At 48.9% G+C, this 90,177-nt stretch carries 74 protein-coding genes and 4 tRNA genes; 24 read left to right on the top strand and 54 right to left on the bottom strand.

Going from position 1 to position 90,177, the window contains the following annotated elements; translation table 11 throughout:
• Nucleotides 1-277: 277 nt before the first annotated feature.
• The 6 genes from CBX96_RS17700 to CBX96_RS17670 all read right to left on the bottom strand — a co-directional run bounded on the left by CBX96_RS17700 (nucleotide 278) and on the right by CBX96_RS17670 (nucleotide 10,690).
• Nucleotides 278-715 (bottom strand): hypothetical protein, encoded by a 438-nt coding sequence (locus tag CBX96_RS17700; RefSeq protein ID WP_109287573.1) that lies wholly within the window; start codon nucleotides 713-715, stop codon nucleotides 278-280.
• Between the two features lie 170 nt (nucleotides 716-885).
• Nucleotides 886-1,164 (bottom strand): peptidylprolyl isomerase, encoded by a 279-nt coding sequence (locus tag CBX96_RS17695; protein ID WP_011627235.1) that lies wholly within the window; start codon nucleotides 1,162-1,164, stop codon nucleotides 886-888.
• Nucleotides 1,165-1,241: 77 nt separating this feature from the next.
• Complete coding sequence (mrcB, locus tag CBX96_RS17690; protein ID WP_011715809.1) at nucleotides 1,242-3,536, bottom strand: penicillin-binding protein 1B; 2,295 nt, start codon at nucleotides 3,534-3,536, stop codon at nucleotides 1,242-1,244.
• Nucleotides 3,537-3,613: 77 nt separating this feature from the next.
• Nucleotides 3,614-6,121 (bottom strand): ATP-dependent helicase HrpB, encoded by a 2,508-nt coding sequence (hrpB, locus tag CBX96_RS17685; RefSeq protein WP_109287572.1) that lies wholly within the window; start codon nucleotides 6,119-6,121, stop codon nucleotides 3,614-3,616.
• A 169-nt stretch (nucleotides 6,122-6,290) separates the two neighbouring features.
• Nucleotides 6,291-8,297, bottom strand: a complete 2,007-nt coding sequence (locus tag CBX96_RS17680) for a TonB-dependent copper receptor (RefSeq protein ID WP_109287571.1) — start codon at nucleotides 8,295-8,297, stop codon at nucleotides 6,291-6,293.
• A 203-nt stretch (nucleotides 8,298-8,500) separates the two neighbouring features.
• Nucleotides 8,501-10,690 (bottom strand): bifunctional diguanylate cyclase/phosphodiesterase, encoded by a 2,190-nt coding sequence (locus tag CBX96_RS17670; RefSeq protein WP_109287569.1) that lies wholly within the window; start codon nucleotides 10,688-10,690, stop codon nucleotides 8,501-8,503.
• Between the two features lie 172 nt (nucleotides 10,691-10,862).
• Here CBX96_RS17670 and thpR point away from each other — a divergent pair, with 172 nt between their 5' ends.
• The gene (gene thpR / locus CBX96_RS17665) at nucleotides 10,863-11,435 is read left to right on the top strand and encodes an RNA 2',3'-cyclic phosphodiesterase (protein WP_109287568.1); all 573 of its coding nucleotides are present in this window, start codon (nucleotides 10,863-10,865) and stop codon (nucleotides 11,433-11,435) included.
• Nucleotides 11,436-11,554: 119 nt separating this feature from the next.
• On the opposite strand, the gene CBX96_RS17660 is transcribed toward thpR, so the two are convergent.
• Nucleotides 11,555-12,334 carry a tetratricopeptide repeat protein gene (locus CBX96_RS17660; protein WP_011715804.1) on the bottom strand — a complete coding sequence of 260 codons (780 nt, stop codon included), beginning with the start codon at nucleotides 12,332-12,334 and terminating at the stop codon, nucleotides 11,555-11,557.
• A 422-nt stretch (nucleotides 12,335-12,756) separates the two neighbouring features.
• Here CBX96_RS17660 and crp point away from each other — a divergent pair, with 422 nt between their 5' ends.
• From crp to CBX96_RS17640, 4 genes are all read left to right on the top strand, one after another.
• The gene (gene crp / locus CBX96_RS17655) at nucleotides 12,757-13,392 is read left to right on the top strand and encodes a cAMP-activated global transcriptional regulator CRP (RefSeq protein ID WP_011070954.1); all 636 of its coding nucleotides are present in this window, start codon (nucleotides 12,757-12,759) and stop codon (nucleotides 13,390-13,392) included.
• Nucleotides 13,393-13,474: 82 nt separating this feature from the next.
• Entirely contained in the window at nucleotides 13,475-13,822 is a 348-nt protein-coding gene (locus CBX96_RS17650) for a PepSY domain-containing protein (protein ID WP_011621417.1), read from the top strand.
• Nucleotides 13,803-14,477, top strand: a complete 675-nt coding sequence (locus CBX96_RS17645) for a response regulator transcription factor (RefSeq protein WP_011621416.1) — start codon at nucleotides 13,803-13,805, stop codon at nucleotides 14,475-14,477. The genes CBX96_RS17650 and CBX96_RS17645 overlap by 20 nt, the downstream gene beginning before the upstream one ends.
• The gene (locus tag CBX96_RS17640) at nucleotides 14,474-15,802 is read left to right on the top strand and encodes an ATP-binding protein (protein ID WP_011627242.1); all 1,329 of its coding nucleotides are present in this window, start codon (nucleotides 14,474-14,476) and stop codon (nucleotides 15,800-15,802) included. The genes CBX96_RS17645 and CBX96_RS17640 overlap by 4 nt, the downstream gene beginning before the upstream one ends.
• A 115-nt stretch (nucleotides 15,803-15,917) precedes the next feature.
• On the opposite strand, the gene CBX96_RS17635 is transcribed toward CBX96_RS17640, so the two are convergent.
• The 28 genes from CBX96_RS17635 to orn form a co-directional block, all read right to left on the bottom strand.
• Complete coding sequence (locus CBX96_RS17635; protein ID WP_011621414.1) at nucleotides 15,918-16,721, bottom strand: DUF1338 domain-containing protein; 804 nt, start codon at nucleotides 16,719-16,721, stop codon at nucleotides 15,918-15,920.
• 164 nt (nucleotides 16,722-16,885) lie between these two features.
• The gene (gene astD / locus CBX96_RS17630; RefSeq protein WP_109287567.1) at nucleotides 16,886-18,349 is read right to left on the bottom strand and encodes a succinylglutamate-semialdehyde dehydrogenase; all 1,464 of its coding nucleotides are present in this window, start codon (nucleotides 18,347-18,349) and stop codon (nucleotides 16,886-16,888) included.
• A 9-nt stretch (nucleotides 18,350-18,358) separates the two neighbouring features.
• Complete coding sequence (gene astA, locus CBX96_RS17625) at nucleotides 18,359-19,378, bottom strand: arginine N-succinyltransferase (protein ID WP_109287566.1); 1,020 nt, start codon at nucleotides 19,376-19,378, stop codon at nucleotides 18,359-18,361.
• Between the two features lie 127 nt (nucleotides 19,379-19,505).
• On the bottom strand, nucleotides 19,506-20,723 hold the full coding sequence (locus tag CBX96_RS17620) for an aspartate aminotransferase family protein (RefSeq protein ID WP_011621411.1): 1,218 nt from the start codon (nucleotides 20,721-20,723) through the stop codon (nucleotides 19,506-19,508).
• Between the two features lie 308 nt (nucleotides 20,724-21,031).
• Complete coding sequence (locus CBX96_RS17615) at nucleotides 21,032-21,943, bottom strand: alpha/beta hydrolase (protein WP_109287565.1); 912 nt, start codon at nucleotides 21,941-21,943, stop codon at nucleotides 21,032-21,034.
• Nucleotides 21,944-21,998: 55 nt separating this feature from the next.
• On the bottom strand, nucleotides 21,999-23,144 hold the full coding sequence (locus tag CBX96_RS17610; protein ID WP_011621409.1) for an HDOD domain-containing protein: 1,146 nt from the start codon (nucleotides 23,142-23,144) through the stop codon (nucleotides 21,999-22,001).
• A 199-nt stretch (nucleotides 23,145-23,343) separates the two neighbouring features.
• Nucleotides 23,344-25,824, bottom strand: coding sequence for a prolyl oligopeptidase family serine peptidase (locus tag CBX96_RS17605; protein WP_109287564.1), 2,481 nt, complete (start codon nucleotides 25,822-25,824; stop codon nucleotides 23,344-23,346).
• A 175-nt stretch (nucleotides 25,825-25,999) separates the two neighbouring features.
• Nucleotides 26,000-26,575, bottom strand: coding sequence for an aminodeoxychorismate/anthranilate synthase component II (locus CBX96_RS17600; protein WP_109287563.1), 576 nt, complete (start codon nucleotides 26,573-26,575; stop codon nucleotides 26,000-26,002).
• A 156-nt stretch (nucleotides 26,576-26,731) separates the two neighbouring features.
• A complete protein-coding gene (locus tag CBX96_RS17595) occupies nucleotides 26,732-27,169 on the bottom strand; it encodes a ClpXP protease specificity-enhancing factor (protein WP_011715796.1) in 438 nt (145 codons plus the stop codon).
• Nucleotides 27,169-27,798 carry a stringent starvation protein SspA gene (sspA, locus tag CBX96_RS17590; protein ID WP_011715795.1) on the bottom strand — a complete coding sequence of 210 codons (630 nt, stop codon included), beginning with the start codon at nucleotides 27,796-27,798 and terminating at the stop codon, nucleotides 27,169-27,171. The genes CBX96_RS17595 and sspA overlap by 1 nt, the downstream gene beginning before the upstream one ends.
• Nucleotides 27,799-27,894: 96 nt before the next feature.
• Entirely contained in the window at nucleotides 27,895-28,593 is a 699-nt protein-coding gene (locus CBX96_RS17585) for a cytochrome c1 (protein WP_109287562.1), read from the bottom strand.
• Complete coding sequence (locus tag CBX96_RS17580) at nucleotides 28,593-29,807, bottom strand: cytochrome bc complex cytochrome b subunit (protein WP_011715793.1); 1,215 nt, start codon at nucleotides 29,805-29,807, stop codon at nucleotides 28,593-28,595. Before CBX96_RS17580 ends, CBX96_RS17585 begins: the two co-directional genes overlap by 1 nt.
• Nucleotides 29,807-30,397, bottom strand: a complete 591-nt coding sequence (gene petA / locus CBX96_RS17575; RefSeq protein ID WP_011715792.1) for a ubiquinol-cytochrome c reductase iron-sulfur subunit — start codon at nucleotides 30,395-30,397, stop codon at nucleotides 29,807-29,809. The genes CBX96_RS17580 and petA overlap by 1 nt, the downstream gene beginning before the upstream one ends.
• A 368-nt stretch (nucleotides 30,398-30,765) precedes the next feature.
• On the bottom strand, nucleotides 30,766-31,659 hold the full coding sequence (gene hflC / locus CBX96_RS17570) for a protease modulator HflC (RefSeq protein ID WP_109287561.1): 894 nt from the start codon (nucleotides 31,657-31,659) through the stop codon (nucleotides 30,766-30,768).
• A 3-nt stretch (nucleotides 31,660-31,662) separates the two neighbouring features.
• Complete coding sequence (gene hflK, locus CBX96_RS17565; protein ID WP_011715790.1) at nucleotides 31,663-32,808, bottom strand: FtsH protease activity modulator HflK; 1,146 nt, start codon at nucleotides 32,806-32,808, stop codon at nucleotides 31,663-31,665.
• A gap of 36 nt (nucleotides 32,809-32,844) precedes the next feature.
• The gene (gene hflX, locus CBX96_RS17560) at nucleotides 32,845-34,152 is read right to left on the bottom strand and encodes a ribosome rescue GTPase HflX (protein ID WP_086904174.1); all 1,308 of its coding nucleotides are present in this window, start codon (nucleotides 34,150-34,152) and stop codon (nucleotides 32,845-32,847) included.
• Between the two features lie 24 nt (nucleotides 34,153-34,176).
• Complete coding sequence (hfq, locus tag CBX96_RS17555; RefSeq protein WP_011070934.1) at nucleotides 34,177-34,449, bottom strand: RNA chaperone Hfq; 273 nt, start codon at nucleotides 34,447-34,449, stop codon at nucleotides 34,177-34,179.
• Nucleotides 34,450-34,541: 92 nt separating this feature from the next.
• Nucleotides 34,542-35,468: a tRNA (adenosine(37)-N6)-dimethylallyltransferase MiaA gene (gene miaA, locus CBX96_RS17550; protein WP_109287560.1), complete on the bottom strand. Its 927-nt coding sequence runs from the start codon at nucleotides 35,466-35,468 to the stop codon at nucleotides 34,542-34,544.
• Nucleotides 35,461-37,407: a DNA mismatch repair endonuclease MutL gene (gene mutL, locus CBX96_RS17545; RefSeq protein WP_109287559.1), complete on the bottom strand. Its 1,947-nt coding sequence runs from the start codon at nucleotides 37,405-37,407 to the stop codon at nucleotides 35,461-35,463. Before mutL ends, miaA begins: the two co-directional genes overlap by 8 nt.
• Before the next feature lie 13 nt (nucleotides 37,408-37,420).
• On the bottom strand, nucleotides 37,421-38,812 hold the full coding sequence (locus CBX96_RS17540) for an N-acetylmuramoyl-L-alanine amidase (RefSeq protein ID WP_086904172.1): 1,392 nt from the start codon (nucleotides 38,810-38,812) through the stop codon (nucleotides 37,421-37,423).
• An 8-nt stretch (nucleotides 38,813-38,820) separates the two neighbouring features.
• Entirely contained in the window at nucleotides 38,821-39,279 is a 459-nt protein-coding gene (tsaE, locus tag CBX96_RS17535) for a tRNA (adenosine(37)-N6)-threonylcarbamoyltransferase complex ATPase subunit type 1 TsaE (RefSeq protein WP_011621395.1), read from the bottom strand.
• A 79-nt stretch (nucleotides 39,280-39,358) separates the two neighbouring features.
• Nucleotides 39,359-40,858 carry an NAD(P)H-hydrate dehydratase gene (locus CBX96_RS17530; protein ID WP_109287558.1) on the bottom strand — a complete coding sequence of 500 codons (1,500 nt, stop codon included), beginning with the start codon at nucleotides 40,856-40,858 and terminating at the stop codon, nucleotides 39,359-39,361.
• A 244-nt stretch (nucleotides 40,859-41,102) separates the two neighbouring features.
• A complete protein-coding gene (locus CBX96_RS17525; protein ID WP_011621393.1) occupies nucleotides 41,103-41,558 on the bottom strand; it encodes a hypothetical protein in 456 nt (151 codons plus the stop codon).
• A gap of 440 nt (nucleotides 41,559-41,998) precedes the next feature.
• Nucleotides 41,999-42,074: transfer RNA gene (locus tag CBX96_RS17520), tRNA-Gly, on the bottom strand.
• A 44-nt stretch (nucleotides 42,075-42,118) separates the two neighbouring features.
• Nucleotides 42,119-42,194, bottom strand: a tRNA-Gly gene (locus tag CBX96_RS17515).
• 32 nt (nucleotides 42,195-42,226) lie between these two features.
• Nucleotides 42,227-42,302 (bottom strand) — tRNA-Gly (locus tag CBX96_RS17510).
• A 44-nt stretch (nucleotides 42,303-42,346) separates the two neighbouring features.
• A tRNA-Gly gene (locus tag CBX96_RS17505) sits at nucleotides 42,347-42,422 on the bottom strand.
• A 198-nt stretch (nucleotides 42,423-42,620) separates the two neighbouring features.
• Nucleotides 42,621-43,166 carry an oligoribonuclease gene (orn, locus tag CBX96_RS17500; protein WP_086902935.1) on the bottom strand — a complete coding sequence of 182 codons (546 nt, stop codon included), beginning with the start codon at nucleotides 43,164-43,166 and terminating at the stop codon, nucleotides 42,621-42,623.
• A gap of 112 nt (nucleotides 43,167-43,278) precedes the next feature.
• On the opposite strand from orn, the gene rsgA reads away from it, so the two are divergent.
• The 5 genes from rsgA (at nucleotide 43,279) to CBX96_RS17475 (ending at nucleotide 50,211) form a co-directional block, all read left to right on the top strand.
• Nucleotides 43,279-44,343 (top strand): small ribosomal subunit biogenesis GTPase RsgA, encoded by a 1,065-nt coding sequence (gene rsgA / locus CBX96_RS17495; RefSeq protein ID WP_089068525.1) that lies wholly within the window; start codon nucleotides 43,279-43,281, stop codon nucleotides 44,341-44,343.
• Nucleotides 44,344-44,423: 80 nt separating this feature from the next.
• Nucleotides 44,424-45,302, top strand: a complete 879-nt coding sequence (asd, locus tag CBX96_RS17490) for an archaetidylserine decarboxylase (protein WP_011627258.1) — start codon at nucleotides 44,424-44,426, stop codon at nucleotides 45,300-45,302.
• Between the two features lie 14 nt (nucleotides 45,303-45,316).
• Complete coding sequence (locus tag CBX96_RS17485) at nucleotides 45,317-46,201, top strand: DMT family transporter (RefSeq protein WP_109287557.1); 885 nt, start codon at nucleotides 45,317-45,319, stop codon at nucleotides 46,199-46,201.
• Between the two features lie 68 nt (nucleotides 46,202-46,269).
• Nucleotides 46,270-49,473, top strand: a complete 3,204-nt coding sequence (locus CBX96_RS17480; RefSeq protein ID WP_109287556.1) for a mechanosensitive ion channel domain-containing protein — start codon at nucleotides 46,270-46,272, stop codon at nucleotides 49,471-49,473.
• A gap of 15 nt (nucleotides 49,474-49,488) precedes the next feature.
• Entirely contained in the window at nucleotides 49,489-50,211 is a 723-nt protein-coding gene (locus tag CBX96_RS17475) for a glycerophosphodiester phosphodiesterase (RefSeq protein ID WP_109287555.1), read from the top strand.
• Between the two features lie 23 nt (nucleotides 50,212-50,234).
• Here the strand turns inward: CBX96_RS17475 and CBX96_RS17470 are convergent, their stop codons facing one another.
• Nucleotides 50,235-50,570, bottom strand: a complete 336-nt coding sequence (locus CBX96_RS17470) for a DUF3392 domain-containing protein (RefSeq protein ID WP_011621386.1) — start codon at nucleotides 50,568-50,570, stop codon at nucleotides 50,235-50,237.
• 90 nt (nucleotides 50,571-50,660) lie between these two features.
• Here CBX96_RS17470 and CBX96_RS17465 point away from each other — a divergent pair, with 90 nt between their 5' ends.
• Entirely contained in the window at nucleotides 50,661-51,593 is a 933-nt protein-coding gene (locus CBX96_RS17465) for a D-2-hydroxyacid dehydrogenase (RefSeq protein WP_109287554.1), read from the top strand.
• A gap of 117 nt (nucleotides 51,594-51,710) precedes the next feature.
• Here the strand turns inward: CBX96_RS17465 and CBX96_RS17460 are convergent, their stop codons facing one another.
• Nucleotides 51,711-53,285, bottom strand: coding sequence for a PAS domain-containing methyl-accepting chemotaxis protein (locus tag CBX96_RS17460; protein WP_109287553.1), 1,575 nt, complete (start codon nucleotides 53,283-53,285; stop codon nucleotides 51,711-51,713).
• 247 nt (nucleotides 53,286-53,532) lie between these two features.
• Here CBX96_RS17460 and CBX96_RS17455 point away from each other — a divergent pair, with 247 nt between their 5' ends.
• On the top strand, nucleotides 53,533-53,724 hold the full coding sequence (locus CBX96_RS17455; RefSeq protein ID WP_011715776.1) for a bacterioferritin-associated ferredoxin: 192 nt from the start codon (nucleotides 53,533-53,535) through the stop codon (nucleotides 53,722-53,724).
• Between the two features lie 208 nt (nucleotides 53,725-53,932).
• Here the strand turns inward: CBX96_RS17455 and CBX96_RS17450 are convergent, their stop codons facing one another.
• Nucleotides 53,933-54,589 carry a thiopurine S-methyltransferase gene (locus CBX96_RS17450; RefSeq protein ID WP_086902943.1) on the bottom strand — a complete coding sequence of 219 codons (657 nt, stop codon included), beginning with the start codon at nucleotides 54,587-54,589 and terminating at the stop codon, nucleotides 53,933-53,935.
• Nucleotides 54,590-54,696: 107 nt separating this feature from the next.
• Entirely contained in the window at nucleotides 54,697-55,035 is a 339-nt protein-coding gene (locus CBX96_RS17445) for a hypothetical protein (protein WP_086902944.1), read from the bottom strand.
• Nucleotides 55,036-55,282: 247 nt separating this feature from the next.
• Between CBX96_RS17445 and CBX96_RS17440 the strand changes: the two genes are divergently transcribed.
• Nucleotides 55,283-57,091 (top strand): protein kinase, encoded by a 1,809-nt coding sequence (locus tag CBX96_RS17440; RefSeq protein WP_011627267.1) that lies wholly within the window; start codon nucleotides 55,283-55,285, stop codon nucleotides 57,089-57,091.
• A gap of 40 nt (nucleotides 57,092-57,131) precedes the next feature.
• Here the strand turns inward: CBX96_RS17440 and CBX96_RS17435 are convergent, their stop codons facing one another.
• From CBX96_RS17435 to CBX96_RS17425, 3 genes are all read right to left on the bottom strand, one after another.
• Entirely contained in the window at nucleotides 57,132-59,534 is a 2,403-nt protein-coding gene (locus CBX96_RS17435) for a zinc-dependent metalloprotease (protein WP_109287552.1), read from the bottom strand.
• Between the two features lie 84 nt (nucleotides 59,535-59,618).
• Nucleotides 59,619-63,329 carry a response regulator gene (locus tag CBX96_RS17430; protein WP_109287551.1) on the bottom strand — a complete coding sequence of 1,237 codons (3,711 nt, stop codon included), beginning with the start codon at nucleotides 63,327-63,329 and terminating at the stop codon, nucleotides 59,619-59,621.
• A 220-nt stretch (nucleotides 63,330-63,549) separates the two neighbouring features.
• A complete protein-coding gene (locus tag CBX96_RS17425; protein ID WP_011627270.1) occupies nucleotides 63,550-64,944 on the bottom strand; it encodes a PhoH family protein in 1,395 nt (464 codons plus the stop codon).
• A 402-nt stretch (nucleotides 64,945-65,346) separates the two neighbouring features.
• Here CBX96_RS17425 and rapA point away from each other — a divergent pair, with 402 nt between their 5' ends.
• Together rapA and CBX96_RS17415 are read left to right on the top strand one after the other, a co-directional pair.
• A complete protein-coding gene (rapA, locus tag CBX96_RS17420) occupies nucleotides 65,347-68,253 on the top strand; it encodes an RNA polymerase-associated protein RapA (protein ID WP_109287550.1) in 2,907 nt (968 codons plus the stop codon).
• Between the two features lie 247 nt (nucleotides 68,254-68,500).
• On the top strand, nucleotides 68,501-69,481 hold the full coding sequence (locus CBX96_RS17415) for a DUF3530 family protein (protein WP_109287549.1): 981 nt from the start codon (nucleotides 68,501-68,503) through the stop codon (nucleotides 69,479-69,481).
• A gap of 64 nt (nucleotides 69,482-69,545) precedes the next feature.
• Here CBX96_RS17415 and CBX96_RS17410 read toward each other — a convergent pair whose 3' ends face one another.
• On the bottom strand, nucleotides 69,546-70,352 hold the full coding sequence (locus tag CBX96_RS17410; RefSeq protein WP_109287548.1) for a crotonase/enoyl-CoA hydratase family protein: 807 nt from the start codon (nucleotides 70,350-70,352) through the stop codon (nucleotides 69,546-69,548).
• 578 nt (nucleotides 70,353-70,930) lie between these two features.
• Between CBX96_RS17410 and CBX96_RS17405 the strand changes: the two genes are divergently transcribed.
• Entirely contained in the window at nucleotides 70,931-71,926 is a 996-nt protein-coding gene (locus CBX96_RS17405) for a response regulator (RefSeq protein ID WP_011621374.1), read from the top strand.
• A gap of 18 nt (nucleotides 71,927-71,944) precedes the next feature.
• On the top strand, nucleotides 71,945-72,919 hold the full coding sequence (locus tag CBX96_RS17400) for a sensor domain-containing diguanylate cyclase (protein WP_109287547.1): 975 nt from the start codon (nucleotides 71,945-71,947) through the stop codon (nucleotides 72,917-72,919).
• A gap of 57 nt (nucleotides 72,920-72,976) precedes the next feature.
• On the opposite strand, the gene rraB is transcribed toward CBX96_RS17400, so the two are convergent.
• The 6 genes from rraB to CBX96_RS17370 form a co-directional block, all read right to left on the bottom strand.
• Nucleotides 72,977-73,384: a ribonuclease E inhibitor RraB gene (gene rraB, locus CBX96_RS17395; protein ID WP_011627275.1), complete on the bottom strand. Its 408-nt coding sequence runs from the start codon at nucleotides 73,382-73,384 to the stop codon at nucleotides 72,977-72,979.
• 43 nt (nucleotides 73,385-73,427) lie between these two features.
• Nucleotides 73,428-74,171, bottom strand: coding sequence for a 1-acylglycerol-3-phosphate O-acyltransferase (locus CBX96_RS17390; RefSeq protein ID WP_041412535.1), 744 nt, complete (start codon nucleotides 74,169-74,171; stop codon nucleotides 73,428-73,430).
• Nucleotides 74,172-74,354: 183 nt separating this feature from the next.
• Nucleotides 74,355-75,134 carry a metal ABC transporter permease gene (locus CBX96_RS17385; RefSeq protein WP_109287546.1) on the bottom strand — a complete coding sequence of 260 codons (780 nt, stop codon included), beginning with the start codon at nucleotides 75,132-75,134 and terminating at the stop codon, nucleotides 74,355-74,357.
• Nucleotides 75,135-75,138: 4 nt separating this feature from the next.
• A complete protein-coding gene (locus tag CBX96_RS17380; RefSeq protein ID WP_109287545.1) occupies nucleotides 75,139-76,047 on the bottom strand; it encodes a metal ABC transporter solute-binding protein, Zn/Mn family in 909 nt (302 codons plus the stop codon).
• A complete protein-coding gene (locus CBX96_RS17375; RefSeq protein ID WP_109287544.1) occupies nucleotides 76,031-77,212 on the bottom strand; it encodes a hypothetical protein in 1,182 nt (393 codons plus the stop codon). Before CBX96_RS17375 ends, CBX96_RS17380 begins: the two co-directional genes overlap by 17 nt.
• Before the next feature lie 81 nt (nucleotides 77,213-77,293).
• A complete protein-coding gene (locus tag CBX96_RS17370; RefSeq protein ID WP_109287543.1) occupies nucleotides 77,294-77,584 on the bottom strand; it encodes an ABC-type zinc uptake system zinc chaperone in 291 nt (96 codons plus the stop codon).
• 255 nt (nucleotides 77,585-77,839) lie between these two features.
• On the opposite strand from CBX96_RS17370, the gene CBX96_RS21705 reads away from it, so the two are divergent.
• A complete protein-coding gene (locus CBX96_RS21705) occupies nucleotides 77,840-77,965 on the top strand; it encodes a hypothetical protein (RefSeq protein WP_011621366.1) in 126 nt (41 codons plus the stop codon).
• Nucleotides 77,966-78,045: 80 nt separating this feature from the next.
• On the opposite strand, the gene CBX96_RS17360 is transcribed toward CBX96_RS21705, so the two are convergent.
• Entirely contained in the window at nucleotides 78,046-78,375 is a 330-nt protein-coding gene (locus CBX96_RS17360; RefSeq protein WP_011621365.1) for a hypothetical protein, read from the bottom strand.
• Between the two features lie 221 nt (nucleotides 78,376-78,596).
• On the opposite strand from CBX96_RS17360, the gene CBX96_RS17355 reads away from it, so the two are divergent.
• Nucleotides 78,597-80,249, top strand: a complete 1,653-nt coding sequence (locus CBX96_RS17355) for a mechanosensitive ion channel family protein (RefSeq protein WP_109287542.1) — start codon at nucleotides 78,597-78,599, stop codon at nucleotides 80,247-80,249.
• Between the two features lie 79 nt (nucleotides 80,250-80,328).
• On the opposite strand, the gene CBX96_RS17350 is transcribed toward CBX96_RS17355, so the two are convergent.
• Nucleotides 80,329-82,041 carry a formate--tetrahydrofolate ligase gene (locus tag CBX96_RS17350; RefSeq protein ID WP_109287541.1) on the bottom strand — a complete coding sequence of 571 codons (1,713 nt, stop codon included), beginning with the start codon at nucleotides 82,039-82,041 and terminating at the stop codon, nucleotides 80,329-80,331.
• 240 nt (nucleotides 82,042-82,281) lie between these two features.
• Between CBX96_RS17350 and CBX96_RS17345 the strand changes: the two genes are divergently transcribed.
• Nucleotides 82,282-83,172: an aldo/keto reductase family oxidoreductase gene (locus CBX96_RS17345; RefSeq protein WP_109287540.1), complete on the top strand. Its 891-nt coding sequence runs from the start codon at nucleotides 82,282-82,284 to the stop codon at nucleotides 83,170-83,172.
• A 54-nt stretch (nucleotides 83,173-83,226) separates the two neighbouring features.
• On the opposite strand, the gene CBX96_RS17340 is transcribed toward CBX96_RS17345, so the two are convergent.
• Nucleotides 83,227-84,057 carry a MaoC/PaaZ C-terminal domain-containing protein gene (locus tag CBX96_RS17340; protein WP_109287539.1) on the bottom strand — a complete coding sequence of 277 codons (831 nt, stop codon included), beginning with the start codon at nucleotides 84,055-84,057 and terminating at the stop codon, nucleotides 83,227-83,229.
• Between the two features lie 706 nt (nucleotides 84,058-84,763).
• Between CBX96_RS17340 and CBX96_RS17335 the strand changes: the two genes are divergently transcribed.
• The gene (locus tag CBX96_RS17335; protein WP_109287538.1) at nucleotides 84,764-85,549 is read left to right on the top strand and encodes a methyltransferase domain-containing protein; all 786 of its coding nucleotides are present in this window, start codon (nucleotides 84,764-84,766) and stop codon (nucleotides 85,547-85,549) included.
• A 157-nt stretch (nucleotides 85,550-85,706) separates the two neighbouring features.
• Here CBX96_RS17335 and CBX96_RS17330 read toward each other — a convergent pair whose 3' ends face one another.
• Entirely contained in the window at nucleotides 85,707-86,603 is an 897-nt protein-coding gene (locus tag CBX96_RS17330) for a TraB/GumN family protein (RefSeq protein ID WP_109287537.1), read from the bottom strand.
• 48 nt (nucleotides 86,604-86,651) lie between these two features.
• Between CBX96_RS17330 and CBX96_RS17325 the strand changes: the two genes are divergently transcribed.
• Both CBX96_RS17325 and CBX96_RS17320 read left to right on the top strand, forming a co-directional pair.
• Nucleotides 86,652-86,960 carry a prephenate dehydrogenase gene (locus tag CBX96_RS17325; RefSeq protein ID WP_086902958.1) on the top strand — a complete coding sequence of 103 codons (309 nt, stop codon included), beginning with the start codon at nucleotides 86,652-86,654 and terminating at the stop codon, nucleotides 86,958-86,960.
• 138 nt (nucleotides 86,961-87,098) lie between these two features.
• The gene (locus CBX96_RS17320; RefSeq protein ID WP_109287536.1) at nucleotides 87,099-88,850 is read left to right on the top strand and encodes a GGDEF domain-containing protein; all 1,752 of its coding nucleotides are present in this window, start codon (nucleotides 87,099-87,101) and stop codon (nucleotides 88,848-88,850) included.
• A 22-nt stretch (nucleotides 88,851-88,872) separates the two neighbouring features.
• Here CBX96_RS17320 and CBX96_RS17315 read toward each other — a convergent pair whose 3' ends face one another.
• The gene (locus CBX96_RS17315) at nucleotides 88,873-89,397 is read right to left on the bottom strand and encodes a DUF3016 domain-containing protein (protein WP_109287535.1); all 525 of its coding nucleotides are present in this window, start codon (nucleotides 89,395-89,397) and stop codon (nucleotides 88,873-88,875) included.
• A gap of 270 nt (nucleotides 89,398-89,667) precedes the next feature.
• Between CBX96_RS17315 and CBX96_RS17310 the strand changes: the two genes are divergently transcribed.
• Complete coding sequence (locus tag CBX96_RS17310; protein WP_086902961.1) at nucleotides 89,668-89,976, top strand: hypothetical protein; 309 nt, start codon at nucleotides 89,668-89,670, stop codon at nucleotides 89,974-89,976.
• Nucleotides 89,977-90,177: the final 201 nt, after the last annotated feature.

The following is a 90,177-nucleotide window of genomic DNA, read 5'->3' as shown; positions in this document are numbered from 1 at the left end:
AAACTGCGTTGTAAGTTGCTGGGTATTATCTTAATGCCTTCGTGGAGGCTTGAGCCGTATGCAGTGAAAGTTGCACGTACGGTTCTTAGGAGGGCGGCACTTGGTAACAGGTGTCGCCTATCCGACAAAAACGCGTTAGTTTTTACTCTAAGTCGTTGGCTTTAGCTTTAGACTTTTATGGATAACATCCACACTTAGGGGTAAGAATATGGGCCGCATTCGCCCAGCGGCCCCATATTTTGTCCCTGCGTTCGAAGGGAGCGACTAGATCTGATTGTTAGCTTTTGGCTGGTCCCAAATAATCAAACAAGCGGTTCCTTTGCTCTTTATTTAACGCATAGTAACTAAACTCTATATGTTCGCCGTTAGCCTCTAATAGCTGTATTTTCTTTGGATACTGCGAGGTAACTTTATAGCCACAATATGAAGCTTTATCTATCTTCTGGACTTCTTCATAGGTCGAAACAAGAATTTTCTGGTCGTCTATTGTGATTGAAAATGAATCAATTTTTGAATTCCCAGTGTTGAATAGGAGTAACCATACGGGAATGAGAATATTCAAAGCTAGAAAAACAATAAACATCAGCAAAAAAGTATATTGATCACTTTTTGAACCAACTATGGTGAGTAATCCTAATTGTGGGAGGAGTAGTGTCAACACAGTCTTATAGAGCCTGTCGAGAATGCTCTGCAAATTTGTTTGTTTTAAATCCATTTATACATACCAGAAGCTAACGTCTTATTAGTGCGTATGCGCGTTTATTCCGTGAGAACACTGGAAACGCGCACAGCTAACTATTTTTTGAAAATAAGCCTTTAGATTGGTGTTGAGATGCAGCTTAATGCGTCGATAAGTAGCTTATTTGCTCAATCAACGCAACCTGATTAAGTGCGATACAGCACCTTCACTACATGCCAACCAAACTTGGTTTTAACGAGATGTGGCACCAGCAGTTCACCGGAAAAAGCGACTTTATCGAACTGCGGCACCATTTGCCCACGCTTGAATTCACCGAGATCGCCGCCCTTTTTCGCCGACGGACATGAAGAATAGCGCTTGGCTAACGCGCCAAAATTCGCGCCTTTATTCAATTGCTTAATAATATCTTCCGCCTGCTCTTTGTGTTTAACAAGGATATGCACTGCGGCTGCGGTTTTATACATCTGGTACTCTCTTTTTAAAAGACAGCGGTGCCATTTTGCTGCACCGCTATTATCGCTTTACCTATCAAGAATAAGTATTACTGACCTAAAATCTTCTGCCACCACTGCAACGGCTCGCCGCAGTTTTTCGCAGGATTATAGGTACCTCTAAGGGCTGGCAATGCCTCGGTATTGCGGCATCCCGCCTCCTTAGCTTCACCAGTATCACGGTCAAAGTAACCTTGGATCACGCCCGTTGGCGGAATCGAGCGTAGCCCAATCGGTGGACGCTCCTTTAAGAAGGCTTGATACACCGCCATGGCGCCACTGCTACCGTAGAGGCTGGTCTTGCCGTTATCGTCGCGTCCGACCCAAATCGCCGCGACGTTACGCTCGTCAAAACCGGCGAACCAAGAGTCGCGGCTATCGTTACTGGTACCGGTTTTACCCGCCAGAGCAACGCCTGGGAAGGCATTACCTAAACGTGTTGCCGTACCCGAGCGCACCACTTGCTGCATGGCATATTGCACCAGGAAGTCAGTATCCGGCGTAATAGCTTGCTCCTTCGGTGAGCGGGTCACAGGTAACGGCTGATTGTGACTGTCGAGCACCGCCGTCACTGTGGTGAGTTTGCGATAGGCACCATAATCGGCCAGCGTCTGATAAACCTGCGCCACCATTAACGGCGAGCCATTCACGGCGCCCAGTAGCATAGACGGGTATTCGTTAAGCGGCTCTTGCCAGCCCGACTTAGCCAGCGTGGTTGCCACCGCATCCACCCCCACGGCAATCCCGAGGTTCACCGTAGGTACGTTCATCGACTTTTTCAGCGCCGTTAACAAGGAGACTTGTCCGCTAAACTTCTTATCAAAGTTCTGCGGTGACCAGGTTTTACCCTGCTCATTCTTTAGGGTAATCGGCTGATCTTTAAGTGGCGAAGCCAAGGTAAACTGGCTATTCGGTGCCAATGCGGTCGCATACACGAATGGTTTGATGAGCGAGCCTATGGGTCTGCGGATCTCAACCGCGCGGTTATAACCGTCAAAGCCTGGCGTTTTATCACCGACCATAGCCGCGATACCGCCAGTGTATTTGTCCGTCACGACCATACCAATCTGCAACGACTTATTGCCTTTATCTAAGCTCTTAAAGGTTTGAGTCACGGCGATTTCGGCGGCTTCCTGCGCCATTGGATCCAGTGTGGTGTAAATCTTGACCCCAGATTGTTTTAATAACGCATCACCATAGCGCTCGTTAAGCTCTTGTTTAACCAAGGCATAAAACGCAGGTAGCTTTTGATGCACTGGTTTATTGGGATTACGCAAGCCTAAGGGCGACTCTACCGCGACCTTGTATTGCGCAGTGCTCAGCTCGCCCGACTCCATCAAGAGACGTAGCACTAAATCGCGACGCTCTTGGCTGCGCTCAGGATAACGCCATGGGTTGTAATAGGAAGGCCCCTTAATCGCCGCCACTAAAAACGCTTGCTGCGCAGTGGTTAGCTCGCCGATGGGTCGACCAAAATAGAACTGTGAAGCCAGCCCCATACCATGCACGGCGCGGGATTTATCTTGCCCCATATACACTTCGTTGAGGTAGGCCTCGAGGATTTCTTCCTTGCTGTAACGAAAATCGATAATCACCGCCATTAAGGCTTCGCGAATTTTACGCAGCAAAGAGCGCTCGCTCGAGAGGAAGAAGTTTTTCGCCAACTGCTGGGTCAGTGTCGAGCCGCCCTGCACAGTTCGCCCCGCACTGATATTCACAAAAGCGGCGCGCAGAATCGCGAAGGGGTTGACCCCGTGATGCTCGTAAAAACTACGGTCTTCCACCAGCAGCAAGGCTTTTACAATCGCCTTAGGCATTTCTTCTGTGGGGACAAACAATCTGTCTTCGCCGTCACCCGCAATAATGCGGTCGAGCAATACAGGTTCTAAATGGAATACCGCCAACTGGCGCTTATCTGACATACGTGCAATCGAGCTGATCCCATCGCTGTCGAAGCTAATCATCACCCGCTGCTCAGCCTGATCGCCCTCAGGATGTAAGAAGGGACGACGCCATAATTCGATTTTGGTGCTGGATGCCGAGAACTCACCGACCTCACGGGGATTGGCGACTTTGCGATAACCTAAGAGTTTGAGTTCGGCCATTAACTGTGGATGACTCACGGCAGCGCCGGGATATAAGGCCATCGAGCGGCTAAATACCTGCGCGGGTAAGTGCCATTTTTGCCCCTCAAACTTGCGGGCAATAATTTGATCGAGGTAAATACTGTAGAAGGTCACAACGGCTAGGCCGATTAAGGCTAGTTTCCAAGTGAGCGACCAAATTTGCCCAAACAGGCCACGGCTGCGCTTCGCTTTCGCTTTTTTTGTCGTCTTAGTTGTCATATCTACTTCATCATTTATGCGTTAACGGCATCAGTCACAGGCACAACACAAGGCTGTAAATCAAAGCAGTCTAAAGGCTATGACTGAGATAAACCTAAGGTTTTCTTCTTGGTAAATTTTGTGGGCTGCGTATTGGCAGGGTCGTCCGGCCACAGGTGTTTAGGATAACGCCCACGCATTTCTTTTTTCACTTCCACATAGGGCCCTTGCCAAAAACTGGCGAGATCCGCTGTTAGCGCCAAGGGGCGCTGCGCCGGTGACAGCAATTCCATCGTCACCTTCAGCTTACCTTGAGCCAGTAGCGGGCTGTCTGCCATGCCAAAGGTTTCCTGCAAACGTACCCGCAGCAAGGCTCGCCCCGAAGCATCGTACAATATCGGCGCGAAGGTGCCCGTGGCTAACGGCCATGAGGTGGGCAGCAGCGCATCGAGAGCCTGTTGCTGTGACCAAGTTAATTGGTTTACCAGCAAACTAAAGCAATCGAGTTTTTGTAATTGCGGCAGATTATTCACATTTTCAAGGTAGGGCGCCAGCCATGTTTCAAGGTTTGCCAGCAGCGCGGTATCGCTCATATCCGGCCAATCGGCATTCGGATCTAAATCGCGCGCTAACTGTAATCGAGCCTGAAACTGCGCTAAGTTATCGTGCCAATTGAGGATTTGTAACCCCTGCTGGCGAATGTAACTTAGCAATGCCGCCACAATTTGGCCGCGATTCGGATTTGGGATAGCCTCTGATTTCAGTAAAATCTGCCCGACTTTCGTTTGGCGTTCGGCCACAGCGCGGCCTTTAGCTTCATCCCAGCCGCATTGGTCATAACGATCCACCAGCTCAGCCAATTCCTCATCGAACAGACTTGGTGATAATGGACTGGCGAGATAAATCCGCCCGGCATTCTTGCCTTCGGTTTCTTGAAAATCCGCCACCACCAGCCAAGGCGTTTGCGCTAAGGCATCTTCGGCGTTGAGCACCACACCCGTTCCATTGGCCAATTGATACCCCTCAACGCCACGGGATTTGGCAATACGGTCAGGATAAGCCAGCGCCAACAGCAAACCAGCATCCTGATGATGGGCATGGGAGGCGATGGCCACTAAATCGGCCTGAGTAAATTGCTTATCTAGCGCCAGCTTTTTAAGCCATTGTTTGGCTTGCTGCCCCGCACTGCCTTGGGTGGCAAAGTGCAGATAATTCATGATATCTGCGCCTTTGCGCGGCAATCCCCGCGCCTCTAAAATCCCCGCCAGTAAACAGGCTAAGGCCGCCAGTTGATGTTCATCGCGAGATTTGGCCACCAATAACATATGGGCAAGGCGCGGGTGACACCCCAGCTCATAGGCCGCTTTGCCATGCGCAGTCAGCTTGTTTTGCTCATCGACCATGCCTAAACGCTGAAGCAGTTGCCAAGCTAATGCCTCGTTCACCGTGGGCGGTGCAGTCAATAACAGTAAGTCGCTGAAGGATTTCGCGCCCCAGTAGGCACAGTCGTGGGCCATGGCGACTAAGTCGGCTTGGCTGATTTCGGGTTCATCGGCCTTGAGCAGACGTTGATGCTCCTCTTGGCCCCATAAACGGATGCACTCGCCCGCCGCCAAACGCCCCGCACGGCCAGCACGCTGGGTTGCCGAGGCTTGGCTGATGCGCTTAAGGCTTAAACGTGTCACCCCAGTTTTAGGATTAAAACTGGCTTGGCGTTTATAACCGCTGTCGATAACAAGGCCAATGCCCTCGATGGTCAGGCTCGACTCGGCCACGTTAGTGGAGAGCACTATTTTGCGCCTGCTGCTGTCGGCCTTTATCGCCCTGTCTTGTTCCTGCGCCGATAGCTCGCCATAGAGTGGGCACACTGCCACACTGCTGCTATCGAGGCGCTCTTCTAGATACTGCGCCACTCGGAGGATTTCGGCTTTACCGGGCAAAAACACCAAAATATCCTGCGGGCCCTTATCGCCTACGGATGTCGCGGCATCGAGCACAACACGGCTCAGATGATCGAGCCAATGCTGCTGCCCAGCAACGGGGCGATAGCGAATGTCGACCGGGAAACTGCGCCCTTCACTCTGTAGCAGAGCGGCATCGGGCATCAACTCGGCCAATGTCAGGCCAGATAAGGTTGCCGACATGGCGAGGATTTTTAAGTCGTCCCGCAGCGAGCTTTGCACTTCGAGCGCCAAGGCTAAACCGAGATCTGTGGTCAAATGCCGCTCGTGGATCTCGTCGAAAATGATCATCTCGATGCCTGTCAATTCAGGATCTTGCTGGATCATGCGAGTTAAAATCCCTTCGGTGACAATCTCAAGTCGAGTCTCACCGCTGACCTTTGACTCGCCGCGCACACGATAACCTACCTCTTGCCCTACCGCCTGCTGCCGACAACTGGCAATAAATTGCGCCACGCTACGGGCGGCCACACGTCGAGGTTCCAGCATTAAAATCCGCCCAGAAATCTCAGGCCAATCCAGCATGGCTAAGGGCAATGCGGTCGATTTACCCGCACCCGTTGGCGCTTCGAGGATCACTTGCGCATGTTTCGCAAAGGCATCACGCAGGGATGGCAATAAGGAATGAATGGGTAGATTGTTCAATGCAACAGTATCAACAGATAAAAATGATGGGGAAGTTTAACATAGGCCTTAGGCAGTGTCCCTCCCGCAGCCTTAGCTTTGATACGCCGCAGTTTGGCATTGGCTTGCTAAAAATAGCATCGCCCCGACAGCAAGACTCTCGGGGCGACAATAGTACAAATAAGCCGAGTTAGAACTGATAGGTCAGCTTAGCCCAGAGATTACGACCCGGCTCGTTGACCCTAAACATGGCCTCACTGCCCGGCAGATCGTTCCCCGTACCCGCCTTACTCACATGCTCGGCATAGGCGGTATCAAACAGGTTTTCGACACCCAAAATTAAGGATAAATCCTTGCTGTATGACCAAGAAGCATTGAGCGCCAAAGTACCAAAACCACTGCTCGGGCCTAAGTCTTGGCCCACAATGTTGCCATGACCTAAGGTGTAACGGTCTTGCGCGGCCACCACTCGCCACTGCGCCGCCATGGTCCAACTTTGCCATTGGTAGTTAACGGTTAATCTAGCCTCTAACGGTGATATTTGCCCAAGCGCGACCTTGTCGGTATCGTTTTCGCCATGGGTATAACTCACCGTGAGTTGGCTCGACCATTGCTCATTCAGCGCATAATCTAGGCTGGCCTCACCGCCGTAGAGGCTCGCATCGATATTACGAGCAAGGGTGGCTTGGCCGCTGGAATCAATCAGGATATAGTCCGCAATCTCACCATAGAAGAGTGACACCGAAGCCTCGACAGGCCCCTGATAAATCCAACCTATATCGAACTGATTGGTGGTTTCCGCTTTCAGATCAAAGGCTTTTTGTGCGGGGTTATTGGCGCTAGTCTTCATAATCTCCCAATAATCCGGCATCCGCTGCGCCGAGCCAAAGCCTGCATAATATTGGTGCTGCGCGGTTTGAAACTCATAACGCAGGTATCCGCTGTAGAGGGTATCGTCCCGCTCACCCTGCTGAGCAATCAAGAGCTCGCTATTCCAGTCGTCTATTCTCAATCCTGCATGCAAGCTACTGCTGCCTAGGTCGCTCTCTTCAAAACGATAGCGCGACTCGGCAAACAGCCCATAGTTTTGATAGCGCATATCCTCCTTAAAGGGTTTATTGAGTAAGTCGTCTAAGCCGACATCGCCGGGCGCCATGCTGCGACCATCGTGTTTGCTAGACATATAATCCAGCCCCAGTGTTAATTCGAGGGCATCGAGTGGCGCTAACTCGAACCACAAATGGCCGCCCTCCGTCATCCGCCGCACATTGGCGCCTGAATTAACCCCTTCATCGAACCTATCCATAATGTGGTCGTTTTTATTGCTAAAGGCTTGCAGTTCGACCGCCGTTAACCAACTCGACTCAAACTCGTGTTGTAGCAGCAGCGCCACATCACGGTTATCGATTTGACGTGCCTTGTTTAACCTGTCGGCATATTCGGCTTCGCCGCTCGACTCGCCGTATGCAAGTTCAAGTACCGTGCGCTCTGTCGGTGTCCACCCCAAGGCGAGATTCGCGTTTTGGCGATCGTAACTCGATTGCACTTTATTGCCATTTCCGTCTTCATAATGATCACTACTGGATTGATTCATATCGAAATCAAGATAGTAATTCTTATCCCCAGCACTCAGCTCCACCATGGCATCTCGCCTATCGAAACTGCCGCCCGTCGCGCTGGCTCGGCCTTCAAGATCCGCTTGATTAAAGCGATGGCGGTTTTTCTCAAATAGAATTGTGCCCGCGCTGCCGACGGGGCCGTACTTCACCGTCTGTGGCCCTTTGATCACCGTTATCTCATCGTAGCTTTCGGGATAAATATAGTTTGTCGGTGGGTCCATACGTCCCCCACAGGCACCATACACATGCTGACCATCATCGACTATGTTTAAACGCGAACCGCCCAGCCCCCGAAACATAGGGTCGCCACCTGAGCCGCCTTTGCGAGTGATATTAAATCCGGGGATAGAACGTAAAAATCCCGAGCCATCGTAGGCCGGCAATGGCAAACGGTTCTGTTTAGGATCGCTCACAAGATGAACGGGCTGGCGCATTACATCGCCGGAGACTCGCAGATAATCCTGACATTTTTTATCTTCACCACAATCGCTCGCCTCAGCAGACCAAGCCAATTGAGGTACAGCGGTGCCGAGCACTCCCGCTAAAATAACGGCTAATTTGATAGGTTGATACAGCACGATATTCCCCTACATATTGTTTTTAATGATTTTTGTGGGGGTATTGTTGTTACTAGTGAAGGAAGCGCAATCAAAAGTCGGCTGGGCGCGACAATCTGTCGCAGCCCAAATTGCGTGGAGTCACAATCGGATTAATATTGATAAATTAATCACTTATAGGTTAAGAGTTGCGGATTTTAAAAAATTGCCTATCGAAAATATGACTAATCCAGCATCCAAGGTCTAGCGAGTCCTGAGGTCAAGGTCAGCAGTGGCGCGGGTTTATTGATGGCATAGCCCTGCGCATAATCCACGCCTAAGCTTTTCAACTTTAAGGCGATTTCTTTTGATTCAACAAACTCTGCCACCACATCGAAGCCCATATCTTGCCCTAACTGACAAATGGCTTTGATGATGGCTTGGTCAGCCTCATCCTCGCACAGGTTAATCACGAACTGACCATCAATTTTGACATAATCCACGTTCAAGCGTTTAAGGTAGGCAAAGCTTGAGAAGCCCGCACCAAAGTCATCCAGCGCCAGTTGACAGTTTAACGGCCGCAGCACTTCAATCAGTTTAGTGGCTTGATCTAGCTGGCTAACGGCAGCGGTTTCGGTGATTTCGATGCAGAGCTTGTCCACCAGCTCAGGCTCGGTCATCAAGCGCATTTCGAGCCAATTCATAAACTCGCTGTCACCTAACGAGGTCGCCGACAGGTTGACTGAGACTAGCTCCAGCTGTTGCCAAATATCCAAATGGCTACTGCCCCACTTCAGCAGATTATCTATCACCCATAAGTCGACCTTAGCCGCCAAGTTGTAACGCTCCGCCGCAGGGAGAAAGATCGCCGGAGAAACAATAGTGCCGTTGGCCTGCACCATCCGCAGCAGCACCTCTAAATGCAGGCCGGACTCCTCGCGATTAAGCGGGGCAATGCTTTGGAAATAAAGCTCAAATTGATTGAGTGCGAGGGCGCTGACGATATCGACCGACGCCATCATCTCGGTATAGAGACGAGTCATTTTAGGATCTTTGGCACTGTATAAGTGCCAGCCGTTGCGGCCCTTATCCTTAGCGAGACGACAGGCTGCATCGGCCTGACTCATTACCGTATAGATATCCGTTGCGGACTTTTCGAGCTTAGCGATCCCCATGCTGACACTGACATTGTGGCAACGGTTTTCCCAAATAAACTCGTGGGTCGCTAACTGAGTGCAGATCCGATTCGCGATATGCTGCGCCGAATCCACATTGCAATAATGCATTAAAATCCCAAACTCATCGCCGCCCAAACGCGCGACAATATCGCCCTTACGCACCAGTTGTTTAAGACGTAATGCTAACTGACACAGTAACTTATCACCTGCCTGATGGCCGCTCACATTGTTGATCACCTGAAACTGGTCTACATCGATAAAGGCCACGCAGGTGGGCATATCATCTTTGGTTTGCAGCAGGTTTTCGAGCAAGGCCTCAAAATGCAGCCGATTAGGCAACCCAGTCAAGGCATCATAATTCGCATGGAAGGACAGCTCATCGGCGAGGCGATATTTTTCACTGACATCTTCGGCAATCATCACTAGAGTGTCTTTATTGCCGTGGATTTGGCTAAAGCTTAACCTCAGCCAATCTAACTGTTGATTCGATTTTAGGGGCAACTCACACCAGGCTTGCCCCAATACGCCTTCGCGCACCATGTGCAGCGTGTCTGTGAGCATGGCATGCTCCTCTTCGCGCACCATGCTGAATAAATCGTATCCATGCTGCACTGGCAGGGTTTGCAACGCCACTTTGTTCAGCATAGTCAGTTGGTTCTGTTTATCGAGCAGGGCGCAGGCTAAAGGCAGCTGATTAAAGACTTCGCGGTATCTGTGCTCACTGGCCAGCATATCGTGGGCGATACGGGTGAGTTCCATCGCCGAACCAATCATCACCGCCGCATGCTGAAATTCCTGAATAAACTCCTCGCTCCACTCGCAGCATTCGGAACAATTGACCGCGCCGAGGGCAATACGGGTTTCGCCAAACACCACAGGCGGTAATACTAATAGGCTTTTAACGTTCCAATCCCGCAGTAATGCCCGCTCCGCTTGGGCCTCCGCAGGCAAGGTATCGACATCGGGGAGATTCAGCAGTGTGGGGGTTCTGACTAAGGAGCGAAAAAACGGCATACGCGCCAATGGCCAGACTCGTGTCTGTTGGCCCTGGCTAAATTGCGGTTTTAAGTACAAATTGCGGGTACGCAGATGATCTAAGGCTAAACTGCCCGTCAGCACAAATACCCCATCACAGTGGAGTTGTAATGTGATAGCTTCTAAGGCTTGATCAACATTTTGCTCTAGGGTTTCTAGTGGCGTTTCGCTAAAAATCGTCACTAATGCCTGTTGGAGTGGATTTGCTAAACCATCTGACATGAAAAGGGATTTCCTTACCTACAAGTCCATTTAAGGTATTATTTCTACACTTCCCGCGATGAATCTCAAGTCGTCTAAAGTCTATCATTAACCATTACAGCGGGAATTTCTGTAATACCAAACAAAAGCATAGCTTATGTTTGGCGTTTGAGTAGGTGATGGAGATAAACAGGTGTTACAACGACTCTTCCTTGGATTTGCCCCCACGAGCATACAGCGGCAACAACTGCTGCAATTACAGCAAAGCTTGAAGTCGCAGTTAGCGCCTAATGCCAAAGCTGTGACGCAAAACAATTTACACTTAACCCTCGCGTTTTTAGGACTAGCCAATCCGACTCAAGTGGCGCAATTGCTCGACGGCGTCGATAAGCTGGCTAAGCCTAAATTTAGCGTCACACTCGATAGCATCGCAGTGTGGCCTAAAGCGCAGGTCTGTTGTTTAAAGGGCGATAACATCAGTCCTGAGTTAGCCCTCATAGCATCTCAGGCACAGGATTTAGCCCAACACTTACAGTTGCATCTGAGCGAGCATCCGTTTCGGCCCCATATCAGCTTGTTTAGAAAGACAAAGCCGTCAGGCATCTTGGCGAGTGAGCTAACGCTCAAGGAGCTGTTACAGCAGAACGTCATCCAAGCTTCGATGCTTGAACTCACGCTCGCACCCGAGGAGCTGCATTTATATCTTTCCGCCAGTGGCGGACGCGGCGTGGAATATCAAATCTTACATTCTTGGCCGCTCACATAAACCCAATCCGCTAACGCGAATAAACGATGCACTAGAAGTAATCTGTAAAAATAATCCATAAAAACAATCAGCCCGAGCATGGCTCGGGCTGAAAACAAGACAAGCAAACTCAGACAGGGTTAATCGAGTAAACGCAAGGTCTCACGGTAGGCGCGCTTTTGCTCATAGCTGTGCAGGCGCTGCTGAAACTCGTCAGTCTTGGTGGCTTCGGCCGTCATCTTTAAGGCAGCGATCGCTTTTTGCTGGGTCGATACCGCGGCGCCAAAATCACCGACTTCGGCATAGGCGGCCGCCAAGTTATCGAGGTTGGTAGGGTCGTTCTCGTTCACTTTCAGCAGCTGCAAGGATAATTCGAGCGCCTTATTACCATCGCGATATTCGGCTTCGGGGCAAGTCGCTAATATCCACGCCACATTGCCAAGGGCAACATCATCCCCCACGCGGGTAAATTGCTCCACGGCTTTACCACAGTTACGGGCAATGCCATCGCCACCCGAGGCGTAAATAAAGCCTAAACGGAACTGCGCCCAGCGATTACCACGCTCGCCCATATCCTTGTACCAACGTTCGGCCACGGCTAAGTCACGCTTTACTAGTTGCCCCTCAAAGGAGAGATCCGCTAAGGTTTGCTGCGCCTTTTCGTGTTGCTGCTCGGCGGCAAGGGTCATCCAATGTAATCCGGTCGGCACTTCTTGCTGTACATAACGTCCAGAGAGAAACATCAGCCCCAGTAAAAATTGTGCGTCGGCATCGCCCTGCTCCGCCTGCACTTGAATGTGCACAAATTTACTCGCCGCAACTTCATTGGCTGGCTGTGGAATAGAAAATGCGTGCGCGGCAGCACTCATCCCTAGGGATAAAGTGAATCCGGCGCCTAAAACCCATTGTCTGTATTTCACCTGGTAACCTCTTTACGAAAAACAACCGCGCCCTCAAGTTAGCCTGAATTATTCCCATAAGTCGAGCCTAAATCGGCGTAATCGAACCTATATTAAATAGAAATAACCCTTAAGGGGCAGCAATTATCCCATTCCTTTGATTCATTAGTCGCAATTGAGGTTATTTTCTTCGCAAAAAACCTTAAAAGCCTTTATAAGATGTGATTAACTCTACAGAGTTAAGTGAATCCAGTGAGTTTGGCACCGATTTAGTTGACTAATATCACTAAAGTAGCAAAATAAGCTCTAATTTTAGGTGGTTAATTGCATTTATTCACTCATTCTAAACTAAGAGGTGTATCAAGTTTTTATGAGTGTAATTGACGTAAAATGCTTATTTAGAATATTCTTACTTTCGTTTTAATCAATCGAGGAACATCGACATGGCTCTGATTGGTAAGCCAAAACCAGACCCAACTTTGGAATGGTTTTTATCACACTGTCACATTCACAAGTATCCCGCTAAAAGCACCTTGATCCATGCTGGTGAAGACTCAGATACCCTTTATTACATCGTAAAAGGTTCTGTAGCGGTATTGATTAAAGATGAAGAAGGTAAGGAGATGATCCTTTCTTATCTTAATCAAGGCGACTTTATCGGTGAGTTAGGATTGTTCGAAGAACAAGCTGAACGTACTGCTTGGGTTCGTGCGAAACAAGCATGTGAAATTGCTGAAATCTCTTACAAGAAGTTCAAGCAATTAATTCAAGTTAACCCCGAAATTCTGATGAAGCTATCGGCTCAAATGGCATACCGCCTACAAAGCACTAGCCAGAAAGTGGGTAATTTAGCGTTCCTCGATGTGGCTGGCCGTATTGCCCAGACATTGTTGCACTTAGCTAAACAACCCGATGCCATGACTCACCCAGACGGCATGCAAATTAAGATCACTCGCCAAGAAATTGGTCAGATCGTCGGTTGCTCCCGCGAAACTGTGGGTCGTATCTTAAAGATGCTTGAAGAGCAGAATTTGATCCAAGCACACGGTAAAACCATCGTGGTATATGGTACCCGTTAAGATAGACTTCAGCTTGATTTAAGCCTGTTTCATTAAAGTGGCCTAGCATAAAATCTAGGCCATTTTTTATTGGGGAGCATAAATGAAACGGCTGTTTTTTATCTGTTTTTTCAGTCTGTTTACGCTGGTGCATCCAACAATAATTCACGCCGAACCGATTGAATTAGAACATTATCAAGCCAAGGCTTTAGTCAATTCCGGGCAAATTTTATCACTCAATGGCACCCTTGCCGTGGTGAATCAATTTTGCCAAGGCGAACTAATTGACGCCCATCTCTATCAAGAAGATCATAAATGGCGCTATGATTTACAAATCAAAGTGCAACGCGGCCAAATAGTGAATCTGAGTATTGATGCCACCAATGGTCAGCTCGAACACTCCACCGCACTACCGAGCGAATGTCGAAAACATGAAACTGCTACTCGTTGAAGATAATCCGATGTTGGTCTCCGAACTGGAGAAGCAACTCAAACAGGCTGGCTACGTTACCGATATTACTGACAAAGCAGTTGAAGCCGATTACCTCGTTAAAGAAACCCAATACGACTGCGTGATCTTAGATATTGGCCTCCCCGACGGCAATGGACTGGAATTACTCGAAGGCTGGCGTAATCAAGGCATTAGCACGCCGGTTATCATGCTAACGGCCCGCAGCCAATGGCATGAAAAGGTCGAAGGCTTTAATGCCGGCGCCGATGATTATTTAGGTAAACCCTTCCATGCACAGGAATTACTGGCGCGTATCCAAGCACTTATCCACCGCGCGCACGGCCGATTAAATAATCCCAGTAAACAGTTGAGCTATGGTGGCGTCACCTTAGATGAAGCCGAGCAGACTGTCAGCGTTGGCGAACATTTGTATGAGTTGACCGCCATGGAGTTCAGGCTGTTAAAAATCTTCCTCATGTCGCCTAAGAAGCTGTTATCTAAGGCACAACTGACCGACAAGCTCTATCAGTTTGATGATGAGAAAGAGAGTAACGTGGTTGAAGTTTACGTGACTCACCTGCGTAAAAAACTCGGTAAAACCGCGATTGAAACCCGCCGCGGCCAAGGTTACATCTTCCACGGCCTGACTGCATGATCTCCATTCGCACTAAGCTCAGTTTATGGTTAACGAGCTTATTAGTGTTAGGCACAGTGATTGGACTCATATTGTTTGAGTCCATGCTGCGCCAAGCGTTTCACGACTCCATTATCAACCGCTTAGAAGAAGACCTTGAGCACATCATGTTGGCGACCCATATCAATAATGGGGAGATCAATATCGATCAGAGCCAACTGTCGAGCTTCTACCGCCCCGCCTATTCGGGGCGTTATTTCCAGCTCAACCTGCCCAATGAAGTGATCCGTTCCCGCTCCCTGTGGGACATGCAGCTCGATATCGAACCTTTAGCGCCAAACCAGACCCGTGTTTGGCAGGCAAAAGGGCCGAAAAACAATGATATGCAGCTATTATCCCTAGGGCTAAACTCCAGCAGCGCCAATGTCACCGCCACCCTAACGGTAGCGCAGGATTTGAGTATCGGCCGGCGCGTGTTTAGTGAGGTCTATGGCACTAAGCTTGGGATTAACCTCGCCATGTTAGTAGCCATGATCGCGGGGATCTTCTTGATCCTGCGTCAATCCTTTAAACCAGTAAAACAGATCCAGCACGCGCTCTCCCGCCTGCAGGAAGGAGAGATTAACGCCTTAGAGCTGAATAACATTCCGCCCGAAGTGCAACCGCTGGCGAAGACCTACAACGAATTATTGGAATACACCGCCAAGCAAATTGAGCGTAGTCGCAATAACTTAGGCAACTTAAGCCATGGGCTAAAAACCCCACTGGCGGTGATGCAACAACAGGTTGAAGCCTTGGGGCTTAAAGATCCCGATACCGCCATGGCGCTGCAACAACAGCTCGACGCTATCCATAAAATGGTCGAGCGTAAACTTGCGGCGGCGCGGATCACCGGCGATATGTTACCTGCCGCCCAGCTAGTAGTGCCGAGGGATCTTCACAGCCTTGCCAATACCCTCAACAAAGTGCATAGAAGCAAAAGCATCAATTGCGACTTTGAACTCGACCCCAGTATCCAGCGCCTGCCCATCCATAGAGAAGATGGCATGGAACTCTTAGGGAATCTGCTCGATAACGCCTTTAAATGGGCGGGCAGCCAAGTCGCGGTCAAACTGTGGAAGGCGCAAAACAAACTCTGCCTTAGCATAGATGATGATGGCCCAGGTGTTGCCGACGATGAACTCGATAAACTCACCCAAAGGGGCACACGCCTCGATGAATCAGTTATGGGCCATGGCCTAGGATTATCGATAGTGAAAGAGATTGCCGAACAATATGGCATTGAGCTTAAGTTTAAGCACAGCAGTCATTTATCCGGTCTCAGTATTGAACTAGTCTTTAGCTAACAAGTGCTTAGCGAGCCAACTATTTGCTCTGAGTGTTGCGCTAGAGCCGCCAATAAAAAACGCCATCGAACGATGGCGTTTTTGTTTGAGATGAGTCAGCAACCGCCTTAATTCATTAGGCCTTTTTCGCGTTGGTGCTCTCAAAAATCTTATCGGCTGATGCGGCCACGAATCCAGTGTACAGCTCGCCATTCGCCTTGGGATAACGCAGGGCAAATTCATAAAAGCAGCTTGGGATCTCAACCGTTGCATCGCTAAATTCTACGGCGATTTTATCGGCCATGGTCGATGATTGTTCCAGTAACACCTCTGGCGAACCTTTGATTTCGCCACCTGAACTATTGAGCACAAAGCCCGCTTGCTTAAGCGCATCGTTCACAGACTCTAATGTCTCGAAGCCCTCGAGGTGATTGATAGAGACTGTAAAATGATTAGCCCGGTAGCCAAAGGCCGCCACCCAAGCCGCATATTCACTCTCTTCCAGCAGCGTCTCATAGGTCTTAGCATCCAGTGACCAATGGCGACCAGAATAGATAAAGTTATCCGCTTTAGTCGCTTGCTCATCCACTTGGGCAATCAAGCCTTGGATGGTGCTTTGCAGTGATGGACTAAATTCTTCCACCAATAACTCAGAAATAAACACCTTAGGTTGAGTCGCATCTGGGTGCTCAAAATGCTTAGCCACCAGCTTTTTCTGTTCAAACTTATAATCACCACAAGCCACATAACCTAAAGAGGTAAAGTGCTCGGCCAATACAGCTAAATTCACCTTAGCGATGTTAAAAGTCCGCAGGGCGATATGGTCGTTGATAATCGGCTTGCCGTGACCGAGTAGCTCGTGCACCTTGGCCGCAGATGGGGTCATTTGAATATAGTCTTGCCAGAGGGCGGCAAATAACGCATTGATATCTGTGTGCATAAAAACTCCTTTTATTGTGCTGCGACTATAGTGCGTATTGTTTTGCCGCTCGCACTCAATGTAACGACCCTAGCCACTTGCTGCACAACGGTGCTCAGTAGCAGCCCAAGTAACGTTACTGCTTGTGATGAAAAAGGAAGAACCTAGGTTATTCCTCAATGATGTCACTCTAAACTTAACCCTGGGCTTAAACTTGCGGGTAGGCTCACCGCATCCGCCTCAACGGAGGCAACGGGATACGCACAGTAATCGGCGGCATAAAATGCACTCGCCCTGTGGTTACCCGAAGCGCCTACGCCACCAAAGGGCGCAGCACCCGAAGCACCCGTGATCTGCTTGTTCCAGTTCACAATCCCCGCACGAATGCGGGCGAGGAAATACTCATAATCATCACGACTATCGGCCAAGATACCCGCAGACAAACCATAACGGGTTTGGTTAGCAAGCTTAATCGCCTGGTCAAAATCGCTGTAGCGCACTAATTGCAGCAATGGTCCGAAGTATTCCTCATCGGGTAACTCGCTCACCGCAGTCACATCGATAAGTCCGGGGGAGACTAAGCCTGTTCCCGCCTGCAAATGAGTGAGTTCAACCAGCGAGACACCGCCTAAGTTCTGCAAGTTAGCCTGCGCCGCGACCATACCTTTCGCTGCACCTTCGGAAATCATTGAGCCCATAAATGGCTGTGGCTGCGCGTTCCAAGGACCGACTTTAATCTGCTTCACCGCTTCAACCAGCTTGGCTACTAAGGCATCGCCCTGCTCGCCTTGCTCAACATAGAGCCTGCGGGCACAGGTACAACGCTGGCCAGATGAAATATAGGCCGATTGCAGAATATCGTGCACTGCCGCTTTAATATCGGCGACGCCTTTAATAATCAGTGGGTTATTACCGCCCATTTCTAAGGCGAGGATCTTACCCGGATGACCCGCATATTGCTGATGCAACAGGTGACCAGTGCGAGAACTGCCGGTAAAGAATAGGCCGTCGAGTTGTGGGTGCGACGCCAGCGCTTTACCCGTATCGACTTCACCTTGCACTAAGTTGATAACACCCGCAGGCAGACCCGCCTTTTCCCACAGAGAGACCATCAACTCGGCCACTTTTGGAGTCAATTCTGAGGGCTTAAACACCACGGTATTGCCCGCGAGCAGCGCTGGCACTATATGACCATTGGGTAAATGCCCAGGGAAGTTATAAGGCCCAAACACAGCAACCACACCGTGGGGCTTATGGCGCAGTACCGCACGCCCTGCTGGCGTGTCATTGGCCTCAGTGCCGGTACGCTTGTTGTAAGCGGTGGCCGACAGGCCAATCTTACCAATCATGGCTGCGACTTCAGTTGCCGTTTCCCATTGAGGTTTACCGGTTTCTTGAGCGATCGTTTCGGCTAATTCGGCTTTGTTCGCTTCGAGTTGACTGCGATAGGCTTCGACTATCTTTAAACGCGCATCAAAACCTAACATAAACCAATCGAACTGAGCTTCACGGGCGGCATCGACGGCGGCATTGACTTGCTCAGCCGTCGCCGTTTGGCCTCGCCAAATGATTTCGCTATTTGCTGGATTGCTAGAGGTCACATCATGACCCTTGCCAGCTTGCCACTGGCCTTTAATAAAATGTGTCATTTGCTATTCCTACATTGCCAAAATACGGATCTGATCGCCTTTTGCGAGTAACAAACCCTCGGCGAGTTCTGGACTAATTACCACCTGCTCAGTTTTGTCATCGACAGCAAGACAAGCGGAGGTCGCACGGTAATTGGCTAATTGAGTGTTAGAGATAATAAATTGCTTATCGGATTCTGGCATATCACCAATTTCGACCGTCAGTAGACGGCTTTCACGCACAGCACGAATATCGGTTAAACAGCATTCGACCGTTGGGCCACCATCGAAAATATCCACATAACCGCGGCATCTAAAACCTTCGGCCTGCAGCAAGCTTAGGGCCGGACGCGTATTAGTGTGTACTTCGCCGATCACTTTTTGCGCTTCTTCAGGCAGCAGGCAAACATACACAGGGTTACGGGGCATCATCTCCGCCATAAAGGCTTTTTTACCTAAGCCAGACAGGTAGTCAGCTTGAATAAAATCAATGCCTAAGAAGTTTTTCTGTAACCAGCAGTAGAAGGGAGAATTGCCATCGGAATCACTCACGCCACGCATTTCGGCAATCACTGTCTCACCAAAGCGTTTAGCGTGCTGTGCCAAAAACAGAAAACGGCTGCGGGACAACATCCGGCCATTGTTCCCTTTGCGATAACCCTCACGCAAAAACAGGGTACAAAGCTCGGCGGCGCCAGTGTAATCGTGGCACAGGGTTAAGGTTTCCACCTCGTTGCGAACTTCGATTTGCTCAGAATGATAGACCTCGGTCCCGAGGCGATAGTGGTAGAAGGCATCTTCCATACCCACGGCGGCTTCAATGGCACAGGTACCGACCACTTCACGGGTCGCGGTATCCTCGAGCACCATCAAATAGCCTTCATCGAAGGGCTTATCTATCACCTTAACGAATGAGGCTTCTGCGCGGGCAATTTTATGCCTTAGCAAATCGGCATTGACTGGCAATGAGGTAAAGCCATGGCCAGATTCTTCGGCGATTTGATATAGAGATTCAAAATCGCCTGCCTGAATAGGACGTATGATTAACATCTTAGTGTCTCCTCACTTAAGCTTGCTGTGCAACAAGGCGCCTATCTTGAAAAAGACAGGATGGATGCACGCAAGTATTCCCTGACAAAAAAGGAGTGCGAATAAGATTCAGCACTCCTTTGGTCGCTTAGGCAGCAGCGATGCTCGCCACAGCACGCTCAAAACGTGCTAGGCCTTCTGCAATATCTGCCTCAGGGATCACCAGTGAAGGAGCAAAACGTACCACGTTAGCACCCGCCATCAGGCTCATTAAGCCTTCTGCAACAGACGCTACTAAAAAGTCACGTGAACGACCTTGGTACTGTTCGTTTAGAACCGCCCCTAACAGCAAGCCTTTACCGCGAATTTCAGAGAAAACATGATATTTTTCATTAATTTTGTTCAGACCATCGCGTAATAACTGCTCGCGATGTTTCACACCGTTCAAGACTTCTGGTGTGTTAACTACGTCTAATACCGCGTTACCGATAGCACAGGCTAATGGGTTACCACCGTAGGTTGAACCGTGAGTACCCACTTTCAGGTGCTCAGCAATTTCAGCGGTAGTCAGCATAGCTGCGATAGGGAAACCGCCGCCTAGCGCTTTAGCCGTGGTCAGGATATCCGGCACTATGTCGGTGCCCATGTAAGCGTAGAGTTCACCAGTACGGCCGACACCGGTTTGTACTTCGTCGAAAATCACCAGTGCGTTGTGCTTGTTGGCCAGTTCGCGAACCGCTTTTAAGAATGCAGGATCGGCATCGATAATACCGCCCTCACCCTGCAGTGGCTCAAGCATAATGGCGCAGGTTTTATCCGATACGGCCGCTTCTAATGCCGCAACATCGTTATAAGGTAAGTGGGTGATGCTTTGTGGTTTTGGACCAAAACCATCTGAATAAGCCGCTTGACCGCCAACGCTCACGGTGAAGAAAGTACGACCGTGGAAGGCTTTATCGAAGGCGATGATTTCATCTTTCTCTACGCCGAATTTTTCTAAGGCGTAACGACGGGCTAATTTCAGTGCCGCTTCGTTGGCTTCGGCGCCAGAGTTAGCAAAATACACACGCTCAGCAAACGTGCTGTTAACCAACTTAGTCGCAAGCTCAAGCGCTGGCTCGTTGGTCATCACGTTAGACAGGTGCCATAATTTTTCGCCTTGCGTTTTTAAGGCATTTACTAAGGCTGGATGACAGTGACCTAAGCAATTTACCGCGATACCGCCGGCAAAATCGATAAACTCGTTACCCTCTTGATCCCATACTCGGCTTCCTTCGCCACGTACAGGGATTACGGCAGCAGGCGCATAGTTAGGCACCATAACCGCATCAAACTGGGCACGATTCAACTTCATATCAACGCTCATTCTTCTTCATCCTTTGTTTAAATGTAACGGCCTCGGGAGCCGTCTGAGTCCCCAACGTATCTTTATCTTGAGTTAGTGATACAGGGTATGCTTGTGTCTATTAATAGCCATTATTAGCGAAATTGTGATCAAAATACCAGTTTTTCACAAACAACATTCGCCATGCTTTGGGTCAAAGTGCATAAAGATTGTAGTTTAAGAACTATACAAGCGTTTACGCCAGAGGCCTTTAGCATATTTAGTCAGAAAAAAAGTTATTTACCCCTATTTTTGCTAGCTATTCACTGAATATGAATAACTACACAATTTTAACGAATCAGTTGTGAAAGCACAAAATCTGCAATTTGTTCCCTCGCCTTAATCGCTTCTGGCAACAGATGGAACAGGGGAAAAACATGGGGCATGTTGTGATAAAAACGCGATTCTACCGCGCCACCACAGGCCTTAATTTGCATAACCAGTCGTTCTGAATCCTGTAAAAGCAACTCGCGCGTACCGGCAATCACTAAGAGTGGCGGCAAGTCAGCCAAGTTCCCCTGTAAAGGTGAAACCCGTTCAGACATAGGATTCGCCCCGGCAAGATAAGCGCCGCGCAGCCGCAAAAGCGACTCAATGGTAAAGAACGGATCGTCCGCCCCTAAAATCAGCTCGGTATCGCCAGTAATGGCTAAATCGAGTGCGGGTGACAACAATACACAGGCTTTAGGCATGGGCAGATGGCGTTTTTTCAGTTCGAGCAACAGACTCAAGGCTAAATTACCGCCGGCAGAATCACCCATCAACACCAGATTATCGCTGCCTTTCAACTCAATTAAGTGCAGATAAGCCTCGAGCACATCGTCACAGGGCGCTGGATACGGATGCTCCGGCGCTAAACGATAATCTGGGATAAACGTATCGAGGCGACAACGTTCACTGATATCGGCCACCAGTCTCGCGTGGGCATGGGGAGTTTTAAAACAAAATCCGCCGCCACGAATGTAAAACAGATTGCCCAAACGCGGCGTGTCATTCAGCAGCACATAATGCAACAGGGTAGAATGTTGCAAGGGAATCGAGGCCGTAACGAGTTTTTCAGGCCACGGCAACCAGCGCTTATCCAGCTCTAATAAGCGTTGTCGCACTTGATTTAGGGGGAGTTTAGCCTTACCTCGGCTAATGGATGGCCGTGCCACATAGGATAAAATAGTGTTTAATACAGATGCTTGCCAGCTTGGCATTTCCCGTCCTCCACATCAGTGCCGCAATAGGACACCGATGGGAACGGCGTGCAGATCACAGCAGATCCAACTTCCGATAATTCTGTGCTTTTAGGCGCAGCACTTCCTGTTCGCTCAGCTCGTAATAATCGAACATTAAGCGTTTTTCCTGCGGCTCGATTTGGCGCATCTCCTCGAGCAACAGCACCTTAGCATAACAATTCGCCCGTGCCACTATAGCGGCAGGCATCGAGAGTTCGCGGTAAGTTAAGGTTTGGTCTAGCTCCTTTAACAACAGGGTTAAGGGGCTATGCTCAAATTTCAGTAACTCTAATAGCTGCCAATTGAGTTTGTGCCCGTGAGCCAGCACTTGCTCAAATACCGCCTTAGCCGGAAACTCAGTGGCAATGACCGCATCATACACTTCTTTATCGCGACTCGAGCTGGCCTCACGGATCCAATTGCCCCAAGTTTTATCAAATAAACGCGCACTCAAGCTAAGCACAACCGAGGTGCCTAACTGATTCATTAATGCACCACTATAAACTAAGGCTGAGTCAGTATTATGAAGCTGCGCTAGCGCATTCGCTGCAATGCCGCTAACTATGCTGTAGCGCCACAGCTTACGGGTGGTCCAGAGTAACTTAGCGTTGCCACTGGGCAGCCAATTACGTAGGCAAAAATAAGGAATAATGGTGCGCAGGTTTTCGATGCCAATGTAATTCATCACTAATTTGATATCAGTAACGCGCACATCGGAACTTTGTGGGCGACGTGCCCGAAATGCAGGGCTATTGACCATATTGGTTAAATCGCGGCATAACCAGCTTAAATTACTGATTAAAGGTCTTAACCGCGTCGCATCTAGATTTTTGGCCAGTAAAAGCTCGAGCAACAGGATCTGTGACTCGTTAATCTCCGACTTAGCCAGCACTAACTCTGGGGATGCCAGTTGATGTTCAATGGCGTTATTGACCGTTTCGGTGAGTTGATTTGAGATGGCCTCAAAGACTTCACGGGCCTGAATTTGTTTGAGTAGCCGCGACAGAATCGCCTCTCGCTCGACATCGAGCTTATTGGCATCGGCTTCAAGCTCTCGGTCTAAATCATCCAATAAGGTAGGACCGGCCTTTTGCTTACCGAGAATAAGTTGCTGATAGAGCCTATGTTCTATCTCTATAATTTTGCCGGGTCTAACGCCGCCCGCTACCGATATCGCCACAGTTTATCTTTCCTATCTCGCCCGTGCTAAGTGGCGCGCATACGCTAAAATCGTTAAAAACATGACAATTTCAGCATATAGGTTAAATCTTGGCAATAAGCAAACCGCTTACTATTTTACAGTCCAGATTGGATTCACAGACGCTGAAATCCACACAACAAAAAGGCCTCATATTGAGGCCTTCATATTGTCACGAGATTTACTTAAGCTCTTGTTCAAAGAGCTTATAAATACGGCGATATTCGTCCAACCAGCTCGATGGCTGACGGAAACCATGGGGCTCAACCGGATAAATCGCGGTTTCGAACATAGGTTTTTCCAGCTCGATAAGGTGCTGCACCATGCGCACGCTATCTTGGAAGAACACGTTGTCATCCATCACGCCACTCATGATCAGTAATGGCTTAGTCAGACCTTGGGCATGCTCGATCGGCGAGCTACGCTCGTAAGCGATAGGGTCAACATCCGGTGTGTTTAAAATGTTGGAGGTGTATGGCGCATTGTAATGTGCCCAATCCGCCACAGGGCGCAGTGCAGCGCCTGCTTGGAATAATTCCGGCTCAGTAAACAAGGACATAAAGGTTAAGAAGCCGCCGTAAGAACCGCCATAGGTACCGACGCGCTTAATATCCACGTTGGCATTTTGGCCCATCCAAGTTACACCGTCTTTTAAGTCTTCAACTTCAGGGTGACCCATGTTGCGATAAATCGCTGTGCGCCAGTCGCGACCATAGCCTTTGGAACCACGGTAATCCATGTCCATCACCACATAACCTTGTTGAGTCAGTAGGTTGTGGAACATAAACTCACGGAAGTAACCACTGAAACCATAATCGGCATTCTGTAAGTAGCCCGCGCCATGGTTGAAGATAACGGCGGGGTATTTCTCGGCGCGGGATTTGTCGTAACCCTGCGGCAAATAAACCCGCGCATACACTTGGCCAGCGCCATGGTTAGAAGGTACGGCTACTACTTCGGGCGCTTGCCATGGATATTGCTTAAAGGCATCGCTGGTGTATGACGTGAGCTGTTTTAACTCACCGCCAATCGGTTGAACATACAGCTCATTCGGCGCTGTACGGCGAGACGCATTCAGCAGCAACTTAGTACCATCGGGGCTTAAGCTGTAATCTAAGTTACCGTCCCACTGAGTTAATTGCTCATTTTTGCCCGAGGCGATATTCACACGGTGAACATTGTAAATACCTGGGTGACTTTGGTTAGCCTTGTAGTAGATATAGTTTGCATCGGGCGAGAGAGTAATATCGCTCACCACAAACTTACCTTGAGTCAAAGCGCGGGGCTTTTCGCCACGAGCCTTGATATAAAGCTGGGAATAACCTGTTTCTTCAGAAAGATAGTACAGGGTGTCTGTTCCTGGTAACCAGCCAAATTGGTTATAGTCGTAGTTCACCCAGGCATCATCATGCAGGCGATGCTCGGTGATAAACTTGCCCTTTGTCAGATCGACGCTGGCAATCCAGCGGTCTTTGTTATCGGTCGCTTCGACCATCACCGCCAGCTTGTCCTCAGACTCATGCCATTGAATCGCGCTTTGATTCCAGCCCCAATCCTGCATCAGCTGGATTTTACGGGGAGCCTTAGTACTTTGATACGACTCACCTTTTGCCTTAGCGTTTTCACTCTTAACCTTAGCTAAAACGTCCTCATCGAAACCAGCTAAACCTTCGATAGTCACATCAATCTGTTTATGCTCATTGAGATCGAGTACCACAAAGCGTTGGCCAGGCGGCGTATCTTCTGCAACACGGGCGCGGACTGGCACAGGATCGATATAGCCTTCACTACCTAGGTAGTTTGGCATAATGTCGTGTTCACTGCTGCCGGTGTAATTTTTATCGGTTAGGGCCACAAACAAATAACGCCCGTCTGGCGACAGACTTAGCTCAGACACCACCTCGGCATCCCCTAGATACCAAGTGTTAGCCGCGAGGGTCGGATCGCTCTTTTGCAGCTCGTTCTTAAACTGTTCTTTGGCTTTGGCATTTTCTTGCTGCAACGCCACATATTGAATAAGTCTGTGCTGCTGCTTGGCTAAGTAGCTGCTTGGCTCTTTCACGCCCTCGGGCGCTTTCGCCATTTTGATTTCAGCCAGCTGTTCCACTAATCCACTGTCTTGATGGATCTGGAAAACATTATCCCCTTGCCAATAGGCGATATCGCCATTGTTAAGGTAACGCAGGCCACTGATGGCAGTGCGTTGACGGGTAAGCTGGGTGATTTTGCCAGAGCTTAAATGCTTAACAAAAATATTGCCTTGATAGAGATAGGCCTTGTTGGCCTTAGCACTGTCTAACACACCAAATTGTTGGTCCGCCGCGTGTAGTTTATCGATGGCCAGTTCAACGGCGCGGCTGTCATTAATGCCCTGCTGATAATAATTCCGTAGCGGCGATGCGCTGGGTTGACGGGCAAAGAAAACGCTCTGGCTGTCATCGCTCCAGTAAGCTTCCTTAGCGAAAATTCCCATCCAATCGGGGTTCGCCATAATTTGATTCAGCGTAAGGGGTTGTGAAACTTGGGGAGGCTGAGCTAAAGGGACTTGATAAACCTGTGCTGTGGTCGCGGGAGTCGCCGTTTCAGTTGAGGTGGCGGCGCAACTCGTCAATACCGCAACGGCTAACGCACTTAAACCCAAATTTCGCATTACGCTGTTCATTCGTCCTTCCTTTTATTGTTATCGCAATACTGCAAACGCAGCGGACTATTCCCACAACGCTCGCAGCTAGACGTAGTTTGGCGGCATTTATATCACACTTAGGCGACATGTTTGCTTAAAAGGAGGAGAAATCTTGTAACAAAGATTAGGGCTAAATGGGGCTTTGGGATTTAATTTAAACCGATTGCGACAAGAAGTTTGCCAACAATTCATGGCCTTGCTCAGTCAAAATTGACTCGGGGTGAAATTGCACACCAAAGAGTGGCAGCTGCTTATGACTCATGGCCATAATTTCGCGTCCATGGTTCGGGTCGTCAAACCAAGCATCTAACACAAATCCCTCAGGGACAGCATCGACCAACAATGAATGGTAGCGTGTTACAGTTAATGGTTGATTTAACCCTTTGAATAGGCGCTCGCCTGTATGGCCAATCGCACTGACTTTCCCATGCATCACTCGCTGCGCTCGCACAACCTTAGCACCAAACACCTGCGCCATGGCTTGATGCCCTAAACACACCCCCAGAATAGGTAAACGAGTGGCAAAATACTCAATCGCCGCGAGGGAAATCCCCGCTTCATTGGGCGAACAAGGCCCGGGAGAGATGACTAAATGGCTCGGTGCCAGCGCCTCGATTTCCGCTAAGCTGATTTCATCATTGCGTTTAACCACGATCTCTTGCCCTAACTGCTGAAAATACTGCACTAAGTTAAAGGTGAAAGAGTCGTAATTGTCGATCATTAGCAACATACAAAATCCATTGGCTCAAATGGTAAGTCGATGCATTCCACGGCTGAAATGTGGCGCAAATGCTACCACAGGCCTTTGCGCGGATTAAACCTTTATCCAATAAAAAAGCCAGTCAACAGACTGGCTTTCAAGAGTATAGAACAGGGCGTAATTAACCTATTTAACTAAGGTTAAATGACTGCGACGCTTAGGAGGCTCATCCGTAGGTTCGGTTGGCTTCTCGTTTGTCTCGATAACAGACAAAGTCGATTCGGCTTCCTCTTCGACTAAGTACGCGTCTTCAATATCGAAGACAGTCCCTGCACCATTTTCACGGGCGTAAATGGCCACAATCGAGGCCATTGGCAATAATACCTGTTGAGGTACACCACCAAAACGCGCATTGAACTCCACAAATTCATTACCAATTTGCAAATTGCCCACCGCGCTGGCCGCGATATTTAATACGATCTGGCCATCCTTCACGTACTGCTGTGGTACTTGGGTGCCTTTCACAAAGGCATCCACGACAACGTGAGGCGTTAATTGGTTGTCCATCAACCAATCGTAGTAAGCCCTGAGTAAATAAGGACGATTTGGAGTCAACGCTTTCATTACATTCCCATGCGCATTTCGCGTTCAGCTTCAGTCAACGAAGCTTTAAATGATTCACGCTCGAAAATACGTGTCATGTAGGCTTTGATGTCTTTCGCAACGCGGCTGTCTAACTCGATACCTAATACAGGTAAACGCCATAATAATGGGCCGAGGTAGCAATCCGCTAAACCGAATTCTTCGCTCATAAAGTAAGGCATTTCACCAAATACTGGTGCGATTGAAAGTAAACTTTCAGTCAGTTCTTTACGGGCCGCTTCGGCGCGATCGCCTTTGCGAATACGGTCAACGAGTGAGTACCAGTCAGTATCGATGCGGTGCATCATCAAACGGCTTTGGCCGCGAGATACTGGGTAAACAGGCATCAACGGTGGATGAGGGAAACGCTCATCCAAGTATTCCATGATGATACGTGATTCATACAGAACGAGCTCACGATCTAACAAGGTTGGCACTGAGTTATAAGGATTTACTTCAAGTAAATCTTCAGGCATTTCGTTTGGGTCGACCTGTAAAACATCAACAGTAACCCCTTTCTCAGCTAACACGATACGCACTTGATGGCTATACAGATCATCAGCACCTGAAAACAGTGTCATGACAGAGCGTTTGTTGGCAGCAACAGCCATTGATACCCTCCAGAGTCGAAATAAAACAAAAGTAAACGAGGGGCAAAGCCCCCCGTTTACACTATGCGGATACTATATTTTACCCGTTATTGGTGCCTAGTGTACATCTTTCCAGTACTCTTTCTTCAAGAGGTAGGCCACAATAAAGAAGATAAACAGGAATCCAAGTACCCACCAACCTAGCGCTTTACGCTCTAACTTAACAGGTTCAGCCGAATAGACTAAGAAGCCAGTGATATCACGAACTGCTTGGTCGTACTCTTCTGCATTTAACTTACCACCAGAGACCACAATAGTGCCATCTTCTTGCTTAACAGGTGTGCCTTGCAGTTCTTCAAGAACGTGTGGCATGCCCACAGATGGGAAGACAGTGTTGTTTACGCCGAATGGACGGCTTGGGTCTTTGTAGAAGCCTTTGAGGTATGAATACACCCAATCTTCGCCACGAACACGTGCTACTAAGGTTAAGTCTGGTGGAGTTGCACCGAACCACTTAGCCGCATCTTTGTGTGGAATCGCGTTTTGCATCAGCTCACCGATTTTGGCATCGGTAAACATATACTTGCTACGCATATCATCGGCAGAAATACCGATATCGTTCGCCACACGCTCATAGCGTTGATACTGAGTGCTGTGACAACCAGAGCAATAGTGTTGGAACATATCCAGACCACGCTCTAAAGAAGCCTTATCATGCAGATCAACATTGGCTTTTTCTAAATGTACATTGTGTCCACTCGCGGCCATTGCCAGCGTCGGGATCAATGTAACTAATGCAATCAGTAATTTTTTCATTAGTGTGTCAACCTCGCTGGAACAGGCTTAGTTTTCTCATTTTTGCTGTATAACCACAGTAATAAGAAGTAGCCGAAATACGTCACAGTGAAGATACGTGCAACAATAGTCAGCTCTGGTGTTGCAGGTACAGCGCCTAAGTAACCTAAGACGATGAACGATACAGCGAACTGAGCGATGTTCAACTTGTGCAGCGTGCTGCGGTAGCGAATTGACTTCACTTTACAACGGTCTAACCAAGGCAACACGAACAGTACTGCAATCGACAGACCCATCATTACCACACCGCCCAATTTATCGGGAACAGCACGTAAAATGGCGTAGAACGGAGTGAAGTACCATACAGGTGCAATGTGCTCTGGTGTCTTCATTGGGTTAGCCGCTTCAAAGTTTGGCTTCTCAAGGAAGTAACCGCCGCCTTCAGGGATGAAGAACAGTACGTAACAGAACACGATCAGGAAGCCCGCAACACCCATAATGTCTTTAACTGTGTAGTATGGGTGGAATGGAATACCATCAACTGGCCAGCCATTCTCGTCTTTGTTCTTCTTGATTTCGATACCGTCTGGGTTGTTTGAACCCACTTCGTGCAGAGCGATTAAGTGTAAGAACACTAAAACCACTAACACTAATGGCAGTGCGATAACGTGCAGAGCGAAGAAACGGTTCAGTGTCGCGCCAGAGATCACGTAGTCACCACGGATCCACAGGGTTAAGTCATCACCGATAACAGGGATAGCACCGAACAGAGAAATAATTACCTGCGCGCCCCAGTAAGACATTTGTCCCCATGGCAGCAAGTAACCCATAAAGGCCTCAGCCATCAGCACGAGGAAAATCAACATACCGAATAGCCACAGTAGTTCTCTAGGCTTTTGATATGAACCGTAAATCAGACCACGGAACATATGTAAGTAGATCACCACGAAGAATGCAGACGCACCAGTTGAGTGCATATAACGCAATAACCAGCCGTACTCTACGTCACGCATGATGTATTCAACAGAGGCGAACGCACCTTCTGCTGTTGGTACATAGTTCATGGTCAACCAGATACCCGTCAGTAATTGGTTAACCAATACCAACATGGCTAATGAACCGAAGAAGTACCAGAAGTTAAAGTTAGTTGGCGTCGCATACTGACCCACGTGACGGTTATAAGTCGCCGTCATTGGGATACGCGCATCGATCCAATTAATTAAATTCTTAACCATTACGCCACTCCTTTATCTACACCGATGATAACGGTGCCATCATCAACGTATTGATGTGGAGGGATAACTAGGTTCAATGGAGCTGGAACGCCTTGGAATACGCGGCCCGCCATATCGAACTTAGAACCATGACATGGACAGAAGAAACCAGAAGTCACGCCTTGAACTTGCTCACCAAATGAATCTGGTAAATAAGTTGGTGAACATCCTAGGTGGGTACAAATACCGACGGCAATAAAATACTCTGGCTTAATAGAACGCAGAGGATTTGTTGCATATTCAGGTTGTTGCATTTCTGCAGACGCTGGATCTCTTAGCTTATCGTCGTGTGTTGGCAGTTCATTAATCACTGCTTCTGTGCGACGGACAACCCATACAGGTTTTCCACGCCATTCAACACGGATCAGCTGACCTGGCTCAATTTTACTGATATTTACTTCTACCGGCGCACCTGCAGCTTTCGCCTTGGCACTCGGATTCCATGACTTGATGAAAGGAACCGCTACAGCGACGGCACCAGCACCACCTACTACGGCGGTTGCGGCTGTCAGGAATCTGCGACGTCCGGTATCGACTGGCGCATTGCTCATCCACTTATCTCCCAGAGGGTGTTGGAATTTTTGTTTTTCAAAGACTTTCTGCCCCCTAGTTATCACCATGGGCAAAAATCGAAGTTTGAAGCGGGGCTCATTATAGCTAAAAATTAGAAGCAGATCATAGTGAAAACACTCAACTAAGTTAGGGAGATTGCGTGTTTTTTATAAAATGGACAAAAAAAGTACTACTATTAAGCGATTTTAATCGTTTTGATATACTTTTTGAGCAAATGGACTGTGAGGTCGGCATAATCCATGCATCGCTAATATAACTCCAACTCCCATTTTGCAACTTTATATTTTCCTGCAGATAAAAAAATGGGCCCTGTTGTCAGGACCCATTTCAATACATTATTGATTGCTTACTTCTTAGGTGAAGTGCTCTTCATATATTTGAAGAACTCGCTATCTGGTTCTAACACCATCACATCAGAGTTACCGGAGAAACTCGCACGGTAAGCTTCTAAGCTACGTAAGAAGCTGAAGAACTCAGGATCTTTACTGTAAGCGTCAGAATAAATCTTCGCTGCTTGCGCATCACCTTCACCGCGGATAGTTAAGGCTTTACGCTCGGCTTCTGCAATCTTCACGGTCACGTTGGCATCAATCGTGGCGCGAATGATTTCAGACTGCTCTTTACCCTGTGCTCTGTGCTCTTTGGCAACAGCTTGACGCTCGGCACGCATACGTTGGTAAATACTGTTACTCACGTTTGCGGGTAGGTTGATTTGCTTCACACGAACGTCAACCACTTCAATACCTAGGTCTTTAGCGCTTTCAGAGGCGTTTTCTAACGCATCATTTTGCAGCTCATCGCGTTTACCAGAAACGATTTCCTTGATAGTGCGACGACCAAACTCGGTACGTAAGTCGTTGTTGATCTTACGTTGTAGTAAGGTCTCAGCATTCGACTTAATCCCGCCGTTAGTGGAGAGGTAGTATTTTTCGAAGTCGAAAATACGCCACTTCACATAGGAGTCGACCATCAAATCTTTTTTCTCAGAGGTGACGAAACGATCGGCCGCACCATCTAAGGTTTGGATACGCGCATCGAGTAACTTCACTTTATCGATCACAGGCACTTTAAAGTGTATGCCTGGGGCGAAAACGCGGGTCACTGGTTTGCCATCAACGTTGTCTTTAACGATTTCACCGAAACGCGCCACAATCGCACGCTCGCCTTCGTTAACGACCATCACAGATGACAGACCTATGCCTAATACGATGGCAATCAGAACAATACCTAATCTACCCATGGATTACTCCCTCCCTTGGCGAGCACGGTCCTCGCGAGAAGGGCGTCCACTCAAAGGCTCACCAATGCGAGTCGTTGACATAGATGAAGAATTGACGTTCTGCTGAGCCTTATGCTCAACCTCTGGCGTAGTCACAGGCTTCTCTTTCATTAACTTGTCTAAAGGCAAATACATTAAATTGCCATTGTTCTTGGCGTCGATAAGCACCTTGTTGGTATCTGTCATCACCTGCTGCATTGCATCGAGATACAAACGCTTGCGGGTCACTTCAGGTGCCGCTTGGTACTCAGGTAACAGCAACTCGAAACGAGCCACTTTACCGCGAGCTTCAAGAATTTCACGCTCTTTATAGGCATTCGCTTGTTGCGCCATACGCTCAACTTCACCGCGCGCTTTAGGCTCAACTTCACGAGCATAAGCTTCGGCTTCACGGATAAAGCGTTGTTCGTCTTCTTGCGCCGCAATCGCATCGTCGAAAGCATCTTTCACTTCTTCAGGTGGACGAGCTGGCAAAAAGTTAACGTCAACAATGGCTAAGCCTAATTTGTACGGCTCAATGATGCGCTCGAGTTCTTTCCAAGTATCGCGACGAATCGCATCACGACCTGTGGTCAGAATATCGTCCATCTTGTTGTGGCCAATGACATAACGCAGCGCACTGTCTGTGGCTTCACGTAAGCTGGCATTCGCATCAACGGCACTGAACAGATAAGAGTACGCATCTAAAATACGATACTGTACGTCCAACTCGACCTTCACGACGTTTTCATCTGAGGTCAACATGCTGCCAGAAGCAGGAATGGAGCGAACCGACTGCACATCAACGGGATAAATCTGGTCGATAAACGTAGCCTTCCAATGCAGACCAGGTCCCACCTCACCAATGTGCTGACCAAAACGCAGCGCAACACCACGCTCAGCTTCTTTAATGGTGTAAAAACCCGAGAGTCCCCAAACAACAAAAGCGATGGCAAGAATGATGATTAAGCTGAACGAACTAAAGCTCTGGCCTGATGAGCCATTGCCTTTGCCGCCAAAGCGTTTTGAAAGATTACGAAAAACCTCATCAAGGTCTGGTGGTCCTTTGTCGTTACCACCTTTATTTCCCCAAGGATCATTACCCTTGTTACCGGGCTCGTTCCAAGCCATTTAGCACTCCATAAGTGGATGAAATAAATTAGATTATTAACAAACAGCCTTTTCTGTCGACGGATCGAAGATAAAGGTTTCTAACTCACCCTGACTCTGTTTAGCTAATCGGCGCCAATCGGCATCCGATAAACGAACAGACAAAATACAGTTCCCCAGATCGTCGTACTCTTTCTGCTGTATCGCATCCAGTCGATAAAACTGGCCAAGATAATGTCCAGCAGTTGCCGGAATCTTAAGTGTAAACTCATGAATAACTTCACCAATCAACTCGGTGATCGCCTTCAGGAGCAGATCAAATCCCAAACGTTTTTGTGCCGAAAGCCAGACGCGTACCGGCTTACCGCGTTCATCGTATTCAATGCGCGGCGCGACATCTTCAAGCAGGTCGATTTTATTACAAACGACCAACTGCATCACTTCGGCTGCATCGATATCTTCGAGCACGTTTTGCACCTGCTCGAAGTTATCCGCCATGTTTTCATCAGCACAATCAACAATATGAAGCAGCAATTCCGCTTGACGCGTTTCCTGCAATGTTGCCTTAAACGCGGCAACCAGATCGTGTGGTAAATGGCGAATAAAACCTACAGTATCCGCTAAAATCACGGCACCGTCGGGCAGATCTAACTTTCTCAATGTGGGATCGAGTGTGGCAAATAGCTGGTCGGCTGCATAAACATCAGATGAGGTTAAGGCATTAAACAGCGTTGACTTGCCCGCGTTGGTATAACCCACTAATGAGACTGTTGGCATGTCACTACGCTTACGGGCGCGGCGACTCTGCTCACGTTGTTTATCAACACGCTCTAAGCGTTTATTGATATTTTTAATGCGGCCCCTGAGCAAACGTCTATCGGTTTCTAGCTGGGTTTCACCCGGACCACGTAAACCGATACCGCCTTTTTGGCGCTCAAGGTGAGTCCAACCACGCACAAGACGAGTTGACATGTGGCGCAATTGCGCTAGCTCCACCTGTAACTTACCTTCATGGGTCCGAGCACGTTGAGCGAAAATATCCAAGATCAGCGTGGTTCGGTCCAATACTCGGCACTGACACACCTGTTCAAGGTTTCGCTCTTGAGCAGGACTCAAGGCGTGATTGAAAATAACCACATTAGCCTCGGTTGCAGCCACTAATGCAGCTAACTCCTCGGCTTTACCAGAACCAATAAAAAACTTACGGTCTGGTGAGCGTCGACTTCCAGTAATGACCCCGACTGAGCGTGCTCCAGCTGATTCTACTAATAGCTGTAACTCGACTAAGTCTTCTCGGCGTTCCTCATCGGAAAAGTCGATATGGACAAGAACCGCTGTTTCTCCCGCCTCATAACGATCAAACAAGAAGCAAACTCCTCAAACTAAAACTTATTCGCCACTTGGCATATCGTCTTGCGCGCCATAACCGCCCTGGGCATTTTGATGGCCAGCAACGTTAAATGGACGAGCAGGTACTACGGTAGAAATAGCGTGTTTGTAAACCATTTGGCTCACTGTGTTTTTCAACAGAATGACAAACTGATCAAACGACTCTACCTGTCCTTGGAGTTTAATGCCGTTTACCAAGTAAATTGATACAGGAACGCGCTCGCGGCGTAGTGCGTTCAAAAATGGGTCTTGTAAAGATTGCCCCTTAGCCATTTTATTATTTCCTTTTTAATTTATATAAAAATAAATCGTTATCAGTGAAGTTTTTTGTTTAGTTTTAGTATTATACAGCAAGGGCTAATAAGCTAGCGGCATTGACGCATAAGTGTAACTAAATTCCCCTCAGCACCACTTTCAAGCCAATTCAACTCTGGCCAACTACGCAACCATGTTAATTGACGCTTAGCTAATTGCCTAGTAGCGGCAACGGCTTTTTCGACCATAGTATCATAGTCAAATTCACCATCGAGATACTGCCAACATTGTCGATATCCCACGCAACGCATTGAGGGCAAATCTAAATGTAGGTCACCTCTCGCTTTCAGCTGGGCGACTTCATCAATAAAACCTTGCTCTAACATTATCCGAAAACGCCGCCCGATTAACTCATGCAGCACTTTGCGCTCACGGGGCGCAATGGCAAATTGCACCACATCGTAGGGTAAAGGAGCCGACTTGGTTTGAGTTAACTCGGTCAGACTCTTACCGCTTATTCTATATACTTCTATCGCTCTTGAAAGCCTTTGTGGATCATTAGGATGAATTCTTTCTGCCGATACGGGATCTATCTCCCTTAATTGCTCGTGCAGTGCTTCCCATCCGTTTGCGTCCGCTTCGGCTTGGATATCGGCCCGAATCGCCTCATCGGCACTCGGTAGCGGCGATAATCCTTCTAAAAGCGCCTTAAAGTACATCATGGTCCCACCCACTAATACCGGGGTCTTGCCCATGCTAATAATCTGTTCAATCTCGCGCAGCGCATCGGCCCTAAAATCGGCGGCGGAGTAGCTCTCTGCCGGATCGCGGATGTCGATCAGTCGATGCGGACCTCGCGCTAATTCCTCGGCAGAGGGCTTAGCACTGCCAATGTCCATGCCACGATAGATCAATGCTGAATCAACCGAGATAATCTCGCAATTATGCTTTTCGGCTAATTCGAGTGCTAAAGCGGTTTTTCCGGACGCCGTTGGTCCCATCAAAAAAACCACTTTTGGCTGTAATTCTTTATTCAATTGCTTGCTCTTCTAGCCACGATTGCCAAGGTAAGGATACTGCTTTATTGGCAATTTGCTGTCTTTTCTCTTCAGTTAACTGGCAATAGGCCGCCCAAATATCCGGTGCCGAGGTAAATCCAGTCAAACTCTGCTCTGCCAGCCACACAGCCAATGCATTAGGTGCTGGCGCTTCAAAACGTAGCGATTGCAACCACTCGGGGATCACCTTCGCTAACTGGCTATCCCTGAGATATGGGGGCACTTTTTTAATTATCAACTGCTGATAGCGAATTGTTAGCTCTAATCCTAATTGCCGGATAAGTGTTTCATGTTCTTCGAGTAATGCCGGCCAATCCGTATCGGCGGCAATCGATACTGGCATCAATAAGGGCTGACCTATCAAACCAGTTGCCAGCTTTGTTTCAATCTCATGGCTACGGGTCGCTAACGCCACAGATTGAATCGGCAATAGACTCAGGTTTTGCCCCTGCGCTAATACCCAATATTGACCATTGAGTATGGCGGGCATTGCAAGCACGGGTTGATACGGCTTGTCCTGCACGCTATAGGATGGCGTTTGCAATAATTCGCCGTAACTGGCGATAGCCGCCTTAGAAGGAAGCTCCGCTCGGGCACCACTTTCCCCAGCCGAACCACTGCGTGACTCCCGCGGAACGGCCATACTGCCGTAGGCATTGCTTTGCACGCCAGAATACGGACGCGCGCTGGCATTATCCCGAGTACGCTCACCTAGCGGCGAATCGACCCGGCTTTCCCGTGACATTTCGGCGCGAGAAGTATCAACACGTGAAGCTTCATCCCAAGTTGAATGCTTTTTAGATTCAGGCGATTGCAGCTCGAAGGCATGATGCTCTGTTTGTGACTTCGCCTCAGATTCAGAGAGAGAGACCTCATCCCCAACCTGTGGCGAACTCGGCTCGAAAGGACGCTCAAAACCCAGCTCGCCCGCTTCTTCGAGCGCCGATTGCAGTGCCTGCAGAATATAATCATGCACATAACGGCTCTGATGAAAGCGCACTTCGTGTTTCGCCGGATGCACGTTCACATCAACCTGATGGGGATCGATATCCAGCATCAACACATAACCCGGCTGTTCGACCTCGGCTTTTTGGGCAAATGCTTGGCGAACCGCATGATTGACTAAACGGTCGCGCACTAAGCGGCCATTCACATAAAAGTAATGGGTGTCGGTTAACACCGTTGACCAAGGCGACTGTAAATAACCACTTAAACGTAGGTCGTCGTGTTGGCATTCGACCCGCAACGCCTCATCGGCAAATTGGCGTCCAGCAACCTGAGTCAATCGCTGCAAATACTGCGGCTCATTCATCGCCGGACGATAGTTACGTACGGTTTTGCCATTGTGGGTCAAGGTAAAGTGGATATCCCCACGCACTAACGCAATGCGTTTTAACCATTCATCAATATGGGTAAATTCGGTTTTATCGCTTTTAAGAAAACGTCTACGGGCGGGCGTATTAAAGAACAGATCAACAACTTCGATAGTTGAACCAACAGGATGCGCGGCCGGCATCACCTTAACCGCCATGTCGACGCCTTCGGCATAAGCCTGCCAGGCTTCCGTTTGCTCGGCCGTACGCGAGGTCAAGGTTAAGCGGGAAACTGAGCTAATACTCGCCAATGCCTCGCCGCGAAAACCAAAGCTGAGGATGGCTTCAAGGTCGTCAAGAGAGTGCAGTTTCGAGGTGGCATGGCGTGACAAGGCCAAGGCCAGCTCATCCTTTGGGATCCCCGAACCATTGTCGCGGATCTTAATCAGCTTGCTGCCGCCCTTATCGATTTCGATATCGATACGCGTCGCCCCTGCATCTAGGCTGTTCTCGACAAGTTCCTTCACCACAGAAGCCGGCCGTTCGACCACCTCTCCGGCGGCGATTTGGTTGGCTAGTTGCGGCGGAAGGATCTGGATCCCCATAGACTTCATCCTATTAACTCTCAGGAATGACGAGTGTTTGCCCGAGTTGTACCACATCCGTCTTCATGCCATTGGCGCGCTTAATGCTTGCCATAGGCACTTGATAACGCTGAGCAATCGCCGAAAGTGACTCGCCGCGGCTCACCTTGTGTTTAATATTTCCCGAGGATGATTTCGCGCTCGTGCTGGCCGTTGTGCCACCGCTATTACGCTTCGCGAGCAAGGTGTCTGCTGGCGGGTTATTGTGGAAATAACGGCTAACGCCCTTATGGATAGCGGTTGCGATACTTTCCTGATGGCGACTGCTATTAAGTAACCGTTCTTCCTTCGGATTCGAGATAAATCCTGTCTCCACCAGAATGGAGGGAATATCGGGGGATTTTAATACCGCAAGACTCGCAGACTCAGGGCGACTCTTATGCAGCTCAGTTACAGAACCGAGATCCTTCAAAATATCCCCAGCAACAGAGTGACCTATGGCCATCGAACTGTTCATGGACATGTCGAGCAGAGTCATTGCAAGATACTGTTCGTTATCGGTATTTTGGATAATTTCCCCTGCACCACCCAAGAGTTCTGAGTGTTTCTCTTTTTGCTCTAACCAACGACCAATTTCACTGTTCGCACGGCGCATCGACAACACCCACACTGACGCTCCCTTTGGCTGGGGCGAGGTAAAGGCATCGGCGTGGATAGAAATCAGTAAATCGGCCTTACTGTTACGGGCGAGCTCGGAGCGCTTGTTCAAATTCACAAAGTAATCGCCGGTACGGATCATCACGGCGCGCATACCCGGCGTGTCGTTAATCTTACTGGCCACTCTTTTTGCTATTTCCAGTGCGACTTTTTTCTCGTAAACACCTGAAGGCCCAATAGAACCAGGATCATCACCACCATGACCCGCATCAATGGCCACCACAATATCACGGGACGATTGCGCCGATTGAGTAACCGTTTTAACGGGAGTTGAACTCACCACAGCTGTCGCCGTGGTTAAGGTTTTATCCTCGAGATCGACCACCAGACGATTACCATAGGGCGCCGTCACAGGTAGAGAAAACAGGTTAGCATTTAATGGCTTAACTAGATCGATCACCAAACGTAAATCACCTTTAGTGGGTGATTTGCTGACGCGAACCCCTTTAACCAATTTACTGTTGTTATCGATATTTTTCAGGCTCAGTTTTGTCGAAGCCTTTTTCAGATCGACCACTAAACGATTGGGCCCATCGAGGGAAAAATAAGTGTAATTAGGCGCTTCGCTCAAATCGAACACCACCCGGGTCGACTCGGGAGCAGCCCAAATACGCACGCCCTCAAGCTGGTTAGCCGCGTGGGCTGCTACAGCAAAAAAAGCGCACAGAAAAAAAGTAATAGTTTGAAAGTAATGCTTATTTTTAGTCATCTTTGTTTTTATTTTATTGCGGCTAATAGCTTTTTACCTGATTCTGTTAAGGCTCGAATTTGGATTTCACGTCCTTGGTTAACATAATTTAAATGCAGGTGTATATCGGCATCGGGCAAGAGTCCATGACCTTTGTCGGGCCATTCCACAATGCACAGGCTGCTATCGGTAAAGTAATCACGGATCCCCATGAACTCGAGTTCTTCAGGATCGTTTAAACGATACAAATCAAAATGATAAACTTCGACACCATCTAGCTCATAAGGTTCAACTAAAGTGTAGGTCGGGCTCTTTACCGCTCCTTTATGCCCTAATCCTTGGATTAAACCGCGGCTCAGAGTGGTTTTCCCCGCCCCTAAATCCCCCGTCAAATACAGAGTCAAAGGCGCTTGAATATGGCGGGCCAGTTTTTGCCCAACCGCAATAGTCTCGTCTTCGTTATTTAATTGAAAGGTTAACTCTGTCATTTCCGCTTTTATCACTGCTGTTATGGATGGAGGAGGCAACTTAAGCACGGGAATGTCCTGTTCTTAAGTTTTACAGCGCCTAGAGTAAATCACTATTTACTAATTGGCGAATAAAAGGCATCAAATCGCTGGCTAACATGCCCCGCTCACCCTGCACTGCAGCCAAATCGGCCGCGCAGCCATGAACGACAACCCCAACAACGGTCGCCTGCATGTTATCCATTCCTTGAGCCATAAGTGCGCCTATAATACCAGATAACACATCGCCGCACCCACCACTCGCAAGCCCAGGATTACCAACAGGTGCCACGACCATCTGTTTTCCATCAAAAATGACAGTGCCCGCGCCTTTGAGCAGCACCACGCCACCATATTTTTGCTGCAGAGCACGCACGGCAGCAAATCTATCCTGCTCAATGTCGGCGACACTGCATCCCAAGAGCCGCGCAGCTTCCCCAGGATGAGGCGTGAGTACCCAGTTAGTTTGCCTGCGCGGTTCTTGACTGAGCAGATTCAGAGCATCGGCATCGAGCACACAGGGTTTATCGCTTAAGCCCGCGGCTTTAAACAAGTTATAACCCCAGTCGTGTTTTCCTAAACCGGGGCCAAGTACCACCACCTGTGCCCAACCTAGGCGCAGATAGACTTCCATATCGACCAGTTCACAGCCCCAAAACATCAATTCGGGGCGCGAGACGTTTACTGTCAGTTGATGCTCTGGCCTGCTGATCACAGTCACCAATCCGGCGCCCGCACGTAAACAGGCTTCACTGGCGAGGCGAATGGCTCCAGCCATACCAAAATCACCACCGATCAGCGTTACCTTACCCGATTGCCCCTTGTGGCTGTCCCGTGCTCTTGCGGCAAAATGGCTTTTTAACATTTCACCGCCGACTCGCGTTGCACTCTCTGCATCGAAAAATGGCGTTAATCCCAGATCGGCAAAGGCTAAATGGCCGCAGTGGTGTCTCGCCTTACTGGTCAAAAGCCCCTGTTTTAAACCGCCAAAGCACAGAGTCACATCCGCCATCACGGCGACCTGAGCGACAACGCCAGTATCGGCAACGATCCCCGAGGGCAGATCTAAACTCAGCACCCAAGCCTCACTCTGATTGATGGCATGGATCAGTGCTGCAATATCCTCACGCACGGCGCCCTTAACTCCCGTGCCCAGTAAACCATCGATAATGACTGGTGCCTGTTGTATCGCTTCGATATTTGGGGCATCGATAACACCGCCCTTGGTTAGATAGGCAGAAAGTGCCTGCTCGAATTCAGCTGTGCCTTGGGTCTTGAGTAAGTACACCTTGACCTGATGCCCTGCTTCTAAGACTAGGCGCGCGCAAACTAGCGCATCGGCACCATTATTGCCGCTGCCCGCCAATACCAGTAAAGGCATTCCTTCAAGCTGAGGATGCCGTTCACTCTGCTGAGTAAAGCACTCAAATGCCGCTCGACCAGCACGTTCAACTAATTGATATAAAGTGGTTTCCCCTTCTGAAACAGCGAGCAATTCAGCGGCTCTCACCTGCTGCTGCGTATAAAGCGCCGTGGGTAAACTCGATAAATCTTGTGCCATAGAGGATCTCCTGCGCGACAAATAATCAAAAGGACAGCTCACCTAACACACCCTGTGATTGGTGAGAACCAAGCATTACAAGGTCAAATCAACCAATGAGATCAAGAAAGTAGCAAAAACCGCCCCCAAAAATTATGACGTAAATCAGTTGCCATGCAAAAAGCGTCCAAAGTGAAAAATACTCATCCGGTAAAGACAACAAAGCCAGCATTACGCTGGCTTTGAAAGGTCATTCTGAATCGAATTAGATATCGTCCATCCGAATTGTGCTATGCACCAAACGTTGCTGCTGAGTTTTCTCTACTCGAATCAGGCCCTCTAATGCGGTGCGCGCATCCTCGGCAGTAGTTGAGTTAACGGTTTTTTCCAATAAGCCGATCAGTCGATTTTCTAAATCGAGGTGCAGATTAAGCACATCATCTTCGGTCATATTGGCGGGTAACATAGTGTCTTGGCAGCGCTTAGTAAAGTCTTCAAATACAAAGTCTTTATACCAAGTATCTAATACTCTAACGGGCGCCTCATCCATATAATCACGCAATTTTTCAGCCACATGTTTTTGATGAGACTCAAAATACTCCAGCATCATCTTCACGCGGGCAGAATCGGCCTGATTGTTCAGTCGGCCATAGAGTTGCGCCATATCTAAGCGGCAGTTCGCCACATACTCAAGTAAATCACGTAATTGTTGAATACGCATACAATGCACTCCAGTGTTAAGCCAACTACTTGGCGCTATTAACTTTGTCTGGATTCATTATGTAAGTAAAAGCGTTACGAATATTTGAACAAGGTCATAATTTAACTTTCGCAACGCCATCTAATTTAGGAAATCTTGAAGAAACAAGGCGCAGATCACGCATTAACCTTGCTGTTTTATTTTTTACAAAATAGAAAACATCATCAACTACAGCCGCAGAGCAGGCAAATCCTGCCTGCTCTTAACCGCATTAGCATTAAAAATAACCGCGAAAACAAAGATTAATAAATTAAAGTGATGAAAGTGCTAAAAAAGTGCTTGGAACAATCAAGAACGGAACAAACATGCCAAGCATACAAAAGAGCAAAGTAGCACTACGTAAGTTGTGATATATAAGTTTGAAATGGAGAAGATTTTATGGGGAGGCTTACAAGAAAAATTGGAGCGACATATCGGGTTCGAACCGATGACCTATACCTTGGCAAGGTATCGCTCTACCAACTGAGCTAATGTCGCATAATTCTGTATTTAATGACTTGGTGAATCACTAAATTTTTATTTGGAGCGACATATCGGGTTCGAACCGATGACCTATACCTTGGCAAGGTATCGCTCTACCAACTGAGCTAATGTCGCATTTACATTTTAAGACTGTAACCGTCTGAAATTGGAGCGACATATCGGGTTCGAACCGATGACCTATACCTTGGCAAGGTATCGCTCTACCAACTGAGCTAATGTCGCATAATTCTGTATTTAATGACTTGGTGAATCACTAAATTTGTATTTGGAGCGACATATCGGGTTCGAACCGATGACCTATACCTTGGCAAGGTATCGCTCTACCAACTGAGCTAATGTCGCCTTTTGTACCGCTGCCACATTTGCCTTCAACATTCATAAAGGTATCGTCTCCTAACCTTTATCAACTGAGCTAATGTCGCAATCACTTAAATCACTTATATGAGCAGCGCTTCGTGTCCGCATCAAAAAGTTGAGGCCGCATTATATGAAAAATTTATGCGGCTGCAACCCCTTCTTGCAGATTTATCTGCTGATCGGTCAAATTTTAAATACTTTGCTGCGGTAATACTGTAATTCCGCGATCGACTCTTGGATATCTTGCAGCGCTTGGTGGGTATTTTGCTTTTTGAAACCCGCCATGGTTTCAGGACTCCAACGCTTCACTAACTCTTTTACCGTGCTCACATCGAGATTGCGATAATGGAAGTAGTCCTCCAGTTCACGCATATAACGATTTAAGAAACGACGGTCCTGGCCCACGCTGTTACCACACATAGGTGAGGCGCCCTTAGGTACATATTGCTCTAAAAATGCGATGGTTTGTGCAACGGCCTGTGCTTCATTCACTTGGCTAGCACGCACTCTATCGATCAGACCCGATTCACCGTGGTGTTTTTGGTTCCAATCATCCATGGCCGCCAGCACATCATCCGATTGATGAATAGCAATCACAGGCCCCTGACCGATAATATTGAGTTCTTGGTCTGTTACTAAGGTAGCAATTTCAATGACTCTATCGACATCGGGTTCTAACCCTGTCATTTCGAGATCGATCCAAATGAGATTATTCGCGTCCGCCGCCATAATTCAGCCTTATCATGTCAGTTAGCCTAAATTCAGGCTTTTTTATTCAAGAGCGTGTATCATACTGCTTTTTTCAGACACAAAAAATCATCTAATTGACGAAGACAAATCAGTGAGTAAAAAGAAACCCCTAAGCCAAGGCCAATTACGCCGTATGCGCGCCAATCACGAGAAACGCCTCAATCGTGACAATGGTGATAAAAATGCGCCTGAGTTACAGGATAGCTCACTCGGCCCAGAACAGAGCGGAACCGTGATCTCCCGCTTTGGCCAACATGCCGATATTGAAACCGAAGATGGCCAAATCGTGCGCTGCAATATTCGCCGCACCATTAAAAGCTTAGTCACCGGCGATAAAGTGATTGTACGCCTCGCCATTGAAACCCAAGCCAACAGTGGCATTGCCGGAATTGTAGAAGCAGTACACCCAAGACGCTCTTCCCTCTCGCGTCCCGACTTATACGATGGCGTGAAAATTATCGCCTCGAATATCGACCAAATTTTGATTGTGTCGTCCGTGCTGCCTAGCTTTACCACCCAGATTATCGACCGCTACTTAGTGGCAGCCGAAGACACGGATATTCCGCCGATCATCATTTTGAATAAAATTGATCTGCTAACGCCAGAAGAAGCCCCCGCCATCGAAGCCGCCTTAAAGCGTTACGAAGATATCGGTTATCCCGTGTATAAGGTCAGCAGTAAATTAGGCGAGGGTTTAGATACCATTAAAGCCCTGCTGAAAGATAAGGTGAGCGTATTTGCTGGCCAGTCCGGTGTAGGCAAATCTTCACTGGTCAATGCCTTACTGCCCGAAGCCGAATTATTGGTAGGCGATGTCTCCGACAACTCGGGGCTGGGTCAACACACGACCACCACGGCTAAATTGCTGCATTTACCCAGCGGTGGTGATTTAATCGATTCCCCCGGTGTGCGCGAATTTGCCCTCTGGCACTTACCCGCCCAACGTGTCGGTTGGTGTTTTATCGAATTTAGAGACTTTTTAGGTGGCTGCAAATTCCGCGATTGTAAGCATGGCGATGACCCAGGTTGTGCCTTAAAAGCCGCTGTCGATGCGGGTAAAATTAGCGAAGATCGCTTTAATAACTACCATCGTATTATCGCAAGCCTTGATGAGCAGCGCCACGCACGGCATTTTCGCGCCCAAAGCGATGAATAACTAACGCCATCGCCTCGCATAAAATTAACGTAAAACAAGTCTCAACCTAAGTTGAGCAACATAAAGGAAAGGAACATAAATTGGATAAAGTTAAAATTGCGCTGCAGTACATGCTGCCAAAGCACCTGTTATCTCGCTTAGTCGGTAAACTTGCCGCTTCCGAAGCTGGCGCATTAACGACTGCCGCGATTAAATGGTTTATCAAGCAATATAAAATCGATATGAGCGAAGCGGCTCAGAGCGAACCCGAAGCCTATAAAAGCTTCAACGACTTTTTTACCCGCGCACTAAAGCCAGGTATTCGCCCAATTAATACTGCGGCCAATATCATGGTGCATCCCGTTGATGGCGCCGTCAGCCAACTTGGCCCCATCAAGGATGGCCGTATTTTCCAAGCTAAAGGCCATCACTATTCTTCACTCACTTTGCTGGGCGACCAAGCCGAAGATGCCAAACGCTTCGAAGGTGGCGATTTTGCGACGATTTATCTGGCTCCCAAGGATTATCACCGCATCCACATGCCGATTAAGGGCACACTGTCGAAAATGACCTATGTACCGGGCGAGTTGTTTTCCGTTAATCCCTTAACGGCGCGCCATGTGCCAGGCCTGTTTGCTCGCAACGAACGTGTTGTGGCGATTTTTGAAACCGAGCTTGGCCCGCTAGCTATGGTATTAGTGGGTGCGACCATTGTGGCCAGTATCGAAACCGTGTGGGCAGGCACTATTACGCCGCCAACAGGTAAGCAAGTGTTCACATGGGAATATCCAACAGTAGGTCCAGACGCCATTACCTTAGATAAAGGTGAAGAAATGGGTCGCTTCAAGCTTGGCAGTACCGTCGTCATGCTGTTTGCTAAAGATGCTATCGACACCTTCGCCGAAGGCGTTGAGCCTGAAGCAGTAACTCGTATGGGTCAAGCCTTTGCTAATCTGAAAAATCAGGCGTCAGCCGACTAACTACGGCGACCCAATTGAGCCAGACCAGTAAACCTTCGGGATTAATCGAATTACATTTAGCTGTGCTGATGTTTGGCGGCACAGCTTTGTTTTCAAAGTTAATTCCCTTAAGCGCACTCGATATCACCTTCTTACGGTGTGTGGTCGCGGCCTTGGTGTTGGCATTACTCATCAAATTCCGCGGTAAATATTTAAGCCTTGCCAGCAAACAGGATTATCTGGTCGCTATCGGCTTAGGCGTGGTAGTCAGCTTGCACTGGGTCACCTACTTTGCCGCGATGCAACTCTCATCGGTCGCCATAGGTATGATTGCCTTCTTCACCTATCCGGTGATGACAGTCATTGCCGAGCCGTTATTAACAGGCAATAAAATCAAGCTGATGGACATTATCAGCGGTGTTTTAGTGCTGATAGGCGTGGTGCTATTGATCCCCGAAGCTAATCTTGGCAACGATACAACCCTAGGGATTGCGGTCGGGATTGTCTCGGCGATGCTATTTACCGCCCGTAACTTACTGCAAAAGCGCTATTTTTCCCAATATAGTGGCCCCCATGCCATGTTTTATCAGACCTTAGTGGCGGCAGTTTTTCTTATGCCTTGGCATCAAACCGAGTTACGGACTATCTCCCTCGAGACCTGGGGCCTGATAGTGCTGCTCGGAGTGGTGTTTACCGCCGCGCCCCATGCCTTATTCACCTCGGCATTACGCCAATTAAGCGCTAAAACCGTGGGGTTAGTCTCCTGCCTACAACCCTTCTACGGAGCCATGTTGGCATTAGTGATCTTAGGCGAAGCGTTGAATCTCAATACTCTGATAGGCGGAACCATCATAGTCGCCACCGCCATCTTCGAAACCCATCAATCGCACCAGTCACAACGGCGAAAAAAGAACGTCTGAAACATACCAATCTTGGCCCAATTTGGCTAAGATGAGTGCGTCTTTCGCCCCTAATTGCTTTTGCTTATATGCCACGTATTTTATTGTTCGTTATTGCTTTTTTGTCTTTTTCTCTCCATGCCAATTCGCCCTTGCAATTGGACAAGCGCCTTGGTCTAAACAACCAAAATCAGCAACAAAATATTAGCATTGACGATCAAATTGCAGAGCTTAAAAACAACATCGACAGACTGGCGGCGAATGCGAGCAGTTTTCAGCAGGCGCAGCTGGATTTTGAAGAAAACAAAAAGGTCATCGACCACGGCTTAAAAGAAGCCGCCAAGCCCTTAAAGCTGGATAAAGCCACAGATCTTAACCAGCAAGCCTCGATGGCTTATTTACGACTGTCGGAATTAAAAGAGAGCGAAACCGCTCTTGGCAGCCAAGTTAGCGAACTCTTACAGCGCCATAATTTGCTGCCCTCCGTCATCGCCAACGCAAGACAAAATGTGCTGCAAAATAAGAAAACCGACTTGGCCCCACTGGATACGCCAACGGGCGAGCTACAGCAAACCCAGCGGATTTTCTTCGAGCAAAGCCTCGCCACCAATGAGGCCGAGCTGGCCAGCAGCCAAAAGCGTATCGAACTCACCCAGCTGCAGTTACAGTTGGTTCGCCAACAGTTGAGCCAACAGGAAGCCTTTATTGAAACCATCAATAAGGCGATGAATAAACAGCGTCAACAACAAACCGATGCAACCCTGGCGAAGAATTTAGTGGATACCGCCAAGGTTGTGGATCCAGTGACCCGTAATATTGCCGATACCAATCAGATCTACGGCCAAAAACTGCAAACCTTAACCTTGCAAATCAATAACGTGGTTGAGCAGCAAGAACAGGCCGAGCTGCAATATCAATCCCAAGCCAAGCAACTCGCAAATATCCAAGAGCAAATCACTTGGGTCAAAATGAACTCCGCGTTTGGCGAGCGTTTTTTGCAGATGCTGCAATCTCTGCCTAAGCCGCCAAACCATGAGAAGCTACAAACGCTGATCGCCGATGCTCGCCTCGATAGGTACCACCTCGAGCAACAACAGGCACTTAACGAGCAAGAGTTAGAGCAAACCAACCTCTACAACGAGGGACAGATTAAACTGCTGCGCTCACAGCAAGTGCTACTAACGCAGCTGATGCAGAGTTACGATCAATATTTAAGTGAACTCGGCAAACTTAAAGTAAATTATCAGCAACTTAGCCAGCAACATCTTATATTAAAGAATACCCTCAACGAGCATCTGTTTTGGGTCCCGAATGCTGCGAGCATTAACAAGCTTTGGCTCACTGACGTTCAACGCAGCGCTTTGTGGTTAGTACAAGAGGCGCAGTGGGGACAATTGAGTAAAGCCTGGCAGGAGCAAAATGACTATTGGTCATGGTGGATCATTCTGTTAGTGCTCTGTTTAGTGATCCAAGATTTAATAAAACCTAAATTCAATCGGTTGCTGGGTCACTATGCCACTTATGTTGGCAACGTGACTCAGGATAAATTTATCTACACCTTCAAATCCTTAGTCCTGAGCCTTGGTTATGCCCTGATCAAACCGCTCCCCATAGTGGCGGCGGGATGGATTTTCTATCAATCCGAACGCAACTTTGTGCAGGCCGTCGGCATGGGGATTTTAGCGATAGGATTAGTTTACCTATTGTATCGATTGATATTTATCCTCGCCCTCGACAAAGGGGTCTTGGTTGGCCACTTTAAGCGGCCCTCAAAACTGATTCAGGCAGGCCAGCTCAGACTTAAACACTTTGTGTTTATCGCCAGCCCCCTGCTCGGCATTATGGGTTTTACCGAAATACTCGATGCCTCACTTATCCGCAATAGCATTGGCCGTGGCGCATTTATCTGTTTTTGCGTGGTGTTATTCTTGTTATACAAGGATATCTTGGTGCTAAGCCGCCAAAATAGCGACACTCAAAAGGATGGCAAAAACAAACGACTGCTGCAAAAAATGCTCTGGGCGCTATTGATCTCTGTGCCCCTGCTCAGTGCCGGGCTCGCCTTCAGGGGTTACTACTTCACCGCCTTCCAAATGCTGTTGCAGTTACAGCTATCCATCGTATTGGGATTAAGTTTCTTACTGCTTTATCAATTAATTAAGCGTTGGATGCTGATCGAGCGCCGCCGTATTGCCTTCGATCGCGCCAAGGCCAAACGTGCTGAACGGTTAGCGCAGCGGGAAAAGGGCGAGACTCACCATGTTTCTAGCGATGGCCTAGATACCTACGAAGAGCCAGTCGTCGACCTCGAAACCATTTCGAGTCAGTCACTCGGCTTAGTGCGCTCCCTATTGCTATTGGCGTTTTTTGCGAGCTTGATTGGCCTGTGGACGCAAACTCATACGGCGCTATTTTCCTTCTTGGATGGCATCACCCTCTGGACGACAAATACCAGCGTCAATGGTGTCGAGCAGCAGCTGCCTATCACCATGAAATCGCTGTTATTGGGCTTAGTTATTGTTGGCTTCTCACTGATGATTGCGACCAATTTACCCGGTCTGCTCGAGCTGATGATCCTACAACGGCTCGACCTGACACCCGGCACCGGCTTTGCCATCACCACGGTAAGCCGTTATTTAGTGGTGTTTTTAGGCCTGCTGATTGGTTTTTCGAATCTAGGGATGGAATGGTCAAAACTGCAGTGGTTGATTGCCGCCTTGTCATTGGGTCTAGGTTTTGGTTTGCAGGAGATTTTTGCCAACTTTATCTCGGGCCTGATTATCCTGTTTGAAAAGCCAGTGCGGATTGGCGATACGGTGACGATCCGCGATCTGACGGGAACCGTGAGTAAAATCCAGATCCGCGCCACCACCATTATCGACTGGGACAGAAAGGAAATTATCATTCCTAACAAGGCCTTTATTACCGAGCAATTGATTAACTGGTCACTATCAGACCCCATCACGCGGGTAATAGTGCATGTGTCGGTTGCCCGCGACTCCGATCCGGCCAAAGTCGAGGCGACCCTGTATCAAGCGGTGCAGGAATGCGAAGATGCGCTGCCGAATCCAGAGCCTGAAGTCTGGTTTGCAGGCTTTGGCAAACATACCCAAGATTACGAAGTTCGTGCCTATGCAAAAGAGATGTCGGCCCGTTGGCCGCTACGCCACGATCTGCATAAACGCATCACCCGTAAACTGAAAGAAAACAACTTAGAACTCGCCTATCCGCAAATGGAAATCCATCTTAAAAATGGCCAGAATCGCGATCAGGTCGGCATAATCCGCAGTTAATAGGACGAAAATCAGATGCTTATTTTTGCTCACCGTGGTGCCAGCGGTTATGTGGCGGAAAATACCTTAGCCGCCATGGCCAAAGCCATAGAGTTAGGTGCCACAGCCATTGAGCTGGATGTGCATAATGTCGAAGGGGAGTTAGTGGTATTTCACGACCGCAGACTCGACAGTAAGAGCTCGGGCCAAGGTATCATCCATTTAGTTAACAAAGAGTATTTGGGCAAGGTCACAGTCAAAGGTGAGCCTATTCCCACACTCTGGCAAGTGCTAGAACTGGTTGCTGGCCGCGCCACAATCAACATCGAACTAAAAGGGGTAAATACGGTAGCGCCGCTACTCGATCTTTATCCTAAGGCGATTGCCGAGCTGGGATTCAGCGCCGAGCAATTGCTGATCTCATCCTTCAATCATCCCTATTTAAAGCAAGTCAAACAGGCGTTGCCACAGGCATTAGTGGCCCCCTTGCTTGCCAGTATTCCCCTCGATGGTGCGGCGGTGGTGAGCGAGTTAGCCGCCTATTCCCTGCATTTAGACGTGAGTTTTATCAGCAAGTCCCTAGTGGATGACGCCCACCAGAGGGGCGCTAAGGTGTATGTTTACACTGTCGATCATGGTGATGATATCCATGCCCTTAAGCAGTTAGGGGTCGATGGTATCTTTAGCAATTACCCCGACCGTGCCATGCAGGCGCTGTTACAACCCAGCAATACGGATTATTGCGGCTACTTCGAATAACCCCATGGCGTGGATTTAGCGGCTTAGGCTTGGCTATTTCGCTGCGCCCAATAACCGATAAAAATGAACATGGCGACGATCAGCAAAAACATCCAATGGGATGGCATAGCAACGATTTGCCTTGCCACCCAAGGCGTAGCTTTAACGATCAGCAGCCCATAGCCAAAGGCATTAACAATAATAAAAACAAAGGTTCGCAGGATAAACGAATGCCCAAGTAAATGCCGTCTGAGGATACGATTCACATCGGCTGAAAACACTAAAATCAAACACACAACCATGGCCGTGGCGATATCGAAGGACCAAGGGCGAAGCATATTTCCTAAATGGCCAATAATGGCGACTAACTGATCAAACATAATCACTCAACCTAAAATGACGCTGCAAAATCAAAACAACTACAGCAGCGTATTGAAAAATAACGACAACCAAGCATAAAGGGAGACGACATGGGGCACAAGTTACTCTTACTGACCAAGGCGAATGAGCAGTATCGCCAGCTCATTGAGGCGCAGCAGTTACCAGGGCTTGAGTTGCTCGATGATAATCCCGCAAATATTGCACAGGCCAATATTTGGCTTGCCGAACCTAAGCTTGCCGCACCGCTGGTGCCCCATGCCAAACAGCTAAAATGGCTGCAATCCAGTTTTGCAGGCATTGATGCCCTGATGGGCCCAAGAGCAAGGAAGGATTATCAACTCACTAACATTAAAGGCATTTTCGGCCCCTTAATGAGTGAGTATTTGTTTGGTTATCTACTTGCCCACGTGCGAGGACACCAGTTCTACCAAGCGCAGCAGCGGCAAAAATCTTGGCAAGTGCAAAGTACCACGCGCAGCAGCTTGCAAAGGATGCGATTATTGCTATTAGGCACAGGTTCTATCGCCCAGCATGTGGCCAAGACAGCTAAGCACTTTGGCATGCATGTTACTGGAATAAACCGCAGCGGCCGTGAAGTCGAAGGCTTTGATGCGATCCAGCCGCTCTCGCAGCTCGGGCAATGCTTAAGCCAAAGCGATGTGGTAACCAATTTACTGCCCAGCACCCCAGAGACACGTTTGCTGCTAAATGCAGACATGCTCGCCACGCTCAAAGCCGATGCCATTTTAATGAATGTGGGCCGTGGTGACGTGCTCGACCTCGATGCCCTCAATACCCAGTTGATTGCGCGTCCTGAACAGCATGCCGTTCTCGATGTGTTCACGCAGGAGCCACTCCCTGCGAGTCATCCTATTTGGGAAAGACCCAACGCCATCATCACGCCCCATATCTCGGCGCCGAGTCATCCTGAACAAATCGTGCGTATTTTTAGCGACAACTATCGCCGCTATATTGCAGCCGAGCCACTGCAAAATCAGGTCAATTTTACTCAGGGTTATTAATTTAGGGGCGAGTTTGGCGGTTGAATGAAAAGCGGTAAATCCCAACTCTCGCAGGAAAAAAACAAAAGGCAATCAGACTGCTGATTGCCTTTTGATTAAGGATTCTTGCGATAAAAGTTAGACTTTAAAACTGCGCTTTAAAAACTGCCCAACCAACACAGTATGGGAGTCCATTTCACCTATCACTTCATCGTTGAGACTCACCATTTCGCAACCGAGTTGATGGCTGGAATGGGTAAATTGCGACACATTCACTACGCTGCGATTCATTTCGTTCGCCACGCTCGATTGCTCCTCCACCGCACTGGCAATATGGTGGGTCATATCCGTGATGGTAGTGATAGCTTCACGTATGGTACGCAGCGCCGCGCCCGCAAGATCCGCCGTGGTAATACATTCGCCAGCCGCATCAACGCCCTCCTGCATACTGCGCACGGCCTTGTGAGTACCCTGCTGCAACAGATTGATCATTGTGTGGATTTCTTTGGTGGCATCATGGGTGCGCTGCGCTAATGCCCGCACTTCATCGGCAACCACGGCAAAGCCTCGTCCTTGTTCCCCCGCCCGCGCCGCTTCAATCGCCGCGTTCAGCGCCAATAAATTCGTTTGCTCGGCAATGCCTTGGATCACATCCAGCACTGTGCCTATGTCTCGGCTATGCCCTTCTAACTCAGTGATCACCTGTGAGGTTTCCTGTAACTGCTGCGCCATGGTCTGAATCGACTGAATGGTGGTGACGACGGTTTTATCGCCGTTGATTGTCTGCTGCGACGCCATTTGCGAAGCATTCGCCGCATCGGCGCAGTTTGAGGACATATCCCCAAGCGTCGCCGTCATCTGTTGCATAGCCGTGGCAACCTGTTCAATCTCAGCGAGTTGTGACTGACTTGTTCCTTGAATTTCTTCGCCTTTCGCCGCAGAAATCTTGGCTTGCTTACTCACTTTATCGCAGGAGTCGCGGGCGCGGCCCAACACGGACTTTAACTCCGAGGTTTGCATTTGCAGCGCCAGATCGACAGCGCCTAAATCGTCGGATTGCCCCGTATAGATATGTGCCATCAAAGGGTTATCGTAAATTTTCTTCGCCTTAGCAACCAGCGCCCGATAACGCCCTAAGATCAGATTACCGCCGATAAACAGCACGAGGGCACTGATGGCAAGCGCCACAAATCCCACCACCCCAATCTGCAACGCCAAATACAACATGGGCAACAGAGCGACTAAGGCGAGTAGCATCAACTTAGTCGGCATCTCTAAGGTGCGTTTTAACGCTTTAACATTACCGCTTTTATTCAATTCGGCGTAGGCAGCTTCTGCTCTGTTGATCTGGTCACGGCTGGGTTTAGTGCGTACCGATTGAAATTCGGCCACCTGACCATTAACCATAATTGGCGACACATAAGCATCGACCCAATAATGGTCGCCATTGGCGCAGCGATTTTTGACTATGCCTTTCCAAGGCTCGCCTTTACGGATGGTTTTCCAAAGATCTTCAAATGCTTGGGGAGGCATATCGGGATGGCGCACCATATTATGGGGTTGTCCCAACATGGCACTCAGCTCGTATCCCGCCACGGTGCAAAACGATGGATTGGCGTAGGTGATATGACTCTTAGTGTCCGTCGTAGACAGTAAAATCCAATCCGCTGGATAGTCATATTCCCGCTGTGTCACTGGCAAATTCTTTCTCATGATAACCCTTGGATCTATTGTAAGTTTATTATTCCATCGTCCATGAGTTATCCATCCTTGATCGCGTCCAATGACCCGTAATCGCTAAATCATCCCTCTTTTTCTTGTCTTCTGAGCACTGAGCATAGACTAGAAAATGTGCGATGTGTAACAAAACAGGAAACCAGCACAACAAGTTTACTACTAGGATTGCATTTGATAAGCGTTTTCATTTAGAATTAGCTCAATTCGTTTTGGAGTCCAAAAAATGTACGTTTGTCTCTGCCATGCCATCACAGATACGCAAATCAAAAACGCGGTAAGTCAGGGTGACTCTAGCCTTGCTGACGTTAAAAAGCGTTTAGGCGTTGCCGATCAATGCGGCAAGTGCGCAAGAATGGCCGTACAAATTATTCAGAACCAATTAGAAATTGAACCTAATTACTACGAAGTGGCTTAACTTCGAGCCTCCAGCTCCTTTTCTGTCAAACTAAACCTGTATTTCAATGCTTGTTCCTTGAGCGATGCCATCGCCTTAAAGGGGCTGTCGCAAATCTCAGCGCAGATGCCTATTTTGCGATAATTGTATGACCCCTTAATGACACATCCCACGTCCCCCAAAGCATTAATTCTTTGAGTTCAATGGGATGCATATCTTTACTGGCGAATTATCTGCGTGTTAATAAATACGCGGCTTCATTCAGCCAAGGGACTTCTTTCTTAACGAACCTCGGATTGTCCGCAAGCACGTCCTGACAATCCAAGAGCTGGATTTCAAAATCGTCACTTAAATGTGTTTCGACCCAAGTTGGCGACACCGCAAAAGGCGGCCCACTTAAAGTGTCCTGCGGGTAATCTAAAGTCACCAATAAACCCACACTGCCCGAAGGCAATAACTGCGCTAATTGCTTGGCGTATTGCGCCCGCATACTCTCAGGCCAAGCAATCAAGGCCGCGCGATCATAAAAACCACTTACCTTGGCCGTAATCGACTGGGGTAAAGTGAAGATATCCCCTTGATATAAACTAACCTGCTCGGTGTGGTAATGCTGATGCTCGCCCAGCGCACTTTGCTGCATAGGTAATTGGTTATCTTCGAAAAACTGCTGCACTGCGAGTTCATTTAACTCACAACCAATCACTTGATGCCCCTGCTCGGCTAAAAAGCACATATCTAAAGATTTACCACACAGGGGAACGAAGACTTGAGCCTCGGCGGGTAATGCCAAGGTATGCCAATACTTTACGAGAAAGGGATTGATATCTTGCTGGTGAAAACCAATCAGCTGTTGCTGCCACTTCTCATGCCAAAAACCGGGTTCCATAGGTATATCTCAAATGACTAAAGTTATCCTTACTCTAATGGCATTCACGGGTGGATGCAAAATCTCAGATACCGTATGTTAATCATAGAGATGTAAACAGTTAATGACTAAGCCAGTGCCGTTTGTACCCGGCGGAGCCAAACGCAATTCTCACACTGGCATTGGCGGCGCGATAAATGATGCGGGCTTAGGGATGAGTCGATAAAGTCAACGGCGATCAGCAACTGCTGCTTAAGCTCGGCGACGGATTTTTGCTCGACGGCCACCAGCTCATCGTTCTGGTTCATCCAAATACATTCCATGCCCTGGTGGCAAGTGAGACACTGCTCATCGCGATCATTAAAAAATACCGCATGTGGACAATGGGTCACCTCCATTGACTGCAAAATTCGCTTACGCGGAAACTCTAATAACTCGATCAATAAAGCCTTATCTTGGGCGGGCATATGCCCTCCTTTCATCCACTTTGTCCACGGGAAATTTAACAAAAATGTATCCCATCCAATGTGCTTAAGATTACCTAGACTCCATACGATTTAACTTGATATAAATCAAAGTCAGCGACGAAATGATGGGATAGGTAAGTCCTAAAAATCACAAGTTTATCGCAGGCAGCAGCAGTCACAGCATCCTAAGCCGATTTGCTTATCAGCCTCGCTTACTGTTTAAATAACCAAAACAAGGAGTCGCGCATTGCAAACACCCCAATTACAACATTTTTACATTTCCGAAGAGCAATCCATTTACTTGCTCAAAGCCAATGATGCCCGTAAGCACAAGGCGTGGATCCGTTTATGTAAACAACAGTTAAGTAAGTTGGGTTATCGCGACATTGAGTTTATCGGTAAGGGGGCTTACGGCTTTGTGTTTGCGGGGATTAATCAGGCCGATGAAGCCCATGTGTTTAAATTCTCAAGAATTAATCTGCCGCAGCATATTCAAGACCGCTTAGAGGAGGAAGCCTTTATGCTGTCCTTACTCAAACACCCCAACATTCCGGGAGCGATCAAATTTGAGCGGGTCGGCAAACAAGGGATCTTAGTGATGGAGCGTGCTAAGGGCGAAGATCTCGAACAGCTTTGCCGCCGCTTAGGCGCCCTGCCCCCCGCCATGGTAATGAGCATTGCCCGCCAACTGGCCGATATTCTCTACTATCTGCGAACGGGCAAACCCTTAGTGCATGGCGACATTAAGCCCTCAAACCTTGTCTATGATATTGAAAGCCAACATTTATCCTTAATCGACTGGGGCTCGGCGGTATTTGCGCAACGGGATGAATATAACAAGGCCGTCGAAGACAATGTGATGACGCTGATGTCGAGCGATCAACAGCACACTAACGCCCGCATGGGTGACGTGTATTTTATCGGTGAAGAACAGCTAAATGGCGCGCTCTCCAGCCCGCGTTTCGACGAGCAAGGCGTAGCAGCGACCTTGTATGCCTTGGCCTCAGGACAGGCAAGTCGCTTCGGCGCACAGGTGATCCCGCCCACCAGCATAGGCTTACCCATGGAGTTGGCGCGCACCTTGGAAGGCATGCTGAGTAGTGATGCCGTGCAGCGCAATCTGGCGGGGGATTATTTTCTCAAAAGCATGCGCCACAGCCATAGAATACACTTACCCGAGCTGCCCAAAACCGAACTGCTGGGTGAAATCCCCGTCTGGGTACAATCCCGTGAAAAAGATGTCGAAACCGTCAGTTACAGCTCGCGTAAATCCTTTTTAAAGGAACATAACGCGCAGGATCCCATCGCTAAGATGGATGACATTCAGCTCGAAAAATACTATCGCAACTTCTTAGCCGGCATGGGCGATACCGAAAAGGGCTTTATCGCCGCCGTGGGTCGCCTCGGTCAATACCCTATCGTGGGCGGCCTTGCCATTCATTGGCAGGAAACAGGCGTGTTTATCGACTCCAACCTCGCCATCTACGATGCTAAACAAAAGAGTGCGCTTATCATCGCCGTCAATAATATGGTCACGCTCGCGCGGGGAATTAAGCGTATCGGGGTGTTTAAGGCCTGCTTCTTTAACGCTAGGGACACGCTGCATATCGAGCGCGAAAACACCAGTGAACCCTTTGTCGCCAGCGCCGATCTCCAACTGCCCTTCGAAGTCGGAGATGTGCCGACCCTCGAAGATAAATCTCGGCTGCACTCTTACTTTGAAGACGGTAAGGATCCGGATGAGAATCTCGAATTACCGAGTGAAATCATGGAGGAATTGGCGCGTATCAACCAAATCCACCACACGGGCTGCATCATTTTCGAGGCGCTGCCGAATCACTTAAAGATCCACAGCTACTTAAAACTGCTCAATCCACGTAAACAGGCGGCGTTTCGCGCCAGCCTCGACCGCATTTTGCATTATGTTGGTAAAATTCAAGGCCATGGGGTCTCGGGCTTTATGAAACTGCCCTATAAAAATACTCGCCGCTTTACCCATATTGAGCGTAAAGCCGAACATTTTTATCCTAGAAACCCAAAAGAAATAGGCGCATAACGAATCACCTCGTTAGCGCCTATGATGCTGAAAACCAAACTTAGATAGGTGAACCTGGCGGCAATCTCAAGGGTTTTGGAATCAGTTTGCTGTTGGCATCCGTGAGTCCTGCACTCAGCCCCTGTTGCAACCAAGTGTAGTGGGAGGCCACCTTAGCATTCGCCCGATTCGCTTTGGCTTTAAGCTGTTTAATCACGAATTGGGCGCGCTCGTAAATTGCCGCCTTCACCTCTGCTGAGGTTTGCGGATTGTGATACGCAGACAAGAGTTCATCAATCACCACCGCATTTACCCGCATCCACACACCTTCAATCAGAGCGAGCTTATCTTCTTGATAAAGGGTCGCGGCAAACAACTTATTGAGTAAAGTTTCAACCGAGAGCTGTTCATTATCTGCCATTGCCCCTTGGCTGACGCGATTTAAGCGCTGTGGCATTAATAACTGACCCACAGTATGGCGCGCTAACACTTCCGCCATGCCGAGGGGATCGCTCACCACCCCAAGCCCTGACTCGAAGGACTCCCGCGTCGCTTGATAATTGCCCGCTTTAGGCACCAGCGTATCGAGCAAGGTTTGCGGAACCGTTAAACTGGCCGCATCTAAGGTGCCCAGCAGCGCATCGAGGGCCGACAATTGTAACTGCGGCGCTATGTAGCTCCAGCGACTACCCTCACCGATGGACAGATAGTTATAGTCAGTGCCACCAATAAACTTAGTGACCGCATCGATTTGATAACGGTTAAGCAAATAGATAGGCACAAAGGCATCGGCTAATTCACCCAGTGGCTCGCCCGGCAACAGTGCCGTGCTGCTAAAACCTTCGATGGCCTTAGTGCGAATCCGATTTAAATCGAGCAGTTGCGCGATAGGGTCGTCACCGCTGTCCCACAAACTCGCATAGACTTGGCTGGCATCCGCTTGGCGCGAATCGGCTTCGCCAATATAACGCAGCCCTTTTCGAGCCACTTCGGCCAACAACTGATTTTGCAGCGCCTGCTGGGCCATTGCATCGCCTTCATCGCTATAGCCGTAAGCGATAGCAAAGTTATCCCATGGCCCGACACCTACGCCATAAGGTGCAGATATATCAATGTCATTGCCTTTCAGCAGGATCTTAGGATGGGGATAATCCATCACTGAGGCATCCTGATTTGTCGATGCGGCAAAGTTATGATCTAAGCCTAAGGTATGGCCGACCTCATGGGCGGCAAGTTGCCGAATACGCGCTAAGGCTAAGTCATTAGCCGCTTGCTCAGCGGCGCTTCTATCACGCCAGCCCGCAGTTAAGCCTTTGGCAATCAAGTAATCTTGGCGCACCCGCAAGCTACCTAAGGTCACTTGGCCTTTGATGATTTCGCCGGTACGCGGATCGGTTAGCGCCGCGCCGTAGGACCATCCGCGCGTGGCACGGTGTACCCACTGGATCATGTTGTAGCGAATATCCTGCGGATCGGCATCGGGCGGCAAGAGTTCAACCTTAAAGCCGTTGATAAATCCCGCTTGGGTGAAGGCCGTTTCCCACCAGCGTACACCATCGAGTAGCGCCGAACGGATAGGCTCAGGCACACCTGGGTCGAGGTAATAGGTGATGGGCTTGACTACTTCGCTCGGTGCAGGGCCAGGATTCACCTTTTGCAGACGGTGACGCAAAATAAACCGCTGCACCAATGGCGCCGAAAACGGCGTGGCATAGTCGCGATACTCATCGGATAAATAGCCACTCATAGGATGATAAGTGCGGGGTTGATAGCCCTCCTCGGGCAGTTCGACAAAGGAGTAGCGCATGCGCACCGACATTAAGGTGCCATCGGGCGTGACCTTAGCCACTTGCTCACCCGCCGCATCGGCTTTGAAGGTAAGCTGCACATCCACATCACTATTCTTTTCAAAGGATTTCACCCCGGCGGGTAAAATCGCCGAGCGGGTTAAATCGAGGCGATAATTCCCTTGTCCGCGATGCAGGAGAGCATCTGCGACGCCATGCAGATCGTTGAGTACCAACTCGCTGATCGCTACCATATCCGGCTTACCATCGAGTAACTTACCCTGCCACAATACCGAATCGGCAAAGGCCTCATCCACGGCACGCTTTTCGGCGGCGTCTTGGGTATTAGCGCGATACTGGGTATTAAGTTGCTTAAGTTGGATGTAGGGACCTTGGCGCTCAAACTGCACCATGCGGGTTTGGCCTAATTGACCACGGTCGAGACCGATATCGTTAGAACCGACCCCTTCAGGCAAGCTAGTCACCAATAAAAAAGGCTGATTTAAGTGGCTCACCTCGAGGTATAACTCTCCCTCGCTTGGCTCATAGTAAAGATTAAGAAATCCCTTAGCGGCTTGGCTCTGCTTAACGACTTTAGTGCTCGGCAGATCCGCGGCGACGCTCAGCGCGGGTAAACCTAAGAGTAGGATGGCGAGGGCTAGGCTATGGGGTTTCATCTTTCCTCCTGATTAGGCTGTCTACGTGGTCATGTTACACAAAATCTAAACCACGCGGGGCCATCATTGGCCCCGGGCAAACAATTAATGATGATTATTCTTGTGTTTTATCCAATGCGATAAGGTTTCAAACAGTTCCGTTAGCACTATCGGCTTAGTAATATGGGCATTCATCCCAGCCGCGAGACTCTTTTCTCGATCGCCCGACATCGCATGGGCCGTCATGGCGATAATAGGCAGCACGTCGGCACTAAAGCGTTCACGCAGTGCCCGCGCCGCGGTTAACCCGTCCATCACTGGCATTTGAATATCCATTAATACCGCATCGAAGGGGCGAGAGTCGATAATATCGAGGGCAATTTGGCCATTTCCTGCAACAACGACTTCGTATCCTGCGCTCTTTAGTAGCTCAGTCGCCACCTGTTGGTTGATAAAGTTATCTTCCACCAAGAGCACAAGCCCAGTATGTTCACCCTCTTCTACCGGCACTTCATCAATAGGCTGCACCACATTAAGCCTTGGCTCATCGGCAAAGGCGGCGATGATCTCATCGAACAGACTCGATGCCTTAAAGGGCTTTTGCAACACGGCAAACACATTGGCACTGTCGACTTCGTGCTGTAAAGGTTCCGCCGCATAGGCGGTCATCATGATGATAATGGGGCGTTTCGCGATGCGGCCTTCGGCCACCATGGTATCGATGGCACTGATCACATCGCCACCATCCATCTCTGGCATCATCCAATCGAGTAACAATAAATCGATAGAATCCCGCGACAACTTATACAGCGCCTCGGCGCCGCTCGCGGCTGTATCCACCTCGAAGTGGAAATCGCGCATCAATGCCGAATAAATTTGCAGCGCCGTCGGGTTATCATCCACCACAAGTGTGCGTAAATTATTGAGTTTTTCAGGCACCACTAATGGCTCAACCTTGGCCTCTTCGGCAATTTCAAAGCTGATGGTAAAGCTGAAGGTACTGCCAACGCCTAACTCACTCTGCACCTGCATCTTGCCGCCCATCATGGAGACCAAATGCTTACTGATCGATAAACCTAATCCCGTACCACCGTACTTACGGGTCGTCGAACCATCGGCCTGGGCAAAGGCATCGAACAGTTTTTCCTGCTGATCTTTACTGATCCCAATCCCCGTATCCCGCACCCAGAATTTTAAGGTAATTCGATGGTCGCGCTCGCCCACATCTTCGCAACCCAGTTCAATCTCACCGGATTGGGTAAACTTCACCGCGTTCGATAATAAGTTAATCAGCACTTGGCCTAGACGCAGCGGATCGCCCTTAAGAATGAGGCCTGCCGTGACTGGCGCATACAGTAATAACTCAACGCCTTGTTCCTGCGCCTTAAGCGCATTGAGATCGAGGGCATGGTCGAGCACTTTATCCAGCGGGAATGGCACCCGCTCCAGCTCTAACTTACCCGCCTCAATCTTAGAGAAGTCGAGAATATCGTTAATAATCCGCAGTAACGACTGCGCCGAGAATCCGGCCTTTTCGAGGTAATCCTTCTGCTGTGCCGTCAGCGAGGTGCGCTGCGCTAACTGCAACATACCGATAATGGCGTTCATTGGCGTGCGGATTTCGTGGCTCATGTTGGCCAAGAACTCACTCTTATAGAGGTTCGCCAGTTCTGCGTCCTGCTTCGCCTCCAACAGTGCTACTTCGTTACTCTTATGGCGCGTGATGTCCTTGTGGGTACCGACCATACGCTTAGGCTGACCATCGGCGGTAAATTCCACCACCCGACCGCGGGAAAGCACCCAGTGATAGCTGCCGTTTTTGCCTAAAATCCTAAACTCGATCTCATAGGCATCGACGGGATTTTGCAGATACTGATTACGGTATTCTTCGACCCGAATTCTATCGTCGGGATGCGTCAGCTGGTCGATAGCCGACACTAACGCAGGGAATTCATTGGGTTTATAGCCCAGCATCGAATAATAGGATGGGTTGCAAATAATATGCTCCGAATCCAGATACCAGTCCCACAGACCGTCTTCTACCGCGTCCATCGCTAAATGGTAACGCTCCTCCGACAGGCGTAACTGCTCGGCGGACTCGTACTCACGCGTCACATCGCGCCACACGGCAATCAAACCTTGCAGCTCACCGCGGCGGTTATAGAAAGGCAGTTTAAGGGTATCGAGCAATACAGGTTTGCCCGCTAACTCGACTTTCTCTTGATAACGCAGCGGCGTGCGATCTTTTAAGATCTGCTCATCCTCGGCGCGAATACGAATGCCCATCTCCGGCGAGGTTAAATCCTCCGACGACAGACCAATCATCTCGCTTTCGGTGTAACCCAGCATCCGCTCGGCGGCCTTGTTACAGCCGAGGTAATTGCCTTCTTTATCTTTAAAGACAATGGCTTCTGGGATTGAGTCGAGTAAGGAGCGCAACAACGCATATTCCCGCTCGCGGCGCTCGGTCGCATCTTTCAAGCGCTCGGTGCGGCGCGCCACCAGTTTGTCGAGTCGCTTATTCTGCTCGGCCAAATGATGGGTGTATTGCTTGTTTTCCTCAAAAATCCGGCTGACCAGCAGGAACCAAGGTTCCCACCCCGGAGTGATTTTTTCTGGCGGTTTACGCGGCTCTTGGGAACAGCCCTCTAAGTGCGACAACAGGCGCGATGCTGGGCTCACGAAGGAGCGGCGCGTTTGCCAGTGCACTATGGTGACCAGCACCGACAGGGCGATGACTACAAGGATAAAGGTCAGCTGCAGTTTTTCGACCGAATCTTGGAACAGGTCGTCTTCATTCTGCAGATACAACAAACGCCACGGCGCGTTATGCAGCGCAACCGAGTGAATATAGTAACCGTTGCGAATGATGCCTTCGTGGGCATCGAACAATTCGGACTCGGGGAGCGAATGCAGCTCAGACGGAATCCGCTGGCTGATGTGATATACCCGATTGATATCTGAGCCATCGAAGTCGCTGTGGGACAAAATATTGTTCTGCTGATCGAGCAGGATCACAGTCCCAGGCATTTTGAAGTACACCCGAATTTGCCGCGCCAATGAGGCCAAGGTCATATCGAGGTTGATCGAACCCATAAACTCATCATCGAGATAAACGGGCACACCTAAGGTGGTCAGCAAGCCTTTACCCGTCGAATCGACGTAGGCCTCACTCCAAAACACACTGCGCTGCGGGTTCATCGCCGGGGTGGCGTATTGGAATTGTTTCTTATTGAGCAGCTCGTCCCTAAAACGCTGGTCACCGTTGGTCCACGGGAAGTAGGACATCATCCGTTGGCGCGATAAATAATAAATCGCCGAGGCTTTAGGTGCCGCTTCTTTGGCGACGGGGAAAGACAGCGACAACTCGAACAGCATTTCCAGCTCTTGGTAGAACTTATCGCTGCGGCCATCGAGGGAGCCTGCGCCCGTGATCCGCCCCATGTTGGTAAAAGGTTTACCGCCCTTTGCGTAGTTAGGCTCTAAGGTAAAATACTGACCACTCTCGTTAAATTTGCCATATTGCGGTAAACGATCCTTACGCACTAGCTCACCTAAGCGCAGGTGATCCACGGCCACATCCCGCAGACTCTTGACCGCGCGGATGCTCGACTCCAACAGCAAGTCGATTTGCAATACGTGACGCTCAACCTGCTCTTCGCGCTGCTCCATCTGCTGGGTTTTCTGGCGATCGAAAAACATCCACGCCGTCAGCAACGACAGGACAATCACGCCGATATAAGTATAAAAAACAGCACGGTTATAATTCTTTTGGATCGGCGATTTTAGCTGGAGATCCGGCTCACTCGATTTCATCCACTACCCTTGATTGCAGCGCTTGATTTTAGCCATCGGTGGCAAAAGTGACTGAGTTCATTTATGGCTTCATATATTAGCAGGAAGAAACCCCGAGTCGCATCAAATAATTGCCGTACGAAGGCTGTCAAAGTCTATGATTAGTTAATTGAAAAATCATAGAAATGCGTAAAAACAAAGGTCCCACGAGTGAGACCTTTTGTAACAATAAAGTAAATAGTTAGAGATGTTCTTCGGCGTATTCGGCCAAGCGTGAACGTACCACCCCATTCAAGTACAGGTTGGCGCTGCCTTCAAAGTCTTTAAAACGTTCCACGATGTAGGTTAAACCCGAGGTCACCGCGGTGAGATAATTCGAATCGATCTGCGCTAAGTTACCGCAACAAATCAATTTTGTGCCTTCTCCCATCCGAGTGATCATGGTTTTGATCTGCGACGCCGTCAGGTTTTGACATTCATCCAAGAGCACGATGGAGTTTTGGATCGAGCGGCCGCGCATAAAGTTGATCGACTTAAATTGGATATTCGCCTTCTCCATGATGTAGTTCAAACTGCCGGTCGGATTCACATCATTCTTATGCAGCACTTCTAAGGTATCGGTAATCGCCGCCAGCCATGGCATCATCTTCTCTTCTTCGGTGCCGGGTAAGAAGCCGATGGACTCGGCAATTTCCGGCGTATTACGAGTCACAATCACCTTATCGTAGCGATTGCGCTCCACCACCAGCTCAAGCGCCGCCGCCATTGCCAGTAAGGTTTTACCGCAACCCGCTGGCCCGGTTAAGATCACCAGATCGATATCGGGATCGAGCAGCGCCTGCAACGCCATGCCTTGGTAAACATTCTTGGGTTTAACTCCCCACGCCTCGAGGTTTTTTAAGCGCTCGCGGCCCAGATCCAAAATATGCAGATGGGTATCGCTACGCTCGGTGACGCGGCCACAAAAATCAGATTCGGTATCAATCAGATACTGGTTAATGTAGAAGGGTTCGTTGTCTAAATCTTTCAGTGGGACTTCGTGAATCGTATGTCGACCGTGGCGCTCGGTGGATACCTTGTTTAAATGCTCCCAGAAATTCCCTTCGAATTGATAAAAGCCCTTGCTGAGGAAACGAATATCATCGATCAGCTGGTCGGTTCGATAATCCTCAACCAATTGAATGCCCGCGCCCTTGGCCTTAAGACGCATGTTGATATCTTTGGTCACTAACACAACGGTACGTGGATGGTGGAGGTTTTGCAGGTGCAGAGCGGTATTGATAATGCGGTTATCGTTGCCATCCCCCGGCAGGGCGCCTAAGGTAAAATCGACAAGATGGTCAGGGAAAATAGACAGCGCCCCTATCGCATCGGCATGCCCTTCTCGACTCGGTAAAGGGACACCATTAATGATTTGTTCCGGTGTTGTATCACCGCCTAGGGTATCTTCCAGCGCCCGTATGGCAACCCTAGCATCCCGACTCACATCACTCTTTCGATCTTTAATCTGGTCTAGCTCTTCTAGCACTGTCATCGGAATGACCACATCGTGCTCTTTAAACGAATAGATCGCCAAAGGTTCATGTAGTAACACATTGGTATCCAGTACAAACAACTTTCTGTCGTCTTGTTCCATGGCGCCTCCAGAGTGCTCGATTGTTTTTATGCTACATCTCTTTCCCGGTGAGTGGATATGGCTCCTATGTCAGTTGGCGAGGTAAAGAATGATCTTAAAGTTCAAGCCTCTAATTAATAAAGACGGCTAGCGGCTTAAACTAATATTGGCACCATTCTCTGTGAATGCCAACCGAATGAACCCGTGTTTAAGTCGGTGACTCGAGGGCAGTGTAGGTCCCTCGATATGACAGTAGCATGACAAATCATCGAAGCACTATAGAGAATTTTCTTCACTGTTCAATTTGTAATCTAGTGTGTGGGGAATTAGGCTCTAACGGGTGAGAGGGCGATTCAAATATCCCTAGTATTGATATAACATACGCGCCCTTTGTTAGAGTCCGCCCAGAGATGAGAATTTAAGATGCCGTTTGCCTTAGGACAACGTTGGATAAGTGATACCGAGTCAGAGCTTGGTTTAGGAACAGTCGTACAAGTTGAAGGCCGTATGGTCACAGTGTTATTCCCTGCGACTGGTGAGAACCGTATGTTCTCGCGCAACGAAGCCCCCCTGACACGTGTCATATACAACCCTGGCGATACGGTTGAAAGCCATGAAGGCTGGAGCCTCGCGGTTGAAGAACTCACCGAAAAAGATGGCCTCGTAGTCTACCACGGTATCCACAGCGAAACGGGCGAAAAAGCCAGCCTGCGTGAGACCCTGTTAAACCACAATATTCGCTTTAACAAACCGCAGGATCGCCTGTTTGCCGGTCAGATTGATCGCCTCGACCGTTTCGGTATTCGTTATCAATGCCAGTTACTGCGTCATCAATTGGCGACCTCAGATTTACTCGGCTTACAAGGTCCACGCGTCGGTCTTATCCCCCACCAGATGTGGATTGCCCATGAAGTGGGTCGTCGTTATGCGCCGCGTGTATTGCTAGCTGACGAAGTGGGTTTAGGTAAAACCATCGAAGCGGGTCTGATTATCCATCAACAACTGCTCACTGGCCGCGCCGAACGGGTGTTGATTATTGTGCCGGATACCCTGCGTCATCAGTGGTTAGTGGAAATGCTACGCCGCTTTAACCTGCGCTTCTCAGTCTTTGATGAAGACCGTTGTGTCGAGGCCTTTGCCGATCACGACAACCCTTTCTACACCGAGCAGCTAGTGATTTGTTCCCTCGAATTGCTGCGTAAAAAGAAACGTCTCGACCAAGCCCTCGATGCCGATTGGGATCTGCTGGTCGTCGACGAAGCCCATCACTTAGAGTGGACCGAAGAAGCCCCGAGCCGTGCCTACCAAGTGGTTGAAGCATTAAGCGAAGTAGTGCCAGGCGTATTGTTATTAACCGCAACGCCGGATCAACTCGGCCATGAGAGCCACTTTGCGCGCCTGCGTTTGCTCGACCCGGATCGTTTCTACGACTACGATGCCTTCCTCGCCGAAGAAAACAGCTACAAAGACGTCGCCGTTGCCGCCGAAGCCTTAGCGGGCGACGGAAAATTATCCGATGCCGCCATCAATAGCCTCACCGAATTACTCAGCGAGAAAGACATAGCGCCGAGCATTCGGTTAATTCAAGCCGAAGATATCGACAGCGAGCTGCAACAAGCGGCCCGCAGCGAGTTGCTGCAAGAATTGCTCGATCGTCACGGCACTGGCCGCGTGCTGTACCGCAACAGCCGCGCCTCGGTAAAAGGCTTCCCGAAACGTATTTTCAACGCCTATCCCCATGCAATGCCTGAGCAGTATCTTACTGCTGCCCGCGTAAATGAGATGATGAGCGGTCGTAAGAGCTTAGAAGCCAAAGCGGCACAAGCCCTAAGCCCTGAAAAGCTCTACCAAGAATTTGAAGATAACAGCGCCAGTTGGTGGAAATTCGATCCTCGCGTGGATTGGTTAATCGAGTTCTTAAAATCGCACCGCAGCAAGAAAGTGCTGATCATCGCCAGCGGCGCCGATACCGCCCTGAGCTTAGAAGAAGCCCTGCGTACCCGTGAAGGTATTCAAGCCACAGTCTTCCACGAAGGCATGTCGATCATCGAGCGCGACAAGGCGGGTGCCTACTTCGCTCAAGAAGAAGGCGGCGCCCAAGCGCTGATCTGTTCTGAAATCGGCTCCGAAGGGCGTAACTTCCAGTTCGCCAGCCACTTAGTGCTGTTCGATCTGCCATTAAACCCAGATTTATTAGAGCAACGTATCGGCCGTTTAGACCGTATTGGTCAAAAGAACGATATCCAAATTCACCTGCCTTATCTGCAAGATACGGCGCAGGAGCGTCTGCTCAACTGGTATCATCAAGGCCTGAATGCCTTCGAACTGACCTGTCCAAGTGGCCATGTGCTGTACAGTGAATTTGCCGAAGATCTGTTAAACGTTCTCGTCGGCGGGGATGAAGATGAGCTGACCAATCTGCTCAATCACACCCAAAGCCGTTACAAAGAACTGAAACACGCTATGGAGCAAGGCCGCGATAAGCTGCTGGAAATCAACTCCCACGGCGGCGATAAGGCTAAGGCGATTGTCGAGCGCTTAGCCCAAAGTGATCAGGACACTAAGCTGATTGGTTCGGTGATCCGCTTGTGGGACATTATCGGTGTCGATCAAGAAGATAAAGGTGAAAACTCTATCATTCTGCGCCCAAGCGAACATATGATGTTCCCAACCTATCCGGGCCTGCATGAAGATGGTGTGACGGTCACCTTCGACCGTGATACCGCGCTGTCCCGTGACGATATCGCCCTGATCACCCAAGAGCACCCATTAGTGCAAACAGGCTTAGATCTGATCACAGGCTCTGACACAGGCACGACGAGCGTCGCGATTTTGAAAAACAAAGCCTTGCCCGCAGGCACCCTGTTCTTAGAACTGATCTACATGGCGGATGCTTCTGCACCTAAATCGAGCCAGTTATATCGTTATCTACCACCGACGCCTATCCGCGTACTGCTGGATAAAAACGGCAACGATTTGTCCGCTAAGGTGGATTACACCAGCTTTGACAAACAGTTAAGCGCGGTTAACCGCCATATTGGCAGCAAGTTAGTTACAGCTTCACAACCGATTCTGCATCCGTTATTTGCTAAGGGTGAAGAATATGCCCAAGCCGCGGTGGACGAGTTAGTGGCGCAGGCGCGTGAGAAAATGACCAGCCAACTGACGGGCGAATTAGACCGTTTAGAATCCTTGAAAGCGGTTAACCCGAATATCCGTGAGGAAGAGTTAGAATACCTGCGTAATCAAATGCAGGAACTGAGCACTTACCTCGACGCGAGTCAGCTACAGCTCGATGCGATTCGTATGGTATTGGTTAGCCATGTCTAATCCACAATGACGGTAAGCAAGTACCTCCCTAGGCTCGCTTAAACGAATGTGCAAACGCCCAGCCAATCGCTGGGCGTTTTTATTTTCTATTTACGACTTTACGATAAGTATGGCTGTGGGCTGGGTCTAAGCGCTGCTGTGCGCGGTCGCCGTCACGAGCTCAAGCAAAAATTGCTTCTGCTACGCCGCTTCAGGTTATACTCTAGCTAATTGAATTTATGAGACTACACAGGTGGTTATCAATTCTATGGCGCGTATTATCCCCTCGGTATTGAGCCTAGCCTTAGCTCTCACCAGTGCGAGCTTATTCGCCGCCGATCCCAGCACTCAAGCGCCAGAAACAAGTACTCAAGCACCTGAATCCAGCCCGCAGGCGCCAGAAACAACTCCCCAAAACGCCGAGACGAACCAAGCGAGCAAAGCGCCCAATGGGCAAGCTGCGGCGAAAAGAACGAGCAGTTATTTACCCGCGAGTGAAATCAAGCAGATCACCATAGATGATCAACCGCTCGAACTCTTAGTTCGTTCATGGGAAGGCCGCAAAAAACTCGGCGCCGCGATTATCTTACCCGCCACCAATGGCACCGCCGATGCGCCCGGATTAATGGCTTTTGTCAGACGTAATATCAATGCTGCTGGCTGGGCCAGTTTAAGCCTTACCCCGCCAGCAGAGCCGCCTGCGCCCAACTTCGCCACTCCGGCGACCGAAGTGACCTCCGCAGGGGCGGCGCAGTTAAGCAGTCCTTCGAATAAACCGAGCCAAAAAGTGAAACCCGAGCAGAGCAATAAGCATTTGCTTGAGCAGGAAGACTTTTTAGTCAAAAGCATGTCACAGCTCGACAGCGTAGGCACCGACTTTCCCGGTAAACGGGTACTGATCACCGCCGATCAAAGTGCGGGATTATTGATAAGTCTATTAAGCCAAAAGAAAATTGCCGATCCCGATGTATTGATTGTCATCAACCCCTACAGCGAAGATGAGGCGCGTAACCAAGCCCTTGCCGAAAAACTGGCCAAGCTCACTATGCCAATACTCGATATTCAATCGCCCGATGGTCACCCCGCATCGTTAGAAACGGCGGAGCAACGCAAAAGCCTCGCCGTGACGTTAGAGGCGCCGAATTATCGGCAAACGACATTAGCATTAAATCTGGATAACGAGAGTGCATGGCAGAACTGTTTGAGCGCCATAAGGGGATTCGCCGCCCGTATGAGCGGCGCCAATTGAGGTGCAAGCCTTTCTAAAGCTTAAGTAATCCGTTATGGGGCGTTATCGAAATAGAGTTACGCTGCTACCAACCCGATTGGCGATCTTGATAGGCTTTGTTGGGATCCTTTAGCTGACGCGTCGCTGCAATCGCGCGATTTTTACCAAGTAACAGTCTGACTTGGCTCCACGACTCACGGCAAAGAAGTGCACGAATCGAAGCCGTCCAGCTACGATTGATGCTCAACTTGATCGCCGCTGCGGCATCGGGGGAGGTATTGAGAAGCTCCTGAGCCAATTGCTGCGCGCTTAACATCGGATGATCACTTAGCTGAGTCACTAACCCTAAGCGACTCGCCTCTTCGCCCGACAACACTTTGGCCGTAAGGCTGAGCAACATCGCCTGATCCTTAGGCATAATTTGCCTCAGCGCCACTAAGCCTGCCATGTCCGGCACTAGCCCCCATTTGGCTTCCATAATAGATAACTTGCTGTCAGGGCTCGCTATTCTAAAATCAGCACCTAAGGCGATTTGCATGCCACCACCATAGCAGCAGCCTTCTAACACCGCGATGACGGGCACGGGTAAACCTTGCCACCCAAGGGAGACTCTCTGCGCTAAGTTGGCATTGCCAGGCAGCCATTTAAACAGCAATTTGAATGCTTGCATCGGTGCCGACATCACGCTCTTTACGTCCAGCCCCGAGCTAAAATGGCCTCCTGCTCCAGATAAAATAACCAGTCGAATCTGCGAATTTGATTTAATACGTTTGATCGCTCTATCCAACTCGCTAAACATTAAATAATTAATTGCATTATATTTTTCTGGTCGATTGAGCTGGACATATGCAATGCCATTCTCAATCGTTACTTGCACACAAGGCTCACTCATGAAATATTCCGTTACTGGTCAGGCCAGAACGAATGTTAACACGTTTGGAATAATTCACCAAAGGATGTAACATAAGCCTAAATTTTGACATCCGTCAAAATACTGTCGACTGTCATTAAGTTTTAATAGGTGAGTATGCTAGGCTTGCGCTGAAGCATGAGAACCTCAAAAGTATTAACCCCTTATGTTCAACCATGGGTGCAACTTGTCGTTTTAACGAGTCATCTGCTCTGAACATCGGTTGCATCACCAACGGCGCGGCTTACCCACAAATTTGCAAAATCGTGTCGAGATGGGTCCCGTGGGGAAACAGCCTATTGCAGGATTGAGCATCGAGCTATTCGCAAAAATCGATGCCCTGCTTACGACAAATTCGCGAAATTTGATTTAATTCTCCAAGGCTTTTTACTGCCAGCGCCTCGCGCTCGAGAGATAAATAAATTGAATTAACAAATAAAATCTATAGGTTACATATAGATGTTATAAATCAAACTTGCCCGAAGAGCTTAATTCGTCATTCAAAGATTTAGAATTAGTGTTATCTTCAATAAATGGGCAATTAAGGATCAGTAGTCAGCATGACAATCTCTGTACTCATCTGTGACGACTCCGCCATGGCGCGCAAACAAATGGCTCGCACCCTACCGAAAGAATGGGATGTCGAGATCACCTACGCTACCAATGGCGCCGAAGGTTTAGATGCCATTCGCGCAGGTAAAGGCGAAGTTGTCTTCCTCGACCTTAATATGCCAGTCATGGATGGTTACGAAGTGCTGCAAACCGTGCAGCAAAACGATCTTCCCGCGCTGATTATTGTGGTCTCGGGTGATATTCAGATCAAAGCCCATGAAAGAGTTAAAGCCTTAGGGGCATTGGATTTTATTCAAAAGCCCGTCAGTGCCGACGCCATCAGTAATATTCTGCAGGAATACGGCATCCTCACCTTAACGCAGAAAGATCAGGCGGAAGAAACGCCGATGATCAAAGTCGATATGCGTGACGCCTGCCAAGAGATCGCCAACGTCGCCATGGGGCGCGCCGCCGATCTGTTAGCCAAACTTCTCGATGTTTTTGTCCTCTTACCTATTCCAAACGTGAACGTGCTCGAAGTCAGTGAGCTGACGATGGCGCTCAAAGCGACGGAAGAAAGCTCAACAGTATCAGCCCTCTGCCAAGGATTTATTGGTGCGGGCGTGGCGGGTGAAGCCTTGCTGCTATTCCACGATTCGAGCTTTCAAGACATGGCAAAACTCATGGGGCTAGCCAATCCAGAGGACATTAGCACTGAGATTGAAGTCTTGATCGACACAGGCAACGTATTGATTGGCGCCTTCCTAAACGGGATCTCAGAGCAGCTCGACATGAAGTTCAGCCAGGCTCACCCTGTAGTGCTAGGCCGCCACTGTACGGTGAACGATCTTATCCATGATAACTCGGAAAAATGGCATAGAACCTTAGCAATGGAGATTAACTATCGTATTGAAAACCATAATGTTCAATGCGATTTGTTACTGCTATTTACCGAAGACTCTATTCCGACGCTCAGTTATAAGCTCGGTTATTTACTCGATTAATCAGTTGGATTTTACCTTATGTCAAACGATCAAAGCGCAATGAACGAACTCCATTGGCTTATCGATATGGTGCAAACCATCGAAGTGGGTCTAGTGGTATTAGATCGCGATTATAATATCCAACTGTGGAACGGCTTTATGGAAAACCATAGCGGCGTATCCCCTAATTCGATTAAAGGGCAAAACCTGTTCACCCGTTTTCCTGAGCTGCCAGCGACTTGGTTAAAGCAAAAGATGGAATCGGTTTTTATGCTGAAAAATCGAGCCTTTATCAGCTGGGAACAAAGACCCTACGTGTTTCAGTTTAAAAACTACCGCCCCATTACCGGACGGGCCGATTTTATGTACCAGAACGTGACACTGTTGCCTCTGGCCTCATTAACCGGAAAAATCACCCATATCAGCGTGATTATTTATGATGTCACCGACATCGCCGTTAACAAGCTACAGCTCAAGGCCGCCAACGAGCAGTTAGAACGCCTCAGCCAGACCGATGGCCTGACACAGCTCCATAATCGTCGCCATTGGCAACAATGTTTAGAGCACGAGTTTGACCTCCACGCCCGTTATTCGGGGATGTCGAGCTTGGTCATGATAGACATAGACCATTTCAAAAAAATCAACGATACCTACGGCCATGTGGCGGGTGATAAGGTGATTCAGCATATCGCCCATATCTTGAGCCATTCATTACGGGAGACCGATTGTGTCGGCCGCTATGGTGGTGAGGAGTTCGCAGTGGTCATGCCCAATACTTGTGGCGCGGATGCCCTCAACTTTACCGAGCGTTTGCGGGAAAGAATTGCCGACTCCACCATAGTGTACGAAGGGCTGAAGATAAAAGTCACAGTAAGCCTAGGCGTGTGTGAAATTGGCAAACATATCACTAGCAGCTCTGGCTGGATTTCTTGCTCGGACAAAGCCTTATACGAAGCCAAACAGAAGGGACGTAACTGTAGCGTCCTGCACACCGAACAAACTAGTGGTTACTAAAACCAAAAAGCCCATCGATGATGGGCTTTTTGTTACTGAAATCTCAATGGTCGCGAATTAGTGCGGGAAACCGTCATCTTCTTCGTCGTCACCTTCTTCATCGTCGATTTCATCGCCAACAAAGTAAGTGCCCCAACCGTCGTAATCCACTTTCTGTTTAGCCGCGAGTTGCAGTAACTGCTCGGTCGCTTTGTCCAGTAAAGCCACTTCCAGCTTGTGGTAAGCAATAGCATCAAAACAGAAAATCACTGAGCCATCTTCCAGCTCCATTTCTTCGGCGTCGTTGACTTCAAAACCGAGTTTGAATGCATCAACGGCGGCTTTTTCTAAGCGGTCGAAGTTGCTAGATGAGAAATGGTGCTCAATGGTGTATTCCGCATCTGGCTCTGAGCCATCGTCAAGCAGGGCTTGCACTATGTCACGATTCTCGGCAAGTTGGGCTTTTAATTGACTTTCAATAGACATGGATTTGTCTCCGTTAAGGTAAAACTGGCTCAAATTGGCGCTATTATACGTCATCGCCTTCGAGAGTTTTACCCATTAATGTTGCCGCTTCACGATTTATCTCGTTAAATTTGGCTGACATAGTCTCATACACTTGAGCAGAAAAGGCCTTCACATCGGCTTTGTCTAATCCTTCGGTCGGGATAGGCGCCATCATCTCAATGATCACCACCCCGTTATCCCAACGGTTTAAATTAATATGGCTCTGACAAGAGGCAAGCACTGGCACTATCGGCACCCCAGCGGCAATCGCCGTATGGAATGCGCCAGCCTTAAAGGGGAGCAAACCACGGCCACGTGAGCGGGTACCCTCAGGGAAAATCCACACAGATAAACGGTTCTGTTTAATCTTTTCGGCGGTTTTAGCCATGGTATCGAAGGCACTGTTGCGATTTTTTCTATCGATAAGAATATTGCCCGATAACCAGTAGATCTGCCCGAATAGCGGGATCCACACTAAGCTCTTTTTGCCTAAGCTGACGGTGCTTTTCGGCACGGCTTTAGTATGAGTGAACAGATCGAAGTTATTTTGATGGTTCCCTAAGAAGATATAAGGGCCATCCTGAATTTCTTTATGCCGACGCACTATGACTTTAAGCCCTAGAATAGGGGCGACGGATGAGAAGATCTTGGCGAACATATGTACATTGTCACGGTGACGAGGCCGCAACAAGCAGACCAATCCACCAAAAATAAACGCGAGTAACAATGACACAGCCAACAACACAGATCTGACGAGTAACAGCACGACATACTCCAAGGATGAAAGTGGCGACAGTATAGCCACCCAGCCCTAGGGACTCAATATAATGTTTACATCTGTAAGCTGAGTTGCTAACAATCCAAACAAAAGCCCATCGGTACTCGCGCAATCATGCACGACGATGGGCTTTTAAATCAATATCTAAGCTTAAACGGCTAAGCGAAAAACCTAGTTTGCGACCTGGCGCACTGCCGCGGTTTTACTTAAGCCTAAACGGAAAACCAAGGCACTAAGGGCCAAAGTCGCGACAATTGCCGCGCCGCTCGGTAAGTCTAACGTTGCCGAGAGCACCAGCCCCAGCAAATACCCCATAAGGCCAACCAGATAAGCGTAAAATAGTCCGTTCTTACCTTGGTACTTGTTGAGCGCAAGTGCAGGCAAAATAAGCGTGCTAAACACTAGATAGACCCCAACCAGCTCTACCGACAAGGTGATCACCAGTGCAAATAGCAGATAAAATCCCGCACCGTTTAAGATCTGTGGCCGCAGAAATATCACCGCTAACACAGCAGAATAAACCACGGTCGGCAACACTAATTGCGACCAACTCACCCAAAGGATCTGGCCCGACATCAATTGCTTTAACAGCTCAGCCCCGTGGGGATCGTTCGCCAACAATAGCATGGCCGCCACCGCCGACAACACGTAAAAGCACCCTATCATCGCCTCTAGCTCACCCGCCATCCGCTTAGATAACCAAGCGATAAAACCCGCCCCCGCAAGGGCGAATAAGGCCGGCATCCACACATTAGAAAATGGCATCTCTTCTAACCTATGGTCCATGTGCGCCACAATCGCCCCCAAAGCGGCGACTTGAGCAATGGCTAAATCGATAAAGATGATCCCACGCTTAAGAACTTGTTTGCCAAGTACAATATGCGTTGAGAGCACTAAGATCCCCGCCGCCAGTGCTGGCAGCAGGATCGACATCAGTTCCAGATCCAACATAGGCTTATTTCACCCCGTTTAAGAGGGCAATCGCGCTGTCGTAGAGGCTAAAGAGATCTTGACTCGCATCGTTGCCACCAACCGACATTGGCAACATAAGCACTGGTAGATTAGCCTTTTCACCCAACCACTTAGCACCACGCTCATCCTGATAGGACGCCACAACTACCGCCAGAATATCGCCCTGCTCGGCGCGGCTCAGCAAACTCGCTAAATGACCGCTAGTCGGTGCCAAACCGGGTTTAGGCTCAAGATCAGCAGCTTGTTCAATCCCCAACCAGTTGAATAGATATCTAAAACTGGTGTGATAGGCGATGACCTTTTTGCCTTTTAACGCTTTGGCCTGCTCTTCCCAGCTGGGGATCGCCGCCTGCCAACGAGTGCTAAAGTCCGCTAAGGCCTTTTGGTAATTCGCCGCCTCACTCGGGTCGAGTTGGCTCATCTTAGCGCTGAGCGCATTCGCGACGCTTAGCAAACGCGTCGGATCGAAGTGGATATGCGGATTTCCCTGAGCATGCACATCCCCCATGCTGCGGTCCACACTCGCTAACTTATCTAAGGTATCGATTTGATCGGCGGCGAAAAACAGCCCCTGATCGGTAGAGCGAACCTTAGCGTTAGCCGACTTCATTTGCAGCATTGGCAGCCAACCGATTTCTAAATCGGCGCCCGCACAGACCACTAGATCCGCTTGGCGCATTTTGGCGATCAAACTCGGACGCGCCTGCACTTGATGCGGATCCTGTAAGGCCGTGGTTGCCGAATAAATGCTGGCGTTTGGAGCCAACTCTTTTGCCAATGCGGCATATTCGGGTTCACAGGCAAACACATTCAGCTCTGCATGGGCAAAGCCTGAACAGGCGAAAGACAGGGCCGCTGCGGCTGCTTTAACAAAATTAGAATTGATGCGCACCGTGAGCCCCCAGAGACATAATGTATTGAATAGTGAAAACATTGTCGTCTTCGATTCCATCGAAGTTAGTCCCCTTCTGATTGGTGTACTGGAAACGTACCGTCGAGAAATGGCTCGAATGCCACGCCAGACTCACCTCAGATTCCTTTAACTTCTGTCCATGGAAATGATCGCCATGAAGCTCTTGGGTATCCACCTCACCGTAACGCACACCCGCAGACCAGCTAGGCGTGAATTGATATACGCTGCTCAGATACCAACCTTGGTGATAATCCTTGCTCGGTGCATCTTCGGGATGAAGGTCACTCGGCACAAAGTCAGTCACACGGTAATACTCGCCGCTCAGGGTCAGGTTTTGGTATTTATAGTTGCCATTTGGCGCCCATTTATACACAAAATCAGCACCATAGGTGTTTTTACCAGTGTAAGATGCCGCATGGCTGTGGTCATGGCCTTCCTCGGCGGTTTCGTCTTCGTGCTCATCGCCCTCTTCATGGGCTGTGACTTGGCCATTTTCGTTACGTAGGTAACTTAAGCCCGCCTGCCATGAACTGTTATCACCTATGTCACCACCGATTTTGGTGTAAAAGGTGTATACGCCCACATTTTTAAACTCACGTTCGCCGTGTTCATCGGCGGCGCGCATGCTGTCGCCCTTGAAGGCTTCGGCGCCTAAGGTCCAATACAGATCCGTTGGCGCCACAAAGTTTAAGCGCACACCGTCGTCAAAGTAATGGCCACCAAAAAAAGCGCGGTAAGCAATAGGACGGTCGGTGAATGAATCCGTGTGTAAATGCTGGTTATTTAAATAACCGATATCCGATAAGAAACGTCCGCCACGGATTGAGAACCCCGCTGGCATCGCCATGGTTTGGATAAAGGCTTCTTCGAGATTAAGCTCAGTTTCACCGTCGTGCATCTCAACGACGGCAGTGACTTTGCCGTAGAACATGTCGTCAATGTTGGCGCTCATCGCCAGCTCAGTTTCACCTAAACCAAATCCTTCGGCGGTTTCAGCCAATGGACGCTCAGCCGTTTGATAATAGCCATTCAGCACTGCGCTGATAGCCGGATTGGTTAAACTTGAGTCAGCGGCAAATAACGTCGGTGAAGCAAATGCGCACGCCAAAGCCACCAAAGAAATTCGGTTGTTAAAAACAGTCATGATATCTCCAAAATACAACTAGCGCTCGATGACTCATCCAAGTCATCAAGAAATACAATAAGTTAAAATGTAAAAGTTGATTTAGCGGAGAGCAGGTGGCGCGCGGCTTAGGTAAACACTGACGTGTTTGGAGAAGCTAACGGGTAAGACAAATTCACAGACATCGAACCGCTGTACCGCTAAATCGAGCTTAAGCGGTTGGCTGAGCAGAATTTTATTCAGCTGATGTTGATGGAAGCACAGGGTACAGTGCGTCTTTGCCCCATCATCAAGGTGGGTCACACTATGGGCTGAGGCAACAAAAGACAGCAACACCAATACGGCGGCAAGCCATATCGAAATTGTGCGTCTTATGTGACTGTGCAGTCTCACTCAGTCGTCCCCATAGTAAAAAAGTGGCACAAGTTTAAGTCAGGCCACTAGCAAGTTGCAATAAGGTAATAGGCGCCCAATGCGTTACAAGATATTTACCATTGCAACTTTAGGATGAAAAACGCACAACAAAAAACCGGCTCAAGTTGGCAAAAAGAGTTATTTAAGATTAGCTTAAGTCAGTAAAACTATGATGTGCCCAGTGTAATACTGGCTAATATGTCATTCTATTCAATCCAGCAAAAGGCAACCAAAATGCTAGCATTCTTTCGTGAAAACTTAGGATTAATCTTAGGGATAGTGATTTTCGGCGCAGTAATTTTGGGCGGGATTTATTACGTAGAACACTCACTCGAGAGCCAAGAGCAGGTTATCCAATAACTCAGCCCTAGCCTAAACCAAGTTGAGCCTGTGCGATAACCCCTGCGCGGCTCGACTCGGTTAATCTAACGCCCTCACCTCTAGCGATACTTTTGCCGTTGATCGCTATCGTCTTGCTTCTCTGGCGCCTCAATCGTTTGTAGTTGATCCATAAAATGGCTCACCAGCAGTAACATCACACAGAAGATCATCACTGGGATCAAAAAATGCCGCGTCGAGGCATCGAAATAACTGTATAAGCCTGTCAGCACACTCGCATAAAAGCCAAATAATTTTAACTTCAACAGTTTAGGATTGTGTCCTAGCCACGCAGAACAATGGGGACATTGCACTTGAGCGTGAAAGCCCTTTCCGCGCTGTTGGGTGATTTGGGCAATTTTGATCGACTGATGGCAATGGGAGCACAGCATTTAGAGTAGGTTCCTCGACATGGGGCGCTAAGTTTATCAGATCCTCATCCCATTAAGTCGAACTAATTAGTACCCTAGTTTCAAAACCTCGAACGATAGTCTAAAGCAGCCAAACAGCGCACAACTTTCGTACTCTAGCAACAATTTATGCTGTTGCGATTTTACAGTGTTAAACGCACCTTCTATGATGTAGCTACCTATTTTTATTGAAGATAACGCCTATGCGCCGCTCACTCATATTAATACTTGCCCTAAGCTTTCCCCTGCTATTGAGTACCGAGGTTTTCGCGACGGATGCAGAACCGGTCGCCGCCACGCAAACCGCGCCAATCCCTAATGAAGCTCAAGTTGAGCTCACAACATTACAAGCAGCCATTAAAGAAGATATTGCGCGCTTATCCCAATCCCAAGGTGAGTTGCGCACCATTGTTGAATATCGCATTCAAAACAAGACATTGCAGTTACGTAATAAGATTAAAGTGCTGTTAGAAGATGAGAACTACGATAAAGCCTTTATGTTGGCATTGGTGCAAGAGCAGCTGACATTTAATCTTAAAATCAACGACTACTTCAATGATATCGTGACCAAGTTGTCCCATAAGCTCGGCTCGGCGGATGACGAGTCGACCTTACTCGAAATCTCTAAACGTGAGCTCGATAAGGACAACAACTACAAACAACGACTCGAAACCTTAAACTGGCTCGGCCAAATGGGCGAAGATGTCGCAGCGCAGAAAGCAGAGCTGACCCAAATTCTCTTAAGTCGCGCCGATAACTTCGATAGCTTTGTCACTTTTACCCAGCAACAGTTACAAAATGCAGTCAACGCCGCCACTAATGCCGGTAAGGATGTGACCGCCGCGCAAACCAGTCGCGTCATGCAGCTAAAGGACAGATTGGCGCTCAATAGCCAGAGCCTTAGCATAGATATCGACTTACTCGATGCGCTCGAGCAAAACACCGCCTCGCTGAAAAAGACCCTGTTCAGTATCTCAGGCGATATCACTCAGGATGTCTTGAGTATCGATGTGGCCTCAAGCCTAGTCGAACAATGGCTGCATACGGCCAAAGAACAGTCCATCAACCATGGTCCAACTTTAGTCTTTAAGCTATTTATCTTCTGTATGATCCTGTTTGTCGCAAGCCTTGCGGGCAAACTGGCGAAGAAGATTGTGAGCAATACCGTCAGTAACTCTAAGTTAAATTTCAGTAAGTTACTGCAAGACTTCTTTACCTCGCTCTCGGGCAAAGCTGTTTTCACTATCGGTGTACTGATTGCCCTCTCCCAGCTTGGCATTGAGTTAGGTCCGTTATTGGCAGGCTTTGGTATCGCCGGTGTGATCATAGGTTTCGCCCTGCAGGATTCACTCTCGAACTTTGCCTCTGGCATGATGATTTTGATCTATCGCCCCTACGATGTGGGTGACTTGATTAGCGCGGCTGGCGTAACGGGACGCGTAAGCCATATGAGCCTAGTCTCCACCACAATTAAAACGTTAGATAACCAAAGGCTTATTATTCCAAACAACAAGATTTGGGGTGATACCATTAACAATATTACCGCCGAGCACCAACGCCGCGTCGATATGACCTTCGGCATTGGCTATGGCGACAATATTGAGCACGCCGAAGCCGTGCTTAAGTCGATTGTGGAAGCCCATCCTAAGGTGCAAAAAATCCCTGCACCGCTCATTAAGCTGCACGTTTTAGGGGAATCCTCGGTCGACTTTATCGTCCGTCCTTGGGCTAAACCCGAAGATTATTGGGATGTGTATTGGGATATTACCCGCGAAGTGAAAATGCGCTTCGATGCCGAGGGCATCAGCATTCCTTTCCCGCAGCGCGATGTACATATTTACCAAACCAGTAAATAACGCTTCGCCAACGTGAGCAGTAAACAAAAGGCGCGATCCTAGATTGCGCCTTTTTCATGATATTCAAACAGTTAATCTATCAACCTAAGCCAGTAATTTCGCCATCGGCGCCGATATCAATCTTTAAATAGCCAGGAACTAATCCAAGCCCTGGCATAGTCATCACATTCCCCACCAGCGCGGTAATAAATCCGGCCCCTGCATTTAACACTAACTCGCGCACAGGCACGATAAAACCCTGCGGTACGCCTTTAAGTTGAGGGTCATGGCTAATGGACAAGGGTGTTTTTGCCATGCAGACAGGTAAATCGGCGTAGCCAAGGGCACTGAGTTCTTGTAATTGCAGCTTAGCCGCCTCGGATAAACTCACCCCAGCAGCGCCATAGCCGACTTCAGCCAAGGTCGATAATTTCGCCTCAAGCGCCATCTCATCGGGATATAGCAGGGTAAACTCGCTTGGCTGCTCACAGGCGCGCATGACGGTTTGCGCTAAGGCCAATGCCCCCGCCTCACCTTGGCTGAAAGCCTCGCTAAGCTCGCAGCCAAAAGCGGCAGTGCCCGCAACGGCTTCAATCAACCAGTTAAGCTCGGCATCCGTATCACTTGCAAAGCGATTAATAGCCACCACAACGGGAATACCGTAACGCGCCACATTGTTGATATGCCAGTTTAAATTGGCAAATCCCGCCTCGAGACGGGCTTGGTCGGGTGCATTGATATCCGCATCCGACGATAAGCCACTATTGGCCTTAAGTGCCTTTAAGGTAGTTACTAACACCGCGGCGCTCGGGGTTAATCCAGACTGGCGCGCCTTGATATTACAAAATTTCTCAAACCCCATATCGGAGCCAAAACCGCCTTCTGTCACCACAAAATCGGCCAATTTTAAGGCGATTTCATCGGCAATCACCGACGAGTTACCATGGGCAATATTCGCAAATGGCCCTGCGTGGATAAGACAAGGCGCACCGTTTAAAGTCTGCATCAAGGTAGGTTTTATCGCATCCGCCATGATCGCCGTCATCGCACCGGCAACCCCAAGGTCTTCCGCGCTAATAGCCGCACCTTGACGATTTACTGCCAGCACAAGCTTGCCAATACGCGCGCGCATATCCGCCAGATTTCGGCTGAGTGCCAGAATCGCCATTAACTCAGAGGCGGCGGTAATATCAAAGCCAGAGGTGTAAGTGGGGCCATTATTTTCACCTAGCCCAACCTCTATTTCACGTAAACAGCGATCGTTGTGATCGACCACCCTGTGCCAACGGATGCCATTAGGCGCGATATCTAGGTAATTCTGCCCGGACTGCAGCTCAAATTCGGCCTTACCTAAACGTGTTTCATGATATAGCTGAGAGGCTATCGCCGCCGCGCCAAGATTATGGGCACTGCTGACGGCATGAATATCACCCGTTAAATGCAGATTCAGCTCCTGCATGGGCACCACTTGGGCGTAACCACCACCAGCGGCGCCACCTTTCACCCCAAATACCGGGCCCATACTGGGCTGGCGAATACAGGCGCACACCTTGTTCCCGAGCGCTTTAAGGGATTGGGTTAAGCCAATGGTGGTGACGGTTTTGCCTTCGCCGTGGGGCGTTGGTGTCACGGCGGTGACTATGATCAGTTTGCCCTGTTGCTGCTCTGCTAAGCGCTGCTGCACACGTAAATCGACCTTGGCTTTAGTCTTGCCAAAGAGCTGCATCTCATCGGGCAATAACCCAAACTCGGCGCCAAGCGCTGCGATATCTTTTAGGTGCGCACGGCGCGAAATATCCATATCGGTTAGCATGGGTCATCTCTCCCTTGGGTATTTTGGTATCCCCGCTCGGCATGCGAGCAAGAAATACAACATAGGTATGCAAAATCGGTAAGTATCAGCAACGGCTGATTGAATATGGCGGATATTAGGTGATTAGCTTTAAGATATATAGCCATCGAAAGGGTTAATGAGCGATTCCTTAATCTGCATCAAATAAATCGACTCGGGTCCTTTCCCCTACAAAATTCAGATTCCCAAAAGAGAAACAACATGAGCGGATCCCCTTTTAGTTTTTCAGAGTTTGTTGCCGGCTTTTGGCGAATGCACAGTTGGCAAATGTCACCCACCGAGCGGCTTAACCTGATAGAACAATATTTAGACCTAGGTGTGACCACTATGGATCACGCCGATATTTATGGCCAATACCAGTGCGAAACCCTGTTCGGCGAGGCGTTAGCGCTAAAACCCGCCTTAAGGCAGCAGATGCAATTGGTCAGCAAATGCGGCATTAAGCCCGCCTTCAATTGTCGCCCAGAGCGCTACGTAAACCACTACGACACCTCCACGGCACATATTATTGCCAGTGTGGAGCAATCACTAAAGCAGCTGAAAACCGATTATTTAGATCTGCTGCTGCTCCACAGACCCGATCCTTTAATGGACGCCGATCAAGTGGCCGAAGCCTTTGCTGACTTAAAACAGGCGGGCAAAGTGCAACACTTTGGGGTATCTAACTTCACCAACGCGCAATTTTCATTATTGCAGTCGAGATTAGCTGAGCCCTTAGTCACCAATCAAATCGAAATCTCACCGCTAACAATGGCGAGTTTGCACGATGGTACTCTCGATTTATGCCAAGAGCGGCGTATTCGGCCTATGGCTTGGTCGTGTTTGGGCGGCGGTAAGATCTTTGATAATAGCCATCCACAGGCTATTCGCCTGCAACAAACCTTAGCGACCATCGCCGATGAGATTGGCGCCCAAGATATCAGCCAAGTGATTTATGCCTGGGTGCGGATGTTACCGAGTCGGCCCGTGCCGATTATCGGCAGTGGCAATATCGCGAGGATAAAAACGGCGGTGGCCGCACAGTCACTCACCCTAGACAGGCAGCAATGGTTTAGTATCTGGCAAGCATCGACCGGACACAGCGTGCCTTAGCACTGCAAACAACACCAACAAAAACGGCGCCTTAGGCGCCGTTACTCTTCATCCTTAAAGCTGCACTTCACCACTGAGATGTGGCCTGCGACCTTTACTGTCACGCAGCTCAAACACCCACTTGTCTTGTGATTTTTCGTAACCAAATCCCACTTCTGCGGGCATCAGTAACGGCAGCTTAAAGGCCACATCGACCACAAAGGGGCGCTCACCAATCTCTGGCATTAATTCCGCTAAGCAGCGCGCCTTGGACCACATACCGTGGGCCAGCACACGGTCAAAACCGAAACGTTTGGACAGCACGGGATGTAGGTGGATCAGGTTATAGTCACCCGATGCTTTGGCATAACGGCGGCCTAAATCTTCACTCAATTCCCATGATTGGGGTGAATCCCAAGCCATCTCGAGCGCCTTAGGAGGACGAACGCGACGACCCGCGGTCTCGATACGATAGAGGTAAGTCGACAGCGATTCCCAAACCAGCTCTTCGCCCACAAAGGCCTTAGAGACAAACTCAAACTCTAAACCTGAATCGGTTTCACGGCTGGTAGTTAACGCGCATTCGAGAGAGAACACTTCATCGACTGTCGTCGGACGATAGACTTGAATACGGTTCTTTAAATGGATCATCCCCAGCAGCGGGAAGGTAATACCATCGTGGGTAAAAATCACCGCGTGCAGGCGAAATGCCATCACATACAAATAGGTTGGCGGTAATAATTTACCGTCGAAATTAAAGCCACACACTTGGGCATATTGGCTGACTTTGGCCTCGGACACTTGCACATTGGGCGCCGACACCTTGATATAAGGCAGCGGCTGTTGATCCCAACCGGGTTTACGGCCAAAGAAAATCTTGCGATAAAGAGAAAACAGCGAGGGCATCGCGTTCAATTCAACACAATATGCATTATTCAAGTCTGAGTACCTTTTAATTAACTATCCCTACGCACGAATAACCAGAAATACCCCGTCCAGATGCAGAACATCTGAAAATCAAAAAACTCACGAGTGTAAAGCAGGCAAAACTGTGTCTAAAAAGGGCTGATGCTGACTCACCGAATGGACAATTATACCCAAACAACCTGAAGATGAGGATTCAGCGGGAATGTAACGCTCTTTAGGCAAGGCCATTTTTTGCTCCTGCATAAATGGCATTCACGCCTTCCATGGCGATTGCGGTTATTTGCGGACCTAGTGGACTAAGTTAAAAATAACCAACACAGCATAAAGAACGTTAAAACCCGCCGAGACGGAGCGCCTAGGGCACTCCACTTCGGTGTTGCATCAATTCACAAGGTGTTCACATTCTTTCATTGATGCGCCTTGAATTGAAGCCCCCTAGACGCTCTGAAACTCATATCTTCAGGTCGCTTGGGTATATTAGAGTCAGGTTTATCGAAAACGGCGTGATTATACCCCAGAGGATTGAGTTCTGGGTATCCCCAACTTTACTGTGATTTTTATTCCAAGAAAAATCAAAACATTACAAAAAACCATACTAGGATGAGTTTACGATTCCCACACTAGGAGTGCGAAAATATTACGCCTGTGCCACACTATCGCCCCCAGTCTTTAACTTAGTTAACCCGTGCAAGATAAGAATTTCGATAAACTCGCGCAAAAGTTCGCGAAGAACATTTATGGCACCCCTAAAGGTGAAATCCGTGCCGCCGTCTTATGGCGCGATCTCGCTCCGGCGTTGGCAGTATTTGGCGATAAAAAACTGCGAATTTTAGATGCGGGCGGCGGCTTTGGCTATTTCAGCCAAAGGCTGGCACGTCTGGGTCATGAAGTAGTGCTGTGCGATATTTCCGCCGAAATGCTCGCCCAAGCGAAAGCACAAATCGATGCCAGCGACACGCCATTGGCAATCCGTTTGGTTCATGCACCGATTCAGGACCTCTCAGTCGCCGAACATGGCAAGTTCGATGTTATCCTCTGCCATGCCGTGGTCGAATGGCTGGCCGATGCGAAAACCACCATGGAAGGCTTGCTGACCATGCTTAAGCCCAATGGGCTGTTTTCGCTGATGTTTTACAATAAAGAGGCGATGCGCTTTCATGCGTTAGTGTCGGGTAATTTCGACTATGTTGCCGCCGATCTTAAGGTGAAGAAGAAGGTGCGCCTCACGCCCACGCACCCGCTTTATATTCATGATGTTAAACAATGGTTTGCCGAATGGCACATGACCCTGCTACGCGAATCTGGCGTGCGAGTCATTCACGATTATTTGAAAAAACACCAGCCTGCGGATTTTGACTATCAAAAGCTGCTGACGATGGAGCTCGAATATTCCCAACGTGAGCCCTATATTTCGCTCGGCCGTTATGTGCATTTTCTAGGGCAAAACGCCGCAACCGACACATCCGCATAAGCTCGTTAAACAATAAGGACGCCAAGGCGTCCTTATTGTTTAAAAGCCGTTGATTAGACACTCGCTCTGCGCACTAAATATGTTCAACCCTAGTGCGTTAAACCCCAGTGCTTTCAACACCAGAGTGCCAACCCCAATCATCCGTCACGCAGCGATATCAGTCACATTGCTCACGCCAACAGGCAATTACGTTGGCGCCCTTCTGTTTAAGTAGCTGAACTACGCTTTTATCACCCACCACATGGCCGGCGCCTACTACCACAAATAATGGCTCGCTGGCGGCTTCTGCGGTCATCAATCTCATAATGCCATCGGCCATGACCTTATTACGCTGCCAAAGAATTTTATCCAGCATCAGGGTATCGCCCTCACCGCCGAGCTGCTCCTGCATCAAGGCATCTAGCGCAGTTTCATCACCGGAGCGCCACGCCTCAACCAGTGAGAGTAGTTCGGCATCTGAGGCATTAATGGCTTCGCGCACCATAGACCACTGTGCTTGGCTATCGAAGGAGGCCAGCAATTGGAACTGCGACTCTGCCGTCTCTAACTGATACACAGGCTTACCCGCACGGCCAAGCAACTGCATATCGACACCATAGTCGGTGCTAAATCCTAAGCTATTGTAACGCAATAGATTAAGTTGAGATGCCTGCAACCAAGGTGCAAAGGCTTGAATCGACTGACATAGGCTTGCCTTGTCTTCACAATAGTGGCGCATCACCTCTACCGTTTGTTTGTCTCGGCTCTGCCAATCGAGCCCCTGTGCGTGAGTCGCCATACCATACTTTTGCAATAGGGCGCGGCTGTCGATTTTATTAGTATCGATTTCAACCACCAATCCCTTGGACTTGGTAAATGCCGCCTCCACTTGCGCAGGCATAGGATAAAAATCGGCACGGCCAATATGGATTGAACCCAAAAGGTAAGCGGATTTCCCCTGCCATTGCACCTGATAAAACGGCGGTTTATCCGTCTGCGCCGCCCAACTCGGCCCACAAGTAAACATTGCGACGCCGCACAGCGCCAGTAATAGTCGCCACCGACTTGTTGCCATATCCTTTGCCCCTTATAATTCCTGCAAATTTTGCAATGAGACGCTGTTATGCCACACACTAAGGTTATAGAGCAACTGAAAGAAAACCTTCAAATCGCCTATCGCCAAGCCATAGACGCTGACACTAAGTTAGATGAGTTGAAAAAAGCGGGCCATGGGAAATTCACTAGTATTTTCACAGCCGAACAAGGCTTTATGGTGTCGAGCAACCGCTTTTTGCCCTATGTGCAAGAATTGGTGGATGACCTCACTAAGCTGCAACAACAGAGCAGCCTAGATCCCGCCGCACTAGAAACCTTAGTGCGCCAACTGGCCACCCTACTCAAAACCTTGCACGCCTTTAAAAAGCAGAGCTAATTCAATAAACGCTGAAATATCATCAATTTCAGCGTTTGCTCTCATTTACACCGTACGGATTTTCAGCAAACAAAATTGTCATCATTTTGTCATTTCTAAGTCATAGACTCCGCAAACATTGTCGTGGGGACTGAAGTAATGACGAGTTTAGATCTGGCAAAAGAGCTTGATAAGATAATTGCAAAGGGGGCTATCAGCCCGCTTTTTCAGCCCATATTCAATATCTTGGAACACAAGATCCACGGATTTGAAGCGCTTAGCCGTGGGCCTGAGCACAGCCCGCTATACTCGCCCATTCCGCTGTTTAAAACCGCGGAACATCAGGGCAAATTGAGCGAGCTCGAGACCTTATGCCGCCGCATTTCGCTGGAGCAATTTAAACTACGCCAGTTCCAAGGCCGTTTGTTTATCAATATTTCCCCTAAGGCCCTACTCGATCCCAGCCATCCCAAGGGCATGACGCTGCAACTGCTACAGCTGCTTGGGATTTCACCTTCGCAGGTGGTGATTGAGTTATCGGAGCAATATCCCGCCGACGATATCGACTTACTGAAATCTTGCCTGAATCACTATCGCAGCCAAGGCTTTATGACCGCTATCGATGACTTGGGTGCAGGCTATTCGGGTTTACGGCTTTGGTCAGAGTTATCACCCGACTATGTGAAAATCGATCGCCACTTTATCCACCAAATCGATTCGACCCCGGTTAAACAAGAATTTGTGCGCTCGATTGTCGAACTGTGCCAGAGCCTCACCTGCAAAGTGATTGCCGAAGGGATTGAAACCCAAGAGGAACTCGCCGTACTCAAACAGCTAGGCATAGTCTATTGTCAGGGGTATTTGCTCGGACGCCCCGAGGCGCAGCCAAGCCGCGCAATGAAAGCGACTTTAGTGCCGAATAATACCCAAGTTCAGCCCAGATACAGCGAATCCGCCGAAAGCCTCTGTACCAGCGCCATTACTGTGGTACCAACACTTAAGCTTAAGCACTTAAGCGACACTTTTAGCTCTCAACCCACCTTACAAGCCGTGGTTGTGGTGCAAGATCAACTGCCGCTGGGGATTATTAGTAGAGCGACTTTGCTGGAGCTTTTTAGCACGCCCTATGGTCGAGCCCTGCATGAAAACCACGCCGTCAGTGAAGTGATGGACCCGCAAGTGTTGCAGATTGAAGCCAACGAACCCCTGTCGATTGTGAGTCAATTACTGACCTCGGAGAGCGCCAATACCGTCGCCCAGCAATTTATCATTCTGCGTCGGGGCAAATTGCTCGGCATCGGTCACACTAAAGATTTGCTACAGCGGATCACCGAGCACAGGATAAAGATGGCAAGGCATGCCAATCCGTTAACCGATTTACCCGGTAATGTGCCAATCCAGGAAGAGCTCAAACGCCTCAGAAACCAACAAAAGCCATTCTACTTGGCCTATTTTGACCTCTGTCAGTTCAAGCCCTATAACGATATTTACGGCTTTTGCCGTGGCGATGAGGTGATCTGCGAGGTCGCCAATCTGTTAGTGAAATACAAGACGGACAACTGTTTTATCGGCCATGTCGGTGGCGATGATTTTGTGGTGATCAGCACCTGTGAGCAACTCATCGACCGCTGCCAACGCATTTTGACGGATTTTGAGGCCAATAAGTCGCTCTTTTATAGTGCAGAGCACTGGCAAGCCCAAGAAATGCTTGCCGATGATAGGCAAGGACAAGCCTGTTATCACAAGTTAATCAGTCTCTGTGTCGGCGTGCTTACTCCCGCCCATACCTATAACTGTAATGAACATAGCCTATCGACCTTAAGTGCCAAGGCAAAAAAACAGGCAAAATCCGCGAGTAACGGATTTTGCCTGTTAGAAGAACTCAATATAACCCAAGCCCTAAGCGCTTAGGCGAGAGTAGTGACAGATGCGCCTAGAGTTTAGGTGCGATGGTTTTCTTTAACCAATCGCGAAGCATTTCAGTCTCATACATAAATGGCTTGTCAGTGATAGGTTGAATGCCCGTCATAAAGCCCATGTCTGAAAGCTTTTCGTCCCCGGTGATGATGACTTTGTCATTCTCAAGCACTTGATAACTAAAGGTCATGCGCGGTGGGTAAATCTCTTTGATCACCCGTAAATCATCGGCTGTAGCACCAAAGGTTGGGCGCATATCACCGGCTAAGTCGACATCGGTCACCGTCATCTCTAATTTTTGATTCGGTTTTAAAACCTTTGTCGCTTCTTTATTGATATTGGTGGTTAAGGTATCGAATAAACGCTTTTCATAACGGGACTGAATTTCACCCGATGATTTAATATCACGGAAATCCTTTGGATTTTGCCAAACAATCTTAACCACCCCATCTTCTGTCACTGGGTCGGTTTTCGCCTCGTCTGCGGCCCATACAGCACTGCAACTCAACACGCTGGCGAGTAATAAGAACTGAACTTTCATATTTGCCTCCTAGGCCTAATTGTTTCTGCCATATACCGTACAAAATCTAACCTGAACTTCAGCTTAATGTAAAACAAAATTCAATACAGCATCATAAACGTAAGCTTTTGTATAGATTAGTAAATATTTTAGATAATGTCAGGGGAACTCGTATCTTTTTGTATCCAATACCCCATAAGGGATAAAGTTATTAATTTGTGATCATTTAACGCGCATATTACGCCAAAAAGTATTATCCTTCGCACACTATTTTATGACCACGAATGAAAAATGAAATTCCCCGTTGTACCTGTGTTTGTGTTAATCCTGTTCACTTGTTTTGCCAGCGCTATTTGGTTTATCTCCTCGGGAGAGAAAGATACACGCCCCGAAACCTGGTCATCTTTTATTTATACCCATGGTTATGATTCTGGGAAGTATAAGAAAATGGATAATTTCGACAGCTACGAAGCCTGCCGAGACTATGCCAAAGAGCAATCTTCCTTCTACGATGATGTGCCTTGGGAATGTGGTTTAAAATGCGGTTTTGATGCCCGTAAACAGGGCTTTCAATGTCAAGAAATGCGAAACGAGCAGTAAGATAGCGGTTCAGCCAAGGTTCAAGATCCCTCCGGTAAGCTTAATTTTTCAGCAATACCTTTGGTTTTGTTTGTCATGGATAATGGAATGGACCCATCCACTTTAAATCGGCCTCGCAATGGGCCACGATGTAGTCGCTAAAACTCATCAGAAAGAGGACGGGTCCACCTATGAAGATTACTACAATCGGTTTAGATATCG

Origin of the sequence: Shewanella sp. BC20, assembly GCF_003129585.1 — a bacterium.
Taxonomy (GTDB): Bacteria; Pseudomonadota; Gammaproteobacteria; order Enterobacterales; family Shewanellaceae; genus Shewanella; species Shewanella seohaensis.
Note: the sequence above shows the minus strand (reverse complement) of the source record. Positions and strands in the feature narration are given on the sequence as shown.

Excerpts from the sequence above, each read along its gene's own strand:
- CBX96_RS17605 (WP_109287564.1), bottom strand. The coding sequence starts at position 25,824 with ATGAACAGCGTAATGCGAAATTTGGGTTTAAGTGCGTTAGCCGTTGCG.
- CBX96_RS17345 (WP_109287540.1), top strand. The coding sequence starts at position 82,282 with ATGAGCGGATCCCCTTTTAGTTTTTCAGAGTTTGTTGCCGGCTTTTGG.
- CBX96_RS17435 (WP_109287552.1), bottom strand. The coding sequence starts at position 59,534 with ATGAAACCCCATAGCCTAGCCCTCGCCATCCTACTCTTAGGTTTACCC.
- hfq (WP_011070934.1), bottom strand. The coding sequence starts at position 34,449 with ATGGCTAAGGGGCAATCTTTACAAGACCCATTTTTGAACGCACTACGC.
- CBX96_RS17455 (WP_011715776.1), top strand. The coding sequence starts at position 53,533 with ATGTACGTTTGTCTCTGCCATGCCATCACAGATACGCAAATCAAAAAC.
- CBX96_RS17595 (WP_011715796.1), bottom strand. The coding sequence starts at position 27,169 with ATGAAAGCGTTGACTCCAAATCGTCCTTATTTACTCAGGGCTTACTAC.
- CBX96_RS17450 (WP_086902943.1), bottom strand. The coding sequence starts at position 54,589 with ATGGAACCCGGTTTTTGGCATGAGAAGTGGCAGCAACAGCTGATTGGT.
- hflC (WP_109287561.1), bottom strand. The coding sequence starts at position 31,659 with ATGGGTAGATTAGGTATTGTTCTGATTGCCATCGTATTAGGCATAGGT.
- CBX96_RS17320 (WP_109287536.1), top strand. The coding sequence starts at position 87,099 with ATGACGAGTTTAGATCTGGCAAAAGAGCTTGATAAGATAATTGCAAAG.
- CBX96_RS17700 (WP_109287573.1), bottom strand. The coding sequence starts at position 715 with ATGGATTTAAAACAAACAAATTTGCAGAGCATTCTCGACAGGCTCTAT.
- CBX96_RS17340 (WP_109287539.1), bottom strand. The coding sequence starts at position 84,057 with ATGCCCTCGCTGTTTTCTCTTTATCGCAAGATTTTCTTTGGCCGTAAA.
- mrcB (WP_011715809.1), bottom strand. The coding sequence starts at position 3,536 with ATGACAACTAAGACGACAAAAAAAGCGAAAGCGAAGCGCAGCCGTGGC.
- orn (WP_086902935.1), bottom strand. The coding sequence starts at position 43,166 with ATGGCGGCGGACGCGAATAATCTCATTTGGATCGATCTCGAAATGACA.
- CBX96_RS17640 (WP_011627242.1), top strand. The coding sequence starts at position 14,474 with ATGATCTCCATTCGCACTAAGCTCAGTTTATGGTTAACGAGCTTATTA.
- CBX96_RS17530 (WP_109287558.1), bottom strand. The coding sequence starts at position 40,858 with ATGGCACAAGATTTATCGAGTTTACCCACGGCGCTTTATACGCAGCAG.
- CBX96_RS17695 (WP_011627235.1), bottom strand. The coding sequence starts at position 1,164 with ATGTATAAAACCGCAGCCGCAGTGCATATCCTTGTTAAACACAAAGAG.
- rraB (WP_011627275.1), bottom strand. The coding sequence starts at position 73,384 with ATGTCTATTGAAAGTCAATTAAAAGCCCAACTTGCCGAGAATCGTGAC.
- astA (WP_109287566.1), bottom strand. The coding sequence starts at position 19,378 with ATGTTAATCATACGTCCTATTCAGGCAGGCGATTTTGAATCTCTATAT.
- CBX96_RS17465 (WP_109287554.1), top strand. The coding sequence starts at position 50,661 with ATGGGGCACAAGTTACTCTTACTGACCAAGGCGAATGAGCAGTATCGC.
- CBX96_RS17425 (WP_011627270.1), bottom strand. The coding sequence starts at position 64,944 with ATGGAACAAGACGACAGAAAGTTGTTTGTACTGGATACCAATGTGTTA.
- CBX96_RS17470 (WP_011621386.1), bottom strand. The coding sequence starts at position 50,570 with ATGTTTGATCAGTTAGTCGCCATTATTGGCCATTTAGGAAATATGCTT.
- CBX96_RS17460 (WP_109287553.1), bottom strand. The coding sequence starts at position 53,285 with ATGAGAAAGAATTTGCCAGTGACACAGCGGGAATATGACTATCCAGCG.
- CBX96_RS17580 (WP_011715793.1), bottom strand. The coding sequence starts at position 29,807 with ATGGTTAAGAATTTAATTAATTGGATCGATGCGCGTATCCCAATGACG.
- CBX96_RS17475 (WP_109287555.1), top strand. The coding sequence starts at position 49,489 with ATGCTTATTTTTGCTCACCGTGGTGCCAGCGGTTATGTGGCGGAAAAT.
- CBX96_RS17650 (WP_011621417.1), top strand. The coding sequence starts at position 13,475 with ATGAAACGGCTGTTTTTTATCTGTTTTTTCAGTCTGTTTACGCTGGTG.
- CBX96_RS17360 (WP_011621365.1), bottom strand. The coding sequence starts at position 78,375 with ATGCTGTGCTCCCATTGCCATCAGTCGATCAAAATTGCCCAAATCACC.
- crp (WP_011070954.1), top strand. The coding sequence starts at position 12,757 with ATGGCTCTGATTGGTAAGCCAAAACCAGACCCAACTTTGGAATGGTTT.
- CBX96_RS17540 (WP_086904172.1), bottom strand. The coding sequence starts at position 38,812 with ATGACTAAAAATAAGCATTACTTTCAAACTATTACTTTTTTTCTGTGC.
- CBX96_RS17585 (WP_109287562.1), bottom strand. The coding sequence starts at position 28,593 with ATGAAAAAATTACTGATTGCATTAGTTACATTGATCCCGACGCTGGCA.
- CBX96_RS17315 (WP_109287535.1), bottom strand. The coding sequence starts at position 89,397 with ATGAAAGTTCAGTTCTTATTACTCGCCAGCGTGTTGAGTTGCAGTGCT.
- CBX96_RS17635 (WP_011621414.1), bottom strand. The coding sequence starts at position 16,721 with ATGCACACAGATATCAATGCGTTATTTGCCGCCCTCTGGCAAGACTAT.
- hflK (WP_011715790.1), bottom strand. The coding sequence starts at position 32,808 with ATGGCTTGGAACGAGCCCGGTAACAAGGGTAATGATCCTTGGGGAAAT.
- CBX96_RS17330 (WP_109287537.1), bottom strand. The coding sequence starts at position 86,603 with ATGGCAACAAGTCGGTGGCGACTATTACTGGCGCTGTGCGGCGTCGCA.
- CBX96_RS17375 (WP_109287544.1), bottom strand. The coding sequence starts at position 77,212 with ATGACTGTTTTTAACAACCGAATTTCTTTGGTGGCTTTGGCGTGCGCA.
- CBX96_RS17415 (WP_109287549.1), top strand. The coding sequence starts at position 68,501 with ATGGCGCGTATTATCCCCTCGGTATTGAGCCTAGCCTTAGCTCTCACC.
- CBX96_RS17670 (WP_109287569.1), bottom strand. The coding sequence starts at position 10,690 with ATGTCAGATGGTTTAGCAAATCCACTCCAACAGGCATTAGTGACGATT.
- CBX96_RS17400 (WP_109287547.1), top strand. The coding sequence starts at position 71,945 with ATGTCAAACGATCAAAGCGCAATGAACGAACTCCATTGGCTTATCGAT.
- tsaE (WP_011621395.1), bottom strand. The coding sequence starts at position 39,279 with ATGACAGAGTTAACCTTTCAATTAAATAACGAAGACGAGACTATTGCG.
- CBX96_RS17525 (WP_011621393.1), bottom strand. The coding sequence starts at position 41,558 with ATGCGTATTCAACAATTACGTGATTTACTTGAGTATGTGGCGAACTGC.
- CBX96_RS17325 (WP_086902958.1), top strand. The coding sequence starts at position 86,652 with ATGCCACACACTAAGGTTATAGAGCAACTGAAAGAAAACCTTCAAATC.
- sspA (WP_011715795.1), bottom strand. The coding sequence starts at position 27,798 with ATGGCTGTTGCTGCCAACAAACGCTCTGTCATGACACTGTTTTCAGGT.
- CBX96_RS17310 (WP_086902961.1), top strand. The coding sequence starts at position 89,668 with ATGAAATTCCCCGTTGTACCTGTGTTTGTGTTAATCCTGTTCACTTGT.
- rapA (WP_109287550.1), top strand. The coding sequence starts at position 65,347 with ATGCCGTTTGCCTTAGGACAACGTTGGATAAGTGATACCGAGTCAGAG.
- astD (WP_109287567.1), bottom strand. The coding sequence starts at position 18,349 with ATGACACATTTTATTAAAGGCCAGTGGCAAGCTGGCAAGGGTCATGAT.
- mutL (WP_109287559.1), bottom strand. The coding sequence starts at position 37,407 with ATGGGGATCCAGATCCTTCCGCCGCAACTAGCCAACCAAATCGCCGCC.
- CBX96_RS17430 (WP_109287551.1), bottom strand. The coding sequence starts at position 63,329 with ATGAAATCGAGTGAGCCGGATCTCCAGCTAAAATCGCCGATCCAAAAG.
- CBX96_RS17480 (WP_109287556.1), top strand. The coding sequence starts at position 46,270 with ATGCCACGTATTTTATTGTTCGTTATTGCTTTTTTGTCTTTTTCTCTC.
- CBX96_RS17615 (WP_109287565.1), bottom strand. The coding sequence starts at position 21,943 with ATGCCAAGCTGGCAAGCATCTGTATTAAACACTATTTTATCCTATGTG.
- CBX96_RS21705 (WP_011621366.1), top strand. The coding sequence starts at position 77,840 with ATGCTAGCATTCTTTCGTGAAAACTTAGGATTAATCTTAGGGATAGTG.
- CBX96_RS17600 (WP_109287563.1), bottom strand. The coding sequence starts at position 26,575 with ATGTTGCTAATGATCGACAATTACGACTCTTTCACCTTTAACTTAGTG.
- CBX96_RS17355 (WP_109287542.1), top strand. The coding sequence starts at position 78,597 with ATGCGCCGCTCACTCATATTAATACTTGCCCTAAGCTTTCCCCTGCTA.
- CBX96_RS17350 (WP_109287541.1), bottom strand. The coding sequence starts at position 82,041 with ATGCTAACCGATATGGATATTTCGCGCCGTGCGCACCTAAAAGATATC.
- CBX96_RS17405 (WP_011621374.1), top strand. The coding sequence starts at position 70,931 with ATGACAATCTCTGTACTCATCTGTGACGACTCCGCCATGGCGCGCAAA.
- CBX96_RS17645 (WP_011621416.1), top strand. The coding sequence starts at position 13,803 with ATGAAACTGCTACTCGTTGAAGATAATCCGATGTTGGTCTCCGAACTG.
- CBX96_RS17385 (WP_109287546.1), bottom strand. The coding sequence starts at position 75,134 with ATGTTGGATCTGGAACTGATGTCGATCCTGCTGCCAGCACTGGCGGCG.
- CBX96_RS17620 (WP_011621411.1), bottom strand. The coding sequence starts at position 20,723 with ATGAGCGTTGATATGAAGTTGAATCGTGCCCAGTTTGATGCGGTTATG.
- CBX96_RS17445 (WP_086902944.1), bottom strand. The coding sequence starts at position 55,035 with ATGCCCGCCCAAGATAAGGCTTTATTGATCGAGTTATTAGAGTTTCCG.
- petA (WP_011715792.1), bottom strand. The coding sequence starts at position 30,397 with ATGAGCAATGCGCCAGTCGATACCGGACGTCGCAGATTCCTGACAGCC.
- CBX96_RS17410 (WP_109287548.1), bottom strand. The coding sequence starts at position 70,352 with ATGAGTGAGCCTTGTGTGCAAGTAACGATTGAGAATGGCATTGCATAT.